Genomic DNA, 114,019 nt, shown 5'->3' with positions numbered 1-114,019 from the left:
TTGGCTGATTTGGACGGCAAACAAACTGTCGGACGTATCCATGTGGCGGAAGCCATTTCATACCGCATTGCCGGTGAAAGACTGACGGCGGCGGCATAAGCGGCCTTCCTTCGCCCTTTATCGGCTAAAACAATTGTGCCGCTGGCGGATGGCCGGCGGCACAATCGGTCATTGCGGTCAGGCGCGCGTTTGCGGCCTGACCGAAGAGGAACGGCTTAAAGCCCAAGCCCTTCGAAAAGGGCGGTCGAAAGGTAACGTTCCGCGAAGGAGGGAATGATGACGACGATATTCTTGCCGGCATTTTCCTCACGTGCGCCGACCTTGATCGCCGCTGCGAGTGCCGCGCCCGAGGAGATGCCGACGGGTACGCCTTCCAGCTTCGCCACCAGACGGGCGATTTCAAAAGCGTCGTCATTGGTCACGGTGACGATTTCGTCATAGATTCCAGTGTCGAGGATCGCGGGTGCAAAACCGGCGCCGATGCCCTGGATCTTGTGCGGACCGGGGTTGCCACCGGAAAGAACCGGGCTGTCGGCTGGCTCGACGGCAATGACCTTCACCTCCGGCTTGCGGGATTTCAGCACCTGGCCCGTACCGGTGATAGTGCCACCCGTACCGATGCCCGAAACAAAAATATCGACAGCACCCTCGGTGTCGTTCCAGATTTCTTCCGCTGTCGTCTTGCGATGAATATCCGGGTTTGCGGGGTTTTCGAACTGCTGGGGAATAATCGCGTCTGGCAGGGTTTCGGCCAGTTCCTGCGCCTTGGCGATGGCGCCCTTCATGCCCTTCGGGCCTTCGGTCAACACCAGTTCCGCGCCCAGCAAGGCCAGCATTTTCCGGCGTTCGACCGACATCGTTTCCGGCATGGTCAAGATCAGCTTGTAACCCTTGGCGGCGGCGGCAAAGGCTAGCGCAATGCCCGTGTTGCCGGAGGTCGGCTCAACCAGCGTCGTTTTGCCGGGGGTGATCTTGCCCTGGGCTTCCAGCGCTTCGATCATGGCAACGCCAATGCGGTCTTTCACGGAGGCGATGGGGTTGAAGAACTCCAGCTTGGCGAGAAGATTGGCCTTCACGCCCTTTTCCCTCGCCAGCTTGTCCAGCCGCACGATCGGCGTATCGCCGATTGTTTCGGTGATGGAGGAATAGACGCGTCCGCGTCCGGGCTTTCTGGCTTCGGGCATGATGCTCTCCTGTATGAAGGCCACACGATGTGTGGCCGCAAGATTTCAGCGGCAGAATAGGAGCAATAGTCTTGTCAGGCCAGCGAACGTTCGTCCTAATATCGTCTGATTACCGGAAAAAATTCACGATAAATCAGGCAAATGCACGAAATCGTTTCAGGTGCTGCGGATCGCGATCATGGTCGCCGTTCCCGCCAGAATTCCCGCCGCGGTGCGGTTGAGGATCGTCAACGCACTTGGCCGTTTCAGGAGGTTGCGCGCCTTGGCAGCAAGCAGGATGTAAGGCAGGAGAACGGCCATCAACACGACGAAGGTCAGCGCCAGAAGTGTCGCATATTCCGATGGGCCGATCATGCGGATGTCGATCAGCGTCGGCACCAGCGCCACATAAAACAGCATGGTTTTTGGATTACCCAGCGTGATCAGCAGGCCGGACAGAAACGACATGGGAATGCTGGTGCTTTTTTTTGCCTTCAGGTCCTGTGGCAAGAGGCCGGCGGTCCAGAGCTTCCATGCGATATAGAGAAGATAGGCTGCGCCGGCAAACTTCAGGACCATGAAGGCCTCCTGAAAAGTCTGCGCCACGAAGGCGAGGCCGAGGATCACGCCGGTCAGGTAGATCATGTCGCCCAGCACCAGCCCGAGGCCCATGAAGAAGGTTTCCCGAAACCCCGATCCAAGCGCCCGCGCCACAATCGCCGTCATGCCGGGGCCGGGAATGGCAGCGGCGATGAAGAGTGCGGTGCCATAGGCAAGAAGGGTCGTCAGCGTCATGGTCATTTTCCCCGAAAATCCGCCAGATCAATAGCGAAAATCAGGGGTGAAAACAATCGCCCATAAAGGGGGCTGGTCAAAGCCCCGTGGAGCCGAAACCACCGGCACCGCGTGCCGTCTCGGATGTTTCGGCCACTTCGCTGACTGCCACCTGCGTAACTGGTGCAATCACCATCTGTGCGATGCGCATGCCGCGCTCGATGACAAAATCGGCCTGCCCCAGATTGGCGAGAATGACCTTCACTTCGCCGCGATAGTCGCTGTCCACCGTGCCGGGGGAATTGAGGCAGGTGATGCCGTTCTTGATGGCGAGGCCGGAGCGCGGACGGATTTGCGCCTCATAGCCTTGTGGAACCTCGAAGACGAAACCGGTCGGCACCAGCGCCCGTTCGCCCGGCTGCAAAGTCAGCGGTTCATCGGCCGGCACTGCGGCGCGCAGGTCCATTCCGGCGGCGCCACGGGTTTCATAGGAAGGCAATTCGAGGTCTGCGCCATTGGCGAGACGCACAAGCCGGAGGAGGGGGCGATTATCATTTTGAACGGTCATGCGGCATTAGTTTGCCGAGATCGCGGCAAGGTCAATTGCAAATGCGGGCCTGAAACGCTAGATACCCCGCAATTCCACAGGATTTGTCAGATGGCCGAAACACTTGCCGAGGCGGTCTCCCGCCGCCGCACCTTTGCTATTATTGCGCACCCGGACGCGGGTAAGACCACGCTTACGGAAAAACTGCTGCTGTTCGGCGGAGCGATCCAGCTTGCCGGTGAGGTGAAGGCGAAGAAGGATCGCATCCAGACCCGTTCGGACTGGATGAAGATCGAGCGCGAGCGCGGCATTTCGGTCGTCACTTCGGTCATGACCTTCGAATATAACGACCGCGTCTTCAACATCCTCGATACGCCCGGCCACGAAGACTTTGCCGATGACACCTACCGCACGCTGACGGCGGTGGATGCGGCGATCATGGTCATCGATGCCGCCAAGGGTATCGAGCCGCGCACGCTGAAGCTTTTCGAAGTTTGCCGCATGCGCGATATTCCGATCATCACCTTCATCAACAAGATGGACCGCGAAAGCCGCGATCCCTTCGAGATTCTGGACGAGGTCGAGGAAAAGCTGGCGCTCGATACCGCGCCGATCACCTGGCCGGTCGGCCGGGCGAAGAGCTTCTGTGGCGCTTACAATCTTGCTGAAAACACCTTTCGTGGCAACGACACGCAGGTGGATGGCCTTTCGGTCAACGGCCCTCAGGCTGTCGCCGATCGTCTGCCGGAAAATGAGCGCAAGGTCTTTATCGAGGAAACGGAACTGGCTCTGGAAGCCTGCCGCCCCTTCGACCGTCAGGCGTTCCTGGAAGGTCACATGACGCCAGTATTCTTCGGTTCGGCGCTGCGCAATTTCGGTGTGCGCGACCTCATCAATGCGCTGGGTGATTTCGCCCCGCCGCCGCGCGATCAGGTGGCGGATACCCGCACCGTGCATGCGGCGGAAGACAAGATGACGGCCTTCGTGTTCAAGATTCAGGCCAATATGGATCCCAACCATCGCGACCGCATCGCGTTTGCCCGCATCTGCTCCGGCAAGCTGGAGCGCGGCATGAAGGCTCGGCTGTCGCGCACCGGCAAGCTCATGGGGCTGACCGCACCGCAATTCTTCTTCGCGTCACAGCGCCAGCTGGCCGATACCGCCTTTGCGGGCGATGTGGTCGGCATTCCCAACCACGGCACGCTGCGCATCGGTGATACGCTGACCGAGGGTGAAAACCTCGTATTCCAGGGCGTGCCGAACTTCTCGCCGGAAATCCTGCGCCGCGTGCGCTTGGAAGACGCGATGAAGGCGAAGAAGCTGAAGGAAGCTTTGCAGCAGATGGCGGAAGAAGGTGTCGTGCAGCTCTTTTCGCCAGAAGATGGCTCGCCCGCCATCGTCGGCGTTGTCGGCGCGCTGCAGCTCGATGTGTTGAAGGAACGGCTGATGGGCGAATATGGCCTGCCGGTCTCGTTTGAAATGTCTCGCTTTTCCGTCTGCCGCTGGATCTCGTCCGATCAGCCGGCGGAAATGGACAAGTTCCTCAACGTCAAGCGCGGCGATATCGCTCGCGATCTGGATGGCGATCCGGTGTTTCTGGCGCAGGATGCCTTCTCGCTGCGGTATGAATCCGAGCGGTTTCCGGCGATCAAGATGGTCGCGATCAAGGAATATCACGTTGCCAAGGCGGCGTGATATCAGCCGGATTGCACTTTGAATGCCAAGGGCTTAGTTTCCCGGTTAAACGGGAAACTGGTCCGGCATCATGACGCTTTCAGGCAAACATATTCTCCTCATCATCTCCGGCGGCATCGCGGCCTATAAGAGCCTCGACCTCATCCGCCGTCTGAAAGAGCGCGGCGCGAAGGTGACGCCAGTCATGACGAAGGGCGCACAGGAATTCGTCACTCCGCTTGCTGTTGGCGCACTGTCCGCCACCCACGTCTTCACCGAGCTTTTTTCGAGGCAGGACGAGCAGGATGTCGGGCATATCCGGCTCGCACGCGAATGCGACCTCGTGCTGGTCGCGCCCGCCACCGCTGATCTGATGGCGAAGATGGCGAATGGTTTGGCTGATGATCTTGCCTCCACGATCCTTCTGGCGACCGATCGGAAGGTGCTGGTCGCACCTGCCATGAACCCAAAAATGTGGTCGGCAAAGCCAACGGTGCGCAATGTCGAAACGCTGAAAAAAGACGGCGTGTTTGTCATCGGCCCTATGGCAGGCGAAATGGCGGAGAAGGGCGAGGCTGGTCTTGGTCGTATGGCGGAGCCTTTGCAGATCGTCCAAGGCGTCGAGGCTTTGCTGGATGGCGGGCCAAAGCCTTTAAAAGGCAGAACGGCGATCGTTACCTCCGGCCCCACCCATGAGCCGATCGATCCGGTGCGTTACATCGCCAACCGCTCCTCCGGCAAGCAGGGCCATGCCATCGCAGCTGCGCTTGCGGAATTGGGTGCGGAGGTAACGCTGGTCTCGGGTCCCGTCACGATTGCCGATCCGGCGGGCGTTGCAACGGTCCATGTCGAGCGTGCCGAGGAGATGCGCGATGCGGTGATTTCAAGGCTGCCGGTGGATATCGCCGTCATGGTCGCCGCTGTCGCCGACTGGCGGGTGGCGGGTTCTTCGGAGCAGAAGATCAAAAAGCAGCCGGGCGATGCCCCGCCTGCGCTGCAACTTATGGAAAACCCCGATATTCTCAAAACCGTCGGCCACCACGAAAAGCGCCCGAAGCTGGTGGTGGGTTTCGCCGCCGAGACGCAGGATGTCGAGAAAAACGGCCGAGCCAAACTGGAGCGCAAGGGCGCCGATTATATCGTTGCCAATGATGTGTCGGCGGAAACCGGCATCATGGGCGGAGACCGCAACAGCGTGAAGATCATTTCGAATGAGGGTATCGAGGCCTGGCCTGATATGGACAAGGCCGAAGTCGCCAAACGTCTGGCGGCCCTTATCGCGGAGAAACTCGCATGAGCCTTTTCGATCGCAAGACATTCGACAGGGTGCTCGGCGAATGGCCGGGCGTCCGTTTCGTCGATCAGTGGGATTCCCACGTTGCCAAGGTCGGAGACAAGGTCTTTTCCGTTTTGGGTGAACGCGACGACTGGCGGCTTGTGGTGAAATGTTCGGAGGAAAGCTTCGAAATCCTCACCTCGCTGGAAGGTATCCATCAGGCACCTTATTTCGCCAAGCGCAAATGGATATCGATCTCCGATCATTCACCGCTGGAGCAAGAGGAGCTGGAACACTATGTCCGCCGCTCCTATGAACTCGTTGCTGTAGGGCTGACGAAGAAGCTGCGGGTCGAACTGGGAATTCTCCCGGCCTGAAGGCGGCATTGTCGCCAATCCCTTCAATTTTCTTTCGTGTTTCGCCCGATGATCTGGCGAACCCCTTCCTTGGTGAAAGGCTGAAAAAGCTGTGGCAGAAAGCCCTTTGCAATTTCTCCCTTGATGCCGATGTTGGTCGAGGAAGGGCGATCGGGATTGAAATAGCTGCCGAACAACTGGTCGAAAATGACAAGGTTCTCACCATAATTGGTATTTCCCTCAGGCAGCTCTTTGGAGTGGTGCCAACGGTGCAGCCGGGGCGTGCTGAACACGTAGTCCAGCGGCCCGGTTTTCATATCCACATTGCAATGGGTCAGAATGCCGATGAAGGCGGTCACAGCCGCGAGCCACCAGAACACCTGCAACGGCGCGCCCATGAGATAAAGCGGAATCTGGCTGAGCGCGATCTTGAACAGCGAGTCGGCCACATGAAAACGGCCCGTATTGACGACCCAAAGGCGGACAACGCTGTGATGAAGCGCGTGAAAACGCCAGAAGAACACCGTTTCATGGGCGATACGGTGCGCCCAGTAGAGACCGAATTCAGCGATCATCAGGGCGAGCGTGACCTGAACAACCATCGGCAACTGAGAAGGCCACAGGTCGAATTTCATGGCCGCCAAAGGTTGCAGAAAAATGGCGGTCAGCATTGGAAAGAGCACCGCTGCCGTGGCAGCAAGCTGAACAAGCCCCTTGGTCAAGAGCGTGTGGGCGATATTGTTGACGGTTTCACCATCAGATTGAAGCCATTCCGTCTCATAGGGAATGTAACGCTCAAGAAGAAACAGGCTGGCCACCGCACCCGCGTAGACGGCGAGGAATGTGGTGATCGGATGTTCACTCGAAAAAGCGAAATAAGCCCCGGTAAGACCGAGAAAAAACACCATGGGCCAAGAGCAATAGGTAAGGATCCGTTTTACGGCTTCATTTTTTGCCATCAATCTCAATTCCCGTCCGGCAATCATTTAACTTTCAATCAAGATCAGGTCACTATCCTCGATATGTTGCAGCAGCATGGTACGCATCTATCGAACTGGAAGACCGGCGATTTTCGGTTCGAAAGTGTGCCGCACCGGCGTGAGCGCCGAGTTTGAATATCGTTTAGCTGATCCTGATCGCGATATAGAGAAGCGTCAGCGCAATCACCCAGAGCGCCGCCCGGCCCCATTTGGTGTGGCGCGCTTCCGCCTTGCCGATCGCTTCCGCGGTCTGGGCGTCGAAACGCAGGCCGTTCTCGCTCATATACACCAGGTCGGAATGCAGCTTCTCCGTCTTGGCAGCGATCTCGGGGGCCGCTTCCGCAAGCTTGAGAGCCGCCTTCACGCCGTCCTTCAGATCGGTGACAATGCGTTTCGGGCCAAGATTGTCCCTTATCCAGCCGCTGACGACCGGATCGGCCGCTTTCCACATGTTGAAACGCGGATTGAGCATGCGGGATACGCCTTCCACCACCACCATGGTCTTTTGCAGCATCACCAGTTCCGGGCGCGTTTCCATGTCGAAGAGCTCGGTAACTTCGAACAGCAGCGTCAGCAATTTGCCCATGGAGATCGTCTCGGCCGGCTGGCCGTGGATCGGTTCGCCGATGGCGCGGATCGCCTGCGCAAAGCTGGCTTTATCGTGATGGCCCGGCACATAACCGGCCTCGAAATGCACCTCCGCGACGCGCATGTAATCGCGGGTGATGAAGCCGTAGAGGATTTCGGCAAGGAACCTGCGTTCTTTTTTGCCCAGCCGCCCGGCAATGCCCATATCCACGGCTACGATCATGCCCTGCGGATCGACAAAGAGATTGCCGGGGTGCATGTCGGCATGGAAAAAGCCGTCGCGCAAGGTGTGCCGCAGGAAGGACTGGATGAGGGTATCAGCCAGCTTGTTCAGATCGTGACCGGCAGCCTTCAGTCCCTCAATATCCGACATCTTGACGCCGTCGATCCATTCCATGGTGACGACATCGCGGCCGGTGCGTTCCCAATCTACCTCCGGAACGCGGAATCCGGGGTCTTCTTTGGTATTTTCGGCAAGTTCGGAAAGGGCGGCGGCCTCAAGCCGCAGATCCATCTCGATCTTGGTTGTCTGTTCCAGCGTGCGAGTGACTTCCACCGGCCGCAGGCGGCGGGCAGAGCGGACGAAACGCTGTTGCAGGTCGGCGATCAGATACATCGCCTCCAGATCGTTCTGGAAGCGCTGGCGAACGCCGGGGCGAATGACCTTGACGGCGACCTTGCGCGGCCCTTTCGGCGTATCCACTATCGCCGGGTGAACCTGGGCGATGGAAGCGGCGGCGATCGGATCGCCAAATTCCCTGTAGAGTTCCGAAACAGACCGCCCGAGCGAACCTTCAATATTGGCCTTGGCCGCGGCTGCGGGGAAAAATGCCATGCGGTCCTGCAGGCTCGCAAGATCGTCGGCGAAGTCGGCGCCGACCACATCCGGCCTTGTGGCCAGAAACTGTCCCATCTTCACATAGGACGGGCCAAGCCGCTCGACAGCTACCGCTAGCCGGTCGCTACGCTGCGCCCGCTTGGCCTTGCTGCGGGCGAATGGCTTCAGCAATGCCTTCATCACTTGCGCGGAGGCAGGAAGGTCATCGGATGGCAAGGCCAGCACGACGCCTTCGCGCACGAGAACCCAGCCAACCCTTGCGAGGCGGAAATATGCGCCCAAAGTGCTCATGCTTATGCTTGTCTCCTGCTTTTGCCGGACATCGTCTTAAAGCTTCCAGCCGGAATGCAGGGCGGCGATACCGCCGGTGTAATTTGTGTAGGTCACGCGCGAAAAGCCGGCGGAGCGGATCATCGTCGCGAAATCCTCCTGATTGGGGAATTTGCGGATAGACTCGACCAGATATTGATAGGGCTCGGCATCCCCGGTGATCATCTTGCCAAATTGCGGAATGGCGTTGAACGACCATGCATCATAGACGCGGTCGAGTAGCGGCATTTCCACCTCGGAAAATTCCAGCACCAGCAGTCGCCCGCCACGTTTCAGTACGCGGTAGGCTTCTTTCAGCGCAACGTCGATGCGCGGTACGTTGCGAATGCCGAAGGCGACCGTATAGGCGTCGAAGGTATTCGCCTCGAAGGGCAGCTCCTCGGCATTGGCTTCAACGAAGGTCAGATTGTCGGAGAGCTTTCGTTTTGCCGCGCGCTCCTCGCCAACGGCAAGCATCGAGCCGTTGATATCGAGAACGGTGGCATGCGCCAGACGGTTGGAGGCTTCCACGATGCGGAAGGCGATATCGCCGGTGCCACCAGCTACGTCAAGCACCTTGTAAGAGGCGTCCTTGCGCGGTGAAAGCGAGGACACCATGGCGTCCTTCCACAGCCGGTGCAGGCCGGCCGACATCACGTCGTTCATAATGTCGTAGCGCTTGGCCACCTTGTGGAAGACATCGTTGACCAGCCCCTGCTTTTTGCCTTCGTCCACTTTGTGGAAGCCATAGGACGTTTCCATGCCGCCTTGGGCAGTGGTACGGGCGTCGGTCATCGTCTGTCTCCATATTAATTGCGTGGCGGACCATAGCGGAAACGCCATGGCGACGCTATCTGTTGCCGCATCGCCTGGGCGCGACATTTCGCGTGCATTGTATAGACCACATGGTCCTAACGATAAACTGCCGGATAAGCCAGATGCCAGAATTGCCAGAAGTCGAAACCGTTAGACGCGGCCTCGCGCCCACCATGGAAGGGGCAAGAATCCGCAAGCTCCATCTTGGCCGTCCCGATCTGCGCTTTCCGTTCCCGGAGGACTTCGCGGGCCTGATCGAGGGCAGGACGATCATATCGCTCGGGCGCAGGGCGAAGTATCTCTTGATAGAGCTGGAAGACGGGCTGACGATCGTTGCCCATCTTGGAATGTCCGGCTCGTTCCGTATCGAGGCGGCGGCGGATGAGGCGGGAAATAGGAACGCGCCCGGCGCGTTTCATTATGCCCGCTCGAAGGACGGCAAGCACGATCATGTCGTCTTTCATCTGGATAAGGGCGAAGAGCGCATCTGCGTCATCTATAATGACCCGCGCCGCTTCGGCTTCATGCATCTGGTGGAGCGCAACAAGCTCGACCTCTACCCCGCTTTTGCGGGGCTGGGACCGGAACCGACCGGCAACGCGCTGAGCGCGGATTATCTCGCGAGCCGGTTCCAGGGTAAAAGCCAGCCGTTAAAAAGCACGCTGCTGGACCAGAAGGTCATTGCGGGCCTTGGCAATATCTATGTCTGTGAGGCGCTGTGGCGTGCCCATCTCTCGCCTTTGCGGGCGGCGGGAACGCTGGTGACCAAAACCGGAGAACCGAAGCCGGAGCTCATCAACCTCACGGAGAAGATCCGAGACGTGATCGCGGACGCAATCGCCGCCGGCGGCTCTTCCCTGCGCGACCATATACAGACGGACGGAACGCTCGGTTATTTCCAGCATTCCTTTTCAGTCTACGATCAGGAAGGCCAGCCTTGCCGTACACCCGGCTGCGGGGGTACGGTTGAAAGGATAGTGCAGGCCGGTCGTTCGACCTTTTATTGCGCGGCCTGCCAGAAGTAGCTGAGGCGGAATAATGGCGAGGGAGACTGCCGTGGATTATGAAACGATACTGGTCGAGAAGCGCGACGAGGTGGGCGTCATCACGCTCAACCGGCCCAAGGCGCTCAACGCCCTCAATTCGGTGCTTCTGAAGGAACTGCGGCACATTCTCTCCTCGTTCTCTGCCGACGACTCCATCGGTGCGATCATTATAACGGGGTCGGAAAAGGCATTTGCCGCCGGCGCGGACATCAAGGAAATGCAGGGGCTGGATTTTGTCGATGCCTATGTCGGCGACTTTCTCGGCGGCTGGGACGAGGTCGCATCGACCCGCAAGCCGGTCATTGCCGCAGTCTCCGGCTTTGCGCTGGGCGGCGGGTGTGAGCTGGCAATGATGTGCGATTTCATCATCGCTTCGGACACGGCGAAATTCGGCCAGCCGGAAATCACGCTTGGCGTCATTCCCGGCATGGGCGGCTCGCAGCGGCTGACGCGGGCGGTGGGCAAGGCGAAGGCGATGGATCTGGTTCTGACCGGCCGCATGATGGATGCGGCCGAGGCAGAGCGCGCCGGCCTCGTTTCGCGGATCGTCCCCGCGGCAAATCTCATGGATGAGGCGGTGGATGCCGCCACGCGCATCGCCTCGCTGTCTCGCGCTTCCGTTCTCATGGCCAAGGAAAGCGTCAATCGCTCCTTCGAGGTTCCTCTTTCGGAAGGGCTGAGATATGAAAGGCGATCCTTTCAGTCGCTCTTTGCAACAGCGGATCAGAAGGAGGGCATGGCGGCCTTCGTTGAAAAGCGCAAACCCGCTTTCCGGAATCGCTAAGGATTCGGAATATCGGCGTTTTCCGCCATTTGCGTGTTGACGGGCGTACGCTTTAGCGGTATATGCCCGCCCACGGTTAAGGAAAGCCATCCGGCTTGTCCGAAATTACTCCCGCATTCTTGGGTTAAGTGAGGTCTTCGAACGACCCGATCCTCTGGTTGCGGAATTTGGTTTGAATTCGAAGAGAGGCATACATGGCCAATACAACTTCGGCGAAAAAGGCGACCCGCAAGATCGCTCGCCGTACCGCAGTCAACAAGGCTCGCCGTTCGCGCGTTCGCGGCTTCATCCGCAAGGTCGAGGAAGCTATCGCTTCGGGCGATCTGGCAGTAGCCACCGAAGCTCTGAAGGCAGCTCAGCCTGAGATCCAGCGCGCAGCGACGCGTGGCGTTCTGCATGGCAACACGGCATCCCGTAAGGTGTCGCGTCTTGCCCAGCGCGTTAAGGCTCTTTCCGCCTAATCCGGCTAATCACAATTAACTATTCAAAAAGCCTGGTCTTTTGACCGGGCTTTTTGTGATTCTAACCCTACGTTAATCATTCCTGCCGTAACGTGACAAACGCGTGTCAGATGAGCGACAAGAAAAACTGAATAAAAACAATGGATTGCCGGAGGTCTCCCGAAAAATGGGAAGCTTTCTCTACGGAAGTCGCAGCCAGTTTTGAGTCAAGAAGATTTTTATTTTTTTGCCAAAACGGGCTATCGAAAAATGCCAAAATTGAATCTCATTGATTCATAAGCGATTCTGCTTCGGACCTTGCCGGTGATGCAAAACGACCATTGCGAGTCAATGGTCGATCTGAGTTTTTGCAGAAAAAACGCCATTGATCTCTCCCCACGATCCTGCCTAAATGCATTTCAACAAGGGGTGCGGATCTCAGTCCACAGATTATCTCGATGATCGTATCGACGATATTCACCTTCTTGCTGGCGGGCCTTTCGAGGTCCGTTTTCTCAGGTCATTGAGCTTTTTGTGCCGTTTCGGTCTCGGAACGGGCTGGAGCTTTTTGTCCTTAAGAATGCGCCTTACAGTTGTAGCGAAAGGAGCGTTTTTAGCGTGTCGCAGGCCTCTCCATGAAGGGGAGGGAAATGGGATAACCGGCTCGCAAACAAGTAGTAGTCTTTGACGCTCTTTCGAGGGGAGTGCTGGAGGCGGGAAATAATACGAGGGGGATCTCTGGCGATCGTTTTTTTGATCGTCAGGCTATGATTGGCAATTTGAAAGGCGGCAATATGCAATTGAATTTGGCGATGGGTGCGGTGGCCGATGGGGACCGCGCACCACAGGCTCGTGATGCAGCTTGCTCAGAAGCGGCAGGGGATAAATCGGCAATGAAGCACGATGCGCTGTTTGAACGTTTTAGCGCGCGGCTGAAGGCACAGGTTGGTCCCGAGGTCTATGCAAGCTGGTTTGCACGGCTCAAACTCCACACCGTTTCGAAAAGCGTCGTCCGTTTTACCGTTCCGACGACCTTTCTGAAGTCCTGGATCAACAACCGTTATATGGATCTGATCACCAGTCTCGTCCAAAGCGAGGATCCGGACGTGCTGAAGGTGGAAATTCTTGTCCGCTCCGCCAGCCGCCCGGCCCGCCCCGCGCAGGTCGAGGAACGGGTGCAGCCCGTTCAGGACATGGGCGCTGTTGCGCGCAACAAGTCCTTCATTCCGTCGCAGCCCGCGACAGCACCTTCTGCACAGCCTGCGGCGGCGCAGGCGACGCTGCGGCAGGGTAGCTCCGGGCCGCTGTTCGGTTCGCCGCTCGATACACGTTTCACCTTTGACACTTTTGTCGAGGGCTCGTCCAACCGCGTCGCGCTTGCGGCGGCAAAGACGATCGCTGAAGCGGGTGCCGGTGCTGTGCGCTTCAATCCGCTGTTCATTCATGCGGGTGTCGGGCTTGGCAAGACACACCTTCTGCAGGCAATTGCCAATGCCGCCATCGACAGTCCGCGCAACCCGCGTGTGGTCTATCTGACGGCCGAATATTTTATGTGGCGTTTTGCGACCGCGATCCGCGACAATGATGCGCTGACGCTGAAGGACACCCTGCGAAATATCGACCTTCTTGTCATCGACGACATGCAGTTCCTGCAGGGCAAGATGATCCAGCACGAATTCTGCCACCTGTTGAACATGCTGCTCGACAGCGCCAAGCAGGTAGTCGTGGCCGCTGACCGCGCGCCGTGGGAGCTGGAATCGCTTGATCCGCGTGTCCGTTCGCGCCTTCAGGGTGGCATGGCTATCGAGATCGAAGGTCCCGATTACGACATGCGCTACGAAATGCTCAACCGTCGCATGGGTTCTGCGCGTCAGGACGATCCGTCTTTCGAGATTTCGGACGAAATCCTGACCCACGTGGCCAAAAGCGTGACGGCGAGCGGACGCGAGCTTGAAGGCGCCTTCAACCAGCTGATGTTCAGACGCTCTTTCGAGCCGAACCTCTCGGTTGACCGTGTCGATGAGCTGCTGTCGCACCTCGTCGGCAGTGGGGAGGCCAAGCGCGTCCGTATCGAGGATATTCAGCGCATCGTCGCCAGGCATTATAATGTGTCGCGGCAGGAGCTGGTTTCCAACCGTCGCACCCGCGTCATCGTCAAGCCGCGCCAGATCGCCATGTATCTGGCAAAGATGCTGACACCGCGCTCATTTCCCGAGATCGGTCGCCGTTTCGGCGGTCGCGACCACACCACGGTTCTTCACGCGGTGCGCAAGATCGAGGATCTGATTTCCGGCGACACCAAGCTCGGCCACGAGGTTGAGCTGCTGAAGCGCCTGATCAACGAAAACAACGCATGAAAAAAGCGGCCTTCGGGCCGCTTTTTTATTGGTTTCTCGGTTGTTGATTGGCTCAGGACCAGGCAGGCTACCGGTCAGCAGGCGAGATCGGCGACCACGGCATCCAGAATAAGCATGCCGGAAGGGGTGCAGCGTAGGCGGGAATTGCCGATCCGTTCCACGAAGCCGTGTTGCAGGAGGAATTCCTCTTTCTCCGGGTCGAGTTCGCGGCCGGAGAGATCGCTCCAGCGAGCAAGATCAATGCCTTCGCGCAGGCGAAGACCCATCAGCAGCAATTCGTCTGCCTGTTCGTCGACGCCGAGAAGCTCCTGATCGACCATGCCGTGGCCTTCACGCTCGACGGTCTCGAGCCAGGTTTCGGGATGGCGCTCGGTGACGGTGGCGAGCTTGGAGGCGCCATTGGTCAGGCGTCCATGCGCACCGGGTCCAATACCGGCATAATCGCCATAACGCCAATAGGTCAGGTTATGGCGGCTTTCCGCACCGGGGCGGGCGTGATTGGAAACCTCGTACGCCGGCATGCCGTAACGCTCGGTGATTTCTTGCGTCGCTTCATAAAGCACCGCCGAATGCTCGCCATCCGGTACGATCAGCTTGCCAGCCTTGTGCAGCCCGTAAAACGGCGTGCCTTCCTCGATAGTGAGCTGATAGAGCGACAGATGGTCGACGGCGTAGGAGACGGCTTCCTTCAGCTCAGCGTCCCATTCGGCCACCGTCTGGTTCGGGCGGGCGTAAATCAGATCGAAGGACATGCGCGGAAAAATCTCCCGCGCCAGACGGATGGCTTTAAGCGCATCGGCAACATCATGCAGACGGCCAAGGAACTTCAGGTCCCGGTCGTTCAGCGCCTGGACGCCGAGCGAGACGCGATTGACGCCGGCTGCCCGGTAACCGCGAAACCGCTCCGCCTCGACGCTTGAAGGATTGGCCTCCATGGTGATCTCGATACCATCAGGCACATGCCAGAAGCGCGAAACGCCATCAAGAAGCGCGCCTACGGTCTGCGGGTCCATCAGCGAAGGTGTGCCGCCGCCCATGAAAATGCTGGTAACGACACGCGGACCGCTGAGCGCCCGCATCTTTGCCATTTCGCTGAGGAACGCCGCAGTGAACCGTTCCTGATCCACCGGGCGGTGGCGGACATGGCTGTTGAAATCGCAATAGGGGCATTTGGCCGCACAGAAGGGCCAGTGCAGATAGATCCCGAAACCGGGATCGCCCGTATCCGGCAGAAGCGACGCGCCGGGGGCAGAAAGTTGGTGCTCCCCGGTCATCGGGTTCATGCCTCCAGACAGGTTTCGACGAATTTTTTGAACGCGCGGGCACGGTGGGAGAGCGCAAACGCATCGCCGTGCTTCCAGCCGTGTTTTTCGTCTGCGGTCATTTCACCGAATGTGGTGTCGTAACCTTCCGGTTTGAAGATCGGGTCATAGCCGAAACCGCTCGTTCCGCGCGGGGGCCACGCCACCGTGCCTTCCACCTCGCCGCGAAAATATTCGACATGCCCGTCCGGCCAGGCAAGGCACAGCACGCTGACGAAGCGGCCCGTGCGGTCTTCCGGCTTCGTTGCACCGCGTTCGGCAAGCGCATCCTCGACCTTCTGCATGGCCATGGCGAAGTCGCGCGTACCGTCAGCGGTTTCCGCCCAATTGGCGGTGTAAACGCCCGGCGCGCCATCCAGCGCATCGATCACCAGACCGGAATCGTCAGACAGAGCCGGCAGGCCGGACGCCTTCGCAGACGCAAGCGCCTTGATGGCAGCATTTTCCTCAAAGGTGGTGCCTGTCTCGTCCGGCTCCACGAAGTTCAGCTCCGCAGCCGATTTGGCTGAAAAGCCGAAAGGCCCGATCAGGTCGGCGATTTCGGCGATCTTGCCCTTGTTGTGGCTGGCGACAACGATCGTTCTGGTATCGAGCTTGCGCATGACGTTTTCCTGTCGGCTCAGGCGATTGCCTGCTTCTGAAGGGCCACCAGTTCGCTGCATCCGGCCTTTGCAAGACCGAGCAGCGTCAGGAATTCCTCTTCGGAGAAGGGGGCACCTTCCGCGGTTCCCTGCACTTCGACGATGCCGCCGGAGCCGGTGATGACGAAATTCGCATCGGTCTCGGCGGAGGAATCCTCGAGATAATCGAGATCGATGACCGGCTGTTTTGCAAAGATGCCGCAGGAGATCGCGGCGATATGGTCTTTCAGGACCTTCTCGACCTTGATCATGTTGCGGGTTTCCATCCACTTCAGGCAATCATGCAGGGCGATCCATGCGCCGGTGATGGAAGCCGTGCGCGTGCCGCCATCGGCCTGAATGACGTCGCAGTCAATGCTGATCTGGCGCTCGCCAAGCGCCTGGAGGTCGACCACTGCGCGCAGCGAGCGGCCGATAAGGCGCTGGATTTCCTGCGTGCGTCCGCCCTGCTTGCCGGCTGAGGCCTCGCGTTTCATCCGCTCATGGGTGGAACGCGGCAGCATGCCGTATTCGGCGGTGACCCAGCCCTTGCCGCTGTTGCGCAGCCACGGCGGCGTCTTTTCCTCAAGGCTTGCGGTGACGAGCACATGCGTATCACCGAATTTGACCAGACAGGAACCTTCGGCATGTTTCGAGAAATTGCGCTCGAAGGAAACCTTGCGCATCTGATCGGTTTTTCTGCCTGAAGGCCGCATATGATCCACTCTCCATGTTGGTTCCTGCCTTCTAAGGCGCGCCCCGGGGTTTTGCAAAGCCAATTTCCATTTTGCCGCAGCGGTGCAACGCATTATATTGGTACGGACAGAGTTTTGACGATAAAGAACGGATGATATGGGCTTTTCCGCACCGCTTTCAAAAGATCAGGCATCGTTGCTGGATGAACGGTCGCGGGAGATTTTCCGGCGCATCGTCGAAGGCTATCTCGACACCGGCGAACCCTTGGGGTCGCGCAGCCTGTCGCGGCTGTTGCCGATGTCGCTTTCACCGGCCTCCGTTCGCAACGTCATGAGCGACCTCGAGGAACTGGGTCTCATCTATTCGCCGCATATCAGCGCCGGTCGCCTGCCCACCCAGACGGGGCTGCGCTTCTTCGTGGACGCATTCATGCAGGTGGGCGATCTGCCCGCCGATGAGAGAGCCAGTATCGACCGCCAGATCGGTCCGGTCGCCGGCCACGAGCAATCGCTGGAAGGGTTGCTGACGGAGGCAAGCCGCATGCTTTCAGGCATGTCGCGCGGTGCCGGCCTGGTGCTGACGGCCAAGAGCGACGTCATTCTCAAGCATGTTGAATTCATCCGGCTGGAGCCCACCAAGGCGCTTGCCGTGCTGGTAGGGGACCACAATCAGGTCGAAAACCGTATCATCGAATTGCCGGTCGGCATTTCGTCATCGCAATTGACAGAGGCGGCAAATTTCATCAATGCCCATCTTTCCGGGCAGACGCTGCAAGAACTGCGGGGCCAGTTTCAGACGCAGCGTGCCGAATTGCAGTCGGAACTCGGCACGCTCGCGCAGGACCTCATTGAACGTGGTCTCGCCATATGGGCGGGCGACAATGAAGAGGGCAAGCTCGGCCGCCTCATCGTCCGCGGACGCTCCAACCTGCTGGAAGGTCTGGCCGGTGAGGAAGATATCGATCGTGTGCGCCTGCTGTTCGACGATCTGGAACGTAAGGAAAATCTCATCGAGATACTCAACCTTGCGGAAAGTGGCTCAGGCGTCAGGATTTTCATCGGCTCGGAAAACAAGCTCTTCTCGCTGTCAGGCTCGTCACTGATCGTGGCACCTTATCGGGATGAGGAAAATCGCGTTGTGGGTGCCGTCGGCGTCATCGGTCCCACGAGGCTAAATTACGCCCGTATCGTGCCTATGGTGGACTACACCGCACAAATTATGGCCCGCCTTTCCCGAAAGCAGAGATAGGACAAGCCCGCAAGGTTAGAGAATGCGGCAAGCTTTTCGCCGCAAGCCTTGATTTTTGCCCTTCAAACCTCGATATCGGGCGCAACCAACAATATTCAAATCTGGAGAACGTCATGACCGACGATACGAAAAAGCCCGGACCTGACGCGGACGTCGCCGAAGAGTTTGTCGAACCCGCATTTACAGGGGAAGAGACGGCGGAAGCTGCCGAGCCCGATCCGATCGAACTGCTCAGGGCCGAAAATGCCGATCTGCGCGACAAGTTCCTGCGTCTTGCAGCAGAAATGGACAATCTTCGTCGCCGCACCGAGCGCGAAGTCAAGGATGCGAAGGCCTATTCTCTCGCCGCTTTCGCGCGCGACATGCTTGCCGTTTCCGACAATCTTCGCCGCGCTCTTGAAGCCATTCCTGACGAACTCAAGACCAATGGCGAAGCCGGTCTCAACGGCCTGATCGAAGGTGTCGAGATGACGGAGCGCTCGATGCTCTCGACGCTGGAGCGACATGGCGTCAAAAAGATCGATGCGGAAGGCCAGAAATTCGATCCGAATTTCCACCAGGCGATGTTCGAAATTCCGAACACAGCAGTTCCGAACAACACGGTACTGCAGGTGGTTCAGGCCGGTTTCACCATCGGTGACCGGGTGCTGCGCCCCGCCATGGTTGGCGTCTCAAAGGGTGGCCCGAAGGTGGAGACCGCCGCAGCGCCCGAGCCGGGCACCGCCTCCGTCAACGAGAAGGATGCGTGAGGCATTCCCTCATCTAAAGCGCGTCCGGATATAAAAACCGGGACGCGCTTTTGTTTGAAATGCTCCAATAAAAAACGCGCCTCAAGGGCGCGTTTTTTGTCCATGGAAAGGACCGTCGGCAGCCTTTGATCAGGCAGCGGTCGCCTGCTCCTGATTGAGGAAGGCGTAAATTGCCGTGTCGGAATCGGTGGCACGCAGCTTGGCCACCAGCTCGGGGTCGCGCAAAGCTCGGGCAATTCTCGACAGCGCCTTCAGATGATCCGCGCCGGCGCCTTCGGGTGCAAGCAGCAGGAAAACCAGATCGACCGGCTGGTCATCCAGCGCCTCGAAATCAACAGGTGTTTCAAGACGTGCGAAGACGCCGGTGATCTGATGGATGCTGCTCAGCTTGCCATGCGGAATGGCAATGCCGTGCCCCACACCGGTGGAGCCGAGTTTCTCACGCTGGAGGATGACGTCGAAAACTTCCCGTTCCGAGACTCCGGTAATTCTGGCTGCCTTTGCGGCCAGCTCCTGAAGCAATTGCTTTTTGGAATTCACCTTGAGGGCGGGAATAATCGCATCTTGTTGCAGCAAATCTGCCAACGCCATTCTCTTTTTCCTTCATGCCATCGAGACGATGCAGGAGGCAGATACGCTTTCGCGCTCTGCCTCCCATGTCTTGTCAGACTGTTCAGCTCTTGATCGTTTCCGCGTCGATCCAGCCAATATTGCCGTCATGTCGTCGGTAGACGATGTTGAGATATTCCTTGCCGGGGCTGCGGAACAGCAGAACCGGTTCGTCCGTCATGTCGAGCGCCATCACGGCGCTGGCGACGGACATCGTCTTTATCTGTTTCGAACTTTCCGCAACGATCGTGGGTGCGTAGTCTTCCGGAACCTCGTGGTCCTCATCGGGGACAGCATCCATTACCGTATAGGCGATTTCCGACATCGCGCCGTTCGCCGCGGAACCATTGTGGTGATGGTCCTTCAGCTTCCGTTTGTAGCGACGCAGGCGCTTCTCGATACGCTCGGCGGCGGCATCGAAACTCGCTTGCGGATCATTTGCCTGACCCGCCGCATGCAATACAACGCCCGTATCGAGATGCAGTTTGCAATCGGCTGCAAAACGCGATCCGGACTTCTCTACGGTCACTTGGCCTGAATACCCCCCATCGAAGTATTTGGTAACTGCCAGACCTATATTGTCCTCAATCCGCTGCCGGAAAGATTCGCCGATCTCCATATGTTTACCAGATACACGCACACTCATGGAAAATTTCCTTTTTGTAGTGATTTGCGAGTACCAGCTTACGTCAAGCCGCGCGCGCATCCAAGCGTTTCGAAGGCCTTTAAAAGCCCCCATTCGAATTTTACGCCCATGGACGGTGGAGATGAATCCGTTACAAATGACCTTGCTTACGTGTGCGGCGGGCTTCTAGCCCTTGCCGTAGCAAGAGTCAATGGTGCGGCTGGAAAGCCCTGAAAACGTGACCAGCGCCACCGCTCAGAACGCCGACAGTCTGGCCAGGGCCTTCTTCTCGCGCCGTCTCTGAACGGAGGATGGGATGTTCATCGCCTCGCGATATTTGGCCACGGTCCGGCGGGCAAGATCGATACCACTCTTTTTCAGATTATCGACGATATCGTCATCGGAAAGCACTGCGTCGGCGGCCTCCTGCGCGATCATCGCCTTGATGCGATGACGCACGGCTTCTGCCGAATGGCTGTCACCGCCTTCCACCGAGCTGATGGAAACACTGAAGAAATATTTCAGCTCAAACAGGCCGCGCGGCGTCAGCATGTATTTTTTCGACGTCACCCGGCTGACGGTGGATTCGTGCATCTTGATGGCGTCGGCCACCGTCTTGAGGTTCAGCGGGCGCAGGTGGTCCACGCCATTGACGAGAAAGGCGTCCTGCTGGCGCACGATTTCGGTCGCCACCTTCATGATCGTTCTGGCGCGCTGGTCGAGGCTGCGGGTCAGCCAATGGGCCGTCTGCATGCATTCGGAAAGGAAATCCTGATCCTCTCCCTCACGCGACTTGTGCCTTGAAACCTCTGCGAAATAGGTCTGGTTGATGAGCACGCGCGGCAGGGTCTCGGGGTTGATTTCCACAAGCCAGCCGCCGGCAGAGGAGGGGCGAATGATGATATCAGGAACGATTGTCTCGGAAACGGTCGAATCGTAACCAGCGCCCGGACGCGGATTGAGCGTGCGGATTTCCGCCAGCATGTCGAGAAGGTCTTCCTCATCCACGCCGCAGAGTTTTTTTAGAGAAGCGAAATCCCGTTTCGCCAGAAGCTCCAGATTGTCGATAAAAGCCCGCATTGCCGGATCAAGCCTGTCCTTCTGGGCAAGCTGGATCGCCAGACATTCGCTCAGCGAGCGGGAAAACACGCCGGGAGGATCAAAGCCCTGAAGCGTCTCCAGAATGCGCTCCACTGCCGAAGGCGCCGCCCCCAGCCGTTCAGCGACGTCTTCGACGGCATCTACGGCGATATATCCGGTCTCGTCGAGCTGGCCGATCAGCGCATCGGCGATCATCCTGTCTTCCACAGAGGATATGGCGAGAGGCAATTGCTGATTGAGATGGTCGCTGAGGGTCTGTTTCGCGGCAACGAAGTCGTCGAGATCGTAACTCTCGCCTGACTCCTGCCCGGGCATGGATTTCCACTGCCCCGCCAGTTCGGGTGCGTCGGGCTTTCTGGGTTCGGTATCGTCGGGAAAGACATTTTCGAAGCTGGTGTCGAGCTGTTCGCCGAGATTTGCCGCGCGATCGCCGTACCAGTCGTCGCTGTCGGCCGTTACCGGCGCGGACTTGTCGGACCCTTCGCTGTCGGCATCGCCGAAATTCTCCGCATCAGCAGGGGTATCGTTGCTCAAATCGCCGTCGTTTGCCGCAATTTCAAGCAAAGGATTGCGCTCCACCTCCTGCGCGATGAACTGAGTCAGTTCGAAATGCGTCATCTGAAGCAGCTGGATGGACTGCATCAGTTGCGGTGTCATCACGAGAGACTGGTTTTGACGCAGCAAAAGGCTGGCAGATAATGCCATGGCGGACGCGAAACTCCCCTTACAGCTTCTTCGTCGCCACAAATTTCATAAATTTTGCGCAGGCAACGAAACTTGGCCCAAAAATTGCTTTTTTATTATGTTTGGTCAAGCGTCACTGCGGGGCGCGATGAAGAATCTTTCGCGCCCGGGAGCTTAAAGGCTAAAATTATTGCCGAGATAGAGCCGGCGCACATCCGGATTGTTGACGATATCGTCTGCACGGCCATGGGTCAGAACCTCACCGGCATGGATGATATAGGCGCGGTCGATGAGGCCGAGCGTTTCGCGGACATTGTGGTCGGTGATGAGAACGCCGATCCCGCGCGCGGTCAAATGTCTGACAAGGTTCTGAATGTCGCTGACGGAGATCGGATCGACGCCGGCAAAAGGTTCGTCTAGAAGCATGAAGGTCGGGTCGGTCGCCAGAGCACGGGCGATTTCCAGACGGCGACGTTCGCCGCCCGACAGGGCGACAGCGGGCGATTTGCGCAGCTGCGCAATGTGGAACTCTTCCAGCAACTCATCGAGCTTGCGGCTGCGCTTGGCGCTGTCAGGTTCGTGCACTTCCAGCACGGCGCGGATGTTTTCCTCGACTGTCAGTCCACGGAAAATGGAGGCTTCCTGCGGCAGGTAGCCGACACCGAGGCGGGCACGCCTGTACATCGGCATGGTGGTGACGTCGTTGCCGTTGATGGCGATCTTGCCGCTATCGACGGGTACGAGGCCCGTGATCATGTAGAAACAGGTGGTTTTGCCCGCGCCGTTCGGGCCAAGCAGCCCCACGGCTTCACCACGGCGCACGACCAGCGAGACGCCGTTGACGACGCGCCGTGTATTATAGGTCTTCGTCAGACCATGCGCGATCAGGGTGCCGTCATAGCGAGCCTTGTCGGCCTGCGACGCAGCGTCCACAGGTCGGTCGCGCCCACCGCCAAATATTTTTGAGATCGAGGCTATCTTCACGAGGTGAGACTACTGTTTCTTCTGCTGCGATTTCGGATCGAGCATGATCCGGACAGGGCCGCCGCAGCTTTCAAGCTTTGCCTGCCCCGAATTCATCAGAACAGTGAGCTTGCAGCCGGTGAAAACATTCGCGCCCTCGGACAGCACAACCTGCTTGCCGGTCAGAATGAAGGTCTGCGCCGCCATGTCGAATTCGCCGTGATCGGCCGTTGCCTTCTGCGTCTCGGACGTCAGGTAGACGTTATTGTCGACGAAGATTTTTTCGATGTTGGCGTCACCACTGGTGAGCGAGGAACCTTCACCCTTGTAATTGACCGTCATCTTGCCGGCCTGAAGGGTGGTGGTGCCCTGCACAACTTTCACGTTACCGGTGAAATAGGCCTTGCGCTCCTGGTCCCGAATCTCGAGCTGATCGCTTTCGATAGCGATCGGCTGGTCGCCGGAGAGCTTGACGCCTGTCATGTTGCTGGTGGTGTTCTGAGCGAAAGCCACGGTTGCAAGACAGGAAAAAGCAAAAGCTGCGGCTGTAACGCCTGCGGATTTGCCAAGGGAAACGGGACGGGAAATTTGCATCATCTGGACCGGGCTCTCACTTGCCTTCATTCTTGATATTGGATGCAGCGATACGTGCGCGTACCTGCCCCGAAAATGTAATAGTCTTGCCATTATCCGCGATATCAATCGATTGCGCAACAATGGCGCCGTCGTTTGTTTTGATCGAAACCGGCTCTTTGCTGCTCATTTTTCCAGCCTTCAGATCGACATCCGCAGATTGGAACTTCGCTTGTATGCCATTGCTGAGATTGATGTCAAAAGGGGCGGTCATCTTCAGCGTGTTGGTGGCCCGGTCGAAAATGCCTTCCTTGGCGATCACCTGGGCGACGCTGTCGTTCACAGGCACAGCAGCCAGAACCCTTTCGAGCGTCATGAGGTTGGGGTTGGCGATATCCTGCAACGCACGGTCTGCGTTCATGGAGTAGTCGATCCCCTTCTCGTTGCGGCCCGCAACGGCCGGCTTTTCCATCACGATCTTGCCGTCTTCGATCCTTGCGCTTTCAAGCGAAACCTCTTCGGGCGCCCAGGTGCGAATGAGCGAAACGGCGACGAAGGCAAACGAGATGATCGCCGCACCGAGCGGCAGAATGATTTTCAGCCGCTTCACGCGCGCGGAATGCCTCAGCGCGCGCTCGTAAGCGCCGTTCTGGTCATTGGGCAGCGGAAACGCTGGCGCGGGTTGGCGGAGTCTTTCGAGCATAAGAGTGGGTCCGGAAAACTTCCTGGGCGCCACTTTGGCGCGCAACTGAAGCTTATATGTTTATCTTGATGTCTTTGGCATGAGTGCTTTGTCCTGCCAATATGGTTTTTGTCTGGAAAGGTGCAAGGGAAATGCGAATTTAATCGTAATTCTGGTTTCCTTATTGTTTCCTTGCGGCTTCGCGCTAGAAGAACCATATGGCCATGACGCTTACATTACGCTTCAAATGCCGGAAGGCAGGGGTTTTCGATGGATAATATGGCGATAGCGGATCGCAGACGATTGCGCCGCAAGCTGACTTTCTGGCGGATTGCCGCTGTTTTTCTGTTTGTCGCCGGCATTTTCGGCCTCTACCGGTTTTTATGGGCCACCCCGCAGCAAAGCGAGAGACCCCATATTGCCCGTGTCCAGATCTCCGGGCTGATCCAGGACAATACCGAACTTCTGGAGCGGCTGGACAAGATTGCCAAGAGCGACAATGTCAAAGGGCTGATCGTGTCGATTTCATCGCCCGGTGGCACCACCTATGGCGGCGAGCGCATCTTCAAGGCCATTCGCGGCGTTGCGGAAAAGAAGCCGGTGGTGTCCGATGTCCGCACGCTTGCCGCCTCCGCTGGATATATGATCGCATCTGCAGGTGACGTCATCGTCGCTGGCGAAACCTCGATCACCGGCTCGATCGGCGTGATCTTTCAATATCCCCAGATCGGCCAGCTGATGGATAAGCTCGGCGTCTCGCTGCAGGAAATAAAGTCCTCTCCGATGAAGGCGGAGCCTTCGCCGTTCCATGAGGCGCCCGAAGAGGCGAAGACGATGATCCGTTCCATGGTGATGGACAGCTACGGCTGGTTCGTCGATCTTGTGGCCGATCGCCGCGAATTGCCGCGCGAGGATGTGTTGAAACTGGCGGACGGATCGATTTTCACGGGCAGACAGGCGCTCGCCAACAAGCTGGTCGACACGCTTGGCGGCGAAAAGGAAATTCGCGGCTATTTCGAAACGCGCGGTGTTGCCAAGGATCTGCCGATCGTGGAATGGCGCGCACCGTCTTCCAGTTCGCCTTTTTCGCTTTTCAGTGTTGCGCAAATAGCGAAGCTTCTGGGATATGACGATTTAATACCGTTTGCGGGCTCCGGTCAGCTCGGTGCGGACAAGTTGTTTCTTGACGGTCTTGTTTCCGTTTGGCAGGTTGAGCCGCATTAAAAATCCAATTCTTTCAGGGGGCAACCGTGATCAAGTCTGAACTGGTGCAGATCGTTGCTGCGCGTAACCCGCACCTTTATCACCGTGACGTGGAAAATATCGTCAATGCGGTGCTGGATGAAATCACCGATGCCTTGGCAGCGGGAAATCGTGTCGAGCTTCGTGGTTTCGGCGCATTTTCGGTGAAGAACCGTCCTTCGCGATCCGGTCGGAACCCGCGCACGGGTGAATCGGTTTTCGTCGAGGAAAAATGGGTGCCTTTCTTCAAGACGGGCAAGGAACTGCGTGAGCGCCTGAACCCCGGTATGGGTGACGAAGAGGACGATTGATCGTTCTCATCCGCCGCGCCGGAAACGGAGCCGAGGGAATGCACGCCGCGATGGAGTAATGTCGGATGTCGAAAAAAATCATCAACCTCATCATCCTGCTTCCGCTGGCGATTATCCTCGTCATCCTGTGCGTGGCCAATCGTCAGTCCGTGACGCTCGCGCTCAATCCGTTCCGGCCGGAGGATGGTGTACTTTCCTTCACCGCGCCGTTTTTCGTGTTCCTGTTTCTGGCCGTCATTTTCGGTGTGCTTCTGGGATCTTCCGCCACCTGGTTTGCGCAGGGCAAGCATCGCAAGCGCGCCCGGATCGAGGCGAAGGAAGCCGTTCGCTGGCATGACGAGGCGAACCGGCACAAAGCGGCAACAGCCGCGCAGCTTCCGAATGCGGGCCAACTCCCGGCAAAGTGATGGTGCCGACATTCGTTGCGGCTCTAGTCGAGCGACGCTTGGAATGCTATTTGCTGGCGCGATAAGACGCGGGCAGAAGCGGAAAGATTTCCATTGAAGAAAAAAGACAGCCGGCCGGGCAATCGCGTGCGTGCCGGGAGCGAGAAAAAACAGGTTCATGCCGCAAAGCCGGCACGGCGAATGGACGCGGCACCTAAAAAGCGCGAGCCGGACGCGGTGCGCAGCGCGCCGAAACCTACGCCGAGGGAAAAGATAGCCCCAGTACCGGCCGTTGAGCAGGTGCCTGCGCGGCCCCTCAAGCATCGCACCGGCGAACGTCCCGCAGAACAGGTTCCGGTTATTCTGGAATCGAGTGGCGCGGGTGATTTTCATCTCATCGACAGCGGCAATGGCCTGAAGCTTGAACAATACGGCGAATATCGCGTCGTCCGTCCCGAGGCACAGGCTCTCTGGCAGCCGTCGGTTCCCGACCGCGTATGGCAGAATGCCGACGCCATTTTTACCGGCGACACGGATGAAGACGGCATGGGCCGTTGGCGTTTTCCAAAGGCAGCACTTGGCGAAACCTGGCCCCTGTCGCTGCTCGGCGTCGAATTTCTCGGCCGTTTCACGGCCTTCCGGCATGTCGGCGTCTTCCCGGAGCAGATTGTCCACTGGGAATGGCTGAAAAATGCCGTTGAAACGGCTGACCGGCCGCTGAAAGTCCTGAACCTGTTTGGTTACACCGGCGTCGCTTCTTTGGTCGCCGCTGCTGCAGGCGCTGAAGTGACCCATGTCGACGCCTCCAAGAAAGCGATCGGCTGGGCAAAGGAGAACCAGGCGCTTGCCGGGCTCGAACAGGCGCCGATCCGCTGGATTTGCGAAGACGCGATGAAGTTCATCCAGCGCGAGGAGCGTCGCGGCAGCACCTACGACATCATTCTCACCGACCCGCCGAAATTCGGCCGCGGCACCCATGGTGAAATCTGGCAATTGTTCGACCATCTTCCGTTGATGCTCGATATCTGCCGGGAAATCCTGTCGCCCAAAGCGCTCGGTCTGGTGCTGACGGCCTATTCTATCAGGGCCAGCTTCTATTCGATGCATGAATTGATGCGCGAAATCATGCGCGGCGCCGGTGGCGTCGTTGCATCCGGCGAGCTCGTCATTCGCGAGGCCGGGCTTGATGGCAAGACGCCGGGCCGGGTGCTTTCCACATCGCTGTTCAGCCGCTGGGAGCCGAAATGACGAACGACATGCGCGAAAACACGACGCGCCGGGTTGGCCAGGTCAAGGAAGTCACCAGCCTTGCCAATCCCATCATCAAGGATATCAAGGCGCTTACCCAGAAAAAGGGCAGGGAAGAGACCGGCACCTTCATGGCGGAAGGCCTGAAGCTGGTTATCGACGCGCTCGAACTGGGCTGGACCATCCGTACCCTGGTTTACGCCAAGGCGGCCAAGGGCAAGCCGCTGGTGGAGCAGGCGGCCGTAAAGACGGTCGCTTCCGGCGGGCTGGTGCTCGAAGTCAGCGAAAAAGTCATCGCCTCGATCACCCGCCGCGACAATCCGCAAATGGTCGTTGGCATCTTTGACCAGAGATGGAAGCCATTGAAAGATATCCGTCCGGAAAAAGGCGAGACCTATATCGCGCTCGATCGGGTGCGTGATCCCGGCAATCTCGGCACCATCATCCGCACGGCGGATGCGGCGGGTGCCTCAGGTGTCATTCTGGTCGGCGATTGCACCGATCCGTTTTCGCTGGAAACGGTGCGTGCGACCATGGGTTCGGTCTTCGCTACGCCCGTTGCCCGCGCCTCGGTTGAGGAATTCCTCTCATGGAAAAAATCGGCCAATGTCAGTGTCGTTGCCACCCATCTTGCCGGGTCGGTGGACTATCGAAAAATCGATTACGCCGGAAAGCCCGTCGTGCTTTTGATGGGCAACGAACAATCCGGCCTGCCGCCTGAACTGGCCGGCAAGGCAGACCAACTGGCGCGCATTCCCCAACAGGGCCGTGCCGATAGTCTCAATCTCGCCATCGCAACCGCTGTCATGCTTTTCGAGGCGCGGCGACATCTCCTCGAACTGGCACCGGTGAAGTAATGGCCAAAGCGGCGTTGTTTTCGAAATTCGGCCCGGCTTTCGCGCTTATCGTTGCTGCCCTTGTGCTGGACCAGGTCGTCAAGCAACTGGTCGAGACCTATCTGCCGTTGCAGGAGATGGTGCCGGTCATTCCGTTCCTGGCGCTTTACCGCACCTATAATCTCGGTGTGGCGTTTTCGATGCTGGCGGACATGCACGGCTGGTTCATCGTCAGCATGCGGCTCGTCATCGTGGTCTTCGTTCTGTGGCTCTGGCGCAAGACGGCGGCGGATCGGACTTTTGCCCATCTTGGCTTCGCCTTCATCATTGCTGGAGCGGCCGGCAATCTTCTCGACCGCTTTTTCTACGGTCACGTCATCGACTACATCCTGTTTCACACCGATACATGGTCGTTCGCGGTCTTCAATCTGGCAGACACTTTCATAACAATCGGTGCCGGTTGCGTCATTCTCGATGAGTTTCTGCACGCCCGGGCGGCTAAAAAGTAAAATTTTAGCGTTTGAGCCAAACATATCAAAACCGCTGCCGTGGTAGCGGTTGTGCATGAGCGAACTGGCACGACTGCGGGAAAAAGTTTCAGATGGCCTCGCCGCCACCCCGGCGCAGCCGGCGGATCGCGTCGACACGACATCTCACCATGGCGGTGCGGGGCGCGGGATAGATGCCAGATCGATCACGCTATACGTTGCCGCGTCATTGTCGGTGGGTGCCTTCTCCGCGGCCTTGATCGCGCTTGCGGTGCCTTATGCGGTCACCGTCGCCTTGGCCTCCTTCTTCGGTGCGGTGCTGGTCGGTCTCCTGTCCTACGCCATGTTCGGCAAATCCTTCCAATATCCCGGCAAACTATCTGCAGATGATTTGGATGTACGGCTACGCCAAACTCAAAACCGATCGCTGATTGCCGAGATTCAGGAGGCCATGGGCGATATCATCGTCATCCGCAATATGGATCGGCGCATCGTCGAGGCGAATGCGGTTTTTCGTGAAGTAACGGGCTGCTCGGCACCCGAAGGGCTGAGCTGTGAGGAAATCGGCATCGCTTTCCGGCCAGGCGACAAGGCCCACGCTTATGATGTGGAAATCGCGACCCCGTTCGGTCAGCGCATTTTCTCCTGGCACGATGTCGTCACCCGCGATCTGGTAAGCAGTCGTCTTCTCATCAGCAGCATCGCGAGAGATGTCACCGAGGAGCGGCTGGCGCTCGGCGAGCGGGAAAACGCCCGGTTACGCGCGGAAAAGGCCGATGCCGAAAAGGCAAGGCTGCTGGCAACTGTTAGCCACGAGATCCGTCTGCCGCTTTCCGGCATGCTCGGCATGAACCATCTTCTGTCGCAGACGAAGCTCAATGAAGAGCAACGTAATTATCTCGACGGCATGAAGCAGTCCGGTCAGTCGCTAGTACAGTTGGTCGAGGACCTGCTGGATTATTCGACCATGGAGGCGGGCCGTTTCAAACTCAATCCGCGTGCGGAAAACCTGCGCCGGCTGATCGAGAGCATTGTCGAGATGCTGGCGCATCGCGCCCACGAAAAGGGCATCGAAATCACCTCCTTCGTCACGCCGGATGTGCCTGATTATCTGGATTTCGATCCGGCAAGGCTGCGTCAGGTTCTGTTCAACCTCCTCGGCAATGCCGTCAAATTCACGCAGGTGGGCGGGGTCGTCATCCGAGCGCGCATGGTTGAAGGCGAATTGCATATCACCGTCGAGGACACCGGCCCCGGCATGAGCCAAGCGGAACAAGCCCGTATCTTTGGCGAATTCGAACAGGCAGGCCCGATGTCGCAGCAAAGTGGGGGAACAGGGCTTGGGCTCGCGATTTCCGCCCGCATCGTCCGGGAATTCGGCGGCAGCCTCACGGTCTTCAGCCGCAAGGGTGAGGGCAGCACCTTCAAACTGGCATTCCGTCCGGGCAGTTCGTCCACCGGCACGCCGGACCCGGACCGGCACCATTGCCTGGAGCATACCAATGTCCTGCTGGTCGCGCCGAGGGGCGTGGCAGCGACGGTGACGATGGAGGCGATCGAGGCTTTCGGCGGTAAATGCGCTCTTATCCACGAACCGGAGGATTTTGAAAGGCTGCACGGTACAGTTGCCGATCTCACCGATATCATTGTCGACAGGCGTATTTCGCCTCTGTTCAGAGACGCGCTAAGGGATTGGCCGCAACAGAATGTACGCCGCACGTTGCTGGTCAGTCCCGAAGAGCGGGCGTCGACCATGCATGCGTCCTTCGACGCCTGGTTGATCCGGCCGCTGCGCGAAAAGTCCCTGATTGACGTCCTCTGCGGTCGTCTGCGCGGCATAGAACGGCGCGATGCCATCAACGACAACCATCCGGATGTGGGGTTTTCGTCACGGGTGACGGAGGGGGTAAGCGGCATCGATATCCTCGTGGCCGAGGACGACGCCGTCAATGCGCGCATCATCCGGGCCGTTCTGGAAAAAAGCGGTTACATCGTGCGCGGTGTCGACGATTTTCAGGCCCTGCAGCAAGCCGTGGCGCCCGGCGCAACCCGCCTGCCGCACCTCATCATATCCGATCTCAATATGCCGGGCGGCGAGGGGCTTGAGGTGCTGCCGGAGCTTCTCGGCACGCTGAAGGGCGGAAGAAATATTCCGCTCATCGTGCTCAGCGGCGATGCGAGCGTTGAAACCGCCGAAATCCTGCTGAATGCCGGTGCGGCCAAGGTTTTGACCAAGCCTGCCGACCCGAGACGACTGGTCGAGGAAATCCGCCGCTTGCTGGAGGCGAAACGCCTGTTGCCATCATGACTTGAGAGACTCGCAATGGCTGCATTTTGTCACTATTCTGTCGTCAATTAGTGATTTATGACAGGAAAAATCTTTTGGTGGCGGAGCGATTCCCCATGGTTGCCGAAATCTACAGTCACGACATTTGTGAAAACAAAGTTGTTATTCATCCTCGTCCAGACACCGCTCAGGACAATGAGGGGCTTTTCGGCCGTATCGGCTCGCTGGAAACACGGCTCGCAAGAAACGAGCGGGAGATCGACGCGGCGCAGTCCGTGCGTTACCGGGTTTTCGTTGATGAAATGAAGGCGCGCCTTCCCGCAGACGCCATGCGCCGCAAGCGCGACATCGACGCCTGGGACAGTGTCTGCGACCATCTGCTCGTGCTCGACAAGGCGATTGAAGGCGACAGCGAGGACCAGATCGTCGGTACCTACCGTCTGTTACGTCAGGAAACTGCACTCGCGAATAACGGTTTTTATTCCGCAAGCGAATTCGACATCGCCGGGCTGGTAGCGCGCCATCCGGGCAAGCGCTTCATGGAGCTTGGCCGCTCCTGCGTGCTGCCGGAATATCGCACCAAGCGCACGGTTGAGCTTTTGTGGCAGGGCAACTGGGCCTATGCCGTGAAACACCGCATGGATGCCATGATCGGTTGCGCTTCGTTCCCCGGCGTGCAGCCGGAAGCCCACGCGCTTGCTCTGTCCTTCCTGCATCACAATTGCGTTGCAAAGGGCGAGTGGGCGGCTTCCGCTCTTCCCGAGCTTTATCACGAGATGGACCTGGTACCGGCTGAGGCGCTGAACGCCCGCAAGGCGCTGAACGCCATGCCGCCGCTGATCAAGGGCTATATGCGTCTCGGCGCCATGTTCGGCTCCGGGGCCGTGGTGGACCATGCCTTCAACACGACAGATGTTCTCGTGGTCCTGCCGGTTTCCTCTATCGCCGGCCGCTACATCAGCTATTACGGCGGCGAGACCGAGCGCATCAACGGCTGACCGGTTTTAACTCGGATCTAGCGGGATGTTCCTGTGGGCAGCGGTGCCGTGTGTGTTGTCTTGGTGCGGCCATTGCCGCTAGTGTCGGCGCTCCCTTTCCGCAACACGATATGACATCGGCAAGCCATTGACGGACGTTTTGACCACCGCTTCCCTGATCTCGGAAGAGAGCCGCGCTACGGCCACTCCGATGATGGAGCAATATATCGAGATCAAGGCGAACAATCCCGGTTCGCTGCTGTTTTACCGCATGGGCGATTTTTACGAATTGTTCTTTGACGATGCGGTGGAAGCCTCGCGGTCGCTCGGCATCACTCTGACGAAACGCGGCCAGCATATGGGGCAGGATATTCCCATGTGCGGCGTTCCCGTTCACGCCGCCGATGATTATCTCCAGAAGCTCATCCTGCGCGGTTATCGCGTCGCCGTCTGCGAGCAGGTGGAGGACCCGGCCGAGGCGAAGAAGCGCGGATCGAAATCCGTGGTAAAACGCGATGTGGTGCGGCTTGTCACGCCTGGCACGCTAACCGAAGAAAAGCTGCTGTCGCCGACGGAATCCAACTATCTTATGGCGCTCGCTCGTATTCGCGGCAGTGCGGAGGCACAGTTTGCGCTTGCCTGGATTGATATTTCCACCGGCGTCTTCCGCTTGGCGGAAACCACGCTGACGCGGCTCCTCGCTGATATCTGGCGCATCGATCCGCGTGAGCTGATCGTTGCCGACAGTCTGTTCCATGACGAAGAGCTGCGACCGGTTTTCGATATGCTTGGCCGTGTCGCCGTGCCGCAGCCGGCCATTCTGTTCGACAGCGCTACGGCGGAAGGGCGGATCGCGCGTTACTTCAACGTCTCGACCCTCGATGGTTTCGGCACATTTTCGCGCGTGGAAATGGCCGCTGCCGCTGCCGCGGTTGCCTATGTTGAAAAGACCCAGATTGCCGAGCGCCCGCCGCTTGGTGCGCCGGAACGCGAAAGCGCTGCCTCCACACTGTTCATCGATCCCGCGACCCGCGCCAATCTGGAGTTGGTGAAGACGCTCTCGGGCGAAAGGGACGGATCGCTCCTGCATGCCCTCAACCGCACTGTCACGGGCGGCGGTGCGCGGCTTCTGGCCGAGCGGCTGATGTCTCCCTTGACCGATCCGGAAAGGGTTAATGCCCGCCTCGATGCGGTCGCCTATCTCATTGATGACGTCTCCCTTTGCGATGGCCTGCGCGACGCCTTGAAACAGGTTGCCGATATGCCGCGCGCGCTCTCCCGTCTTGCGCTGGAGCGCGGTGGCCCGCGCGATCTCGGGGCGATCAGGCAGGGCCTGGCGTCGGCCGAGAGAATTGCCGCCATTCTCGATCAGGGATTATTGCCGGAGGAGCTTGCTGCTGCACTTGCGGATCTGATGGCTTTGCCGGGCGGGTTGGAAGCCATGCTCGGATCGATGCTGGCCGACGATCTGCCGCTTTTGAAGCGTGATGGCGGTTTTCTGCGTGAGGGCGCCAATCCAGAACTCGACGAGGTGCGCGCATTGCGTGACCAGTCGCGCCGGGTGATCGCCGGGCTGCAGCTGCAATATGCCGAGGAAACCGGCATCAAGTCGCTCAAGATCAAGCACAACAACGTGCTTGGTTATTTCATTGAGGTGACGGCGGGCAACGCCGATGTCATGATGGCGACGGATGAGGCGAAGGCGCGCTTCATTCACCGCCAGACCATGGCCGGCGCCATGCGCTTCACCACCACCGAGCTTGCCGATCTCGAAAGCCGCATCGCCAATGCCGCGGCTGAGGCTCTGACCATGGAGCTGGAAGCCTTCGAGCGCATGGTCGAGGCCGTGGTGCAGCAGGCGGAGGCGATCAAGGCGGGTGCGCTGGCGCTTGCGGTGATCGATGTCGCCTCAAGCCTCGCTTATCTCGCTACCGAACAGGCTTATTGCCGCCCGATCGTTGATGCCTCCATGACCTTTGCGATCACAGGCGGGCGCCATCCGGTGGTTGAACAGGCCCTGCGGCGCCAGTCGGCTGGGCCATTCATCGCCAATAATTGCGATCTGTCGGCTGCTGAGGGCGGCAAAAATGGTGCGATCTGGCTGCTCACCGGCCCTAATATGGGCGGTAAATCGACTTTCTTGCGCCAGAATGCGCTCATCGCCATCCTCGCGCAGATCGGCTCCTTCGTTCCGGCAGAAGCCGCCCATATCGGCATCGTAGACCGGCTATTTTCCCGCGTCGGCGCGTCCGACGATCTGGCGCGTGGCCGCTCGACCTTCATGGTGGAAATGGTGGAAACGGCCGCCATCCTCAATCAGGCGACGGATCGATCGCTGGTCATTCTGGATGAGATCGGCCGTGGCACGGCAACCTTCGACGGCCTTTCGATCGCCTGGGCGGCGGTCGAGCATCTGCACGAGGTCAATCGTTGCCGTGGCCTCTTCGCCACGCATTTCCACGAACTGACGGTGCTGTCGGAAAAACTTGGTCGCCTTTCCAATGCCACGATGCGGGTGAAGGAATGGGAGGGTGACGTCATCTTCCTGCACGAGGTTGGACCGGGTGCTGCGGATCGTTCCTACGGTATTCAGGTGGCAAGGCTCGCCGGACTTCCGGCATCGGTGGTGGAGCGCGCCCGTGAGGTGCTGACGAAGCTCGAAGATGCCGATCGCAAGAACCCGGCCAGTCAGCTGATCGACGATCTTCCGCTGTTCCAGATCGCGGTTCGCCGTGAGGAAACCCGCAAGGCTGGACCATCGAAGGTGGAAGAAACTTTGAAGGGGTTCAACCCGGACGAAATGACGCCGCGTGAGGCATTGGACGCGCTCTATGCGTTAAAGAAAGAACTTGGCAAGGCTTAAGAGGATAGACTGCCTGTCCATCGCCTTTGAAACTCGCTATAGGACAATCCCATCGCAAGCGGTGGCTTTCCCACAGGACATGGATAACGGCATAAATGGCCATCAAGGACCTGGATTTTTCCGAAATTCTCGATGTTTCGGCGCTGAAGCGCGAATGCGACATCATCTTCAAGAACGACGGCAAGCGCATCGCCGATGTCAGGTCAGACCTGCTGCCGATCTTTCGCAAGGCCAGCACGGAAGGCCGGGAAAAGGCTCGCGAACTGCTGAAATCCGACGGCAGCGGCATCGATTGCGCCCGACGTATCTCCTGGCTCCAGGACCGGCTGATCGAAATCCTCTATGATCTCGCCTGCCAATATGTCTATCCGAAAGACGCGCCGCAGATCGCCGTAGCAGCGGTGGGCGGTTACGGTCGCGGCACGCTGGCGCCGGGATCGGATATCGACCTTCTGTTCCTGCTGCCGGCCAAGAACACGCCGGATATGCACAAGGCCGTGGAGTTCGTGCTTTATCTGCTCTGGGACCTCGGCTTCAAGGTCGGCCACGCCACGCGCACGGTGGATGAGTGCGTCCGCCTGTCGAAATCCGATATGACTATCCGCACCGCCATTCTGGAAGTGCGGGCAATCTGCGGTAAAAAATCCCTGACCGATGATCTCGAAAAACGTTTCGAGTCGGAAGTTGTCACCGGCACCGGGCCGGAATTCATCGCCGCCAAGCTGGCCGAGCGTGACCAGCGTCACCGCAAGGCGGGCGATACGCGCTATCTGGTGGAGCCGAACGTCAAGGAAGGCAAGGGCGGCCTGCGCGACCTGCACACGCTGTTCTGGATCGCCAAATATTATTACCATGTCCGCGATACAGCCGATCTCGTCAAGCTTGGCGTCCTGTCTAAGCGCGAACTCAGGCTGTTCGAAAAGGCCGATGATTTTCTCTGGGCCGTCCGTTGCCAGATGCATTTCATCACCAACAAGGCGGAAGAGCGCCTGTCCTTCGACATTCAGCGCGAGATCGCCGATGCGCTGGGCTATCAGCCGCGTCCGGGGCTTTCTGCCGTCGAACGTTTCATGAAGCATTATTTCCTGGTGGCGAAGGATGTGGGTGACCTGACCCGCATCGTCTGCGCCGCACTGGAGGACAGGCAGGCAAAGGACGTGCCGGGCCTGTCGGGTGTTCTCAGCCGCTTTGCCCACCGCGTCCGCAAAATTCCCGGTTCTGTTGAATTCGTTGAGGATCGCGGCCGCATCGCGCTGGCCAAGCCGGACGTGTTCAAAAACGATCCGGTCAATCTGATCCGGCTCTTTCACATCGCCGATATCAACAATCTCGAACTTCACCCGGATGCGCTGCGTGTCGTTACCCGGTCGCTGTCGCTGATCAATGACGGGCTTCGCGAGAACGAGGAGGCGAACCGGCTGTTTCTGGCGATCCTCACCTCGAGGCGTGATCCGGCGCTCACCTTGCGGCGCATGAACGAGGCTGGCGTCCTCGGCAAGTTCATTCCCGAATTCGGCAAGATCGTCGCGATGATGCAGTTCAACATGTATCATCACTATACGGTGGACGAGCATCTGATCCGCTCGGTCGGCGTACTGTCGGAGGTGGACAAGGGAACGGCTGTGGATGCCCATCCGCTTGCCAACCAGCTGATGCCGGGTGTCGAGGAGCGTGAGGCACTTTATGTGGCCGTTCTGCTGCACGATGTGGCCAAGGGCCGGCAGGAGGATCACTCGATTGCCGGCGCGCGGGTGGCCCGCAAGCTTTGCCAGCGTTTCCGGCTGACCGGCAAGCAGACCGAAATGGTGGTCTGGCTGATCGAGCAGCATCTTCTGATGTCCATGGTCGCCCAGACGCGCGACCTGCACGACCGCAAGACCATCACCGATTTCGCCGACAAGGTACAATCCATGGAGCGGCTGAAGATGCTGCTTATCCTGACGGTCTGCGATATCCGCGCGGTCGGTCCGGGTGTCTGGAACGGCTGGAAGGGTCAGTTGCTCCGCTCGCTTTATTACGAGACCGAGCTGCTTCTCTCCGGTGGCTTTTCGGAAGTCTCCCGCAAGGAAAGGGCGCATATTGCCCGTCAGGCGCTTTACGACGCGCTGGAAGACTGGGGCCAGAAGGCACGGCGCAAATACACCAAGCTGCACTATGAGCCCTATCTGCTGACGGTGGCGCTGGAAGATCAGGTGCGTCACACCCGCTTCATCCGCGAGGCCGACAAGCAGGAAAAAGCGCTGTCGACCATGGTGCGCACACATTCCTTCCACGCCATCACCGAAATCACCGTGCTGGCGCCCGACCATCCGCGCCTGCTGTCGATCATTACCGGCGCCTGTGCTGCGGCCGGCGCCAACATTGCCGACGCGCAAATCTTCACCACATCCGATGGGCGGGCGCTCGATACGATCCTGATCAACCGCGAATTTCCGATCGACGAAGACGAGACGCGGCGCGGCAACAATGTCGGCAAGCTGATCGAAGAGGTTCTGTCCGGTCGTCAGCGCCTGCCGGAAATGATTGCCACCCGCACCAAGAGCCGGAGGAAGAAAAGCGCCTTCACCATTCCGCCCTCCGTTATCATTTCCAACGGGCTTTCGAACAAGTTCACCGTTATCGAGGTCGAGTGCCTGGACCGGCCGGGGCTTCTGGCGGATATGACGGCTGTCATCGCCGATCTGTCGCTGGATATTCATTCCGCACGCATCACCACCTTCGGCGAGAAGGTCATCGACACATTCTACGTGACTGATCTCTTCGGCCAGAAGGTCACCAATGACAACCGGCAGGCCAGCATTGCCACGCGCCTGAAGGCCGTGATGAGCGAGCAGGAAGACGAATTGCGCGATCGCATGCCAAACGGCATCATCGCCCATCCCGATGTGGCGGCGCTGCCGGCCACGCGCACGGCAAAGGCTTGAAATTCCCATGAGCTTGATCGGAAAGTTCGCCACGGTCGGCACGGCCACGCTCGGAAGCCGTATCTTCGGGTTCCTCCGCGAGACGCTGATGGCCGCAGCCGTCGGTACCGGCCCGGTCGCCGATGCCTTCAATGCTGCCTTCCGGTTCCCGAACACCTTCCGGCGCCTTTTTGCCGAAGGCGCGTTCAACTCGGCCTTCGTGCCGCTTTTTGCCAAGGAAATCGAGGCGAACGGCATGGAGGGCGCAAGGCGCTTTTCCGAAGAAGTTTTCGGCGTTCTGTTCACCGTGCTTCTGGCTTTGACGATCCTGATGGAACTGTCGATGCCGTTCATCGTGCGCACCGTTATTGCGCCGGGCTTTCTGGAAGACCCGGTGAAATTCGACAACACCGTCCGTCTCGCAACCATCATGTTCCCCTATCTCGCCTGCATGTCGCTGGCGGCGATGATGGGCGGCATGCTGAATTCGCTGCACCGCTATTTCGCTGCCGCGATTGCGCCGGTCTTCCTGAACATCATTCTGATTGGTGTTCTGATGCTGGCCTGGTGGAAGCATTACGACCCGCTTCAGGTGGGTTATGCCCTGTCCTGGGGTGTCATGGCGGCGGGTGTGGTGCAGCTTGGCATCGTCTGGATCGCCGTGCGCAATGCCGGCATGCGGATCGGTTTCCGCAGACCCCGGCTGACGAAGAATGTCCAGCGCCTGCTGGTCCTTGCTTTGCCGGCCGCGATCACCGGCGGCATCACCCAGATCAATCTCCTGATCAACACCAATATCGCGTCTGCCGGTGAGGGTGTGATCTCCTCGCTCGCCTATGCCGACCGGATTTACCAGCTGCCGCTCGGTGTCGTCGGCATCGCCGTTGCCACCGTGCTTTTGCCGGAGCTGGCGCGGGCTTTGCGTGGCGGACATATGGTCGAGGCGGGAAGCCTGCAAAACCGCTCGGTCGAATTCGTGCTGTTTTTGACATTGCCCGCCGCCGCTGCCCTTCTCGTCATGGCGGAACCCATCGTGCGCTTTCTGTACGAGCGCGGCAATTTCGCGCCTTCGGCCACCGTCACCGTCGCGCAGATCCTCGGTATTTATGGTCTCGGCCTGCCGGCTTTCGTGCTGATAAAGGCGTTCATTCCCGGCTTCTTTGCCCGCGAGGACACCCGCACCCCGATGATCTTCGCGGCGATTTCAGTGGTTGTGAACGTCTCTCTGGCGCTGACGTTGTTTCCGCGTCTCGGAGGTTCGGGCATCGCCATTGCCGAGATCACCGCCGGCTGGGTCAATGCCGCCCTGCTGTTCGGCATGCTGTTGTGGCGGGGTCACTGGCATGTGGACATTCCGCTCCTTACCCGCATTCCGCGCTTGCTGCTGGCCGCCGCCCTTATGGCGGGCTTCGTGCACTATGCGCTGACCTATCTCAGCTTCGAGCTGTCCTCCGCCTCCTCCATTTTCGTCCGGGCCGGAACCATCATGGGCCTCGTGCTCTCCGCCATGCTCGTTTATTTCGTGCTGGCTTTCGTTTCGGGTGGTGCCGATCTCGGCATGGTCAAGAGAGCCATCAAAAAGCGCCGCAACAAGAATGCCCAGACGGAGACAAGCTAATGTCCTTTGCAGAAAACCGTCGCATCGCCCTCATCACACTCTTGGTGGACGATTATGACCGGGCAAAGACGTTTTATTGCGAGGTTCTGGGGTTTGACTGCCTTTCCGACCAACCTCTTGATGACGGCAAACGCTGGCTGGTGGTGAAGCCTCAAGGGACCGATGGCTGTGCCCTCTTGCTTGCCGAGGCGGATGGCGAAGCGCAGCGTCTTGCCATCGGCAACCAGACCGGCGGCCGTGTCGGGTTTTTCCTGCATACCGACGATTTCGGTCGTGACTACGAGACGATGCTTGCGCGCGGCGTGCGCTTTCTGGAGGAGCCGCGCCATGAGGTTTATGGCTCTGTCGCGGTCTTTGCGGATCCTTATGGAAATCACTGGGATCTTCTTCAGCCACGCGGCTGACGCGCCCTGAAACCGCTTGATTGCGAGGGGCTGTAGGTGCATAAGCGCGCGTGCAATTCCAACCACGGGGCGGGGCCCTCCACAAGCCTTTTCGAGGACGACAATGAACGCATTCAAGCCGCTGGTTTTCTCGGGCGTCCAGCCGACCGGCAATCTGCATCTCGGCAATTATCTCGGGGCCATCCGCAAATTCGTGGCGTTGCAGGAAGATAACGACTGCATCTATTGCGTCGTCGACATGCACGCCATCACCGCCCAGCTCGTTCATTCGGACCTGAAGGCGCAGACCCGCTCGATCGCTGCCGCCTTCATTGCCGCAGGCATTGATCCGGTGAAGCATATCGTCTTCAACCAGTCGGCTGTGCCGCAGCACGCCGAACTCGCCTGGATCTTCAATTGCGTGGCGCGTATCGGCTGGATGGAGCGCATGACGCAGTTCAAGGACAAGTCCGGCAAGAATGCCGAGCAGGTGTCGCTTGGGCTGCTTGCTTATCCGAGCCTGATGGCTGCGGACATTCTCGTCTACCGCGCGACCCACGTTCCTGTCGGCGACGACCAGAAGCAGCATCTGGAACTGGCCCGCGACATCGCCCAGAAATTCAACATCGATTTCGGTGACCATATCCGCAACGCCGGTCTCGGGCTCGACATCACCGTGGGCAATGAGCCGGTGCATGCCTATTTCCCGATGGTGGAGCCGCTGATCGGCGGTCCGGCACCGCGGGTGATGTCGTTGAAGGACGGCACCAAGAAGATGTCGAAGTCCGATCCGTCGGATCTGTCGCGCATCAACCTCATGGACGATGTCGACGCCATTTCGAGAAAGATCAAGAAGGCGAAGACGGACCCGGATGCACTGCCGAGCGAAGTGGAAGGCCTGAAGGGCCGCCCGGAGGCCGAAAACCTCGTTGGTATCTATGCGGCACTGTCTGACAAGACGAAAGCGGAGGTTCTTTTAGAGTTCGGCGGACAGCAGTTCTCGGCCTTCAAGCCGGCTCTCGTCGAGCTTGCCGTCAATGTGCTGGCTCCGGTCAACAACGAGATGCGCCGCCTTCTCGACGATCCCACCCACATCGATGCCATCCTCAAACAGGGTGGTGAGCGCGCGCGCGCGATCGCCGAAAACACGATGAACGAGGTGCGCGACATCATCGGGTTCCTGCGCTGACCACGTATCGCCTTGCGGATCACGGCGGGCGGTTTGCGCCTGCCGTGATTTGATATAATCTCCGCCCGAACCGTCGGGCGGTTTTTCGGATCGCGGCGGACACAGGGAGTGCGGAATGGTTTCAAAACGGCTGTCGCGTCTGGAAGGGCATCGTCGCAAATTTCTCGCTGTTATCGATGACACACCGGAATGCGAAAGGGCCGTGCATTATGCCGGTCGTCGCGCCAAGAACTCCAATGGCGGACTGGTTCTGCTTTACATGATACCGGAAGGCGATTTCCAGCAGTGGCTGGGCGTCGAGCAGATCATGCGGGCCGAGGCGCGCGAGGAGGCGGAAGCAACGCTTGCCAAGATCGCCCAGAAGGTCCGTGAGACCATCGGCATCGAGCCAGAAGCGGTCATCCGTGAAGGCGGCGCAACCGAACAGATCCACGGGCTCATCGAGGAAGATCGCGATATTGCCATTCTGGTTTTGGCGGCAGGATCGACGAAGGAAGGGCCAGGACCGCTCGTCTCCTCCATCTCAGGACGCGGTGCGGCCTTCCCCATCCCCGTCACCGTGCTGCCGGATACGCTGACGGATGAGGAAATCGACGCCCTTTGCTGACCTTTGTTCGACCCCGAAAGGCAGGAACGGATTCGGGCAAGAATTTGGGGCTGACGATTTCTTGAATGTAATTATCATGTCAGGGCTTGAAGTAAGGCTTCGCCAGGCGTATTTTTTGGAAGAATTCTAAATTGCGGGGCGTGAACGGCGACCTCGAAGGAGACAGATAATGTTCATTCAGACGGAAGCCACGCCGAACCCCGCAACCCTCAAGTTCCTGCCGGGCAAGGTGGTGCTGGAAAGCGGCACGGCTGAGTTTCTCAACCCCGCGCAGGCGCAGGCCTCGCCGCTAGCAGAGCGCCTCTTCACCATTCCGGGTGTCACCGGCGTTTATTTCGGCTTCGATTTCATCACCGTCACCAAGGATGACGCCGAATGGCAGCATCTGAAGCCCGCCATTCTCGGTTCGATCATGGAGCATTTCATGTCTGGCCGCCCCATCATGGGCACTGCCATTGCGGCTGAAGTGTCGGATGAGGAAGGCGAGTTCTTTGAAGCGGGTGACGAAACCATCGTCGCCACCATCAAGGAACTGCTGGATACCCGCGTCCGCCCCGCCGTGGCGCAGGATGGTGGCGATATCACCTTCCGTGGTTTCCGCGACGGCACCGTGTTCCTGAACATGAAGGGCGCCTGCTCTGGTTGCCCGTCCTCCACCGCCACGCTGAAGCACGGCGTCCAGAACCTGCTTCGCCATTTCGTGCCGGAAGTGCGCGAAGTCGAAGCTGTATGACGTTGTAAGCCAGGCCGCGCCATGATTGTTCTCGCACTCGATACCTCAGGTGTGGACTGTTCTGCCTGCGTCTATGACAGCGCCTCCGACACGGTGCTTGGCGAGGTGTGCGAAACCATCGGAAAAGGTCATGCCGAGCGGCTGATGGCTGTGATTGATGGTGCCCTGCAGCAGGCACACCTGCCGCTTCAGAAAGTCGGGCGCATCGCGGTAACGATCGGACCGGGTTCCTTTACCGGCATTCGCGTCGGCGTTGCCGCCGCGCGTGGTTTTGCCCTGTCGCTCGGCATAGAGGCAGTCGGCGTAACCACGCTTGAGACGATCGCCTTGCATCATCTGCTGGAAAATCCCGGCCGGCCAGTGGCTGTCGGGCTCGACGCCAAACGGGGCGAGGCCTACCTCCAGACGTTTGCAGAGGATGGATCGCCGCTCCTCGAGGCCGCGCTTTTGTCTCTGGAGGATGCCAAAACGGCTCTCTCCGGTTTCGATGGCGCCATTATCGGTTCCGCCGCACCCCTTTTTCAGGGTTTCGACGCGGGGTCAGGGCCCGATCATTTTCCGATTTCCACTGTCGCGCGGGCGGGTGGACGCAAGCCGAAAGGCATGCCGAAACCCGCACCGCTTTACCTTCGCGGCCCGGATGCCCGGCCGCAGACGGGTTTTGCGCTGGCACGCCAGAGCGTTGCCTGATAGGTGGCACCCGTAAATGCGTGCGGATGATTCCTTGTTATGTTTGACGAATATCTAAGCTGGAAGCCCTATTTCGAGATCGTGCCGATGCAGCATGAGGATTGCGCCGGAGTGGCGGAATTGCATGCGCTGCGCTTTCCGCGCCCCTGGAATGACGGGGAGTTTTCCGGGCTGTTGACGCAAGGCTCGGTTTTCGGTGCCGTCGCGCGGCAGACGAACGCATTTTTCAGCAAACCGCTCGGTGGTTTCGTGCTTGCGCGCGAAGTGGCCGGCGAGGCGGAAATCCTGACCGTTGCGGTGGCCGACAAGTTCGCGCGCACCGGCCTCGGCTGGCGCCTGATGCAATCGGCCGTCCGTGAGGCGATGATGCGCGGTGCCGAAACGATGTTCCTGGAAGTGGACAGCAACAATGCCTCCGCCCTGGGACTTTATAAAAAGCTCGGCTTCAAAACGGTCGCTGAGCGCAAGGCCTATTACACCGCCAAGGATGGCGCGAAGTCGACGGCGCTTGTCATGCGCCGCGATCTTCGCTAGTTCCCTGCGACAGGCATTTTTCGGCGACAGCCCCGAAATTCAACCGGAATACTCAAAAGGCCAGAAGACGTGATAGACCTTTCGAAAACGCTGGAGGAACTTTGTGCCGAACGCGGCATGCGGATGACGGACCAGCGCCGTGTCATCGCCCGCGTGCTGCAGGAATCGGCAGACCATCCGGATGTCGAGGAGCTTTACCGCCGTTCCTCCGCCGTGGATCCGCGCATCTCGATTTCCACCGTTTACAGAACGGTGAAGCTGTTCGAGGACGCCGGCATCATCGAGCGTCATGATTTTCGCGATGGCCGCTCGCGTTACGAGACCGTGCCTGAGGAACATCACGATCATCTGATCGATCTGAAGAACAGTGTGGTCATCGAGTTTCATTCACCCGAGATCGAGGCGCTTCAGGAAAAGATCGCCAGGGAGCATGGCTTCAAGCTCGTTGATCACCGGCTCGAACTCTACGGTGTACCGTTGAAGCCCGGCGAACATTGAGACGCTGGTGAGCAAGCGCACGGTTCAATCATGATGTGGCTCCGGACAGCCTATATTGCGGTCGTTCTCCTGATCGTCACGCTTATATTGCTGCCGCTGCAACTGTTGGGCCTTGCCTTCGACTGGCGGCTGCGTCGCCGCATTCCCCGCATCTGGCACCGCATCGCCTGCCATGTCCTCGGCATCCGCGTGCATGTCCATGGAGATGTGGAGCGGGCAAAACCGCTGATGCTGGCGGTCAACCACGCCTCGTGGAAGGACATTCTCGTTCTCGGCAGTATTGCCGACGTGGTGTTCATCGCCAAGACGGAAGTGCGTGACTGGCCCGTCTTCGGCTGGCTCGCCCGTCTGCAGAAAAGCATCTTCGTCCAGCGCGAGCAGAAGCGCAGCACCGGTGCGCAGGTCGGCGAGATCGCCGCCCGCATGGCCGATGGCGAGATCGTCGTGTTGTTCCCGGAAGGCACCACCTCTGACGGCAACCGCATGCTTGCCGTCAAATCCTCGCTGTTTGGCGCAGCCTCCACGGCTGCCGAGCAGGTTCCGGGCAAGCTCGTCTATGTGCAGCCGGTCGCAATCGCCTATACGCGGGTGCAGGGCATGGCCATGGGACGTTACCACCGGGTCATTGCGGCCTGGCCGGGCAGCATAACTCTGGTGCCGCATCTGCTCGGTATCATCAGGGCAGGTGCCATCGACGTCGACGTTACATTCGGCGACAGCGTTCCGTTTCACAGCACGGATAACCGCAAGCGTCTGGCGACCGATATCGCCGCTTCTATCCGTTCCATGTTGGCTTTCAGCCTGCGTGGTGGCTGGCGGAAATAGAGCATTCCAGCTTTTCCGGTATTTTTCTGTTTAATCCGGGCGTGAAAAACACTAGATAACCGCCATGACCCAGGAAACGCTTGGCCTCGATGCCCCCGAAATGATTGCCCGCGAGGGCTCTAACAGCAGGAAGGTCTTCATCAAGACCTATGGCTGTCAGATGAACGTCTACGATTCCGTCCGCATGAGCGATGCGCTGGCGAAGGACGGTTACGTTCAGACGGAGGATATGGGCGAGGCGGATCTGGTGCTTCTGAACACCTGTCACATCCGCGAAAAGGCCGCTGAAAAGGTCTATTCGGCGCTCGGCCGCTTGCGCGACATGAAAAAATCGCGCGAAGAACAGGGCCGCGAATTCGTGATCGGCGTTGCCGGATGTGTGGCACAGGCGGAAGGCGAGGAAATCCTTCGCCGTGCGCCAGCCGTCGACGTCGTCATCGGCCCACAGACCTATCATCGCCTGCCGGACGCCCTGAAGCGGGTGCGCGGCGGCGAGCGCGTCATCGAGACCGAATATGCCGTTGAGGACAAGTTCGAACATCTGCCGGTGGCCGAAAAGGCAACACTGCGTACGCGCGGCGTCACGGCATTTTTGACGGTGCAGGAAGGCTGCGACAAGTTCTGCACCTTTTGTGTTGTGCCCTATACGCGTGGTTCGGAAGTTTCGCGTCCCGTGCGCCAGATCGTCGATGAGGCGATGAAACTGGTGGATGCCGGTGTGCGCGAAATCACGCTGCTCGGCCAGAACGTCAATGCCTGGCAGGGCGAAGGCCCGAAGGGCGAAAAATGGGGACTTGCCGAGCTTCTTTACCGGCTGGCGGAAATTCCCGGTCTTGCACGCCTTCGCTATACCACCAGCCATCCGCGCGACATGGATGACCGCTTGATTGGCGCACATCGCGACCTGCGCATTCTGATGCCCTATCTGCATTTGCCTGTTCAGTCCGGGTCGGATCGCATTCTGAAGGCGATGAATCGTCGCCACACAGGTGAGGAATATATCCAGCTCATTGAAAAAATCCGGGCCGCCCGCCCTGATATCGCCATGTCCGGGGATTTTATTGTTGGCTTCCCCGGCGAGACGGATCGTGATTTCGAAGACACGATGGCGATCATCGAACAGGTGAAATATGCGCAGGCCTTTTCATTCAAATATTCCACACGCCCAGGAACGCCGGGTGCCGATCTGACGGATCAGGTTGCGGAAGAGGTGAAGGCCGAGCGGCTGGAACGATTGCAGGCGCTGCTCTTGCGGCAGCAGAAGGAATTTGCGGAATCGCTGGTCGGAAAGACGATGGATGTGTTGCTGGAAAAGCCCGGCCGCATGCCTGAACAGTTGATAGGTCGCTCTCCCTGGCTGCAATCTGTGAATCTTGATGCAAAGACTTTGAAAATCGGTGACATTGTTAATGTACGAATCACCGCAACGGGTCCAAACAGCTTGTTTGCCGAGGTGGCAGAGAGTTAGAGTGAGGAGCCGACACTGATTGGGACAGGAGCCTGACCGCTTGAACGCACATGAATTGGTATCACCTTCATCGCGCCAGCCACGCCAAGCCGCGACCGACGCCAATCACTTCGTCCTCACGTTCGAGAATAACAGGATAGCGGGAGAGCTATTCGGTCAGTTCGATCAGAACCTCAAATTGCTGGAACAACGCCTCAACATCGATGCGCGCCCGCGCGGCAATTCCGTTGCCATCACCGGCGATGTCGTTGCCACCAATCAGGCTCGCCGGGCGCTGGATTTCCTTTACGAGCGTCTGCTCAAGGGCGGAACCGCCGAGGTTTCCGACGTGGAAGGCGCGATCCGCATGGCCATGGCGGCAGATGACCAGCTGACCTTGCCGACGATGGAGCGCAAGGCGAAGATCTCCATGGCGCAGATTTCCACGCGCAAGAAGACCGTCGCTGCCCGAACGCCCACCCAGGATGTCTACATGCGGGCGCTGGAGCAATCCGAACTGGTTTTCGGCGTCGGCCCCGCCGGCACCGGCAAGACCTATCTTGCCGTGGCGCATGCAGCGCAACTTCTGGAGCGTGGTGCGGTCGACCGCATCATCCTCTCGCGTCCCGCAGTAGAAGCGGGCGAACGCCTTGGCTTCCTGCCGGGCGACATGAAGGAGAAGGTCGATCCTTATCTGCGCCCGCTTTACGACGCGCTTTACGACATGATGCCGGGTGACAAGGTGGAGCGCGCCATTCAGGCGGGCGTCATCGAAATTGCGCCACTGGCCTTCATGCGCGGACGCACGCTTGCCAACGCCGCCGTCATTCTGGACGAAGCCCAGAACACCACGACCATGCAGATGAAAATGTTCCTCACCCGTCTCGGTGAGAAAGGCCGCATGATCGTGACCGGCGACCCAAGCCAGGTGGACCTTCCGCGCGGCGTGAAGTCGGGCCTTGTCGAGGCCCTGCAAATCCTCACCGATGTGGAAGGTGTATCCGTCGTGCGCTTCAAGGATGTGGACGTCGTGCGCCATCCGATGGTGGCGCGCATCGTGCGGGCGTACGAATCCCACACGGCGGTGCCGGATGAAAGCCTCGTGAAGGGCAACTGACGCAAGACAATGACAGCTCTGGATATTCAAATCAGCGTCGAGGCCGAAGGCTGGTCCTCGGAAGAGGACCTTCTTGCATTCGCCACCAAGGTGCTGGATGCAGCGGTTGATTTTTTGAAGCGGGAAGAGAACCAACCCTTCCCGAAAATGCCGGTGGAACTGTCGCTGGTCTTTACCGACGATGAAAATATCCGGGAAATCAATGCTGAATGGCGCGACAAGGACAAGGCAACCAATGTCTTGTCTTTCCCCGCTTTTCCGCTGGAACCGGGCGGCATGCCTGGCCCGATGCTGGGCGATATCGTCATCGCGCGCGAGACGGTTGAACGCGAGGCTCTTGAACTTGAGAAGAGTTTCGAGGATCATCTGACCCATCTTCTTGTTCATGGGTTCCTGCACCTGTTCGGTTATGACCACATGGATGAGGAGGAGGCGGAAGAAATGGAGTCGCTTGAGACTCGCATTTTGGCGGTGCTTGGCCTATCTGATCCTTACGCGGGACAGGAACCGCTTTGAATATTGTCTGGAGCCATGAACGAACATTCTGCACGACCTGCCAATGAGGGCAGAGAAAACGGCGAGCAGTCCTCCTCGGAGGAGGGCAGTAGTCATTTACGGAACGACTCCAATGCAAAGCCGAGATCGACGATCTGGTCGCGCATTGGACGGTTGCTGAAGCCGTCACAGGGCGAGCGCCTGCGCGAGGATTTGACCGACGCGCTGATGGACGACACCGAAATCGGTGCCGCCTTTTCGCCCGAAGAGCGGGCGATGCTGAACAATATCCTGCGTTTCCGGGAGGTTCGGGTCGAAGATATCATGATCCCACGCGTGGATATCGACGGTCTCGACCAGAATATGACCATCGGCGAAGCTCTGATCCTCTTTGAGGAAACCGGGCGCTCCCGCATGCCGGTCTACGATGAGACGCTGGATAATCCGAAGGGCATGATCCACATTCGCGATCTGCTGGCCTATGTCGCCAAGCAGGCGCGCAACAAGCGCCGGGTGGGGTCGCGTGGTGTTGCTTATGGCGAGGCGAAGGCTCCGCGCTCGCCGCGACCGAATTTTGACCTGGCGCGGGTGGATCTGGAACAGACGGTCGCCGATGCCGGGCTGGTGCGTAAAATTCTTTTTGCACCCCCCTCCATGCTGGCCTCCGATCTTTTGAAGACCATGCAGGCACAGAGAACACAGCTTGCCCTAGTGATCGACGAATATGGTGGCACGGACGGTCTCGTCAGCCATGAGGACATCGTCGAGATGGTCGTGGGTGACATTGATGACGAGCACGACAAGGACGAGACGATGTTTTCCCGTCTATCCGCCGACGTGCTGGTGGCGGATGCCCGCGCAGAGCTTACAGAACTTGCCGAGGCAATCGGACCGGAATTCGATGTCCGCGAACATCTTGAAGAAATCGATACGCTCGGCGGCCTGATATTCTTCGCACTCGGCCGCATTCCGGCCAAGGGTGAAGTGGTCAGGGCCGTACCTGGTTTCGAGTTCCAGATCCTCGATGCGGATACAAGGCGTATCAAGGGTGTTCGTATCGTCCGCGATCATGGCTCGGAAGGGCAGGATGACCGCGCGCCGGGCGATGCCGATGCCGATGAGGTTATTCCGCTGCCCGCGCCGGATGTTCGCCTCATCACCCACCAGCAAAACGCTGACTGAGGTGGGCGACGGGATGCTCCCCGTCGCCGCCGCTCCTTGAACGCGTCATCAAGAGTCCAAAAGGACGCACGGTGCTCCGGCGACCATCCCTTCTGTGGACTGCGAATCTTTTTTCCTTTACGTCGAGTCTAAAGGGAAATTCCTTTGCGCGGCCATGCCGGGGTTGGGCTTTTCCGGGTGGGCATTAAACGGAGATGGCATGGAGCGTCTTGCAGGCAGGGTAATGCTGGCCGGCGGCAAAAGCCGCGCAGTGATGGCGATTGCCGCAGGCGCGGTTGGAGCGCTGGCCTTGCCTCCGGTTGGCTTTTTCGCGGCGCTTTTTTTGTCTTTCACCCTGCTTGTCTGGTTGGTCGATGGCTGCACCGGCAAGCCGGGCGGTGGCATCTTCAGCCGCATCATGCCCGCTTTCGGCATCGGTTGGTCTTTCGGCCTTGGTTATTTCGTGGCGGGCCTGTGGTGGCTGGGCAATGCGCTCCTGCTGGAAGCTGACGAGTTCGCCTGGGCGCTACCGCTCGCCATCCTCGGCCTTCCGGCTGTTCTCGCCGTGTTTTACGGTTTTGCGGTCGCAGCCGCCAATATCGTCTGGTCGGACGGTCTCGGCCGTATCGCCGCACTTGCGGCCGCATTCGGCCTTTTGGAATGGCTCCGCAGCTTCATAGCAACTGGCTTTCCCTGGAACGCTATCGGTTATGGCATCATGCCTGTGCCGATCATGATGCAGTCGGCGCATCTGCTTGGTCTTTTTGGTGTCACCACGCTTGCCGTTTTCATCTTCGCCTCGCCTGCCTTGATCGGCACGAAAAAAGGCATGTGGCCGGGTCTCATTGCGGCGGGCCTGCTGCTGGCTGGCCATTTTGGTTATGGCTTTTACCGCCTTCAGACACCGTTGGAGACACCTGCGGACGCGCTGACCGTGAGGATCGTGCAGCCGTCGATCGACCAGTCCCGCAAGATGCTGAATGCAGACAGGGCCGAGATTTTCAGCGAGCATCTGCGTTTGACGGGCCTGCCGCCCGGCGAAGGAAAAAAACGCCCAGATATCATCGTTTGGCCGGAGACCTCCGTGCCTTTCATCCTGACGCAAAATCCGGACGCTTTGGCGGAAATCGCCAAGACGCTTGAGGACGGGCAGGTCCTGTTTACCGGTGCGGTCAGAATGGAAGATGCCGGTGCCGGCCGGCCTCCGCGTTACTACAATTCGGTCTATGCGATTGACAGTCAGGGCGAGATCATCGGCGCGACCGACAAGGTCCATCTTACACCCTTTGGAGAATATGTCCCTTTCGAAGATATTCTACGGGGATTCGGCATCAATAATGTCATCAGCCTGCCGGGCGGCTTTTCAGCCGCGTCTTCGCGCACGCCTTTGACGCTTCCTTCCGGTAAAACCCTTTATCCCCTGATCTGCTACGAGATCATTTTTCCCGAAGAGATGACCCCTGGTCTGGCGGGCGCCGCAGCGATCCTGAACGTCACGAATGATGGCTGGTTCGGCGATACACCCGGCCCTTATCAGCATTTTCTGCAGGCAAGAGTACGGGCCGTTGAAACGGGAGTGCCGGTGATTCGCGGCGCTAATACCGGAATTTCAGCCGTTATAGATCCCTATGGTCGTATTATTGCCGGGTTGGATTACGGCCGGGTCGGAATTGTTGACGCCACCTTGAGTGGTGGGTCAAATGACGCTGTTACTTACGACATACATCGGACGTATTTCTGGTTGATTTTTTCTATCATGCTGACCGTTTCGGTATTTTCTGCCTGGCGTTTTGCCCGGCGCCAGAATTGACCGGGAACCCCTACAATTGCATAGTGAATACGTCAGTCGTAAAACAAGTTTAGACGCTGTCGAAATACCAGCTCATTTCTTCGAATAAGCAATGAAACGAGATATCAACCCTTTCCGAGTGTCAGGACCGCATGATGACCGAAAATAAGAAAAAGCCTAACCCCATCGACATTCATGTCGGAAGCCGAATTCGTCTTCGCAGAACCATGCTGGGCATGAGCCAGGAAAAGCTGGGTGAAAGCCTCGGAATTACCTTTCAGCAAATTCAGAAGTATGAAAAGGGCACGAACCGCGTGGGCGCCAGCCGCCTGCAGAATATCTCCGCGATCCTGAATGTGCCGGTTTCCTTCTTCTTCGAGGACGCGCCGGGTGATCAGGCCGTCGGCACGACCGGCATGGCAGAAGCATCGAGTTCCAATTACGTGGTGGATTTCCTGTCGTCTGCCGAAGGCTTGCAACTGAACCGCGCTTTCGTGAAGATCGCCGACCCGAAGGTTCGCCGCCGCCTCGTTGATCTCGTCAAGTCGCTCGCCGCCGAAGGGGATGCTGAGTAGCACTCGCAGGCGACTGCTTTATTTTCCAGCGTACGGCGCTGGACACTCAACGGTCCGCAAGGGCCGTTTTTTTGTGCCCAATTAGAAAGGAATTCTCACATAAAGATATATTTATGTGGTTGTGTCCTTGTCTTTCATGGCCGAAATGACTAACAAACTCGAAGACCGTTCTTTGAGGGGAATCCCGCATGCGTGCCAATTACCTGTTCACCAGCGAGTCCGTGGCCGAAGGTCATCCGGACAAGGTTTGTGATCGTATTTCCGATGAAATCGTGGATCTCATCTATCGTGAGGCATCCAAGACGGGTGTCGACCCCTGGACCGTGCGCATCGCATGCGAAACGCTTGCGACGACGAACCGCGTCATTATCGCCGGTGAGGTTCGGGTTCCCGATACCCTGCTGAAAAAGGACAAGGACGGCAAGGTTCTCAAGGATGCTGCCGGCCACCCGGTCATCAATCCCTCGAAGTTCAAGTCGGCTGCCCGCAAGGCGATCCGCGACATCGGCTACGAGCAGGATGGTTTCCACTGGAAGACGGCGAAGATCGACGTTCTCCTGCATCCGCAGTCGGCGGATATCGCGCAGGGCGTGGACAACGCCTCCGACAAGCAGGGCGACGAGGGTGCCGGCGACCAGGGCATCATGTTCGGTTACGCCTGCAAGGAAACGCCGGACCTGATGCCGGCTCCGATCTATTATTCCCACCGTATTCTGCAGCTGCTCGCGACCGCCCGTAAAAGCGGCGAAGGCGAAGCTGCGAAACTCGGTCCCGACGCCAAGAGCCAGGTGACGGTTCGTTACGTCGACGGCAAGGCTTCTGAAGCCGTGTCCATCGTTTTGTCCACGCAGCATCTCGATGCCAGCTGGGATTCGAAGAAGGTTCGCGAAGTTGTCGAACCTTATATCCGCGAAGCGCTGGGTGACCTGAAGATCGCCGATGATTGCCAGTGGTATATTAACCCGACGGGCAAATTCGTCATTGGTGGTCCGGATGGCGATGCGGGTCTGACCGGCCGCAAGATCATCGTGGACACCTATGGCGGTGCTGCCCCCCATGGCGGCGGTGCATTCTCCGGCAAGGACACGACCAAGGTCGACCGTTCCGCGGCCTATGCTGCCCGCTATCTGGCCAAGAACGTTGTGGCTGCCGGTCTGGCCGAGCGCTGCACCATTCAGATTTCCTACGCGATCGGCATCGCCCAGCCTCTGTCGATTTATGTCGATCTGCACGGTACCGGCAAGGTCAGCGAAGATCAGGTCGAAGGCGCCATCCGCAAGGTCATGGATCTGTCGCCGTCGGGCATTCGCCGTCATCTCGATCTCAACAAGCCGATCTACGCCAAGACGTCCTCCTACGGCCATTTCGGTCGCAAGGCGGGCCGTGACGGTTCCTTCTCCTGGGAGAAGCTCGATCTGGTGAAGCCGCTCAAGGAAGCTTTGAGCGCTTGAAGCATTTCCAGTAAAATTGCGTAGCGATTTTACGTTCGGAAAATGCGGGGACTTGTTCTAAGCCTTGTCATTAGGCGGGGATTGAGAGATACCGGTTGCACCATTTGTAACCCGCATAGTGCCATTCAAGTGGCCCTGTGCGGGTTTAGTCTATTTGTTCTTGAGAGTATGACATGACGGAAGAGCGGCGTTCGCGCGCAACGGAAGCGTTTTTTGGCAGACGCAAGGGCAAGCCCCTGCGCAATCAGCAGATCGATACGATCGAAAACCTGCTGCCTTTGCTGAAAATCGATCTGGAAAGCGCGCCTCCGAAAAATCTCGTCGCTCTCTTTCCGGCGGATGTGAAATCGGTGCGTCTGGAAATCGGTTTCGGCGGCGGCGAGCACCTTGCCCACCGCGCGACTGAAAATCCTGAGACCGGCTTTATCGGCGTCGAGCCCTTCGTCAATTCCATGGCCAAGCTGCTGGCAAGCGTGCGTGAGGGCGAGTTGATGAATATCCGCCTTTACGATGATGACGCGACGCAATTGCTGGATTGGCTGCCGGATGGGTCGATCGATCACATCGATCTTCTCTATCCCGATCCCTGGCCGAAGAAGAAGCACTGGAAGCGCCGTTTCGTTTCCGACGTCAATCTTGCCCGTTTCCATCGCGTCCTGAAACCCGGTGGCAAGTTCTGCTTTGCTTCCGATATCGATACCTACGTCAACTGGACGCTACAGCATTGCGCCCGCCACGGCGGTTTCGAGTGGACGGCGGCAAGTGCCGAGGACTGGCACACCCCCTATGCCAACTGGCCGGGCACGCGTTATGAGAACAAGGCGAAAAGAGAAGGCCGCAGCTCGGCCTATCTCACTTTCATTCGCATTTAACAGCTCGAACCGTCAGAAATTCGCGTCCACTTCGGCTGCGACCGGAATGGAAGGCTGGGCGCCGGCGCGGGTGCAGGCGAGCGAGCCTGCGACGGCGGCGCGCTTCAGCGCCTTTTCGAAATCCATACCCTGATCGAGGCTGGCGGCGAGATAACCGCAGAATGTATCGCCAGCGCCAACAGTATCGACCGGCTCGATCTTGAGACCGGACGCCTTGAAGACCTTGCCGTTGCGAATGGCGATCACGCCATCAGCACCAAGCGTCACGATCAATGTCTGGCCGGTCTGCTCATGCAGGGATTTGAGTTCATTTTCCCGTTCGGAGGCTGAAAGTCCGTTTTTGCCGATCAGCAGTTCGAACTCGGTCTCATTGGCGATGACGATATCGGCAAGGCTGGCAAGGCGCGGCCCGTCCGCGGTCAGCGGCGCGGTGTTGATGATAGTGGTGATGCGTTTAGCCTTCGCGGCCGTCAGTGCTGCTTCGATTGAGGGTGCGGGCACTTCGAACTGAAGCATCAGAATATCGCCCGCTGCCATCTCCGCCACGGCTCTTGCGGCGTCGGATGCGGAAACTTCGCCATTGGCGGCGGGAATGACCGAGATCATGTTCTCCCCGCCTTCACCGATCAGGATTACGGCGGTTCCCGTGGGGCCGGGCGCGGTCTTGACGAGCGACAGATCGGTGCCGGCATCGCGCAGCAATGTCAGCGCTGGCGCGGCAAAGGTGTCATCACCCGTAGCGCCCGCCATTTTGACCGTTGCACCTGCGCGCCGTGCGGCAAGCGCCTGATTGGCTCCCTTTCCGCCGGCCGCCGTGGAAAAGGTCTCTCCCGTCACGGTTTCACCGGGTTTTGGCAGGCGTTTGGCGGTGGCGACGAGATCCATGTTGATGGAGCCGAAAACAGTAATCATCAGGGCATGTCCGTATGAAATTCAAAGCAAGGCGGCGACTTTGCCCGAGGGGATCACTCGTCGTCAACCACCCGCAACTTGGCCGTTCCTGCCCTGTTCTCTGCAAAGCGTCGCGCCTGCTCGATTTCGCTATGGGAGGTCTCCTTTTCCGTCGGCGAAAAATCGAGGCCCTCGATCTTCTGGCCACGCGCCAGCACCTTGTCGGAGGAAATCAGCATCATGTCGACATCTTTCTGCGCCAGCCCGAAATGGGCTTGCAGCTTGCGCGTCCGGTCGTCCAGCCGCCGCACGTCATCCATGAGAAGCGCGACTTCACCCTGAATGAGGTGCGCCTGCTCGCGCATGCGCTGGTCCTTCAGCACCGACTGGATAACCTGCACCGACAGCATCAAAAGCGATGGCGAGACAATGACGACACGGGCGCGATGGGCACGCTGCACGAGATATTCGAAATGCTGGTGAATATCGGCGAAGATCGATTCCGACGGCACGAAGATGAAGGCCGTATCCTGCGTTTCGCCGCGTATCAGATATTTCTCCGCCACGTCGCGAATATGCACTTCCATATCGCGGCGGAACTGCTGGGTCGCAGCCCGTTTGCCCTCGGGCGTTTCATCCGCCTTCAGCGCATTCCACGCCTCCAGCGGAAACTTGGCATCGATGACGAGGGACGGGGCGTTGTTCGGCATCCTGATGATGCAGTCTGGTCGGTAGCCATTCGAAAGCGTGGGCTGAAGCTGAAAGGCCCCGGCGGGAAGCGCATCGGCGATCAGCGCTTCCATGCGCGCCTGCCCGAAAGCGCCGCGCGTCTGCTTGTTGGAGAGGATCGCCTGAAGCCCGACCACGTCCTTTGCCAGATCCTGAATATTACCCTGCGCGGCATCGATAACCGCAAGCCGCTCCTGCAGGCGGCTTAGATTCTCGTGTGTCGACCGGGTCTGCTCGGTCAGCGTCTCGCCCAGCCGCTGCGACATGCCGTCGAGGCGCTGGTTGATCGTCTGGCCCATCTCGCTCTGGCGCGTGCCGAGCGTCTCGGCCATCGCCGCGATCCGGCCGTGCAGTTCCGACTGGGTTTTCAACAGATCGGAAATTTCACCATCGGCTTCCGCTTTTTTCCCACGACTTTTCGTGACCATCCAGAAAGCGGAAAGGCCGAAAACGAGAGCCGCAAGAAGCCCGCCGAAGCTGATGTCGACGGAGCCGGCCCGCAAGGCGGGATCGAGGAGAAAAGAGAAATCGATGCTCATGGCTAAATCTACCAGATTTCCAGTGATTCGTAAGATCAAAACAAGAACATTCATGCGGCGGAATTGAGTCGGGCAAAACCAGCCGAAGGTCTCATTTCGACCGCGTATTTTTTATTTCCTCCGCGCAAGAGATACGTTATGGGAAGCCATGACTATCAAACCGCTTATCATTTTGCCCGATCCCGTGCTGCGCCAGCAATCAAGGCCTATCGAACAGGTGGATGCCGAAGTGTTGCGCCTTGCGGACGATATGCTTGAAACCATGTATGATGCGCCGGGTATCGGCCTTGCCGCCATTCAGGTGGGCGTGCCGCGCCGCATGCTGGTGATCGACGTTTCGCGCGAGGACGAGGAGAAAAAGCCGGTCGTCTTCATCAATCCGGAAATCCTCAAAGTGTCGGACGACGTGTCGGCCTATGAGGAAGGGTGTCTCTCCATTCCCGATTATTATGCCGAGGTAGAGCGTCCCGCATCCCTGACAGTGCGATATGTCGATCGTGACGGCAAGCAGCAGACGGTCGATGCGGACGGACTTCTGGCGACGTGTCTGCAGCATGAGATCGACCACCTGAACGGCATTCTGTTCATCGACCATATTTCGCGCCTGAAGCGAGAAATGGTCATCAAGAAATTCACCAAAGCAGCCCGCGCTAAGGTCTGATTCGTCTTAAATATGTAGACGGACCGGCATAGAGGGCAGGGGGCGATATGGCTCTTCGCATCATTTTCATGGGCACGCCGGATTTTTCCGTTCCCACGCTGCGTGCATTGGTGGACGCTGGTCACGAGGTCGTTGCCGTTTATACGCAGCCGCCGCGTCCAGGCGGTCGCCGTGGCCTCGATCTGCAGAAATCGCCGGTGCATCAGGCCGCCGAACTGCTGGGTCTGCCCGTGCTGACGCCGGTAAATTTCAAGGCCGAGGAAGACCGGCAGGAATTCAGGGAATTCGATGCGGACGTCGCTGTTGTCGTTGCCTATGGGCTGCTATTGCCCGAGGCTATCCTGAGCGGTACGCGCCTTGGCTGCTATAACGGCCACGCCTCGTTGCTGCCGCGCTGGCGCGGCGCTGCTCCCATTCAGCGGGCGATCATGGCTGGCGATGCCGAGACGGGCATGATGGTCATGAAAATGGAAAAGGGGCTGGATACCGGCCCGGTGGCGCTGACCGCCAAGGTCACGATCGATGAGAATACCACGGCAGGTGAATTGCACGACAGCCTGATGCTGACAGGCGCGCGGCTGATGCGGCAGGCGATGGACAAGCTGGAAGCAGACGATCTTCCTCTCGTTGCGCAGCCGGAAGAAGGCGTCGTTTATGCCTCGAAAATCGACAAGGGCGAGACCCGGATTAATTTTTCCCGGCCGGCACAGGACGTCCATAACCATATCCGCGGCCTTTCGCCTTTTCCCGGCGCCTGGCTGGAAATGGAAATCGGCGGTAAGGCCGAGCGCGTGAAGGTTCTGGCGTCAGAACTGGCGAGCGGTATGGGCGAAGCAGGCGCTGTGCTCGATGAAGCCCTGACAATTGCCTGCGGAAGTGGCGCGGTGCGGCTTACCCGTTTGCAGAAGGCAGGTGGCAAGCCGCTGTCGGCTGCCGATTTCGTTCGTGGCACACCCGTTCCCGCCAGAACGAGGCTCGGCTGATGCCGCGTTTCCGCATGACCGTCGAATATGACGGTACGCCTTACTTCGGCTGGCAGAGACAGGATAACGGCCCTTCAGTTCAGGGCGCGCTTGAAGCTGCCGTCCGGTCGCTGACCGGCGAAACCGTTTCTATTCGAGGCGCTGGCCGCACCGATTCCGGCGTGCATGCCGTGGGACAGGTAGCCCATGTCGATCTTTCCCGCGATTGGGCGCCATATAAGCTTCGCAATGCTCTCAACGCCCATCTGGCCATGGCGAAAGAGGTCGTCTCGGTTGTCGACGTAACGGCGGTGACCGAGGATTTCGACGCGCGCTTCTCCGCGCTTCGCCGCCATTATCTGTACCGCATCATTTGCCGGAAAGCGCGGCTGGCGCTCGAGCACAAGCGCGCATGGTGGGTATCGAAAGATCTGGACCACGAACGCATGCATGAAGCTGCACAGATGCTCGTCGGCCGGCACGATTTTACCACTTTCCGCTCGGTTCATTGTCAGGCGACCAGCCCGGTCAGAACGCTCGACCGGCTGGATGTGACGCGCAATGGCGATCTTATCGAGATACGCGCCACCGCGCAGAGCTTTCTCCACAACCAGATACGCTCTTTTGCCGGAACGCTGAAAATGGCCGGTGAAGGCAGCATGACACCGGAAGACGTGCGCGCGGCACTGGAAGCACGGGATCGCAAAGCTTGCGGCCCAGTCGCGCCGCCGGATGGTCTCTATTTCATGCAAGTCGATTATCCCGACGTCATTCCGCCGCGGGTCTATTCAAAGGTCGAGACGGTCGAAGACACAGACTGAAGTCCGTCTCGTTTCTCAGGCCGGATAAACGCCGAGAAAACGCTGCAGCGCCTCGGACAGAAGCATGCCCGGCACCAGCAGGGTCATGACGATCGCCGAGACAAGCAACGACTGGTCGCGGATGAAGAAGCGCACGATCCGCGAAAAGGCGAAGACCAGCGACAGCAGCAGTGCCAGCCAGAGGATGGCGATCAGCCCCTGCAAGGGCGGCAGAAAAAACGCGATCAGGATCAGAACCGCATAGGCATAGGAAAACGGCAGCGACAGCCAGTTCATGGTGGTGACCAGTGCGGTGAATTTTTCCCGTGCGCCAAAGGCGAACAGCAGCATGCCGATCAACAACAGCGGCACGATCCAGCAGATGGCTTCGACCATCGCGAGGCGGAAAAAGAAGATGAACCCCGTTCCTGTTCCGGGCGGATAGCTTGCCAGGAACGCAGCGCGCAGCCACAGCCAGGACACCAGCATGGCGGGCAGGCACCAGAGGGCGGAGTAGAAGGACCGCCACATGCCGCGCTCGGAAAGATCCAGATAACGCGCGCCGGTATGGTCGCCGAGCAGCAGCAGCCAGAGGCCTTTCAGATAGAGCCTTACTTCACTTGCCGTCGGCATGGGAGAACCAGCGTTCGATGAAGGTCTCGTAGATGTTTGTGAGAGTCTCCAGATCGGCGACTTCCACGCGCTCATCGACCATATGCATGGTCTGCCCGACGAGGCCGAATTCCACGACGGGGCAATAATCCTTGATGAAACGCGCATCAGACGTGCCGCCGGTGGTCGAAAGCTTGGGCTCCTTGCCTGTCACGGCTTCCACGGCGCCGGAAAGCGATGAGATGAGCGCATTGTTCCGGGTCAGGAAAACATGGGCCGGACGGTCGGCCCAGACGATCTCATATTTGACCGGGCTGCGGTCGGGACGAAGTTCTCCCTCGGCAGCGGCGGCATCGAGGCGGCGGATGATTTCCGCCCGCAGGCTCTCCACCGTCCAGCTGTCATTGAAACGGATGTTGAACGACGCCGTCGCCCGCGCCGGAATGACATTTGTGGCGGCGTTGCCGGTGTCGATGGTCGTCACTTCCAGATTGGACGGCTGGAAGTCGTCTGTACCGTGATCGAAGGGCGGATGCATCAGCGCGTGGGTCAGTTGCAGCAGCCCGCGAATGGGGTTGTCGGCCAGATGCGGATATGCGGCATGACCCTGCACGCCATGCACGGTGATGCGGCCCGAAATCGACCCCCGGCGGCCGATCTTGATCATGTCGCCCAGCTGGTCGGGGTTGGTCGGTTCACCCACCACGCAGGCATCCCATGTCTCGCCTTTGGCGGCGGCCCATTCCAGCAGCTTGGAGGTGCCGTTGATCGAGGGGCCTTCCTCGTCACCGGTGATCAGGAAAGAAACGGAACCTTTCGGTTTTCCGTGTTTCTCGATGTAGCGGGCAATGGCAGCAACGAAACAGGCAATGCCGCCCTTCATGTCCACCGCACCACGGCCGAACATTTCCCCGCCGGCAATTTCAGCGGCAAAGGGTGGATGGCTCCATGCCGCCTCGTCGCCCACCGGAACGACATCGGTATGGCCCGCAAACATCAGGTGCGGACCTTCCGTGCCAAGCCGGGCGTAGAGGTTTTCAACGTCAGGCGTTCCCGCTTCCGTCGCCACCATCTTTTCCACCGCAAAGCCAAGCGGTGAAAGCAGGGTGTCTAGCAGCGATAGCGCGCCACCTTCGGCGGGCGTCACCGAAGGGCAACGGATGAGGGCGGCGAGATTTGCAACGGGATCGGTCGTGGTCATGGTATCAGCTTTTATCAGTCGCGCAGAAGCTCGTTGATGCCGGTCTTGGAGCGGGTCTTTTCATCGACGCGCTTGACGATGACGGCGCAATAAAGGCTCGGGCCCGGCTCGCCGTTCGGGAACGGCTTGCCCGGCATGGTGCCGGCAACGACGACGGAATAGGGTGGCACTTCGCCATAGGTGATCTCGCCGGTGGCGCGATCGACGATCTTGGTCGACTTGCCGATGAAGACGCCCATGCCGAGAACGGCGCCTTCGCGCACGATGCAGCCTTCTACGACTTCCGAACGGGCACCGATGAAGCAATTGTCCTCGATGATGGTCGGGCCGGCCTGAAGCGGCTCCAGAACGCCGCCGATGCCAACGCCGCCAGACAGATGCACGTTCTTGCCGATCTGCGCGCAGGAGCCGACCGTCGCCCAGGTGTCGACCATCGTGCCTTCATCGACATAGGCGCCGAGATTGACGAAGGAAGGCATCAGCACCACGTTCTTGGCCACATAGGCCGAGCGGCGCACGACGGCGTTAGGCACTGCGCGGAAGCCCGCAGCGCGGAACTGGTTTTCACCCCAGTTCTCGAACTTCGACGGCACCTTGTCCCACCAGGTGGATTCACCGGGGCCGCCGGTGACGATTTCCATGTCGTTCAGACGGAAGGAGAGGAGCACGGCCTTTTTCAGCCATTGGTTCACTTTCCAGTTCCCGTCCGCCTGCTTTTCGGCGACGCGGACCTTGCCGCTGTCGAGAAGTTGAAGAGATGTGTTCACCGCGTCGCGAACCTCGCCCTTTGTCGATACGTTCACACCGTCACGGTTGTCGAAGGCTGTTTCGATGGTGGTTTCGAGAGAGGTGAGATCCGGAAGGCTCATGGAAAATTCCTTGAATGTCGCGTGTGTTCGTGGCCACGGATGGTCCCGCGCCGCTGGAAGGCTCTGGTCATTTGATCTAAGGGAGTGTTGGAAAGGCGTCAATGTGATTTGGGTGATTTGGCGCACCAGACGAAAGGCTTGGAAATGACACGACTGAAAAACGGCAAATTGCGGCGCAAGGATGGGGTGTGGGACCCGTTGAAGCGTAGCTCTGCGGACAAGCAGCAGGCCGATGTCATTCCCAAAACACCGCAGTCGGATTCCCCATCCTACCGGCTTGCCTACGCGGATATGGATTTTCTCTGCCGCGAGGAGTTGCGCCCCGTCAGGCTTCAACTCGAACTTCTCAAGACGGAAATGGCGCTGACCGAGCGGGGCATCAAGTCCACCGTCGTCATGTTCGGCGGCGCGCGCATTCCCGAGCCCGGCGGGGAGGCTTGGGCGGCCCGCAACGAGACGCAGAAACGCAATCTGGAGCAATCCTCGGTTTATTACGAGGAGGCGCGCAAGTTCGCCCGGCTCTGCACCGACTACGGCGCGAAATCGGACCATCTGGAATATGTCGTGGTCACCGGCGGTGGTCCCGGCGTCATGGAAGCAGGCAATCGCGGCGCAGCCGATGTCGGAGGCCCGTCCATCGGCCTCAACATCGTTCTGCCGCATGAGCAGGCGCCCAACCCCTATGTCACGCCGGAGCTGAGCTTCAACTTCCACTATTTCGCCATCCGCAAGATGCATTTCCTGATGCGGGCCAAGGCCGTGGTGATCTTCCCCGGCGGTTTCGGCACGCTCGATGAACTCTTCGAGACGCTGACGCTGATCCAGACGAAGCGCATGGCGCCCATCCCGCTCATTCTCTTCGGGGAGAAATTCTGGCGCTCCGTCGTCAATTTCGAATTCCTCGCGGACTTCGGAACAATTGCACCCGAAGATATGGAGCTGCTACATTTCGCCGAAACCGCCGACGATGCATGGAACATCGTATCCGCCTATTACGAGCACTGATTTCGGCTTGATGCGACGGGGGAATTTTAGGGGTTAATTAGCAAAGATATTCTAATTTCCCCTCGTCGCGTTGCAGCGCACTGCCCCCAGCGGGCGGGCCTCCATGACGGAGATTTCTCATCCGTTGACGCCAGCCTTTTCGGCCGGCGATTTGATCGAGGCCAAAATGTTCAATTTCAAAGTGAAGTCGCTTGCGACCAAGCTGATCCTTGTAACCGGCTGTGCAATCACCACGGTCCTTGTCGCATCGAATTCCTTCCTCATTTCCCAGACCAGCGACCGTGTCCATTCGCTGACCATGGATCAGGCGAACACCGAGGCACGCGCCATCGCCAACGTCATCGCCGCCGATGTCGGTGAACTCGGCAGCGCTGCCCGCTCCATGGCCGGTATCATCGGCCGTGCGCACCAGGCGAAATCGATGGACCGCCCCGGCATCGTCAACATCCTCAAGGCCAATGTCGAGCAGAATGCTTTCGCTTTCGGAAGCTGGTTCTGTGAGCAGTTGGGCCTTTTCGACGGACAGACCACCGAGATCGCCAACAGGCTCGATCTCGGCACCAATGCAACGGGTGCATTTGCCCCCTACTGGTCGAAGACCCAGAAAGGCGACATCCAGTTTTCGACCTTCAAGAACGACTATGCGGCGGAGTGGTATTCGCTGGCCGCCAAATCCGGCAAGGGCGCCATTACCCAGCCCTATCTGGCCGAAGGCACGGAAGTGCCCACCACAATGACCTCGCTTGCCTATCCCGTCATGTCTGATGGTAAGATGATTGGTGTGGCGGGGGTCGATATCTCGCTGGCAGCTCTGTCGCAGAAGCTGCAGGCGCTGCATCCTTTCGAAACCGGCCGTGTGACACTCATTTCGCAGGGCGGCCAATGGCTGGTACCGCCGACGCCCGAGCAGAACATGAAGGCCTATGACGGAGAGGGTGCAAGCACCGTTCAGGCGGCGATCACATCCGGTAAGCAGGGCCTGATCGAAAATCTCGGCCTTGATACCGACGCGCCCTATAACCGCCTTGTCTATCCGTTTGCGGTTCCGGGCCTCAATGCCACCTGGGTGGTTCTGGTGGATATCCCGCATCAGGCGTTGAACGCGCCGGTGCAGGAACAGACTTATCTGATGATCCTCGGGGCAATCGTCATTCTTGCGGCGGTTATTGCCGCGCTCTATTTCTCCGTCCGCTATTTCGTCCGCAATCCGCTCGCCTCGCTGGTCTCCGATGTGAAAACACTGAGCGACGGTCGTTACGATGTGCCGGTTTCCGGACAGGACCGCAGGGATGAGACGGGCGCGGTGGCAACGGCTCTGGAAGGCTTCCGTGCGAAGCTTGCCGGTATCCGCGAAATGGAAGCGGATGCCGCCGTGCAGCGTGGCAATGCGGAAACGGAGCGCCAAAGGTCCGAATCCGAGCGCAATGAGAACAGCCGGATGCAGCAACATATCGTGAGCGTACTCGGCGCGGGTCTCAATGCGCTCTCGCAGGGCAATCTGACCTATCGCATCGAGGACCAGTTCCCCGGTGAATATGCAAAGCTGCGCAACGACTTCAACTCGGCGCTCGCCAGCCTCGAGGAAACCGTTTCCACCGTCAACGGAACCGTTGCCAGCATCGGCAACGGCACCGGCGAGATCACCCGCGCTGCGAGCGATCTCTCCCACCGCACGGAACAGCAGGCGGCAAGCCTGGAAGAAACCGCTGCCGCCCTCAACCAGCTGACGGCGCAGGTCAATTCCAGTGCGGAAAACGCAGCACAGGCGGCGACAGCTGTCAGCAATGCCTGCGACGACGCCGGCAAGTCGGGCGAGGTCGTGCAGCAGGCCGTCAGTTCCATGGAAGGCATCGCTCAATCCTCGGCGGAAATCTCCCGCATCATCGGGGTAATCGACGAAATCGCTTTCCAGACCAACCTTCTGGCGCTGAATGCCGGTGTGGAAGCTGCCCGTGCGGGCGAGGCTGGCAAGGGTTTTGCCGTCGTCGCGCAGGAAGTACGTGAACTGGCGCAACGTTCCGCGACAGCCGCGAAGGAGATCAAAGGTCTGATCAACACCTCCGCAAGGCAGGTGGGCGAGGGCGTCCAGCTGGTCGGCAAGGCCGGCGAGACGATGAGAAAGATTGCCGATCAGGTTCTGCAGATCAACCAGCTGATACGGCAGATTTCGGCCTCCGCCAGCGAGCAGGCGGTAGGTCTCAAGGAGATCAACTCCGCCGTCACTCAGATGGACCAGGTCACCCAGCAGAATGCTGCCATGGTGGAAGAAACAACGGCGGCAAGCGTGACGCTGAACAGCGAGGCGGAAACGCTGAAATCGCTCGTTGCCGGTTTCTCCGTATCCGGCGGTCATTCCAGCCAGTCCGGCCAGCAATTGCGCGCCACCGCGGCGGCAATGCGTGCGCCTGTTGCCTCGTCACAGGCATCGGGCCGCTCGGCTGCGACCCAACGTTCCCGCCCAAGAACCAGCGGCGCAAACGCGCTGGCACAGGACGACTGGACGGAGTTCTGAGAATATCCCGTGGTTCCAAATGAAAGGGCCGCTGGTCACGCCAGCGGCCCTTTTCATGTCTGCGTTCCCATCAGAGGCGGGCGAAACGTTCCGTCAGCAACTCGAAGAAACCGTCCGCATCCACATTTCGCATCACGCGGGCGTTGACCGGGCGCTCGGTCACCCGCCACCAGTCCACCACCGTCATGCCCATGGTCAGTTCGGAATTGACCTCGATTTCGACATTGCAATCGCGGCCCTGAAACAGCTCGGGCTTGAGGAGATAGGCGATGACGCTTGGATCGTGCAGGGGGCCGCCGTCCGAACCGTATTTCTCGATGTCGAAACGCTCGAAGAATTCCAGCATTTCCGCCATGGCGATTGCCGGGCGTGTGCCTATATCGCGAATGCGGCTGACACGCGCCTTGGTGGTCAGCAACTGGTGGGTTACGTCAAGCGGCATTACGACGATGGGCACGCCGGAACGGAAGACGATATCGGCAGCCTGCGGATCGACATAGATGTTGAATTCCGCAGCCGGTGTGATGTTGCCGCCTTCAAAGAAGCCGCCACCCATCATCACCAGTTCCTTGACGCGGCCTGCAATCTCGGGGGCCTTCTGCAAAGCCAGCGCCACATTGGTCAGCGCGCCGAGCGTGCAGAGCGTCACGGTGCCCGCAGGCTCCCGCAGCAGCGTTTCGATGATGAAATCGACGGCGTGCTGCTTTTGTGCCTCCATCGTCGGCTCGTCGAGAACCGGGCCATCAAGGCCGGTGCTGCCGTGAACATGCTCGGCAGTGATGGGCTTTCGCACCAGTGGCCGCTCGGCACCCTCATAGACGGGAATATCGGTGCGGTCGCACAATTCGCAGATGATGCGGATGTTGCGGCTGGTCAGTTTCAGCGGAACATTGCCGGCGACGGCGCACAGACCGAGAATTTCAATTTCTTCCGGGCTTGCGAAAGCCAGCATGATCGCTGCCGCGTCGTCCTGACCTGGATCCGTGTCTATGATGATTTTTCTGCGTTCTGCCATGTCTTGCCCGCCGTTGAGATAAGGCGCTTTTTTCGAGCGGCGGACGCTCACTTGTCAAGCCTCATTCCTCGGAGTGCCTGCCTTTGCCTTGTGGCCCCGCCTTGCGCATCGTGGTTTTGCTTCCCATATTGCCTACAGCCGGTAAGATTGACCGGCAGGGTTGCCGGAAGCGGGACCGCGAAACGTCGCTTGGTTGCAAGGACAGAGACGATATGAGCCGCATGACGCCATTCACCCACCCGCTTTTGCTGGGTTTTGATGCCATGGAAAAAACGCTGGAGCGTATGGCGAAGGCCAATGATGGCTATCCTCCATACAACATCGAGCGCCTGCCCGGCGCTGAAGACGTACCGGAACGCCTGCGTATCACGATTGCAGTCGCCGGTTTTTCGCAGGACGATCTGGATGTGACGACGGCCGACAACCAGCTCGTCATTCGCGGTCGCCAGCAGGAGCAGGAAAAGCGGGATTTTCTCTACCGGGGTATCGCTGCCCGGCAATTCCAGCGGGTCTTCGTGCTTGCAGACGGCATGCAGGTGAGGGACGCGCGCCTGCGCAACGGCCTTCTTGCCATCGATCTGGTGAAGCCCGAAATTTCAAACGTGGTAAAGAAAATTAATATTTCCGTCTCAGAGTAGAACGTGAACGCCGGAATCCGACACGAATCGCTCGGCGTGAAGAAGGAGGCTGAAATATGCTTTTAAAAGAAGCGCATGCGCGTCTCACCCGGTCCCAGCTCGCTCATATCGGCGAGGGAGAAGTGGGCTATATCCGTAAAATCCGCGCGGAAGACGTAAGCCGCTGTTTCCCGGAAGCGCCTGATCTCGATCCGCAACTCGATCTCTGGGCCCTGTTTGGCGCGGATGGCACGCCGATCCTCCTGACAGACAATCGTTCCAGCACGTTTTTCAAGGCTGCCGAAGACGATCTGAAAACCGTCAGCCTGCATTGAAAGGAAAAAAGCCCGCCGATTGAGCGGGCTTTTTCTTATGTGATTAAAGGAACGGGCGGTCTGGCATATCATCGATAGAGATGACGCCGTCCTTGTTCCTGTCCAGCCGTTCGAACATTTTTTCGCCGGCTGCGGTGAATTCGGCCTTGCTGACCTGGCCGTTTTCATCGGTGTCGGCCATGCGCATCATCGCGAACGCCCCACCCTTGCCGCCATGCTTGCCCCAGCCCTGACGACCGCCATGTTCGCGTTCGGCGCGCTTGCCTTCAGGTCCCTTGCCTTCGCCCGCTTTGGCGTCAGCAGCCTCTGGGCGCGGATGAGCCGCACGGAACGCCTCCATTTTGGCCTGGCGGTATTCACGCATTTCCTTTGGCGTGATCGAACCGTCCTTGTCCTTGTCGATCTCGGCAAAAAGTGCGTCCTGACGTGCGGCGAACTCTTCCTTGGTAATCTTGCCGTCCTTGTTGGTGTCGGCCACCTTCAGCAGCTGAACGAACGCCAGTTCCGGGCGGAACGGCATGCGCTCGCCGTGGCCTTTGCCGTGCGCTGGCGGGGCCGCAAAGCTGGCTGTAGCGGCCGAGCCGAGCAAGAGGGCTGCGCCAAGAGCAGAGAGTGCGATCTTTCGTGTAGACATCGTCATTACCTTCCGTTGGTGTCCCTGAGGAGGAAGATAGTGGCGCAGGTGGCAGTTCACTACTTAAACATCCGTAAGGTGCATGAAGCTTCGGTAATGTCGTCTGCGCTCGATTTCGATGTTACATGTCAGCGGGCGATCGTTTTGATCAGGAAACCGGTCAGATCGTCAGTGATGTAGTCGATATGCTCATCCGTCGCGGCGGGGATCTCCCAGCGCTCCATGATGACGCCTTCGAGGTTCGAAGGAACGAGCAGCACTGTCTTCATGCCGAGTGCCTTGGGTGCCGCGAGATTGCGCGGCAGGTCCTCGAACATGGCGGCTTTTCTGGTGTCGAGCTTCGCAAGTGCGGCAAACTTCTCATAGGTCGCACTGGCCGGCTTTGGCAGATAGTCCGCGGCGACGATATCGAAAATATCCTCGAAATGGTCGAGAATGCCGAGCGCGCCCGCCGCTGCCTGTGCATGCTTGACGCTGCCATTGGTGAGGATGAACTTGCGGCCTGGCAACGCCTTGATTGCCTCGCCGAGCTCCGGATGCGGGCTCAGCGCGGAATAGTCTATGGCATGCGCGCGCTCCAGAAACTCGTCCGGGCTGATGCCGTAGTGGATCATCAGGCCCTGAAGCGTGGTGCCATGTTCGTGGTAATAGCGCTTCTGAAGCGCGCGAGCCTCGTCGGGCTCGAGCTTTAAAAGCTCCGCAACATACGCCGTCATGTTACGATCGATCTGGGAAAACAGATTGACGTGATGCGGATAGAGCGTGTTGTCGAGGTCGAAGACCCATTCGCTGACGTGGGCGAAATCGGCGGCATCGGGCAGGTTTTTCGGCTTTGTGTCCATGGGCAGCTTTATGCCCGTTTCGAATGCCGAAGAAAATCGAAAAGACGACGACAGACGGGAAAATCGGGCTTGGCTGCGGCCTCCAGCGCATGATACCGCCAAGACCATGGAACTCTGGATAGGCATAACCTTCGCAAGCGCGTTCTTGCAGAACCTGCGCTCGACCCTGCAAAAGCACCTGAAGGGCATGATGGGCACCACGGGCGCAACCTTCGTGCGCTTCGTTTTTGGAATGCCCTTCGCTCTTGCCTATCTCGGTTTTCTGCATGGTGTACTTGGCCGGCCGCTGCCGGTGCCGAACATGTCATTCGCCGTCTGGGCGATGGTCGGGGCCATGGCGCAGATCGCCGCCACTTTCCTGTTGGTGCACCTGTTTTCCTTCCGCAACTTCGCGGTTGGCACGGCCTATTCCCGAACTGAGCCGGCGCAGGCGGCATTGTTTGCGCTGATTTTCGTTGGCGAAAGCGTCAATGGCGGCACTCTTGCGGCCATCGCTATTTCGGTGGCCGGCGTCATGTTGATTTCGGTTGCGCGCACGGAAGTGACCCCTGCCTCCATTCTCACCTCCATCTTCAGCCGGACGGCGGGCATCGGCCTCGCATCGGGTGCGTTCTTCGGCCTCTCATCGGTGGCCTATCGCTCTGCCTCGCTGGCTTTGGCACCCAGCCTGCCGGCACAGGATGCGGTGATGCAGGCCGGTTTTACCCTCGTCGTTGTCATCGTGACGCAGACCTTGGCGATGTTCTTGTGGATCGTATGGCGGGAGAGGGACGAATTGCGGCGGATCGCGAAGGCGTGGAAACCGTCGCTTGCGGTCGGTTTCGTGGGGGCCACGGCGTCATTCGGCTGGTTCACGGCGATGACGTTACAACAGGCGGCCGTGGTCAAGGCGCTGGCGCAGGTGGAGATGCTCTTCGCCTTCGCCTCGACCGTGCTCTTCTTCAAGGAAAAGATCAACCGGCTGGAACTTTCGGGCTGCCTGCTGATCGTTCTGGGCGTGCTGTCGCTTCTGATATTCGGCTGAAAGTGTTGTCGTGGCGGACAGGCATTCCCGTCCGCCACATGAACCGTATCAGGGCACGATGAGCGTGCCCGCGCCTTCCGTGAAGATTTCCAGAAGAACGGAATGGGCGGTCTTGCCGTTGAGGATCACCACGCCCTGAACACCGGCCTTGATGGCCTCGATGCAGGTCTCGACCTTCGGGATCATCCCACCGGAAATCGTGCCGTCCTTGATCAGCGCACGCGCCTGGGAGACCGTCAGTTCCTTGATGAGTTCCTTGTTCTTGTCGAGAACACCAGGCACGTCCGTGAGGAACAGGAGGCGGGTGGCGTTGAGCGCACCGGCAATTGCGCCGGCAAAGGTGTCGGCATTGATGTTGTAGGTGGCGCCATCGCGACCGGGAGCGACGGGAGCGATGACAGGGATCATCTCCGACTTGGCAAGCAGGTCGAGCAGGGTGCGGTCGACCTCGACGACTTCACCGACAAAACCAAGATCGAGAACGCGCTCGATATTGCTGTCGGGATCGACGACGGTCTTTTTCGCCTTTTCGGCGAAGACCATGTTGCCGTCCTTGCCGCACAGGCCAATGGCCCATTCGCCCGTCTGGTTGATGAGCGCGACGATCTCCTTGTTGATCGAGCCGGCCAGAACCATTTCGACAATCTCGACTGTCTTGGCATCGGTGACGCGCAAGCCGCTTTCGAACTTCGATTCAATGCCCATCTTCGTCAGCATCGCGCCGATCTGCGGGCCGCCGCCGTGCACGACGATGGGGTTGATACCGGACTGCTTCAACAGGGCGATATCTTCCGCAAAAGCCTTTCCAAGTGTGGAGTCGCCCATGGCATGACCGCCATATTTCACCACGATGGTCTTGTTCTCATATTTCTGCATAAAGGGCAGAGCCTGTGCGAGCAGCCGCGCCTGAGTCTCGCTTTCGGAAGCAGTCATGGAAAAACCTCGGTCTGTGGTTGCGGCCCTTGAGAGCCTTTCATCGCTCTACAGCATCGGCGCAAAAATCGGAATCGATTTTTGCGGTGCAGGATGCGCAGATTCGGCATGTCGATGCGTTAGCAAGGACAGGTGAATGCGCGGGGTGAATGAATGAAGTAACCTCCGGGCCATATTGTGTCGGCGCATAGTAAAATTCCGCTTTTGGGCGGCCTGCGGCGCGTAATAAGATTGACATAAAGCACCAATCGGACCAGCCTTGTGGCGAGCAGGGGAGGGGTTATTCAGCAGGGCGACGGAGGATCGTTGCGCATCGCAAAAAACGATGCTGGCCTGAACGACCGAGGAGTTTGAAAACATATGACCGTACCGGATCGAGACAAGCAAAGCGGTTTGCGGGACGAAGTACTCGCTGGCGAATATGTGCTGGGTGCCTTGCCACCGGAAAGCATGGCGGAGCTTGCAAAACGCGTCAAACGCGACCGCCAGTTTGCGGCCATGGTCAGGCGCTGGCGGGACAATCTGGCGGAAACCGAATATCGCGAAAGAGCGGGCGTTGCAGCCCTGCTTGACAGGGATCCGCTTCGCTCCGGTCTGCCATTCAAGGGCCAGCCGCTTCGCAATGGCAGCATATTCGCCGCGATGCTTCTGGAGGTGTGGAATTCCGTGCGTTTCTGGCGGCTTCTGGCATTGACGGCGATGCTGTGGACCGCCGTCCTGCTTTTCACCATCGCCTGAAGGCGATGGTCTTTTAGAGCGAGACCGTTCGTACGATCTCGGCGCGTAGGCTATCCAGCCCGAAGGATTTTTCCGAAGAGGTAGCGAGAACTTCCGGATAGGCGGCGGGACGCTTGCGGATTTTCTCCAGCGTTTCACTGATCAGCCGGGGAACGCCAACGTCCTTGATCTTGTCCGTCTTCGTCAGCACGACCTGATAGGACACGGCCGCCTTGTCGAGCAGGCCAAGAACCTCCTCGTCGTTCTTTTTTATTCCGTGGCGGGAATCGATCAGCACGTAGACGCGCTTCAGCGTCGCACGTCCACGCAGGTAATCGAAGACGAGCTTCGTCCAGGCATCGACATGGTCCTTCGGCGCCTGCGCATAGCCGTAACCCGGCATATCGACCAGCGCCATCGGCGGCAGGTCGCCCGGCTCACCGGAATAACCCTCAGGAACGAAGTAGTTCAGTTCCTGCGTGCGTCCGGGTGTGTTGGAGGTGCGGGCAAGGCCTTTGTGGCCCACCAGCGCATTGATGAGCGAAGACTTGCCGACATTCGAACGTCCGGCGAAGGCAATCTCCGGCGGGCCTTCGGGCGGCAGGAATTTCATCGCGGGAACGCCGCGAATGAATATCCAGGGTCGCCCAAAGAGGGGCTTTTCGGTTGCCGGGCCGGTTTCACTCATTTCGATTGCACCGGCTTTCGCTTGAATAGCCCTTTGAGATTATCGAACAGTTCGATCTTGGCACCGTGACGCTTCATGATGAGGGCCTGCTGCGAGATCGACAGCGTGTTGTTCCATGCCCAGTAGATAACCAGACCGGCGGGGAACGAAGCCAGCATGAAGGTGAAGATCAGCGGCATCCAGGTGAAGATCATCGCCTGTGTCGGATCGGGTGGGGTCGGGTTCATGCGCATCTGCAGGAACATCGTGATGCCCATGACGAGCGGCCAGACGCCGATCATCAGGAAGTGCGGCACGTCGTAGGGCAGAAGGCCGAACAGATTGAACAGCGAGGTCGGATCTGGCGCGGAAAGGTCGTGAATCCAGCCGAAGAACGGTGCATGCCGCATTTCGATGGTGACGTAGATGACCTTGTAGAGCGCGAAGAAGACCGGAATCTGCAGCAGCATCGGCCAGCAGCCGGCAACCGGATTGATCTTCTCTTCCTTGTAGAGCTGCATCATCGCCTGCTGCATGGCCATGCGGTCATCGCCATGCTTGGCCTTCAGCTCTTCCATCTTCGGCTGCATGCGCTTCATGTTCGCCATGGATGCATATTGCTTGCTGGCGAGCGGGAAGAAGAGAGCCTTGACGACGATGGTGGTCAGCAGGATGGCCACACCGAAGTTGCCAAAATAACGGAAGAAGAAATCCATCATTTTGAACATCGGCTTGGTGATGAAGTAGAACCAGCCCCAGTCGATCAACAGGTCGAACTTCGGAATGGAATATTCGGTTTCATAGCGGTCAACCAGCGGCACTTCCTTGGCACCGGCGAAGACAAGGCTCTTCAGTTCGATGGACTGGCCGGGTTCGACCGTCATCGTGTCGCTCTTGAAATCGGCCTGGTAGCTCGGCTGATTGCCCTTGATGTGCGAGTAACGCGTTTCGAACGGCGTCATCTGCGGCGGCACAATGGCAGCGGCCCAATATTTGTCGGTGATGCCGAGCCAGCCGCCGGTCGCCTTGGCAATCGTTACCGGGGTTTCTTCGACATCCTTGTATTTTTCTTCCGTCAGGCTGCCGTCTTTGCCCGAGACGCCGAGGAAGCCTTCATGGATGACGAAAACGGGCGGTATTGCCGGCTTGTTGTTGCGCGTCACGCGGCCGTAGGTGGCAAAGGAGACGGGCGCCTGCCCGGGGTTCTCGACCTTGTCGTTGACCGTGATCATGTAATGCTGGTCGATCGAAACAGTACGGGAGAAAACGACGCCATTCTGGTTGGTATACTTCAGCGTAACCGGTGTGGTCTCCGTCAGCTTGTCGCCGCTTGCGAGTGTCCACACGGTCGCAGGACCGGGAACGCTGCCGGCATCGGCACCGCCAACGTAACCGAGTTCGGTGAAATAGCCGTCCTTGGTGTCGGAAGGCGAAAACAGCGTGATGATCGGGCTCGAGTCATCGACGGTCTCATGGTAGCCCTTGAGCCGGATGTCATCGAAGCGGGCGCCGGTCAGATTGATCGAGCCGGCGATGGCGTTGGTGTCGATGGCGACACGCCGGCTTTTTGCAATCGCCTCTTCACGCGTCGCCGTGGCGGCGGCCTGCGTGGAGGAGGCAGGCGGTGCGCCGTCGACGGTCACGCCGGGTGCGGCACCCGGTGCCGGCTGTTGCTGCGTTGTCTGCTGCTGCGCCTGGCGGGCCTCTTCGGCGCGGCGCTGCTGCTCGATGCGCGGATTCATGTAAAGGAATTGCCAGGCGAGGACGATGACAACCGAAAGGGCTATCGCGATGAAGTAATTGCGGTTCTTTTCCATCATTCTTTCCTGGAGCGGGTGTCCTGGGACCGTTTCGGTTTCGCCGTTCCTTCAATTCGCTCGGTAAGGAGAGACTGAAGTTTCGGGAAGGCCGTCTCGAGCACGTCCCTGCGGGCGACAATCACATAGTCATGGCCGGGCTTCATTGCGAATCCGGCAGAAAGCCTGACGGCTTCCTTGAGACGGCGGCGCATGCGATTTCGCTCGACCGCGTTGCCTTGTCTTTTCGTTACGGTGAAACCGACCCGAGGTTCGGTTTCCGGGGTTTTCCTGTCGAGGACCTCCAGAAGAAAGGTGCCTCCCCGACGCTTTTCCCCCGTCTGCACGGCAAGAAAATCCGACCGGTTTTTAAGCCGGCCGGGCAGTTTTTTTGTCTTGCTCATGTGCCCGCGACTTTCATCGGGCCACAGAGACGGCAATTAAGCCGACAGACTTGCGCGGCCGCGCGCACGGCGGGCTGCGAGAACTTTGCGACCGCCGGCAGTAGCCATACGGGCACGGAAACCATGACGACGCTTGCGAACAAGCTTGGATGGCTGGAATGTACGCTTCGACATTTATTTAATACCGCGGTGTGCGGCCCTTCTTGAATTTGCACTATTTGCAAGAGCGTTTCGTTTTTTGCACGGCTAACCCCGCCTGGGCGAGCTTTTAATGGCCGAGCGTGCGCGGCTTATAAGGGCATAGGCCGAGCAAAGTCAATTGCCGAAGGGGTTTTCGCGCTTCACCTTTTGCGGAAGCGCCATGAAATCGGCTTCGCTCACGGGCGCTGCGGGCGCATTCCGATCGCACGATCGGTAAATTCTGAAATTCTTTCTTAAGGCGGCATTGATAAATGTTGTGATGGGAAAAGTTATGCCAGCTTCCCATTTTCCATCGTGCGGCTGGCTTTTGGGGGAACGAAATTGAGAATTCGCGGTCGTATCAATCTTCTTGTCGGGCTTATGAGCCTTGTGGCCTGCACCATCGGCGGCCTGTCCATATATGCGGTCAGCGAGTTTCAGGTGCGCACGGTCGGATACGAAAAGGCAGCGGAGCGCGCCTATAAGGGCGAAGCGCTGAACCGGCTTGTGACTGCGGTCGTCATGGAGGCGCGCGGGGTCTACGCTGCGCCCGATATCGAAAAGGCGGCACCTTTTGCTGATGGCATCGTCAAGAACCTCGACGCCATGGAGAAGCTGATCGCAACCTGGACCCCTCTCGTTCCGGCAGAACAGAAGGCGGCCTTCGACAATCTCTCCAGTCGCTTCAAGGAATTCAAGGCCTTCCGTCTGGAAACGGCGCGGCTTGCCCGCGAGGCCGGCCCGCAGGCCGCCAACCACCAGGGTAACAACGACGCGAACCGGGCCAACCGCAAAGCCTATCAGGCGGAAATCGATGCTGTCGTGAAGAATGACATCGCCGGGCTTGAAGCCGTCAAGGCGGGCATCGACGGGTTTGTAACGACGACCTTCTGGCTGGTCATCATCGTCACCGGCAGCGGCATATTGGCCGGCGCGGCGTTCGGCCTCTACATCGGAGCGCGGCAGCTGAGCGCGCCCATCCGCAAGGTTTCGGAAGTGATGAATGCCGTTGCGGACGGAAATCTGGATGCGGACGTGCCCTATCTCGGCCGGACCGACGAAATCGGCGAAATGGCAGCGGCAGTCGAAGTCTTCAAGAAGAACGGTCGTGAAGTGCGCCGCATGAATGCGCAGGAAACCGCCATGCGTGCCAAGAGCGATGATCTGCAGGCCGGCATGGCCGTTGTCGTCGACGCTGCGGCCCAGGGCGATTTCAGCCGCCGCATCAACAAGGATTACGGCGACGAAAACCTCAATCGTTTCGCTGCGACGATCAATGCCCTGCTCACCGGCGTGGACAATGGTGTTTCCGAGACCAGCCGCGTCATCGAAGGTCTGGCGCGGGGCGATCTGACGGAAAAGATGGATGGCGAGTTCCGCGGCGTCTTCGCCGAGCTCCAAACCAACGTAAACGAGACGCTGGCCAAGCTGCGGGAGACGATGCGGGAAGTGCGCAGCAGCACGGAAGGCATCAGCGGCAATGCGAACGAATTGCGTTCGGCGGCCGACGATCTTTCGAAGCGGACGGAACAGCAGGCTGCGGCACTGGAGGAAACCTCCGCCGCCCTCGACGAAATCACCGCCGTCGTTCGCAATTCCACGGATCGGGCTCAGGAAGCCAGCACAATGGTGGCCGAGACCAAGCAGAAGACGGCAGAATCCGCCAATGTCGTGCGCGATGCCGTCTCCGCCATGGATCGGATCGAGCATGCCTCGCGGGAAATCAGCCAGATCATCAATGTCATTGACGAGATCGCCTTTCAGACCAACCTCCTGGCGCTGAACGCCGGCGTTGAGGCCGCGCGTGCGGGTGAGGCGGGCAAGGGCTTCGCTGTCGTCGCACAGGAAGTGCGTGAACTGGCGCAACGCTCCGCGACGGCTGCGAAGGACATCAAGGCGCTGATCACCAAGTCCGGCGAAGAGGTCGGTCGCGGTGTGTCGCTGGTGCAGAGAACCGGTAGCGCGCTGGGCGAGATCGAGACCCGCGTTCTGGCTATCAACGAACATATCCATTCGATCGCCACGGCGGCGCGGGAACAGTCGACCGGCCTGCATGAGGTGAATACCGCCATCAACCAGATGGATCAGGTGACGCAGCGCAATGCCGCAATGGTCGAGGAAACCTCGGCCGCAACCCACAAGCTGAGCGGTGAAGCGGGCCATCTCGTCACGCTGGTGTCGCGCTTCAAGGTCGGCGTAGAGGATGGTCAGATCCGCTCTCGCGCAGAACAGCCGATGCGGCCCGTGGCGGTGTCCGGAAGGGCAGCGGCCGTGGCCTCTCCGGCACGTAAATTGATGAGCAGCGTCAGCCGCGCTCTCAACGCCCAACCAGCCGCTGCTGTAGCGAACGGGGACTGGCAGGAGTTCTAAGCCATTCCGCCTGCGGTTTCGCTTGAGACCGGTTCTAAGTCAAACGCCGCCCTCCCGGGCGGCGTTTTGTTTTTCAGGCGATGGAAACGTTTGTTTTGCAACGCATTTGAAAAATATCTGTTAGGTCCTATTATCGTGCTTGCATATAAACCGAGCCGTTCCACCGAAGCGGCGGCGCGCATACAGGATCAGGGCCCGGTGTTTTCTAAAGGCGTAGACAGCTTGGACGGCACGGAAGACAATCCGGTGCACTGCATGCCGGGATTGACCGGGGGGCTTTCCGGGCGCCTGCTGTTGCTCACCGTTATTTTCGTGATGATTGCCGAAGTGCTGATCTTCGTGCCTTCGGTCGCCAATATGCGCCTTTCATGGCTGCGGGACCGTCTGAACACGGCGGCAGCAGCCGGCGCGGTGATCGATGGCTTGCAGGCCGAATTGCCGCGGAGCGTGCAGAACGACACGCTGATGGCCACCGGGGCGAAGCTGATTGCGCTGCGCAAGGATGGCACATCGCGCCTGCTTGCCGTGGCGGAAACGCCACCCGGGGTCGATGAGCAATATGATCTATCCGATGTCTCGCAACTGGCAGCGGTGCGGGATGCCTTCTCCACATTGCTGTTTGGCGGCAATCGCGTCATCCGTGTTTTCGATGTGGTCGGAGACAGCGACACCATCATTGAACTCGTGCTGGGTGAAAACAAACTACGGGCGGCGATGCTGGCTTATGCCCGCAATGTTTTCCTGATCTCCATCGTCCTGTCGCTTGTCACCGCCGGTCTCATCTTCGTTTCCATCAACCGCATCATGATCCGGCCCATACGTCGCCTGACGCTCGGCATGCAGCGTTTTTCCGAGGAACCAGGTAATCCCGAGCGGATTTTCGTGCCGGAGGAGGGAAGCGACGAGCTGTCCGTCGCGGGCCGTCACCTGGCCGACATGCAGACGGAGTTGCAGAAAACCCTGCGGCAACAGAAAAACCTCGTGGATCTCGGTCTGGCGGTTTCGAAGATCAACCACGACATGCGCAATATCCTGTCATCCGCACAGCTTATGTCGGACCGGCTGGTGGACGCCAAGGATCCGATGGTCAGGAGCTTTGCGCCGAAACTGCTGCGCACGATCGACCGCGCCGTGGCCTATACAACCGAGGTTCTGGCCTACGGGCAGGCGACGGAGGGCGCGCCGAAACGCAAGACGGTGCAGTTAAGTCTTCTGGTGCGGGATGTGCGTGACATTCTGGCGCTCGATCCGGAAAGCGGCATCGAGTTTCACGATAGCGTGCCGCCCGATCTCACCGTCGATGCGGATGCCGAGCAGCTTTTCCGGGTGATCCACAATCTCTGTCGCAACGCCGTTCAGGCACTGCAATCCGACACGGCGAACGCGTCGCCTCGGCATCTGTCGATTGCAGCCCAGAGGGCCGGCAACGTCGTCAGCATCGTGATAGACGACAACGGGCCGGGAATGCCGCGCAAGGCGAAAGAGAACCTGTTTTCCGCCTTCAGGGGATCGGCCCGCTCCGGCGGCACCGGTCTCGGCCTCGTCATTGCGCGGGAGCTTGTGCTTGCCCATGGCGGCACGATAGCGCTTGTCGAAAAACCCGGTCCCGGCACGCAGTTTCGCATCGAGATCGCCGACCGCGCCGCCTCCGTACACGCCGCTCGAACCGCCTGATGACTTCGCCTGAACAAGGTCCTGCACAATCGCCGCACCTCCCGGAATATGCGCCCCATATGGCCACTCAAAAATGCCCTTGATGGAATTTCTAGTATAATCAATAAGATACATGAATTGCTGCGGAAAAATGACAATTTCGAAACGAAATCGCTTGCAATCGGAATGAGGACGTTTTAGAGGATCGCCACGCCACCGGAAATGACCGGAACGGCACGCACCCGTAGCTCAGCTGGATAGAGCACCAGACTACGAATCTGGGGGTCAGGAGTTCGAATCTCTTCGGGTGCGCCATTTCTCTTCCCACAAAAATACTATGACACGGCCTTTACTCAAGGCTTTAGTCATGCCGATAGAATATCGGCACCGTTGGCATATCCGTAAAACCCACGTGGCCGAACAGATTCCGAATTTCCCTTATATGTGCTAAAGTTCCGGGGTCATCAGCTGACCGCAGGGTGAAAGCCATGTTGGAAACGGACAAGGTTTTTGCCGGCTCTATCCCGGAAAACTACGACCGCTATATGGTGCCGTTGATTTTCGAGCCATTCGCCCGCGATCTGGCACGGCGGGCGGCGGCGTTGACGCCGATCAATGTTCTGGAAATCGCCGCAGGTACCGGGGTTGTCACGCGTGAACTGGCACCAGGATTACCGCCCGCCGCAAACTATGTCGTGACAGACCTCAACCAGCCGATGCTCGACTTTGCGGCGTCGCGCCAGGTGCCCGACAATCGCATCCAGTGGCGCCAAGCCGACGCTCAGGCGCTGCCGTTCGAAAATGCTGCTTTCGATCTCGTTATCTGCCAGTTCGGTGCGATGTTTTTTCCCGACCGCCCGTCTGCCTATCGCGAAGCGAAGAGGGTGCTGAAGCCCGGCGGCCATTATTTATTCAACGTATGGGACCGCATCGAGGAGAATCATCTCGCGAATGAGGTGACGAACGCCCTTGCAAGCCTGTTTCCCGACGATCCGCCGCGCTTCATGGTCCGCACCCCGCACGGCTACCACGATACGACATTGATTCGTGGTGAGCTGGAAAGTGCCGGCTTCTCTCGGGTGGTGATCGAGACGATAGCGGCGCAAAGCCGTGCATCGTCACCGCGCATTCCTGCCATCGCCTATTGTCAGGGAACCGTTCTCCGGACCGAAATCGAAGCCAGAGCGCCGGGAAAACTTGAAGCCGCGACGGACTGCGCCGCATCCGCCATTGAAGCGCGCTATGGCAGCGACGAAGTCGTCACCAAAATTCAGGCTCATGTGATTCTTGCAGCCGTTTAGAAACCGGGCCCGCGAGGCTCGCGGAGCCGGTGAACAAGCGTCGAGCTCGGATAGTCGAACTGCCCACTGATATTAGCGGCTTTTTGTGAAGGTCGGCATCGCAAGGCATGGCGATGAGCCGGGATTGCCGGGCTTTTCAGTGTCACGGAACTTTCTGCAAACCTTCGTCATATTGTCATACAATATAAGCATATGCGCTCCAGAAAAGGAGCGCAGAATGACGCCACAATCACTTGAACTTTCGGGTATCGGAAAAGGCTTTGGAGCTGACGATGTTCTGAAAGAAATCGATCTCTCGATCCGTCCCGGAGAATTTTTGTCCCTCGTCGGCATGTCCGGCTGCGGCAAGTCAACGCTGCTGCGCATCATCGCGGGGCTGGAAACGCCGGATCGCGGTTCGGTGACGATCGGCGGTCAGGATGTGACGGAGATCGATCCAAGTGACCGCAATCTGGCGATGGTGTTTCAATCCTACGCGCTTTATCCGCATATGAGCGTGCGCCAGAACATCGCGACGCCGCTTCGGATGCGACGTCTGCCGCTAGCTGCACGCTTGCCGCTGATCGGAAGATTTGCGGCGCCTGCCGAAACTTTGCGCCAGATCGATGCTGCCGTCGAACAGGCGGCCGAGACCCTGCAGATCGCGCATCTGCTGGACCGCAAGCCAGCCCAGCTTTCAGGCGGTCAGCGCCAGCGGGTGGCTCTGGCCCGGGCACTGGTGCGCTCGCCTGCCGCATTCCTCATGGACGAACCACTCTCCAACCTAGATGCAAAGCTTCGCGCCCACATGCGCGAGGAGCTTGCCGGGCTGCACCGGCGGTTGGGTGCGACGTTTATCTACGTCACCCATGACCAGATCGAAGCGATGACAATGTCGGACCGCATCGCGCTGATGTCGGAAGGTCGTATCGAGCAACTGGGCACGCCGGACGAGCTTTACCGGAAACCGGCGACACTGACGGTTGCGCGCTTCATTGGCACGCCGTCGATCAACCTGCTGCCGGTGGAAATCGATGCTGGAGGTAAGGTCACGGCTTTCGGTCGCGATCTTGGCGTCGAGGCTTCTGGTCGTGATGCCGGCCCGGCGACGCTTGGTCTTCGCGCCGAGGATTTGCGCCCGGGTGCCGAAGGCTTCGCAGTGCGGGTGACCCGCAGCGAAACCCACGGCGCGGACCGTTTCGTGAACTGCCGTCTTCTGAGCGACGAGACCGTCGCCATTACCCTGCGTCAGGCCGCGGGCGAGGTGTTGGGCGCCGATGAGAACGGCGTGATGAACCTCGGCTTTGCGCCGGAGCGCGTGCATCTTTTTGCCGTGGACGGCCTGCGTCGCAAGACGACGGTGCGTGAAATGGTGCCGGCATGACGGCGGTTGATTTTTCCTCGGCCACGCGCGCAAAGTCTCGCCCGCGCCTCTCGAAGGCGGACCGGCGGATGATCTGGCGTGGCCTTATGTTCGCGGCACCGGCAAGTCTGCTGCTTTTGGCGATCTATAACGTTCCCATATTCGTTCTGGCCGGTTTTTCCGTCACAGATTACAAGCTCGGCGCACTCTCCACCCGCTTTGTGGGTCTCGACAATTTCGTGAAGGCTTTCCACGACCCGGTCTTCCTGCGCGCGCTGGCGAATACCGCCATTTATGCGGTCATCGTCATTCCCTTCGGCGTGTTCCTGGCGCTCGGCGTGGCTTTGCTCGTTTATAATCGCAAGCGCAGCCGTGCCTTCTGGGAAGTCGCTTATTTCCTGCCCGTCACCGCAACGCTCGTCGCCATGGCGACCGTGTGGCAATTTCTGCTGCATCCTTCGCTTGGCCCGGTGAATGCGGCGATCAAGTGGTTCGGCTTCGAGCCCGTCGCGTTCCTCTCCAACCCGGTCCTGCTCATTCCCACCATGGCGCTGATGGGTGTCTGGCAGGTTCTGGGCTTCAACATGGTGCTGTTCCTCGCCGGCCTCACCGCCATTTCGAAGGATCTGCACGAGGCATCGAGGCTGGACGGCGCGAAAAACCCGATCGACCGGTTCCTGACGGTGACTTGGCCGATGCTGGGGCCGACGACGATGTTCGTGGTGGTCACCACCTCGATCTCGGCCTTCAAGGTGTTCGAGACGGTTGCCGTGCTGACCAAGGGCCGCTTCGGTTCCGAAACCCTGCTTTTCGACCTCTATCTTGAAGGGTTCGAATATTCCAACACCGGTTATGCCGCCGCGCTGACGGTGATCTTCCTCGCGATCGTGTTGATCCTCTCGATCGGCCAGACGCTGCATATGGACCGGAAGGTGCACTACTGATGGCCGCGCTCCGCAAATACTTCCCGCATCTCGTGCTGGCACTCGGCGCTTTCGTGATGCTCCTGCCGTTCTACTGGATGATGTTGACGTCGATCCGCTCGCCTGCGGAAATATTCGACGTCTCGCTCTGGCCGATCCCGGCAAAATTCGATGCCGTCGAAAACTATACCCGCGCAGCGAGCCAGGTGCCGATGGCACGTTTCATGCTGAACGGCGTCATCGTCTGCGTCGGTATCCTCGTCGTACAGGTCCTGACATCGGTGCCGGCGGCCTATGCGCTGGCGAAGCTCAGGTTTCCGGGTCGCAAGCTGCTGCTGGGTCTCATCATCGCGGCACTCTGCGTGCCAATTCAGGCACTTGCCCTGCCGCTTTTCGTCGGTCTGGCGAAGACGGAACTGCTGAACACCTATTTCGCGATGATGATGCCGTTCTTCCTGTCGGTCTTCGCCATCTTCCTGTTCAACCAGTCCTTCCGCAGCTACCCGGATGAAATCATCGAAGCGGCCCGCATGGATGGTTTTTCGGAAATGGAGATTTGCTGGGGACTGGTGCTGCGCGGCTCGCTGCCTTCGCTCGCGGCTTTCTCGATCTTCTCGCTCGTCGCCCACTGGAACGACCTTTATTGGCCGATGATCGTGGTCTCCGACACCAATCTCGCCCCGCCGCCGCTCGGCATGATGCTTTTTGCGGATGTCGAATCCGGCGCCAATTACGGTGCCCTGATGGCGGGCGCAACACTGATTACCGCGCCAATGGTGCTGTGCTTCCTCCTCGCACGGCGGCATTTCATCGCCGGTATTACCATGACCGGCGTCAAGTGACGTCGTTCGAACTCCTCCTCCCAACCCATTTTGGAGAATGACATGAAAATCAACCGACGCGCTCTGATGGGCGGTCTGGCACTCGGCGTGGCCTTTGCAGGCCTCGCAACGCCGGTTCTTGCCAACGAAATCACGCTGAACGTTCTCTACAACCTGCCGGGTTTCACGAAATTCCATCAGCCGCTGGCCGATGAATTCATGAAGAAGAACCCGGATGTGAAGATCAACTTCCTCGCTCCGGCCGCAGGCTACAATGAAGGCCAGCAGCAGGTCTTGCGCTCGGCCGTCACCGGCAATCTGCCCGATGTTTATTTCTCGGGTTACAATCTGACGGCGGAACTGGTGCACACGCTCGCACCGCGTAACCAGATCACCGATCTTAGCCCCTTCATCCAGGCTGAAGGCGGTCAGGCCTTCCTCGACAAGAACTACAGCCCGAAGATGGCAGCTCTCGGCCAGATCGACGGCAAGCAATACGGCCTGCCGGTCAACGCTTCCTCGCCGATCATCTACATCAACTCCGACCTCGTCACCAAGGCTGGCGGCGACCCGGACAAGATGCCGACGACCTTCCCGGAGCTGATCGCTCTCGCCAAGAAGATCAAGGCACTCGACCCGAAGTTTGCGGGCATGAGCTACGACATCAATGGCTGGCCGGATGACTGGTTGTGGCAGGCGCTTGTTTTTGAACAGGGCGGCAAGCTCGTTGACGAGAAGACCAAGACCGTTGCGTTCGACAACGAGATCGGCCTCAACGCCCTGAAGATGACCCGCCAGTTCGTCACCGAAGGTGGCCAGAACCTGCTCGACTGGGACCAGTCGCGCCAGCAGTTCGGTGCAGGCCTTACCGGCTTCATCTTCTCGACGCCCGCTCACGTTCAGACAATCCAGGGTCTGGTTGGCGATCGCTTCAAACTGAAGACGGCAACCTTCCCGCTCGACAACAAGGAAAAGGGCGGCGTGCCGACCGGCGGCAACTCTGCCGTTATCCTGACGCAGGAAAAAGCCAAGCAGGATGCTGCCTGGAAGTACCTGAAGTGGATCACCGGCCCCGAGGCGCAGAACACCATCGTGCGCATCACCGGCTACCTGCCGACCAACAAGCTGGCAACCGGCGCTGACTTCCTGGCTCCCTATTACGCCGAGAACCCGAATGTGAAGACAGCTTCGCTGCAGGCTGATCGTTCTCTGCCGTGGGCCGGTTATCCCGGTGGCGATTCCGTCCGCATCTGGCGTACCCAGCGCGATATCATCGGCACCGTCATGCGCGGTGAAGTGTCGCCCGAAGCCGGTCTCAAGCAGATCGTCGAGCAGACCAACGCCCTGCTGAAGTAAGCGACACCATGGAAAAGGCTGCGGGAACCACATTCCCGCAGCCATTTTATGCAGAGAGACCGACAATGAAGATCATCCAGATTACAGACACCCATCTTTTGCCGCCAGGCATTGCGATAAACGGCGTGGATCCCGAGAAGCAGTTGCGCGCGGCGATATCAGATATTGTCGAAAAACACGCAGACGCCGACCTTCTGGTGATGACGGGCGATCTTTGCAATTACGGCGAGCCGGAGGCCTATGAACTCCTTCGCGACATTTTGGCGTCCGTGTCCTTGCCCGTGCGGCTGATGCTCGGCAATCACGACCGCCGTCCGGAATTCGTGGCGGCCTTTCCCGAACAGCCACGGGATGAAAACGGCTATATCCAGTCCTTTATCGATACCGAATTCGGCCGGCTGCTGTTTCTCGACAGCCACGAGGCCGATGTCATCGGCGGCATGTACGGTGCGGATCGCCTGACATGGCTGGACAAGGCGCTTGAAGGTGCTGGCGACCTGCCCGTGACGGTTTTCGTTCACCACCCGCCAATGGATTGCGGTATCCGGCATTTCGAAAACATCGGCATGCATGACGACGGCGCGGTTATGCAGCGTCTAGGCAGACATCCGGCCGGCGTGCGCCATATTGTTTTTGGCCATATCCACGTTCCGATGGCGGGCACCAGCGCTGAAGGCATCGCCTATAGTTCCGGCCAGGCCTGCGCGCATCGCTTCATCACCGATATCGAGGTTGTCGATCCCCTGTGGACCGGCGGCAACCCCTGTTACCGGGTGATCAGCCTCGGTACATTCGGCATGCGTGCCTATGATGTCGAAGTAGGGCAGGTCGTGCTGGGTCAGGCCTCCGCATGCGAAGGCCCCTGATTGCGGGCAATAGCTGAGGCAACCCTCCGGTATGCGACGAGGCGATCCATACGCCTCATCAGCTGTTGCGGTCGGCTGCGATGCTGCGATGGCCCCGCAGCCTGTCGCGCCGATGCGCCACTTGCGGTCTGTCGATCAGATTTGATGGATCAAAGCCATGGTCCCGTTCACACCCTTGATCTATGTCAGTTTCATCGTTGAAACTCCGCGCCATAGTCACTGGTGAGGTGGCCCGCCACGTGATGCGCCATCTGGAATGCAGATCATGGAGAAGTGCATGCTTGAAAAGCGTATCCGCAACGCGTCCCTCTTGAACAGGATCGTCAGCGCCGAAGAGGCTGCCCGCCTCATTCAGGATGGCATGACGGTGGGCATGAGCGGCTTTACGCGGGCCGGCGAAGCAAAGGCGGTACCGCTGGCGCTGGCCGAGCGTGCTAAGACGCACCCGATGAAGATTACCCTGATGACCGGTGCATCGCTTGGCAATGATCTCGACAAGACCATGGTGGAGGCGGGCATGCTGGCGCGCCGTATGCCGTTTCAGTCCGACCCCGCTTTGCGCAAGGCGATCAATGACGGCAAGGTGATGTTCATCGACCAGCACCTTTCTGAAACGGTCGAGCAATTGCGCGGCGGCCAGATCCACGGTGTGGATGTGGCCATCATCGAGGCGGTGGCGATTACGGCGGACGGCGGTATCGTGCCCACCACATCCGTCGGTAATTCGGCGAGCTTTGCCATTCTGGCCGAAAAGGTCATCGTTGAGATCAACCTGTCGCAACCCGACGTTCTCGAGGGGTTGCATGATATTTTCATCCCCGCAAAACGCCCCACCCGCATGCCCATTCCGGTGGTGGCAACGGACAGCCGCGTCGGTCTGCCGTTCATTCCGGTGCCGCCGGAAAAAATCGCCGCAATCGTCCTGAGCGACAAGAGCGACAGTTTTTCGACGGTGCTGCCGCCTGATGACGAGACCAAGGCGATTGCCGGACATCTCACCGAATTCCTGCTGAATGAGGTCCGTCATGGCCGCATGACCCACGAACTCCAGCCGTTGCAGGCCGGTATCGGCACCATCGCCAATGCCGTCATGCACGGTTTCATCGATACGCCGTTTCACGATCTCAAAATGTATTCGGAAGTTCTGCAGGATTCGACCTTCGAGCTTTTCGACGCGGGCAAGCTGACTTTCGCCTCCGGCTCATCGATCACGCTCTCCTCTACCATGAACGAACGGGTCATGCCGCGACTGGCCGATTACAAGAGCAGGCTGATCCTGCGTCCGCAGGAGGTCAGCAATCACCCGGAGGTCATCCGCCGCCTCGGCATCATCGGCATCAACACCGCGCTGGAGTTCGATATTTACGGGAACGTCAATTCTACCCATGTCGGTGGCACTCACATGATGAACGGCATTGGCGGCTCGGGGGATTTTGCCCGCAACGCCTATATGTCCATCTTCGTCACCAAGTCGATTGCCAAGGGCGGCGCCATCTCCAGCGTCGTGCCGATGGTCAGCCATGTCGACCATACCGAACATGATGTGGATATTCTGGTCACGGAAATCGGGTTGGCCGATCTGCGCGGCCTTGCTCCGCGTGAGCGCGCTGCGGTCATTATCGCAAATTGCGTGCACCCCCACTATCGCGATGCCCTGACGGACTATTTCCAGCGGGCAGTGGCACGCGGCGGACATACGCCGCACCTCATTGAAGAGGCGCTGTCCTGGCACAATGCCCTTCGCGAAAGGGGCACAATGCTGCCGCAGCGATAGAACTCGCCTGCACGTCACAATCACGTCTCCCGGCTCCGCAAGGCGGGAAAATTGGGTCTGTTTGGACACACCGGCGCGGAAATCTCCGCGCTTGCACGATGGTTGCTGGCGCGGCAGTTCCGCCTCCGGTAGAAATTCCTGTCCTCTGGCCGCTATCCGGCTGCCTTTGGGTTGCAGGAGAGTGATGTGATGCCAATCCGCTTCGTAGCCATAATCGCGATTGTTGCCCTGCTCGCTGGCTGCGGGGGGCGTCCCATCGGGGTCATGACGCCAACAGGGCAGACCGTGGCTGGAACCACGCCCGTCAATCTCCTAGTCGCCACCACGCGAGCGCCCTCGGACAATGCCGCCGTGCTTTTCGGCGGCGAACGCGGAACCGGCTTGAAGGTCGATGCCGTCACCATCTCCATTCCGCCCAAGGCCAACCGCAAGGTCGGGCAGGTGCAGTGGCCGAAGAAGCTGCCGCCTAACCCTCTGAAGGATTTTACCACGGTGGCGGTTGAGCCTGTTCGTTCCGAAGCGGAGACGAAAAGCTGGATCAGCAAACATATCCATAAGGACCGCCGCGTTCTGGTCTTCGTGCACGGTTTCAACAATCGTTACGAGGAATCGGTCTATCGCTTTGCGCAGATCGTCTATGATTCCGGCTCGGATGTCGTGCCTGTGGTTTTCACATGGCCGTCACGGGCGAGTATTTTCGACTATAATTACGACAAGGAAAGCACCAATTACTCGCGCGATGCGCTTGAGGAAATGCTGACCCGTCTGGCAAAGGACAAGTCGATCGGCGAGGTAACGGTCATGGCGCATTCCATGGGCACATGGCTTGCCGTGGAGGCGCTGCGCCAGATGGCCATCCGCAACGGCCGCGTCGATCCGAAGATCAGCAATGTCATTCTGGCAGCACCAGATCTCGATGTGGACGTGTTCAGCCGGCAGTTCGCCAGCTTCGGCAAGGCGCCGCCGAAATTCACCCTGTTCGTCTCGCAGGATGACCGTGCGCTCAGCCTGTCGCGCCGCATTTCCGGCAATGTCGACCGTCTGGGCCAGATCGACCCTTCCGTCGAACCCTATCGCAGCCAGCTGGAAAAAGCTGGCATCACTGTTCTTGATCTGACCAAGCTGCAATCCGGTGACCGGTTGAACCACGGCAAATTTGCAGAAAGCCCTGAAGTCGTGCGCTTGATCGGCGACCGCCTCATTGCCGGCCAGACTGTGACGGATTCCGATGTCGGTCTGGGGGAGGCGCTGGGCGCGGTCAGCATCGGTGCCGCGCAAACTGTCGGAACGGCGGCAAGCGTCGTGGTCAGCGCGCCCATTGCGGTTTTCGATCCGCGCACGCGTGAAAATTACGGCAGGCAGGTGGAGAGGCTCGGCCGCTCTGTTGAAAACACCGTCGGATCGGTTGGTGATACGGCCGGCTCCGTGGTGGACGATCAGGCGGTTCAGTCTTCGAGAGTGAATTGCGACGCCGCCGCCAATCGTAACCGGGCGGAGTGCCGCAATCGCTAGATCACGATGAGAAGTGTATGGCGAAAACCATAAGCGATTTTCGGCATACAGCTCGCGCAGATTTGTATACAGCTTGTATTTTTACCTATATGGTCCGGTCAACAGCTCAACTTCCGGAGTAAGATCCCATGCGTTGGAAACGCACCCTGCAGCTTCTCGATGTTCATTGCGAAGGCGAAATCGGCCGTGTCGTCACCGGCGGCGCGCCGAAAATTCCCGGCAACACCGTGGCCGAGCAGCTTAACTGGATGAATACCGATCCAAAAGGGGAAGCCCTGCGCCGCTTTCTGACTCTGGAGCCGCGTGGCACGCCCATGGGGTCAGTCAATCTTCTGCTGCCGCCGAAGCACCCGGATGCCCATACAGCCTTCGTCATTCTCCAGCCGGATCAGGCGCATGCCAGTTCCGGCTCCAATTCCATCTGCGCGACGACAGCACTTCTGGAAAGCGGCATGGTGGAGATGCAGGAACCGGAAACGGTCGTCATTCTGGAAACGGCCGCCGGTCTGGTCAAGGCCACCGCCACCTGCCGCGACGGGCGCTGCGAAAAGGTCAAGCTGACCATGGTGCCGTCCTTCGTGCATGAGCTGGATGTGACCATCGACACGCCCGAATGGGGCAAGGTGACGATGGATATTTCCTATGGCGGCATCTTTTACGCGCTGGTCGATGTGCGCCAGATCGGTCTGACCATCGAAAAGGCCAATGCAGCGAAACTGGTTGCTGCGGGCATGATCCTCAAGGACCTCGTCAACAGTGAAATGACGGTCGTGCATCCCAAAATCCCCGCCATATCAGGCGTGGCCTATGTGATGTTCCGCGATGTGGATGCCGATGGTTCCATCCGCACCTGCACCACCATGTGGCCGGGCCGGGCGGATCGCTCGCCCTGCGGTACCGGCAATTCCGCCAATCTCGCCACGCTTTATGCACGCGGCAAGGTGAAGGTGGGAGACGAATACAAATCCCGTTCGATCATCGGTTCGGAATTCGATGTCGGCCTTTCCGCCGTCACCGAAGTGGCAGGTCGTCCGGCGGTCATTCCCACCATTGCCGGCCGCGGTTTCACCTTCGGGCTGCACCAGGTCGGCCTTGACCCCTTCGATCCCTTTGCGGACGGCTTTGCCATGACGGATGTGTGGGGTCCCGAAGCGGGCGGCATCTGAGGCTCGCTTCAAAAAAATGACATTTACAGCCGCCCGATGCCTCTCGGCGGCTGTTTTCCTGTGACGAAAGATGCTAAGCGGGCGCCAATTCCGTCATGCTCCGAGGTATCCCGATGAAGTCGCTCACCCTTCGCCGCCCTGATGACTGGCATCTGCATCTGCGCGATGGCGCCATGCTGGAAGGCGTGATCGGGGATACGAGTCGCCATTTCGCCCGCGCAATCATCATGCCGAACCTGGTGCCACCGGTAGTCACCTGCGCCGATGCCCGCGCCTATCGCGAACGCATCGTCAAGGCAATTCCGGCGGGCGACCGTTTCGAGCCGCTGATGACGCTTTATCTCACCGAGGACACGCAGGCCGACGACGTGGAAGAGGGCAAGAAAAGTGGCCTTATCACCGCCGTAAAGCTCTATCCGGCCGGCGCGACCACCAATTCCCACGGCGGCGTGCGCGATTTCAACAAGGCGATGCCGGTTCTGGAACGCATGGCGAAGATCGGCCTGCCGCTTTGCGTGCATGGCGAGGTGACGACGCCGGAGGTCGATATTTTCGACCGCGAGAAAGCCTTCATCGACACGGTTCTGGAGCCGCTGCGCCAGCGCCTGCCTGAGCTCAAGGTGACGATGGAGCACATTACCACCCGCGATGGCGTGGACTACATAAAGTCGTCCAAGGCCAATCTCGCCGGATCCATCACCACTCACCATCTCATCATCAACCGCAACGCCATTCTGGTCGGCGGTATCAAACCGCATTATTACTGCCTGCCCGTCGCAAAGCGCGAGGAGCATCGCTTGGCACTGCGTGCGGCCGCGATTTCGGGTGATGCCCGCTTCTTCCTCGGCACCGATTCCGCCCCGCATGTCGATCCGCTGAAGGAATGCGCCTGCGGCTGCGCCGGCATCTATACCTCGATCAACACCATGAGCTGTCTTGCGCATGTCTTCGAGCAGGAAAACGCTCTCGACAAGCTGGAAGCCTTCGCTTCCCTCAACGGCCCAGCCTGGTACGGGTTGGCGCCAAATGAGGAGACGATCACACTGGTGAAGCGCGAGGAGCCGGTGTCGTTTCCCGCCAAGATCGAGACGGGCGCCGGGCCGGTGACCGTATTCGATCCGATGTTCCCGCTTCATTGGGACGTGAGCTGATTTTTTTTAATGACCGCCGGCACTGCCGGCGGTTTTGTTATGAAGGCCGAAAAAGGAGAACGCCTATGAACCATTTCACATTCACTGACCGCACTGTCGTTGCAGAACTGGTTGCGAAGATGTTGTGGGAAATCAAGGCGGTCCACTTCAATTCGGAAAGCCCGTACACCTTCGCTTCGGGCATGAAGAGTCCCGTTTATATCGACATGCGCAAGCTCATCTCCTTCCCGCGCATTCGCTCGGCGGCGATGGATTTTGCGGCGGCGGCGGTGATGCGCGAGGCCGGTTTCGAGAAGTTCGACTGTGTCGCAGGCGGTGAAACGGCGGGCATTCCCTTCGCGGCTTTCCTTGCCGAGCGTCTTGGCCTGCCGATGATCTATTGCCGCAAGAAGCCAAAGGGCCATGGCCGCAACGCCCAGATCGAAGGCCATATGCCGGAAGGCGCCCGCGTTCTCGTCATCGAGGACCTGACGACGGCCGGCGGCTCGATGTTCACCTTCATCGACGCCATCCGCGCGGCAGGCGGCATTGTCGATCACGGTATTGCGCTCTTCTATTACGGCATTTTCGAACAGGCCGAAGCGCGCTTCGCCAATGGCAATGTCAAGCTGCATTATCTCACGACCTGGCGCGATGTTCTGGCTGTTGCCCGGGCTGAAAAGCTGTTCGACGAAAAGACCCTGTCGGAGGTCGAGGCCTTCCTCGATAACCCGTTGCCATGGTCTGCAAAGCGCGGCGGCGTCAGCGAATTGCCGCAATCTTAATTTCGGATGCGGCCAGCCAGCTTGTGGCTGGCCTTCCGATCGATCTTCGTCTAAATCGATTTAAGTCCATTTGATTTGCTGTTTGAGGAGGACCGTAATGATCCTGTGTTGTGGTGAAGCCCTGATCGACATGCTGCCCCGGCAGACGACGCTGGGTGAGGCGGGTTTTGCCCCCTATGCAGGCGGAGCGGTCTTCAACACGGCCATTGCGCTCGGGCGTCTCGGCGTCCCGTCCGCGTTCTTCACGGGTCTTTCCGATGACATGATGGGCGATATCCTGCGGACAACCCTGCGGGCGAGCAACGTGGATTTCAGCTATTGCGCAACACTTTCGCGGCCGACCACCATCGCCTTTGTCAAGCTCGTCGATGGCCATGCCACCTACGCCTTTTATGACGAAAACACCGCCGGCCGGATGATCACCGAGGCCGAGCTTCCGGCCTTGGGCGCCGATTGCGAGGCGCTGCATTTCGGCGCGATCAGCCTCATTCCGGAACCATGCGGCAGCACCTATGAGGCGCTTATGGTGCGCGAGCATCAAAGCCGAGTCATCTCCCTCGATCCGAATATCCGCCCCGGTTTCATCAAGGACAAGCAGTCGCATATGGCCCGCATCCGCCGTATGGCTGCCATGTCGGATATCGTTAAATTCTCTGACGAAGACCTCGAATGGTTCGGTCTGGAAGGTGATGAGGACACGCTCGCTCGCCATTGGCTGCACCATGGCGCGAAATTGGTCGTCGTCACCCGTGGCGCCAAGGGTGCGGTCGGTTACACCGCCAATTTCAAGGTAGAAGTGGCTTCCGAGCGGGTGGAGGTCGTCGATACCGTCGGCGCGGGCGACACCTTCGACGCCGGCATTCTCGCCTCGCTGAAAATGCAGGGGCTTCTGACGAAGGCGCAGGTCGCTTCGCTGACGGAAGAGCAGATCAGAAAGGCTTTGGCGCTCGGCGCAAAGGCTGCTGCGGTGACCGTCTCGCGAGCTGGCGCAAATCCGCCCTTCGCGCATGAAATCGGATTGTAAAGGATATGGTTGAACCGTTTTGAAAAGGCGGTTCATCACTCCTGCCTGGGCCAGGGTCGTAAAAAACCGATATTTGGATATCAAGAAGCTTGTGTCGGCCGGTCTTTCACGAAACAAGCATCGCATGAGCGTTCCAACAACCCATCCTTTCGATTTCGACCCGACCTATGGCATGCGGCGCGAGCAGTTGCTGGCCATTATCCCGCCTGAGGCGCCGCCGGGCTTTGATGATTTCTGGAAGAAGCGTTATCGCCGCGCGCTGGCCACGGATCCGCGACCGGTGCTGCGCAAGAGCAAACTCAGCCATCCCCGCTGGCATGTTCTCGATATCTCATACACATCCACCGGCGGCTTCCGCATCGGTGGATGGATGCTTCTGCCGCGCAAAGGACAGGTGCGGCGCGGACTTGTTGTCGGCCATGGTTATGGCGGGCGGGGAGAGCCCGATTTCGATGTGCCGGTGGAAGAAACGGCCGTGCTGTTTCCCTGTTTTCGCGGGCTTTCGCTAAGCGCCTGTCCGCCGATTTCGTCCGACCCGGCCCTTCATGTCCTCTACAACATCGACAGAAAAGACGACTACATCATCGGTGGCTGTGTCGACGATCTGTGGATCGCCGTCTCCACGCTCGTCACGCTCTATCCATGGCTGGAAGGGCAGGTGGGCTACAGCGGCATCAGCTTCGGGGGCGGGATTGGGGCTTTGGCAATACCATATGATGCGCGCATCGACCGGGGCCATCTGGTCGTACCGACATTCGGACACCGGCCGTTCTGGCTGACGCTGCCGACGGTCGGTAGCGCGGATGCGGTCCAGACCTATCAGAAGACCCATGCCAATGTGCTGGAAATGCTGCGTCTGTTCGATGCCGCTTCTGCGGCTTCCCGCATAAAAGTGCCGATGCTGGTCGCGCCCGCCCTGTTCGATCCGGCGGTGGCGCCGCCGTGCCAGTTTGCGGTTGCCAATGCCCTGCCGCTCTCAAAATTTAATGAAATCTTCATCCTAGACGCGGGACATTTCGAATACGCTGACAGTGCATCCCAAGATGCGGTCCACAGGGACAAGGTCAGACAGTTTTTCAAGGTGCCATGAAACGCGAATATCTCCGCTGGTATAGTCAAAGGCTTCATCGTGATATGGAGCTGTTGATATTCGGTCATTCTGGCGCCAAGGTGCTGATGTTTCCCACACGCGACGGGCGCTTCTTCGAATATGAGGAACTTGGCCTTGTCGACAGTCTGGCCGATAAAGTGGAGGCCGGTCATCTTCAGCTCTATTGTATCGAGGGGCTGGCCAAAGAGACCTTTTATGCGGCCCATAATCACCCGTCCGAGCGCATTCGCCGCCATGCCGCCTTCGAAGATTATATTCTCAATGAAGTGCTGCCGCTGATGGCTAAGAAAAACCCGCATGGCGATACCATCGTGCAGGGCTGCAGTCTGGGCGCGTTTCAGGCCGCCAGCCTCGTCTTTCGTCACCCACATCTTTTCCGCAAGCTCGTCGCCTTTTCCGGCCGCTACGATCTGACGATGAAGGTGGAATCCTTCGGCGATCTGTTCGACGGTTACTACGATGACGATGTCTATTTCCACATGCCGAGCCACTTTCTGCCGGACCTCGCCTGCGGCTGGCGGCTTGAAAACCTCCGCCGCATCGACATGGTTTTCACCATCGGCGATGCCGATCCGTTTTTGGACAACAATCATCACCTGAGCCGGGTTCTTAACGACAAGCAGATAGGGCATCAGTTGCATGTCTGGGAGGGACGTGCTCATCGGGCAGGCGCCTGGCGCAAGATGGCGGCGCTGTATATCTGAGGCGACCTGCGCCGCCTCAGGCGAGGAGAAATTCCATCAGGGCATTCTGCGCGTGCAGAAGAAATGCCTTTGCGGGCCGGCTTTGACAGGCCGGATGCGACATTGCATCTGCCGTCACTTCCTGACCACGGGCGACCGGCGGGCAGGGTAAAAATATCACCTCGGGCTGCATCCTGTCGAGAAGGGATGCGGATATGCGGTAGTTGATCAGGATATGATCCGAACCGGCGGGCCAGGAATCGGTAATGACCACATCCGCGTCTAGCAACTCCGCCATATCAGAGCTGGCCCGGAAATTCGGGTTGATGAGCGCAGCATCGGTGACGTGCCATTGTTCGGGGTAAACTTGTGTGACCTGAATTGGCAGGGACATCGAGGCCTCGACCCACGAGCGCAAAATATTGGCATCCGGCGCGACGCCGACGATCTTGAGACCGTCGACCCGGCCTCTCAAGCTTTTGATGTGGGCAAGATCGCCAAGCGTCTCGCAGGGATGATTGGACTTGGTCCGCGCGTTGATGACGGGTGCGCGCATTTCGCCCGCAAGCGCCCGGAGGGTCGAGAGTTCTTTCGTGCGGATAATGACTAGATCGAACCAGTTGTCGAGATAGCCCGCCAGGTCGGCGATTTCTTCGCGGCCATTAAAGCTGATCGGGACGGTGACACAAATACCGCCCATGGCCTGAATGCCGAGATCGAAGGCAGCGGTGTTGCGCCAACCGGTATCGTCGACGATCAGCCCGATGCGTTTTCCCTTGAGCAGCTGTGGCATCGTGCCCTTTGACCAGTCCTGCGCCAGACTGCCTGCACGGTCTATGATGGACAGCACCGCATCTTCAGGCAGGTCATGAAACGCCAGAAAATCCTTGCCTTGCCGCAGTGCCATATGTGCCTCCAATCGGCGTTCCATCGATGCTGAATTGAAAAAGCCGGAAGTTTCCTTCCGGCTTTCGTAATTATCAAGGGAGCAAGGATTTTACCCCGCCAGTCCCGACAGCGCCTTCACCAGACCCTGTGTCGAGCTGTCATGGCCGGCTGCACTTTCCTTGCCTTCAACGACGGGAAGCAGGCCGGTTGCCAGTTCCTTGCCAAGCTCCACACCCCACTGGTCGAAGGAGTTGATGCGGAACAGCACGCCTTCCACGAAGACGCGGTGTTCGTAGAGCGCGATCAGACGGCCAAGCGCAAATGGCGTCAGCTTGTCGTAGATGAAGGTAATGGACGGGCGGTTGCCGGTGAAAACGCGGTGCGGCGCGATGAAATCGGCTTGGCTGTCTTCCATGCCCTTGGAGGTAAGCTGGGCTTTCGCTTCGGCCAGCGTGCGGCCCTTCATCAGGGCTTCCGACTGCGCCAGGCAATTGGCGATGAGAAGCTGGTGCTGATGGCGCAGTTCCGGTTCGAAACCGTTGGCGGCGATCATGAATTCCGCCGGAATGACGCTCGTGCCCTGGTGGATGAGCTGGTAGAAGGCGTGCTGGCCATTGGTGCCGGGTTCGCCCCAGACGACCGGGCCGGACTGGCCTTCGACAGGTGTCCCGTCGATCGTCACGCCCTTGCCGTTCGATTCCATGTCGAGTTGCTGCAGATAGGCAGGGAAACGCGACAAGCGCTGGTCATAGGGCAGGATCGCCCGCGTGGAATAGTTCAGCACGTTGCGGTGATAAAATCCGATGAGACCGAGCAGCATCGGCAGGTTTTCACGGATCGGCGCCTCGCGGAAATGCTTGTCCATGGCATGCGCGCCATCCAGAAACTTTCCAAAATTCTCCGGCCCGATGGCGATCATCAGCGGCAGGCCGATAGCCGACCAGATCGAATAACGTCCGCCAACCCAGTCCCAGAAACCGAAGATGCGATCGCTCTCGATGCCGAAGGCGGCAACCTTTTCCAATGCTGTCGAAACGGCGGCGAAATGGTGTTTCACAGCCTCTTCACCCAGCTTTTCGGCAATGAAACGGCGCGCGGTCGCGGCATTCGTCATCGTTTCGATTGTGGTGAAGGTTTTGGAGGCGACGATGAAGAGCGAGGTCTCGGGATCAACGAGCTTCAGCGTGTCGGCAATATGCGCGCCATCGATATTGGAGACGAAATGCGCACGCGGACCATCATGGAAAGGCGCAAGCGCCAGCGTCGCCATGACGGGGCCGAGATCGGAGCCGCCGATACCGATATTGATGATGTCGGTGATCTTCTTGCCGGTCGCACCTTTCAGGGAACCGGAGCGAATGGCGTCGGCAAACTTGCCCATGGCGGAAAGAACGGCGTTCACATCCGGCATCACATCCTTGCCGTCAACGAGAACCGGCGTGTTGGAGCGATTGCGCAGTGCGGTGTGCAACACGGCACGATCTTCGGTGAAATTGATCGCCTTGCCGGAGAACATCTCCTCGCGCTTTGCCTCGACGCCACCGTCGCGCGCCAGCTGTTCGAGAAGCGTGACGATTTCGTCATTAACAGCGCATTTGGAATAGTCCATCAGCAGGTCATCGAATTTGGCGCTGAAACGGCTGAATCGTTTGTCGTCGGCCGCAAAAGCAGCGCGCAGATCGGTTGCGGCTGTGCTGCTTGCCGTTGCTTTCAGTTTTTCGATGGTGGCCTGCATCTCGTGCTCCTCGGCTTCCTGGAAGGATGAGGAAACTATTCTTTTTCAGGCGACCAAATCAAGGCGACTTCGGTAAAAGAAATGGACTGGGAGAAAAGAAAAGAGCCGGTTACCCGGCTCTCGTCCTTCAGTTCAGATTGCGCAACTCACGCCGCAAGATCTTGCCGACGTTCGATTTCGGCAGCTCCGTTCGGAACTCGATGATTTTCGGCCGTTTGTAGTTTGTCAGGCTTTTGGCGCAGAAGGCCTTGAGTTCCGCTTCCGTCAGCGACTGATCCTTCTTGACGACGAAAAGCTTGACGGTCTCGCCGGAATGTTCGTCGGGAACCCCGATTGCCGCGCATTCCAAAACGCCGGGATGGCTGGCGGCCACTTCCTCGATCTCGTTCGGATAGACGTTGAAACCGGAAACGAGGATCATGTCCTTCTTGCGGTCGACGATCTTGGTATAGCCGCGCTCGTCCATGAAGCCCATGTCGCCTGAACGGAAGAAGCCGTCTTCGGTCATTGCTTTCGCGGTTTCATCCGGCCTCTGCCAGTAACCGGCCATGACCTGCGGCCCGCGAATGCAGATCTCGCCGACCTCGCCGGTCGGCAGGCTTTTGCCTTCCTCGTCGCGAATGTCGATTTCCGTAGAGGAAATAGGCAGGCCGATGGTGCCGCTGAATTCCGTGGCATCGAGTCTGTTAACGGTGGCAACGGGCGATGTTTCCGATAGCCCGTAACCTTCGGCGATCGGGCAGCCGACCATGGAAAGCCAACGCTCGGCCACCGGCCGCTGCACCGCCATGCCGCCGCCGAGAACGAGAATGAGCGAGGACAGATCGAGCTTGCGGAAATCCTCATTGTTCATCAGCGCGTTGAACAGCGTATTGATACCCGGAAAAATATGCGGTCGATAATGCGACAACTCTTTCACGAAGCCGGGAATATCGCGTGGATTGGCGATCAGCAGGTTATGGCCGCCAAGCGCGATGCCCATCAGCGAATTTACCGTCAGCGCAAAGATGTGGCACAGGGGCAGCGCGCAGATGAAATTGAGGACTTCTGGACGGTCCTTGCGTTGGGTGAAAGCGGCATCCAGCCAGAGGCTGATCTGCGCCTTGTTGGCCAGAAGATTGGCGTGGGTGAGGATCGCACCTTTGGAAATGCCCGTCGTTCCGCCGGTATATTGCAGGAATGCGATATCCTGCGGCAGGAGGCGGACCGCCTTCAGGGAAAAACCCTGACCTTCCTTCAACACGGCCTTGAAGCTGATGGAGCCGGGAATAGCGTAGGCCGGCACCAGTTTCTTCACCTTGCGAACCACAAGATTGACGATATGTCCCTTGAGGCCGAGGAGATCACCCATGGCCGCAACGACCACATGTCTGACGGCGGTTTTCGGCACCGCCTGCTGCGCCACATGGGCGAAATTCTCCAGTACGAAAAGTGCTTTTGAGCCGGAATCCTTCAGCTGGTGTTCCAGCTCGCGCGGCGTATAGAGCGGATTGACGTTGACCACGATCATGCCTGCCCGCAAAATTCCGTATACGGCGACGGGGTTCTGCAGGATATTCGGCATCATCACCGCAACCCGGTCGCCTTTTTCCAGCCCTCTGGATTGCAGCCACGCGGCCACCGCGCGGGTTTCAATATCCAGATCCCGGTAGGTCAGGGACTTTCCCATGCTGGAAAAGGCCTTCCTGTCGGCAAATTTCGCGCAGCTCTTTTCGAGAAGTTCGACAAGGGAGGTATTGGCGGATGCGGGGATTTCGGAAGGTACGCCCGGCGGGTAGGATGCCAGCCAGCGCTTCTCTGCGCTGACATTTTCCGGATGTCCCAGGGACAATTCACTCATGCTTCTCCTCCCAGAGTCTCTGTCGCGCCGTGCGTTCGATGAAACGCATGAAAGGCGCTATAAGCTGCCTGATCATCATGAGACCCCCAATCAACCGGCGTAATGGCCGGATTGAGGGAACCGCATGTGGCGTCACCGGATCGACTGCTCCTCCGCTCCCCGATGACGAATGATAGACGTCTAATCACCTGACGTCCATCGTATCGGCAAAGCCTATTTAACTCTAACGTAAACGTCAATATTCCTGCCGAACATCTCGCAACCTCGTGAATGGAAACCTATTTTCCCCGCCTTTTGACTTTAATCCTGATTTGAGCGATCAACATAATTCGCAAAGCAGGGCAGGATTGGAAATGGCAGGCAACGCAGCGCTTGAACTGAAATCGGTCGGAAAAAGATTCGGCGATACGGATGTATTGTCCGATATCGATCTGACCGTCGAACGCGGCGAAATCATTTGTCTGGTGGGACGGTCCGGCTGTGGAAAATCGACCCTGCTGCGCATTATAGCGGGTGTGGAAACGCCGGATAATGGCAGCGTTTGTGTGAATGGCGCAGTCGTTGCTGGTCCGGCTGGTTTCGTGGAACCGGAAAAGCGCAATATCGGTTTCGTCTTTCAGGATTATGCGCTCTTCCCGCATCTCACCGTCGAACAGAATGTGATGTTTGGTCTCAGGTCATTGCCAAAGGCCGAGGCCCGCCGCCGGGCTGCGGAGATGATCGAGCACGTTCATCTGCAGGAGTTGGCCAAGCGCTATCCCCACACGCTTTCGGGCGGTGAGCAGCAGCGCGTAGCCCTCGCCCGCGCCCTTGCCCCGCAACCCGGCCTGCTGTTGATGGATGAGCCCTTTTCCAATCTGGACCGGGGATTGCGCGACACTGTGCGCGAGGAAACGCTGGGCGTCCTGCGGCAACTGGGCACGACGGCGATCATGGTCACCCATGATCCGGAAGAAGCGCTTTCCGCCGGCGATCGTGTGGTGCTGATGCAGCGAGGGCGTATCGTCCAGAGCGGCACGGGCTACGAAATCCACGATCATCCCAAAAGCCGCTACGCCGCCGATTTTTTCTGCGCCTTCAACAAGATCGAGGGCAGGGTGAGGGAGGGGCGGGTGGAAACGCCGCTCGGGCCTCTGGGCGATGCGTCCGGTCTGGCGGAAGGTCTTGCCGCCACCGCCTATGTTCGCCCCAATGCGATTTCGATCATCGAGGACAGCGCTGCGAAAGACGGGATTGCCGGCGAAATATCAAGTCGTGTGTTCCTCGGCGAGATCGAACAACTCGGCATAGCCGTTCCCGGCCTTCCAGCCGACCTGCGCGTCAGGACGATGCAGCGCACACCCGCCAAGACCAAGGCCGTGCGCTTCGGCATCGATCCAAAGGGTGTCCTGATATTTACCTGAAGTTGAATGAGCGGATTTGCATGTTTGTTTTCGCTCTATTTTCAACTGTTGGTGATCGAAACCCGTCTGAAAACGGCCAAATAAAACTTGATTTGATACGTCATGTATGATGTTTGCTCCCCCTATATTGCGCCATCGAAGAGGGAGACACACCATGACGAAATTTGCCAAACTTGCCCTGCTTGCCAGCACGGTCACTTTTGCAGCGGGATCAGTCAGCGCTGCTGAACTGAATATCTACACCACGAGAGAGCCGGCCCTGATCCAGCCCCTGCTGGAATCCTTCACGGCCTCCAGCGGTGTCAAGGTCAACACCGTATTCCTCAAGGATGGCCTTGCAGAGCGCGTTCTGAGCGAGGGTGCAAGCTCACCTGCCGACGTGCTGATGACGGTGGATGCCGGCAATCTCGTCGATCTCGCGGAAAAGGGTGTTACCCAGCCGGTTGAATCCGAAACCCTGAACAAGGCTATTCCGGCGGAACTTCGCGACGCCAAGGGCCACTGGTTCGCACTTTCCATGCGTGCCCGCGTTCTCTATGCGGCGAAGGATCTCGACCTTGCCTCCTTCAACTATGAAGACCTGGCAGATGCGAAGTGGAAGGGCAAAATCTGCATTCGTGCCGGCCAGCATCCCTATAATACGGCTCTCTTTGCCGACTACATCGCTCACTATGGCGCAGCGGACACCGAAAAGTGGCTTGCCGGCGTCAAGGAAAACCTGGCCCGCAAGGCAGGCGGCGGTGACCGTGACGTTGCCAAGGATATCCTCGGCGGCATTTGCGATATCGGCATCGCCAACTCCTATTATGTCGGCCTGATGCGCTCGGGCAAGGGCGGCGAGGAGCAGGTGAAGTGGGGCGACGCGATCAAGGTCGTTCTGCCGACGTTCAAGAATGGTGGCACGCAGGTCAACATCAGCGGTGCGGCTGTTGCCAAGAACGCTCCGAACAAGGCCGAAGCCGTCAAGCTTCTGGAATACCTTGTTTCGGACGAAGCCCAGAAGATCTATGCCGAAGCCAACTTCGAATATCCGGTCAGGCAGGGCGCAGCACTCAACGACATCGTTGCCTCCTTCGGCACCCTGAAGGTTGACAACAAGTCGCTGACGGAGATCGTCTCTCATCGCAAACAGGCGAGCGAGCTGGTCGACAAGGTCGGTTTCGACCAGTAAAGGCCAATTGGCGACAACAAGTTGGAAGGCGTTCGCATCCGCGGGCGCCTTCCCTGTATTTTCAAGAAGCTCATGAATCCAGACGCCGTCCAGCCATTGATGCCCCGCGCAAGACCAAGGTTTTCATCCTCCTTCTGGTGGCTGAGCCTGTCTCTGGCAGCGGTCTGTGGCGCCATGCTGCCGGTTCTGGCACTTGTCTCGCAGGCGGTGCAGGGGTCTGATGGCCTGTGGTCCCATCTCGGTTCCAGCGTGATTTTGACGGCTTTGCCGGATACCGCCGTTCTGATGCTCGGCGTCGGGTTGCTGGCCGGTGTTATCGGCACATTTGCCGCTTGGCTGGTTACGGCCTATGATTTTCCCGGCCGCAAAATACTGGAATGGGCGCTGCTGCTGCCGCTCGCCATGCCCACCTATATCGTCGCTTACGCCTATCTCGATATCCTGCATCCGATCGGGCCGGTGCAGGGGGCGATCCGCTGGCTGCTGGGCTATTCCAGCCCGCGTGAATTCCGCCTGCCGGACATAAGGTCCATGACGGGCTGCATCATCCTGCTCGGTTTCGTGCTGTTTCCCTATGTCTATATTCCCGTGCGCGCCATGTTCCTCACGCAGGCGGGCAACCTGCTTGAAGCGGCACGCACGCTTGGCGTTTCCAGACGCGCGGCTTTCTTCAAGGTTGCGGTGCCTTTGGCGCGCCCGGCCGTCGCGGTCGGCATCAGCCTTGCCCTGATGGAAGCGCTGAACGATATCGGCGCATCGGAATTCCTTGGTGTCCGAACTCTCACCGTTTCGGTCTATACCACATGGGTCACGAAATCCGACCTGCCCGGTGCGGCGCAGATCGCGCTTTCCATGTTATTCATCGTGGTTGCCCTCGTGGCATTTGAACGATGGGCGCGGCGCAAGCAGCGTTATACCGTGTCGGCGCAGAAAAGCAGGGAACTGGAGCCTGTGCGTCTCACCGGTCTTAAAGCTTGCGGTGCCTTTGCGCTCGGCAGCCTGCCGGTTCTGATCGGCTTCGTGGCGCCGGCAAGCTATCTCGTCACCGAGGCATGGAAGCGTTTCCGGTTCAGCGGACTGTCGTCCCGTTTTGCCGATGAGGCTCTGAATACCATCCTCTTTGCCGGACTGGCGACGGCGATCACCCTCGTCCTCGGCCTTGCGGTCGCTTACGCGATGCGCCTTGCTCCGGGACGCCTCTCGCTCTGGTCCTACCGGCTTTCCACGGTAGGTTACGCGGCCCCCGGCACGGTCATCGCCATAGGTGTGCTGATTGCGCTTGGCGGCTTCGACCGGTTTGTCGACCAGACCATGCGCGACTGGTTCGGCATATCCACCGGCCTCATTTTCATCGGCAGCGGTGCGGCCCTGATTTACGCCTATTCGGCGCGGTTCCTCACCATTGCGGCTGGCGGCGTTGATGCCGGCCTGAGCCGTATCCCGCAATCCTTCGATCACGCCTCGCGAACGCTGGGACGATCCGCAACACAGACATTCAGACAGATCCATCTGCCGCTTTCAAAGGCATCGCTGGCCGCCGCCGCATTGTTGATCTTCGTCGATTGCGTCAAGGAACTTCCCGCCACCCTTCTGTTACGGCCGCTGAATTTCGAGACTTTCGCGACCCATCTTTACGGTGAGGCAGCGCGTGGCACCTACGAGGAAGCGTCGATTGCGGCACTGGCGATTGTCGTCATCGGCATCCTGCCGGTCATGCAGCTTGCAAGGATCGGGCGGCGCAAGAGCTGACGCCTGCACCATAAATGACAGGCGCAAAACTGTGCGAGAAGCCAATAAGCTTCAAATCTGCCCAGAAAACGACAAGCATCCGGCCTTAATCCTGATGTAAATACTCAGCTTAATTGAGGTGCTGCGGCCTGCCGTATATAAACGTCGGCCGTGATCTGTTTCGGGGCATATCTTGAAAAATTTGCATGAGATGTTTTTGGGCCGCCTGGCTTTGGGAACGGCTGCCATTGTTTTGATGGCGCCATTGGTAGGTCACGCACAGCAGACGACCGTCCTGCGTGAGATTACCGTCGAGGGGCAGGGCGCGGAAAACGCCACTGGTCCGGTCCGGGGGTACGTCGCGAAGAAAAGCGCGACGGGTTCGAAAACTGAGACGGAAACGAAGGACATTCCTCAGTCCGTATCGGTCGTCGGCCGCAAGGAAATGGATGACCGCGGTGTCGTGACCAAGATCGACGAGGTACTGCGCTACACGCCCGGCGTAACGGCGGAACCTTTCGGCACCGACCCGGATACGGACTGGTTTTACATTCGCGGTTTCCAGGCAACCCAGACCGGCGTGTTTCTGGATGGGCTGAACCTGTTCAGCTACGGTTTCGGCGGTTTCCAGATGGATGCCTATGGTTTGGAGCGGGTGGAGGTGCTGAAGGGACCGGCTTCGGTGCTCTACGGCGGCGCCAATCCCGGCGGCATCGTGCAGATGGTTCGCAAGCGCCCGCAGGATGAGCCAGTCCGCGAAACGGAAATCGGCATCAACAATTTCGGCAATGCTTTCTTCGGTTTCGATCTCGGCGACAAGGTTGATGGTGAGGGCGTTTGGAAATACCGCGTCACCGGCAAGGTCTCGGGCGGCGATAATTACACCGACTACTCCGAGGATCTGCGCGGCTTCATCATGCCGCAGATCACCTTCGAGCCGGATGCTCAGACCAGTGCCACGCTTTACGGCTATTTCTCGGCGCTGGATCAGGTCCATGTCGGCAATGGCTTCCTGCCCTATGTCGGCACTGTGGTTGACGCACCCTTCGGCAAGCTGGACCGCAAGGCCTTTTATGGCGAGCCTGATATCGACAATGGTCGCGTCTACCAGTCCATGGTGGGTTACGAAGTCAGCCACGAATTCGACAATGGCTGGAAGATCAGCCAGAACGCACGCTACGGCCACCTCTACAAGCACGAAACCGGACCCTATGCGGGCGGCTGGGCCAATACCGACGCCAATGGCCAGCCAATCCTCGATGCCACCACCAATGACTATATGCTGACCCGCTTTGGTTATGACGGCCTGTCGAAGGTCGACAGTTTCGGCGTCGACAACCGCGTCGAAGGCCAGCTCGATACCGGTGCTGTCAGCCATTCGTTGCTCTTCGGTCTCGATTATAAATACTACAAGCTGGATCAGGTGCAGGCGTGCTGCGGATCGAATGCGATCGGTGCGCTCAACCCGGTCTATGGTTCGACGCAGGGGATGAATTTCGTCTACGCCAACAACGTCGTGACGCAGCAGCAGATCGGCATCTATGCACAGGATCAGCTGCGTTTCGGCGATGGCTGGCTGGTAACGCTGAACGGGCGCTACGATTACGTCGATACCGAACTGAACAACAGGCTGCCAGCGGGTGTGTCTCGCCGCTCAAATGACGATGCGCTGAGCGGTCGCGCCGGTCTTGCCTATGAATTCGACAATGGCCTGACGCCCTATGTCTCGGCGGCCACCTTCTTCAATCCGCTCATCGATACACTTGCGGATGGCAGCTCCGCCGTACCCGAGGAAGGACATCAGTTCGAGGCCGGTATCAAATACGAGCCGACCTTCTTCGATGGCAGCATCACCGCCTCTGTCTTCAAGCTTGTGAAGGACAACGCCATCGTTTCCTATACCGCCGGCGGCGTAACCACGAGCGGCCAGTTCGGACAGGTGGAGTCCACCGGCTTTGAGCTGGAGGCGAAGGCCAATCTCACCGACAACTGGAAAACCATCGCCTCCTATTCCTATACCGATCTCGATATCACCAAGGACGCCAATCCTAACCTGATCGGCAAATCGCCGTGGATCGTGCCTGCTCACACCGCGTCGCTTTGGGTGGATTACGCCTTCACCGATGATACGTTTGAAGGCCTCAGCATTGGCGGCGGCGTGCGTTATCAGGGCAAGTCCTGGGCAGATGCGGCAAACACGCTGCGTGTTCCGGATGCTGCGGTCTTCGATGCCGCGATCCGCTACGAGAAGAACGACTGGACGGCATCCGTCAACGTCGCGAATGTCTTCGACAAGGAATACGTCAAGAGTTGCGCCGGCGTCTCGGTTTGCGGCTGGGGTGACAGCCGCACCATCACCTTCAAGCTTTCCAAGAAGTGGTAACGGGTAGCTGGCAGTTGCGGGGAAAATAGTTTGCCCCTATAAACATGAATAATCTTATCATGTTTATAGGGGCGCCTTTGCGCCTTGCGGGATCGAGAGGCCATGGCTTTCCGCGTTCGGATGGAAAATGAGATCGAGGGCTTTGCCGTCATCGGCGGCCCACGCTCGCGGGTGTGGAACGGCATCGTCGCCGATCTTTGGGACGTGCGTTGCGCATCGAAGGCGGGTGGCCGCTATGTCGGCAAGGACCCGCGTTTCGTTTTCCTGCTCGATATGGATGGGACGGATGATGGCCGATTCATGATGAACCGTAGCCGCTGCGACAATTACGCGTCATCCGAAGCGAACCGCATTTCCTTCGTACCGGCCGACCTGGATGTACATGCGGAACTCAGCAATGTTTCCTTCGTGCGCCATCTCGATCTGCACTTCGATGCGGGATTGCTGGGGGCGCGGCTGGTGCAGGGGTTCGATCCGCACGGATTGCTCGATCCGCACCTGATGTTCGAGGATGAGCGCCTGCTGGTGCTTGCGCGGCTGATCGCCGCCGAATGTGATAATCCAGACCCTTTGCACGATCTATACGGCGAAAGCCTCGTGCTGGCGCTGTTGACGGATTTCCTCAAGGTGAAGCGGGAGCCGGTCAAAAAACGCAGCAAGCTGGCCTCCTGGCAGTTGAGGGCGGCGACCGATTACATTCGCGAACATTGCCTGCGGTCGATAAGGCTGGAGGAACTGGCAGAACTCACCAACCTGTCGCAATCCCATTTCAGCCACGCCTTCAAAGCGTCGACAGGCGTACCGCCGCATCAATGGCAGATGCAGGCGCGTATCGATCGGGTCAAGGACCTGATGATGCGAGCCGACATGGCGCTGACCGACATCGCCATCGCAGCCGGGTTTTCGGATCAGGCGCATTTTTCCCGCGTCTTCCGTAAAATGGTCGGCGTTTCTCCTTCCGTCTGGCAAAAAATCCGCCAATAGGGCTTTTTCCGCGCCTCCTGATCCGCGTCTTCAGCCCGCAGCGCGCGAAAAGCTTCGGAACGAATTTCCGGTGGAGGGGTTTACCAGGTGTAATACTCACGAGGAAAAACCAAGGAGGAAAGACGTTATGTTGCATCAAGAACCCCGTGCCGGGCAGGACCCTTACGTCAAGGATACACCGAGCCTGATCGCCAGCGACAAGGTTGAAGGCACGCGCGTCTATGGCGCCGATGGCAAGCATATCGGCTCGATCCAGCGTATCATTCTGGAAAAACGCGGCGGCCGTGTCGCCTACGCGGTTTTGAGCTTCGGTGGCTTTTTCGGAATCGGCGACGACTATTATCCGCTGCCGTGGGAAAAGCTCCATTACGACGAAGAGCTTGATGGCTATCGCATCGATCTTACCAAAGAGCAGATCGAAAATGCGCCTCACTTCGCTAATCTGGACGACGACGACCTGCTGCATGCGCGAGACCGCAAGGTTTACGACCACTACGGCGTCGCACCTTACTGGATGTAGATCGAACGAAATATGGCAAGCATGAAAATGGCCCCTTTCGAGGGGCCATTTGTCGTCTGAATATGGTCAGTGCGGATTTTTCTGCATCTCGGAAACCGCATCGGTAAAGCACTTTCGCGCTTCCTCCGGCGATTTGCGTCCATCAAGCGCAGCGCGGCAGGCGCTTCTGGCTCTCACGAAACTCAATCCGCGAATTTTGGGCCAGCCTTCCGTCAATAACATCAGTGCCTCGAACGGGCCGGCGATAACGCTTTTGCCCTTCGCCTCGAGATTGACCTCGACAGGCTCTGTCCATCTCTCGTTCTTCATCGTGCACCTCCCAGAGCAACGCGATCCCGAAATACACCCGACAGCAAAGCAACCCATGAACGCAGCCGTGTGTTACCGCTGATTAGAATAAGCGCAAGCGATCGAATTGACAACGGTGATCAACGAAAGCCGAAAAACGACAGAATCGCCAGAACGATGACGACGAGGCCCACGATGTAGATGATCTGGTTCATGATTTTCTCCTTAGCTGGTGTCATCACCATAACGTGAGGGAGAAGATGAGGTTCCAGTCGGCATTACGAATTTAATCACGTACTAAAATATTGTGCGCATCTGATGGTTGTCCCGTCATATGCCGCGCAAATCTCATTTGCGCAGGATCACCCAGATCGCGTGAATGATGCCGGGAATGTAACCGCAAAGCGTGAGCAGGATATTCAACCAGAAATGGAGACCAAGTCCGACCTGGAGAAACACGCCAACCGGCGGAAGAATGATGGCGATGAGAATACGAAGGACATCCACGATGGCAAGCTTTCCATTTGATTGCGACTTGCTGCTCAACGTGCGGAGGCCTGTTTGGTTTCAAAGGTTTTATGATTGCAGCAGCAGCGCCAAATGACGATTTCCGCCAGTGGACAACGCCGCACCAAAGGCAACTAAGTGTCGGAAATGAATTTTTTAGGAAGAAATGGTGCCGCTTACGTGACTCGAACACGTGACCCCGTCATTACGAATGACGTGCTCTACCAACTGAGCTAAAGCGGCCCGATTGTGACCCGTTTGTTACGGATCAGCTTCATGGCGGGCTGATACAGGCAATGCTGACGGATTTCAAGCCTTGAATTCGCGGGTTTCGAAAAATCCGAAAAAAAGCTTTGCCTGCCCGTTGTTTATAGGTGGCCTCAGCCTCTCGCGCAGATGCGCTGTCTGGCTGCCTCATACTCGCGTACCAGCCGATCGACGAGGTCAGCCACCGGCTCCACCACCTTGACCGCTCCGATGCCTTGTCCGGCGCCCCAGATATCCTTCCAGGCCTTTGCGCCGCCGGTGGCGGTTTCGAAGTCCATCTTGGAAGGGTCCGCTTCCGGCAGGTTGTCGGGGTCCATGCCTGAGGCGACGATCGAGCTTTTCAGGTAGTTGCCGTGTACGCCCGTGAAATAGTTCGAATAAACGATGTCCTTGGCCTGTGCCTCCACGATCGCCTGCTTGTAAGCGTCGGAGGCCCGGGCTTCCTGCGTCGCGATGAAGGGGGAGCCTATATAGGCCATATCCGCGCCCATGGCCTGCGCCGCAAGGATGGAGCCGCCATTGGCGATGGCGCCAGCCAGCAGCAGGGGACCATCGAACCATTCGCGGATTTCCTGAACCAGGGCGAAGGGTGAAAGCGTGCCCGCATGTCCGCCTGCACCCGTTGCCACCGCAATCAGCCCGTCCGCGCCCTTGCGGATGGCGGAGCGGGCGTGGCGATCGTTGATGACATCATGCAGCACGATACCGCCATAGGAATGCACGGCCGCATTGACTTCCGGTACTGCACCAAGCGAGGAAATCACGACCGGCACCTTGTATTTGACGCAGAGGCCGAGATCGTGTTCCAGCCGCCGGTTGGACATATGTACGATCTGGTTGACGGCGAAAGGAGCGGCCGGGCGCTCGGGGTTGGCCCTGTTGTGGGCGGCTAGATCCTCGGTGATCATTGCCAGCCATTCGTCCAGCTGGCTTTCGGGCCGCGCATTCAGCGCCGGGAAAGCGCCGATGACACCCGCCTTGCATTGCGCCAGCGTCAATTGCGGATGCGAAATAATGAATAGCGGTGACGCTATGACCGGAAGACGCAGATTGTCTTTCAGCACGGACGGCAGCATGTCTCCTCCCACGGATTACGTTTACGCGCACGTAAGTCAATATCGTGTTCGGCAGCGGATTGAAAGCGAAAACAGCGTCGTACTGGCCCGGCAGACCTGCGCTCGCAGCGCCACAATGGATCGATTTTCCCCAAGGCAATCCGGTCTTTATCGCAAACGATGCTTGCGGAGGCGCGGCATAGCCGTTACCGAATCGTAAACCAATGGCGCACTGCCACATATTTTTTGCGAAGAGCAGTAGAATAAGGATCGGTCGTGAGCGGACTGGAAACGGCAATCAGAAATGCTCTGGAAAAATCGGACAGATCGAACGCCGAAGTTCGTGCACGAATTTACCAATCGTCCCGTCAGGCACTGGAAGCGGGCCTGCGCAAGCAGGGCATAGACGACCCGCAGATTGTGGGCCAGCAGCGCCAGCGGCTCGAAAGCCTGATCCATGTTATAGAGAATGAAGAGCGGAACCGTCTTATGGACAGGGTGGAGCAGCAGTTGCGGCCGCCTGTGCCGGAAAGTGCGGCGCATGACGGCCCCTCGGTCGATCCCGTCTCACAATCGCAGCATCACGGCGATATGGCCGTCGAGCCGGAATTGCGTGGCGAAACGCGCGATGTGCGGCCGGGCGCCGCTGCTGCTCCGGAACCTCTGAGTGCTGGACATCGCAATGGAAAACCGCCAAGAAGAGGCTCCAGCGCAGGTGACGCCTCGCTCGCGTTTCGTCCGGAAGGTGCCGTTGGCCGCCGCAAGCGTCGCGGACTTTTCGCCCGGCTTTTCATGCTCGTATCGCTTCTGGCCTTTGTCGGTTTCGGCGCCTGGTGGGTCTATTCCTCAGGCCTGCTGCTCACGCCGGAGCAGCGCGATACCAGCGTGCCCAATCCGCCGGCACAAGTCCAGGCGGAGGACTTCAACGGTACTGAGCCCGCGCCGAGCCTTTCCGCCGGCCGCGGTTTTTCCGACGACTGGGTGGAAGTATTTAATGCGGAGCGCGGCAGTTCCGGAGTTTCGGCAGGCCCCCGCGCCAATGTCGAGAACATCGCCACACCCGCCGGCAAGGCGATACGGGTGACGTCGAGAAGCGTCTCTCAGGACGGCGCAATCAGCGTCGAGGTTCCGGTGGAAGTGATGCGCGACATGGCGGGTAAATCCTCGACCATCTCGATCACGCTGCAATCCTCCAGCGATCGGCAAACGCAGGTTTCCGTAGCATGCGATTTCGCCACGTTGGGCGATTGCTCCCGTCACCGTTTCACGGCCACGGCCGAGCGTGCGGATATGCTGCTGAACACGACGTTCGAGCGTTCGCTTGCCCCGAATGCGCCCGGCAAGATCTTCATCAACAGCGATATCGATGGCAATGCCCGCCCGGTGAACCTGTACTCCGTGCGCATTTTGCCGGGTCAGTAAGAATCCAGCAAGAAGAGGGAACAAGCGCCGCAGCCGGGGCGCTTGTTGACGTCTCCCAGTCTTATTTCAGAGAACCCGGTCCTGATCCAAGAATCTTGTCGTCGATTTCGCCAATCGCCTTTTTGTCCTTGCCGTCGTAATCAAGCGTAGTGAGGATGTGGCGAATGAGGTTCACCCTCGCACGGCGTTTGTCGTTGGCGCGCACCACCGTCCAAGGGGCGACATCGGTGTGGGTCTTTTCCAGCATCTCGTCGCGCTTTTGTGTGTAGTCGTCCCACTTCGTCAGCGCGGCGATATCCATGTCGGAAAGCTTCCAGCATTTTAGCGGGCTGTGGCGACGGTCATGGAAGCGCTCGATCTGCGTTTCACGGCCGATATCAAGCCAGAACTTGAAAAGATGAACACCCTCGTGGACCAGCATCTTTTCGAGGCGTGGTGTTTCCTTGAGAAAGCGCTTGTGCTCTTCCGGGGTGCAGAAGCCCATAACAGGCTCCACCCCGGCGCGGTTATACCAGGAACGGTCGAAGAGGACGAATTCTCCAGCCGTCGGGAAATGCGAGATATAGCGCTGGAAATACCATTGGCCACGCTCGGTCTCGGTTGGTTTGGTCAGCGCCACGACACGGGCATAGCGGGGGTTGAGGTAAGCGTGGGCCGCAAAGATCGCGCCGCCCTTTCCGGCGGCATCGCGTCCTTCGAAGACTGCCATCACCCGTTTGCCGGTGGCCTGCAGCCAGAACTGCACCTTGACCAGCTCAACCTGCAGCGCCTCGAGGGTGGCGTCGTATTCCTCCCGCTTCATCTTTTTGTCGTAAGGAAAATCTCCGGCGGAAAGCTTCTTCTCCTCCACCCAGTCGGGAAGAACCGGATCGTCGATGTCGAAGCTGCGCAGCTTGCCGCCAATGGTGATCTCCACCGATCGCTTCTTCGTTTCTTCGCCCATGCTTTCCTCCTGATGTTGTTGTGTAAAGGCAACTCGCTGCCAATGAGTTCATATCCACCCGCATAATTCAAGTGAAAGAGGATTGGTTAGCCGGAGTGCTACCGCAGTGACGATTGCGGCGCAGATTTTGCGCATATACGCTGTGGAAAATACGCGATGATGAATCTCTGTCATGAAGCTGGCCTATGAGACTCCGATGCGCTGTCAGGTGAAAGTGGAAAGTGTGCTGAAATGGCAGTCATGAAAGGCGAGAGTGGATTGAAGCTTTTTGCGAAAAAGCTTGGCCGAAACTGGTTGCCTGTTCTCGTCGTCAGCATGCTTGCCGTCGCTGCCGTTTCTGAGTTGCAAACGCCCTATATGCCAGCCGTCCTGTGGCTCTGTGCCGTCATCGCTATTTTGACCGCTCGGCAAAAGCCGGAGGAGCCGGCTAAGGATGAAACCGCAGCTGCTGAGGCGGAAGAACCTGATGTGCCCGGCGAAAACGTCATTTCCGGGGTGAGGGCGGGTCTGGCCGTTCTGGATACGCCGGTCTTCATCCTCGATAAAAACGCAGGCGTGCTTTATCAGAACGGCGCGGCGGAACGCGCCTTTGGCCAGCTTCCGGCCGGCGCACATATTTCCGCCCGGCTGCGTTCGCCGGGCTTGCTGGATGTCATTCGCGAAACCATCACCACCGGCCAGCCCAACCAGGTCGAGCATTCCGAGCGTTTTCCCTCAGAGCGGGTCTTCATCGTCCGCATTGCCCGGGCGGATGCGGGAGAGGCAGCGGGTCCACCGTTCTACATCCTGTCGTTCCGCGATGTTTCGGAGCTTCGCCGCATCGACCGCATGCGCAGCGACTTCGTCGCCAATGCAAGCCATGAATTGCGCACCCCGCTCGCCTCGCTGCGCGGTTTCATCGAAACCATGCAGGGGCCGGCCCGCAACGACCCCAAAGCGCAGGAACGTTTCCTCGCCATCATGCTCGATCAGGCCACACGCATGAGCAGGCTGGTGGATGACCTCATGTCGCTTTCAAGGCTGGAATTGCGGGCGAATATTGCGCCGGACCAGAAGGTCGATCTCGTCCCAGTCATCGGCCATGTCCGGGATGCGCTGCTGCCGCTCGCCAACGAGCTGGATGTGGTTATTACGCTGCATCTGCCCGACCGGCCGGCAGAAGTGCAGGGCGACCGCGACGAACTGGTGCAAGTGTTTCAGAACCTCGTTGAAAATGCTTGTAAATATGGCCAGGAAGGCAAGGTCGTGGATGTCTGGCTGCGTGCCGATCCCGGTAAGCCGGTGGAGGTGAGCGTCATTGACAAGGGGCCGGGCATTCCTGCCGAACATGTGCCGCGTCTGACGGAACGGTTTTACCGCGTCAGTGTCGCTGACAGTCGCTCCAAAAAAGGGACCGGCCTCGGGCTTGCCATCGTCAAGCACATCCTCACCCGCCACCGCGCCCGCCTCATCATTAAATCGGAACTGGGCAATGGCACGGACTTTACCGTCAGATTCTGACATAGAGTACGTTACAGTCTTCAGCTTCGAAAAATTTTATAAATAAAATCAATAATTTAGGCTGTCACAAATCTTTCACCGAAGTGACATAAAAGGAAGTGGTTACGGTGGTTAAGAAGAGACCGCCGAGCGCATGCTAAGAGCGTCTGCCGCTATCGGCTGCGTCCACAAACAAGCCCACGACGGGAGAGACAAATGAACTTCGTTAAATTTTCCGCAGCAGCTCTGGTGGCTTCTGTCGCCTTCGCTGGCGCCGCCGCTGCTCGCGACCAGATCCAGGTTGCTGGTTCCTCCACGGTTCTGCCCTATGCCAAGATCGTTGCCGAAACTTTTGCTGAGACTTTTCCGAACTTCAAGGCTCCGGTTGTTGAGTCTGGCGGCACGGGCGGCGGTCTGAAGGCGTTCTGCTCTGGCGTCGGCGAAGGCACCATCGACATTGCAAACGCTTCGCGCCCGATCAAGAGCGACGAACTTGCCGCTTGTAAGGCCGCTGGCGTTGCCGACGTTCAGGAAGTGAAGATCGGCTACGACGGCATCGTCTTCGCAATGGACTCTTCCAACAAGGACATCAAGCTCGAGCCGAAGGATCTGTACCTCGCGCTCGCCGCTGAAATCGTCAAGGACGGCAAGCTCGTTGCCAACCCTTACAAGAAGTGGTCGGAAATCAACAAGGAACTGCCTGATGTAGCGATCGCCGCTTACATTCCGGGTTCCAAGCACGGCACACGTGAAGTCTTCGAAGAGAAGATCATGGCTGACGGCTGCAAGGAAGCCAAGGCGACCGACGCCATCAAGGCGCTGATCACCGACGCCAAGCAGGCTGCTGCCAAGTGCGTTGCAGTTCGCAAGGACGGCGCTGCAGTCGACATCGACGGCGACTACACCGAGACGCTTGCCCGCATCGACGCCAACAAGACCGGCCTCGGCGTTTTCGGCCTGGCATTTTACGAGAACAACGCTGACCGCCTGAAGGTTGCGACCGTCAGCGGCGTTGTTCCGTCCACGGAAACCGTTGCCAGCGGCAAGTACCCGGTTTCGCGCCCGCTGTTCTTCTACGTGAAGAAGGCTCACTTGGGCGTTATCCCGGGCCTCAAGGAATATGTCGAGTTCTTCGTTTCTGACGAAATGATCGGCCCCGACTCCCCGCTCGCAAACTACGGCCTCGTTGCCGCTCCGGAAAAAGAACGCGAAGAAATTCGCTCCAAGTTCGCTGCCGGCGCTTCGATGTAATAAACAAGGAGGGGTGTGGCCTGCCGCACCCCTCTCTCCGCTCCGGTACCGTTGTGCTTAAGGCGGCTGTCTCCGGTTGACAGTTCCCATCCATCGCCGTCCACATAATTGTTGATGGATTACAGATGGATAGGATGTATCAACCTTGACGCTTGCCAGACTTTGTTACAGTCAGGCGGCAAGCATCTCTGGATGGTCCAGCGGTCTCGTTTTGATGACTTTTTGATTTGCCCGATATCGCACCGTGCTCTTGAGGCACGACGAGGGAACTCTAATGAACACATCGATCCTTTTGCTGATACTGGTGTTGATCGGCATCGGCAGTTATCTGCTCGGCAGCCGCCGCGCCGTTGCTTTGTCTGGTGGGCGTCCCTCCAGCATGCATTCCCGTGCCGGTTATCACGGTTCCTACGCTGTCGTCTGGGCGGTGCTGCCCGCAGCGCTCATTCTCTGTATCTGGCTTGTTATCAGCCCGCTGATCGTTACCTCTGCGGTGCGTGGCGAATTTCCCGAAGATGTGCGCTCCCAATCCGAAGCGCAGCAGAGCCTCACCTACGGCATGGTAACGTCCATCGCCCGCGGTCTTCAGCGTCTGACGCCGGAAGAAACCGCAAAGGTTGATGCGGATACGGCTGCGGTAAGATCGCTTCTTGCATCGAAGGGCGTGGCAATTGCCGGCGAACCCCAGCGTTTCATGGTCGATGCCGCCCAGACGCTGAATGCGATGACCTCCACCAGCCGCCTGGGCATGATCGCCACCGTGCTGCTGGCCGCATTCGCCGGTGCCGCTTATGCACTGCGTTCAATCGCGCCGCGTTTTCGGGCGCGCAACAGGGTGGAGCGGGTCATTCTCGCGGCTCTGGTCGTCGCGTCGTCCATCGCCATCCTGACGACCATCGGCATCGTCCTTTCGATGCTTTCGGAAGCAATCCAGTTCTTTACCATGGTTCCGGCGCACCAGTTCTTCTTCGGAACGGTATGGGATCCGCGTTTTGCCGCTGCCGGTGCGACCGACTCTTCCGGCCAGTTCGGCCTGATCCCGCTGCTC

Annotated in this window: 107 protein-coding genes and 2 tRNA genes (2 of these 109 running past the window's edge); 73 read left to right on the top strand and 36 right to left on the bottom strand. The window is 58.8% G+C overall.

The genetic code is table 11. The features are described from left to right. A protein-coding gene (locus tag ASD46_RS05570; RefSeq protein ID WP_003514723.1) for a YifB family Mg chelatase-like AAA ATPase crosses the window boundary here: on the top strand, positions 1 to 99 show its final stretch. It extends 1,434 nt beyond the left edge of the window; the window shows 99 of its 1,533 coding nt (coding positions 1,435-1,533); its start codon lies off the left edge, out of view; the stop codon is at positions 97 to 99. A gap of 116 nt (positions 100 to 215) precedes the next feature. Here ASD46_RS05570 and cysK read toward each other — a convergent pair whose 3' ends face one another. The 3 genes from cysK to dut all read right to left on the bottom strand — a co-directional run bounded on the left by cysK (position 216) and on the right by dut (position 2,505). Further along, complete coding sequence (cysK, locus tag ASD46_RS05565; protein ID WP_003514725.1) at positions 216 to 1,184, bottom strand: cysteine synthase A; 969 nt, start codon at positions 1,182 to 1,184, stop codon at positions 216 to 218. Positions 1,185 to 1,340: 156 nt separating this feature from the next. Next, positions 1,341 to 1,958, bottom strand: coding sequence for a LysE family translocator (locus tag ASD46_RS05560; RefSeq protein ID WP_035197720.1), 618 nt, complete (start codon positions 1,956 to 1,958; stop codon positions 1,341 to 1,343). Between the two features lie 76 nt (positions 1,959 to 2,034). After that, positions 2,035 to 2,505 (bottom strand): dUTP diphosphatase, encoded by a 471-nt coding sequence (gene dut, locus ASD46_RS05555; RefSeq protein ID WP_025592237.1) that lies wholly within the window; start codon positions 2,503 to 2,505, stop codon positions 2,035 to 2,037. A gap of 90 nt (positions 2,506 to 2,595) precedes the next feature. On the opposite strand from dut, the gene ASD46_RS05550 reads away from it, so the two are divergent. The 3 genes from ASD46_RS05550 (at position 2,596) to ASD46_RS05540 (ending at position 5,811) form a co-directional block, all read left to right on the top strand. Then, positions 2,596 to 4,179, top strand: a complete 1,584-nt coding sequence (locus ASD46_RS05550) for a peptide chain release factor 3 (protein WP_003514729.1) — start codon at positions 2,596 to 2,598, stop codon at positions 4,177 to 4,179. A 70-nt stretch (positions 4,180 to 4,249) separates the two neighbouring features. Further along, on the top strand, positions 4,250 to 5,455 hold the full coding sequence (gene coaBC / locus ASD46_RS05545) for a bifunctional phosphopantothenoylcysteine decarboxylase/phosphopantothenate--cysteine ligase CoaBC (protein ID WP_025592238.1): 1,206 nt from the start codon (positions 4,250 to 4,252) through the stop codon (positions 5,453 to 5,455). Further along, positions 5,452 to 5,811, top strand: a complete 360-nt coding sequence (locus ASD46_RS05540; protein ID WP_025592240.1) for an MmcQ/YjbR family DNA-binding protein — start codon at positions 5,452 to 5,454, stop codon at positions 5,809 to 5,811. The genes coaBC and ASD46_RS05540 overlap by 4 nt, the downstream gene beginning before the upstream one ends. A gap of 23 nt (positions 5,812 to 5,834) precedes the next feature. On the opposite strand, the gene ASD46_RS05535 is transcribed toward ASD46_RS05540, so the two are convergent. The 3 genes from ASD46_RS05535 to ubiE form a co-directional block, all read right to left on the bottom strand. After that, positions 5,835 to 6,749 carry a sterol desaturase family protein gene (locus ASD46_RS05535; protein ID WP_025592249.1) on the bottom strand — a complete coding sequence of 305 codons (915 nt, stop codon included), beginning with the start codon at positions 6,747 to 6,749 and terminating at the stop codon, positions 5,835 to 5,837. Between the two features lie 163 nt (positions 6,750 to 6,912). Beyond that, positions 6,913 to 8,487, bottom strand: coding sequence for a 2-polyprenylphenol 6-hydroxylase (ubiB, locus tag ASD46_RS05530; protein ID WP_019564439.1), 1,575 nt, complete (start codon positions 8,485 to 8,487; stop codon positions 6,913 to 6,915). Between the two features lie 36 nt (positions 8,488 to 8,523). Continuing rightward, positions 8,524 to 9,300, bottom strand: a complete 777-nt coding sequence (ubiE, locus tag ASD46_RS05525; protein WP_003514739.1) for a bifunctional demethylmenaquinone methyltransferase/2-methoxy-6-polyprenyl-1,4-benzoquinol methylase UbiE — start codon at positions 9,298 to 9,300, stop codon at positions 8,524 to 8,526. A gap of 143 nt (positions 9,301 to 9,443) precedes the next feature. Here ubiE and mutM point away from each other — a divergent pair, with 143 nt between their 5' ends. The 4 genes from mutM to dnaA all read left to right on the top strand — a co-directional run bounded on the left by mutM (position 9,444) and on the right by dnaA (position 13,948). Further along, complete coding sequence (gene mutM, locus ASD46_RS05520; protein WP_025592251.1) at positions 9,444 to 10,346, top strand: bifunctional DNA-formamidopyrimidine glycosylase/DNA-(apurinic or apyrimidinic site) lyase; 903 nt, start codon at positions 9,444 to 9,446, stop codon at positions 10,344 to 10,346. A gap of 31 nt (positions 10,347 to 10,377) precedes the next feature. After that, the gene (locus tag ASD46_RS05515) at positions 10,378 to 11,151 is read left to right on the top strand and encodes an enoyl-CoA hydratase (protein ID WP_003514743.1); all 774 of its coding nucleotides are present in this window, start codon (positions 10,378 to 10,380) and stop codon (positions 11,149 to 11,151) included. A gap of 194 nt (positions 11,152 to 11,345) precedes the next feature. After that, complete coding sequence (gene rpsT, locus ASD46_RS05510) at positions 11,346 to 11,612, top strand: 30S ribosomal protein S20 (RefSeq protein WP_003493474.1); 267 nt, start codon at positions 11,346 to 11,348, stop codon at positions 11,610 to 11,612. An 872-nt stretch (positions 11,613 to 12,484) separates the two neighbouring features. Further along, positions 12,485 to 13,948 (top strand): chromosomal replication initiator protein DnaA, encoded by a 1,464-nt coding sequence (dnaA, locus tag ASD46_RS05505; protein WP_003514748.1) that lies wholly within the window; start codon positions 12,485 to 12,487, stop codon positions 13,946 to 13,948. A 74-nt stretch (positions 13,949 to 14,022) separates the two neighbouring features. On the opposite strand, the gene hemW is transcribed toward dnaA, so the two are convergent. The 3 genes from hemW to rph are packed head-to-tail and all read right to left on the bottom strand — an operon-like array spanning position 14,023 to position 16,606. Further along, complete coding sequence (gene hemW / locus ASD46_RS05500; RefSeq protein ID WP_003514749.1) at positions 14,023 to 15,222, bottom strand: radical SAM family heme chaperone HemW; 1,200 nt, start codon at positions 15,220 to 15,222, stop codon at positions 14,023 to 14,025. A 5-nt stretch (positions 15,223 to 15,227) separates the two neighbouring features. Next, the gene (rdgB, locus tag ASD46_RS05495) at positions 15,228 to 15,872 is read right to left on the bottom strand and encodes an RdgB/HAM1 family non-canonical purine NTP pyrophosphatase (protein ID WP_003514751.1); all 645 of its coding nucleotides are present in this window, start codon (positions 15,870 to 15,872) and stop codon (positions 15,228 to 15,230) included. Positions 15,873 to 15,889: 17 nt separating this feature from the next. Beyond that, positions 15,890 to 16,606, bottom strand: a complete 717-nt coding sequence (gene rph, locus ASD46_RS05490) for a ribonuclease PH (protein ID WP_003514752.1) — start codon at positions 16,604 to 16,606, stop codon at positions 15,890 to 15,892. A 136-nt stretch (positions 16,607 to 16,742) separates the two neighbouring features. Here rph and hrcA point away from each other — a divergent pair, with 136 nt between their 5' ends. Both hrcA and grpE read left to right on the top strand, forming a co-directional pair. Beyond that, on the top strand, positions 16,743 to 17,834 hold the full coding sequence (gene hrcA / locus ASD46_RS05485; protein ID WP_003514754.1) for a heat-inducible transcriptional repressor HrcA: 1,092 nt from the start codon (positions 16,743 to 16,745) through the stop codon (positions 17,832 to 17,834). 113 nt (positions 17,835 to 17,947) lie between these two features. After that, positions 17,948 to 18,583, top strand: coding sequence for a nucleotide exchange factor GrpE (grpE, locus tag ASD46_RS05480; protein WP_003514756.1), 636 nt, complete (start codon positions 17,948 to 17,950; stop codon positions 18,581 to 18,583). 129 nt (positions 18,584 to 18,712) lie between these two features. Here grpE and ptsN read toward each other — a convergent pair whose 3' ends face one another. From ptsN to lptC, 6 genes are all read right to left on the bottom strand, one after another. Further along, a complete protein-coding gene (gene ptsN / locus ASD46_RS05475) occupies positions 18,713 to 19,174 on the bottom strand; it encodes a PTS IIA-like nitrogen regulatory protein PtsN (protein ID WP_003493488.1) in 462 nt (153 codons plus the stop codon). Between the two features lie 82 nt (positions 19,175 to 19,256). Further along, positions 19,257 to 19,838, bottom strand: coding sequence for a ribosome hibernation-promoting factor, HPF/YfiA family (gene hpf / locus ASD46_RS05470; protein WP_003514759.1), 582 nt, complete (start codon positions 19,836 to 19,838; stop codon positions 19,257 to 19,259). Between the two features lie 234 nt (positions 19,839 to 20,072). Beyond that, a complete protein-coding gene (rpoN, locus tag ASD46_RS05465) occupies positions 20,073 to 21,623 on the bottom strand; it encodes an RNA polymerase factor sigma-54 (RefSeq protein ID WP_025592254.1) in 1,551 nt (516 codons plus the stop codon). 153 nt (positions 21,624 to 21,776) lie between these two features. Continuing rightward, entirely contained in the window at positions 21,777 to 22,586 is an 810-nt protein-coding gene (gene lptB / locus ASD46_RS05460; RefSeq protein ID WP_003514762.1) for an LPS export ABC transporter ATP-binding protein, read from the bottom strand. Between the two features lie 9 nt (positions 22,587 to 22,595). Further along, positions 22,596 to 23,162: an LptA/OstA family protein gene (locus ASD46_RS05455; RefSeq protein WP_003514763.1), complete on the bottom strand. Its 567-nt coding sequence runs from the start codon at positions 23,160 to 23,162 to the stop codon at positions 22,596 to 22,598. 13 nt (positions 23,163 to 23,175) lie between these two features. Beyond that, a complete protein-coding gene (gene lptC / locus ASD46_RS05450; RefSeq protein ID WP_003514764.1) occupies positions 23,176 to 23,841 on the bottom strand; it encodes an LPS export ABC transporter periplasmic protein LptC in 666 nt (221 codons plus the stop codon). 249 nt (positions 23,842 to 24,090) lie between these two features. On the opposite strand from lptC, the gene sppA reads away from it, so the two are divergent. From sppA to trmB, 27 genes are all read left to right on the top strand, one after another. After that, positions 24,091 to 25,044: a signal peptide peptidase SppA gene (gene sppA, locus ASD46_RS05445; protein ID WP_060641868.1), complete on the top strand. Its 954-nt coding sequence runs from the start codon at positions 24,091 to 24,093 to the stop codon at positions 25,042 to 25,044. 2 nt (positions 25,045 to 25,046) lie between these two features. After that, positions 25,047 to 25,373, top strand: coding sequence for an integration host factor subunit beta (locus ASD46_RS05440; protein WP_219256707.1), 327 nt, complete (start codon positions 25,047 to 25,049; stop codon positions 25,371 to 25,373). Between the two features lie 65 nt (positions 25,374 to 25,438). Next, on the top strand, positions 25,439 to 25,780 hold the full coding sequence (locus ASD46_RS05435; RefSeq protein WP_003514766.1) for a LapA family protein: 342 nt from the start codon (positions 25,439 to 25,441) through the stop codon (positions 25,778 to 25,780). Positions 25,781 to 25,873: 93 nt separating this feature from the next. Next, complete coding sequence (locus tag ASD46_RS05430; RefSeq protein WP_035197723.1) at positions 25,874 to 27,007, top strand: class I SAM-dependent methyltransferase; 1,134 nt, start codon at positions 25,874 to 25,876, stop codon at positions 27,005 to 27,007. After that, positions 27,004 to 27,864 carry a TrmH family RNA methyltransferase gene (locus ASD46_RS05425; RefSeq protein WP_003514768.1) on the top strand — a complete coding sequence of 287 codons (861 nt, stop codon included), beginning with the start codon at positions 27,004 to 27,006 and terminating at the stop codon, positions 27,862 to 27,864. The genes ASD46_RS05430 and ASD46_RS05425 overlap by 4 nt, the downstream gene beginning before the upstream one ends. Next, positions 27,864 to 28,352, top strand: coding sequence for a signal peptidase II (lspA, locus tag ASD46_RS05420; RefSeq protein WP_003514769.1), 489 nt, complete (start codon positions 27,864 to 27,866; stop codon positions 28,350 to 28,352). Before ASD46_RS05425 ends, lspA begins: the two co-directional genes overlap by 1 nt. A gap of 55 nt (positions 28,353 to 28,407) precedes the next feature. Further along, positions 28,408 to 30,639: a hybrid sensor histidine kinase/response regulator gene (locus tag ASD46_RS05415; RefSeq protein ID WP_025592260.1), complete on the top strand. Its 2,232-nt coding sequence runs from the start codon at positions 28,408 to 28,410 to the stop codon at positions 30,637 to 30,639. Between the two features lie 95 nt (positions 30,640 to 30,734). Continuing rightward, on the top strand, positions 30,735 to 31,616 hold the full coding sequence (locus tag ASD46_RS05410) for a GNAT family N-acetyltransferase (RefSeq protein WP_003514771.1): 882 nt from the start codon (positions 30,735 to 30,737) through the stop codon (positions 31,614 to 31,616). 190 nt (positions 31,617 to 31,806) lie between these two features. Further along, a complete protein-coding gene (mutS, locus tag ASD46_RS05405; RefSeq protein WP_076843907.1) occupies positions 31,807 to 34,458 on the top strand; it encodes a DNA mismatch repair protein MutS in 2,652 nt (883 codons plus the stop codon). 95 nt (positions 34,459 to 34,553) lie between these two features. Then, positions 34,554 to 37,382, top strand: a complete 2,829-nt coding sequence (locus tag ASD46_RS05400; protein WP_003514778.1) for a [protein-PII] uridylyltransferase — start codon at positions 34,554 to 34,556, stop codon at positions 37,380 to 37,382. A gap of 7 nt (positions 37,383 to 37,389) precedes the next feature. Next, positions 37,390 to 38,979: a murein biosynthesis integral membrane protein MurJ gene (gene murJ / locus ASD46_RS05395; protein ID WP_025592263.1), complete on the top strand. Its 1,590-nt coding sequence runs from the start codon at positions 37,390 to 37,392 to the stop codon at positions 38,977 to 38,979. After that, entirely contained in the window at positions 38,979 to 39,383 is a 405-nt protein-coding gene (locus ASD46_RS05390) for a VOC family protein (protein WP_003514780.1), read from the top strand. The genes murJ and ASD46_RS05390 overlap by 1 nt, the downstream gene beginning before the upstream one ends. Positions 39,384 to 39,486: 103 nt before the next feature. Continuing rightward, positions 39,487 to 40,551: a tryptophan--tRNA ligase gene (gene trpS / locus ASD46_RS05385; protein WP_003514781.1), complete on the top strand. Its 1,065-nt coding sequence runs from the start codon at positions 39,487 to 39,489 to the stop codon at positions 40,549 to 40,551. Between the two features lie 115 nt (positions 40,552 to 40,666). Next, a complete protein-coding gene (locus tag ASD46_RS05380; RefSeq protein WP_003514782.1) occupies positions 40,667 to 41,158 on the top strand; it encodes a universal stress protein in 492 nt (163 codons plus the stop codon). 169 nt (positions 41,159 to 41,327) lie between these two features. Further along, positions 41,328 to 41,891 (top strand): NifU family protein, encoded by a 564-nt coding sequence (locus tag ASD46_RS05375; RefSeq protein WP_003514783.1) that lies wholly within the window; start codon positions 41,328 to 41,330, stop codon positions 41,889 to 41,891. 21 nt (positions 41,892 to 41,912) lie between these two features. Continuing rightward, a complete protein-coding gene (gene tsaB / locus ASD46_RS05370) occupies positions 41,913 to 42,581 on the top strand; it encodes a tRNA (adenosine(37)-N6)-threonylcarbamoyltransferase complex dimerization subunit type 1 TsaB (RefSeq protein ID WP_025592265.1) in 669 nt (222 codons plus the stop codon). Between the two features lie 39 nt (positions 42,582 to 42,620). After that, a complete protein-coding gene (locus ASD46_RS05365; protein WP_003514785.1) occupies positions 42,621 to 43,115 on the top strand; it encodes a GNAT family N-acetyltransferase in 495 nt (164 codons plus the stop codon). Between the two features lie 69 nt (positions 43,116 to 43,184). Next, positions 43,185 to 43,613: a Fur family transcriptional regulator gene (locus ASD46_RS05360; RefSeq protein ID WP_003514787.1), complete on the top strand. Its 429-nt coding sequence runs from the start codon at positions 43,185 to 43,187 to the stop codon at positions 43,611 to 43,613. Positions 43,614 to 43,643: 30 nt separating this feature from the next. After that, complete coding sequence (locus ASD46_RS05355; protein WP_019564424.1) at positions 43,644 to 44,438, top strand: lysophospholipid acyltransferase family protein; 795 nt, start codon at positions 43,644 to 43,646, stop codon at positions 44,436 to 44,438. Between the two features lie 64 nt (positions 44,439 to 44,502). Further along, positions 44,503 to 45,906 carry a tRNA (N6-isopentenyl adenosine(37)-C2)-methylthiotransferase MiaB gene (gene miaB / locus ASD46_RS05350; protein ID WP_019564423.1) on the top strand — a complete coding sequence of 468 codons (1,404 nt, stop codon included), beginning with the start codon at positions 44,503 to 44,505 and terminating at the stop codon, positions 45,904 to 45,906. Between the two features lie 40 nt (positions 45,907 to 45,946). Next, complete coding sequence (locus tag ASD46_RS05345; protein WP_003514799.1) at positions 45,947 to 47,002, top strand: PhoH family protein; 1,056 nt, start codon at positions 45,947 to 45,949, stop codon at positions 47,000 to 47,002. A gap of 9 nt (positions 47,003 to 47,011) precedes the next feature. Then, positions 47,012 to 47,518 carry an rRNA maturation RNase YbeY gene (gene ybeY / locus ASD46_RS05340; protein WP_025592266.1) on the top strand — a complete coding sequence of 169 codons (507 nt, stop codon included), beginning with the start codon at positions 47,012 to 47,014 and terminating at the stop codon, positions 47,516 to 47,518. Between the two features lie 15 nt (positions 47,519 to 47,533). Continuing rightward, positions 47,534 to 48,679, top strand: a complete 1,146-nt coding sequence (locus tag ASD46_RS05335) for a hemolysin family protein (protein ID WP_003514803.1) — start codon at positions 47,534 to 47,536, stop codon at positions 48,677 to 48,679. Between the two features lie 199 nt (positions 48,680 to 48,878). Continuing rightward, entirely contained in the window at positions 48,879 to 50,468 is a 1,590-nt protein-coding gene (gene lnt, locus ASD46_RS05330) for an apolipoprotein N-acyltransferase (RefSeq protein WP_060641867.1), read from the top strand. Between the two features lie 134 nt (positions 50,469 to 50,602). Continuing rightward, the gene (locus tag ASD46_RS05325) at positions 50,603 to 51,022 is read left to right on the top strand and encodes a helix-turn-helix domain-containing protein (protein WP_003514807.1); all 420 of its coding nucleotides are present in this window, start codon (positions 50,603 to 50,605) and stop codon (positions 51,020 to 51,022) included. A 188-nt stretch (positions 51,023 to 51,210) separates the two neighbouring features. After that, a complete protein-coding gene (metK, locus tag ASD46_RS05320; protein ID WP_003514808.1) occupies positions 51,211 to 52,473 on the top strand; it encodes a methionine adenosyltransferase in 1,263 nt (420 codons plus the stop codon). Positions 52,474 to 52,646: 173 nt separating this feature from the next. Beyond that, on the top strand, positions 52,647 to 53,345 hold the full coding sequence (trmB, locus tag ASD46_RS05315; protein WP_025592270.1) for a tRNA (guanosine(46)-N7)-methyltransferase TrmB: 699 nt from the start codon (positions 52,647 to 52,649) through the stop codon (positions 53,343 to 53,345). Between the two features lie 12 nt (positions 53,346 to 53,357). Here trmB and ASD46_RS05310 read toward each other — a convergent pair whose 3' ends face one another. Then, complete coding sequence (locus ASD46_RS05310; protein ID WP_025592271.1) at positions 53,358 to 54,257, bottom strand: ribokinase; 900 nt, start codon at positions 54,255 to 54,257, stop codon at positions 53,358 to 53,360. Between the two features lie 53 nt (positions 54,258 to 54,310). Then, entirely contained in the window at positions 54,311 to 55,504 is a 1,194-nt protein-coding gene (locus ASD46_RS05305; protein WP_003514811.1) for a DNA recombination protein RmuC, read from the bottom strand. Between the two features lie 148 nt (positions 55,505 to 55,652). Here ASD46_RS05305 and def point away from each other — a divergent pair, with 148 nt between their 5' ends. From def to truA, 3 genes are read left to right on the top strand one after another with little or no spacing between them, the layout of a single operon-like run. Then, positions 55,653 to 56,165, top strand: coding sequence for a peptide deformylase (gene def, locus ASD46_RS05300; protein WP_003514812.1), 513 nt, complete (start codon positions 55,653 to 55,655; stop codon positions 56,163 to 56,165). 47 nt (positions 56,166 to 56,212) lie between these two features. Continuing rightward, positions 56,213 to 57,148 (top strand): methionyl-tRNA formyltransferase, encoded by a 936-nt coding sequence (gene fmt / locus ASD46_RS05295; protein ID WP_025592274.1) that lies wholly within the window; start codon positions 56,213 to 56,215, stop codon positions 57,146 to 57,148. Next, positions 57,148 to 57,948 (top strand): tRNA pseudouridine(38-40) synthase TruA, encoded by an 801-nt coding sequence (truA, locus tag ASD46_RS05290; protein WP_025592276.1) that lies wholly within the window; start codon positions 57,148 to 57,150, stop codon positions 57,946 to 57,948. Before fmt ends, truA begins: the two co-directional genes overlap by 1 nt. Before the next feature lie 15 nt (positions 57,949 to 57,963). On the opposite strand, the gene ASD46_RS05285 is transcribed toward truA, so the two are convergent. The 3 genes from ASD46_RS05285 to dapD are packed head-to-tail and all read right to left on the bottom strand — an operon-like array spanning position 57,964 to position 60,609. Next, positions 57,964 to 58,560, bottom strand: a complete 597-nt coding sequence (locus ASD46_RS05285) for a hypothetical protein (RefSeq protein ID WP_019564415.1) — start codon at positions 58,558 to 58,560, stop codon at positions 57,964 to 57,966. Continuing rightward, on the bottom strand, positions 58,544 to 59,740 hold the full coding sequence (dapE, locus tag ASD46_RS05280; protein WP_025592278.1) for a succinyl-diaminopimelate desuccinylase: 1,197 nt from the start codon (positions 59,738 to 59,740) through the stop codon (positions 58,544 to 58,546). The genes ASD46_RS05285 and dapE overlap by 17 nt, the downstream gene beginning before the upstream one ends. Before the next feature lie 14 nt (positions 59,741 to 59,754). Then, a complete protein-coding gene (gene dapD, locus ASD46_RS05275) occupies positions 59,755 to 60,609 on the bottom strand; it encodes a 2,3,4,5-tetrahydropyridine-2,6-dicarboxylate N-succinyltransferase (protein WP_003514821.1) in 855 nt (284 codons plus the stop codon). Positions 60,610 to 60,753: 144 nt separating this feature from the next. Here dapD and ASD46_RS05270 point away from each other — a divergent pair, with 144 nt between their 5' ends. Then, entirely contained in the window at positions 60,754 to 61,614 is an 861-nt protein-coding gene (locus tag ASD46_RS05270) for an LOG family protein (protein ID WP_034501844.1), read from the top strand. Between the two features lie 166 nt (positions 61,615 to 61,780). Beyond that, positions 61,781 to 64,126, top strand: coding sequence for a methyl-accepting chemotaxis protein (locus ASD46_RS05265; RefSeq protein WP_025592281.1), 2,346 nt, complete (start codon positions 61,781 to 61,783; stop codon positions 64,124 to 64,126). Between the two features lie 70 nt (positions 64,127 to 64,196). Here ASD46_RS05265 and ASD46_RS05260 read toward each other — a convergent pair whose 3' ends face one another. Further along, positions 64,197 to 65,141 carry a nucleoside hydrolase gene (locus ASD46_RS05260; protein ID WP_013635386.1) on the bottom strand — a complete coding sequence of 315 codons (945 nt, stop codon included), beginning with the start codon at positions 65,139 to 65,141 and terminating at the stop codon, positions 64,197 to 64,199. A 212-nt stretch (positions 65,142 to 65,353) separates the two neighbouring features. Between ASD46_RS05260 and ASD46_RS05255 the strand changes: the two genes are divergently transcribed. After that, positions 65,354 to 65,779: an Hsp20 family protein gene (locus ASD46_RS05255; protein ID WP_019564411.1), complete on the top strand. Its 426-nt coding sequence runs from the start codon at positions 65,354 to 65,356 to the stop codon at positions 65,777 to 65,779. A gap of 56 nt (positions 65,780 to 65,835) precedes the next feature. Further along, positions 65,836 to 66,093, top strand: coding sequence for a DUF1150 family protein (locus tag ASD46_RS05250; protein ID WP_003493591.1), 258 nt, complete (start codon positions 65,836 to 65,838; stop codon positions 66,091 to 66,093). Between the two features lie 43 nt (positions 66,094 to 66,136). Here ASD46_RS05250 and ASD46_RS05245 read toward each other — a convergent pair whose 3' ends face one another. Together ASD46_RS05245 and ASD46_RS05240 are read right to left on the bottom strand one after the other, a co-directional pair. Further along, positions 66,137 to 66,733 carry an EF-hand domain-containing protein gene (locus ASD46_RS05245; protein ID WP_025592284.1) on the bottom strand — a complete coding sequence of 199 codons (597 nt, stop codon included), beginning with the start codon at positions 66,731 to 66,733 and terminating at the stop codon, positions 66,137 to 66,139. Positions 66,734 to 66,855: 122 nt separating this feature from the next. After that, a complete protein-coding gene (locus ASD46_RS05240) occupies positions 66,856 to 67,569 on the bottom strand; it encodes a pyrimidine 5'-nucleotidase (RefSeq protein ID WP_013635389.1) in 714 nt (237 codons plus the stop codon). 106 nt (positions 67,570 to 67,675) lie between these two features. Between ASD46_RS05240 and ASD46_RS05235 the strand changes: the two genes are divergently transcribed. Continuing rightward, positions 67,676 to 68,593, top strand: coding sequence for a DMT family transporter (locus ASD46_RS05235; protein ID WP_025592285.1), 918 nt, complete (start codon positions 67,676 to 67,678; stop codon positions 68,591 to 68,593). A gap of 48 nt (positions 68,594 to 68,641) precedes the next feature. Here ASD46_RS05235 and argB read toward each other — a convergent pair whose 3' ends face one another. Beyond that, a complete protein-coding gene (gene argB / locus ASD46_RS05230) occupies positions 68,642 to 69,526 on the bottom strand; it encodes an acetylglutamate kinase (protein WP_003514834.1) in 885 nt (294 codons plus the stop codon). A 360-nt stretch (positions 69,527 to 69,886) separates the two neighbouring features. Here argB and ASD46_RS05225 point away from each other — a divergent pair, with 360 nt between their 5' ends. Further along, entirely contained in the window at positions 69,887 to 70,264 is a 378-nt protein-coding gene (locus ASD46_RS05225) for a hypothetical protein (protein WP_003514836.1), read from the top strand. Positions 70,265 to 70,277: 13 nt separating this feature from the next. Here the strand turns inward: ASD46_RS05225 and yihA are convergent, their stop codons facing one another. The 4 genes from yihA to rpmH are packed head-to-tail and all read right to left on the bottom strand — an operon-like array spanning position 70,278 to position 73,284. Then, entirely contained in the window at positions 70,278 to 70,931 is a 654-nt protein-coding gene (yihA, locus tag ASD46_RS05220) for a ribosome biogenesis GTP-binding protein YihA/YsxC (protein ID WP_003514838.1), read from the bottom strand. Next, on the bottom strand, positions 70,928 to 72,727 hold the full coding sequence (gene yidC / locus ASD46_RS05215) for a membrane protein insertase YidC (RefSeq protein ID WP_060641866.1): 1,800 nt from the start codon (positions 72,725 to 72,727) through the stop codon (positions 70,928 to 70,930). The genes yihA and yidC overlap by 4 nt, the downstream gene beginning before the upstream one ends. Continuing rightward, positions 72,727 to 73,110: a ribonuclease P protein component gene (rnpA, locus tag ASD46_RS05210; RefSeq protein WP_003514841.1), complete on the bottom strand. Its 384-nt coding sequence runs from the start codon at positions 73,108 to 73,110 to the stop codon at positions 72,727 to 72,729. The genes yidC and rnpA overlap by 1 nt, the downstream gene beginning before the upstream one ends. A 36-nt stretch (positions 73,111 to 73,146) precedes the next feature. Then, a complete protein-coding gene (gene rpmH, locus ASD46_RS05205; protein WP_013635393.1) occupies positions 73,147 to 73,284 on the bottom strand; it encodes a 50S ribosomal protein L34 in 138 nt (45 codons plus the stop codon). A gap of 348 nt (positions 73,285 to 73,632) precedes the next feature. On the opposite strand from rpmH, the gene ASD46_RS05195 reads away from it, so the two are divergent. The 17 genes from ASD46_RS05195 to ASD46_RS05110 all read left to right on the top strand — a co-directional run bounded on the left by ASD46_RS05195 (position 73,633) and on the right by ASD46_RS05110 (position 93,128). After that, the gene (locus ASD46_RS05195; protein WP_025592288.1) at positions 73,633 to 75,660 is read left to right on the top strand and encodes a methyl-accepting chemotaxis protein; all 2,028 of its coding nucleotides are present in this window, start codon (positions 73,633 to 73,635) and stop codon (positions 75,658 to 75,660) included. 255 nt (positions 75,661 to 75,915) lie between these two features. Beyond that, positions 75,916 to 77,334 (top strand): sensor histidine kinase, encoded by a 1,419-nt coding sequence (locus ASD46_RS05190; protein WP_034501842.1) that lies wholly within the window; start codon positions 75,916 to 75,918, stop codon positions 77,332 to 77,334. Between the two features lie 217 nt (positions 77,335 to 77,551). Further along, positions 77,552 to 77,628, top strand: a tRNA-Arg gene (locus ASD46_RS05180). Positions 77,629 to 77,801: 173 nt separating this feature from the next. Then, positions 77,802 to 78,614 carry a class I SAM-dependent methyltransferase gene (locus ASD46_RS05175; protein WP_003514854.1) on the top strand — a complete coding sequence of 271 codons (813 nt, stop codon included), beginning with the start codon at positions 77,802 to 77,804 and terminating at the stop codon, positions 78,612 to 78,614. 217 nt (positions 78,615 to 78,831) lie between these two features. Next, positions 78,832 to 79,977 (top strand): ABC transporter ATP-binding protein, encoded by a 1,146-nt coding sequence (locus tag ASD46_RS05170; RefSeq protein WP_060641865.1) that lies wholly within the window; start codon positions 78,832 to 78,834, stop codon positions 79,975 to 79,977. Continuing rightward, a complete protein-coding gene (locus ASD46_RS05165) occupies positions 79,974 to 80,900 on the top strand; it encodes a carbohydrate ABC transporter permease (RefSeq protein ID WP_060641864.1) in 927 nt (308 codons plus the stop codon). Before ASD46_RS05170 ends, ASD46_RS05165 begins: the two co-directional genes overlap by 4 nt. Further along, positions 80,900 to 81,721 carry a carbohydrate ABC transporter permease gene (locus ASD46_RS05160; RefSeq protein ID WP_003514860.1) on the top strand — a complete coding sequence of 274 codons (822 nt, stop codon included), beginning with the start codon at positions 80,900 to 80,902 and terminating at the stop codon, positions 81,719 to 81,721. Before ASD46_RS05165 ends, ASD46_RS05160 begins: the two co-directional genes overlap by 1 nt. Positions 81,722 to 81,763: 42 nt before the next feature. Next, positions 81,764 to 83,056, top strand: a complete 1,293-nt coding sequence (locus ASD46_RS05155) for an ABC transporter substrate-binding protein (protein ID WP_025592292.1) — start codon at positions 81,764 to 81,766, stop codon at positions 83,054 to 83,056. A gap of 65 nt (positions 83,057 to 83,121) precedes the next feature. Then, positions 83,122 to 83,922 (top strand): phosphodiesterase, encoded by an 801-nt coding sequence (locus ASD46_RS05150; protein WP_025592294.1) that lies wholly within the window; start codon positions 83,122 to 83,124, stop codon positions 83,920 to 83,922. Positions 83,923 to 84,199: 277 nt separating this feature from the next. Beyond that, positions 84,200 to 85,696 carry an acetyl-CoA hydrolase/transferase family protein gene (locus ASD46_RS05145; RefSeq protein WP_035197739.1) on the top strand — a complete coding sequence of 499 codons (1,497 nt, stop codon included), beginning with the start codon at positions 84,200 to 84,202 and terminating at the stop codon, positions 85,694 to 85,696. A 189-nt stretch (positions 85,697 to 85,885) separates the two neighbouring features. Continuing rightward, positions 85,886 to 87,208, top strand: coding sequence for an alpha/beta hydrolase (locus tag ASD46_RS05140; RefSeq protein ID WP_013635402.1), 1,323 nt, complete (start codon positions 85,886 to 85,888; stop codon positions 87,206 to 87,208). Positions 87,209 to 87,336: 128 nt separating this feature from the next. Continuing rightward, complete coding sequence (locus tag ASD46_RS05135) at positions 87,337 to 88,374, top strand: 4-hydroxyproline epimerase (RefSeq protein WP_025592298.1); 1,038 nt, start codon at positions 87,337 to 87,339, stop codon at positions 88,372 to 88,374. Positions 88,375 to 88,487: 113 nt separating this feature from the next. Continuing rightward, a complete protein-coding gene (gene pyrC, locus ASD46_RS05130) occupies positions 88,488 to 89,525 on the top strand; it encodes a dihydroorotase (RefSeq protein ID WP_003514871.1) in 1,038 nt (345 codons plus the stop codon). 65 nt (positions 89,526 to 89,590) lie between these two features. Beyond that, entirely contained in the window at positions 89,591 to 90,289 is a 699-nt protein-coding gene (locus tag ASD46_RS05125) for an orotate phosphoribosyltransferase (protein WP_003514873.1), read from the top strand. Between the two features lie 97 nt (positions 90,290 to 90,386). Then, positions 90,387 to 91,313 carry a carbohydrate kinase family protein gene (locus ASD46_RS05120; protein WP_003514875.1) on the top strand — a complete coding sequence of 309 codons (927 nt, stop codon included), beginning with the start codon at positions 90,387 to 90,389 and terminating at the stop codon, positions 91,311 to 91,313. 124 nt (positions 91,314 to 91,437) lie between these two features. Next, positions 91,438 to 92,403: an acetylxylan esterase gene (locus ASD46_RS05115; protein WP_025592300.1), complete on the top strand. Its 966-nt coding sequence runs from the start codon at positions 91,438 to 91,440 to the stop codon at positions 92,401 to 92,403. Beyond that, positions 92,400 to 93,128 carry an esterase family protein gene (locus tag ASD46_RS05110; RefSeq protein ID WP_025592302.1) on the top strand — a complete coding sequence of 243 codons (729 nt, stop codon included), beginning with the start codon at positions 92,400 to 92,402 and terminating at the stop codon, positions 93,126 to 93,128. The genes ASD46_RS05115 and ASD46_RS05110 overlap by 4 nt, the downstream gene beginning before the upstream one ends. Before the next feature lie 16 nt (positions 93,129 to 93,144). On the opposite strand, the gene ASD46_RS05105 is transcribed toward ASD46_RS05110, so the two are convergent. From ASD46_RS05105 to ASD46_RS05095, 3 genes are all read right to left on the bottom strand, one after another. Beyond that, positions 93,145 to 94,014 carry an ornithine carbamoyltransferase gene (locus ASD46_RS05105; RefSeq protein WP_025592304.1) on the bottom strand — a complete coding sequence of 290 codons (870 nt, stop codon included), beginning with the start codon at positions 94,012 to 94,014 and terminating at the stop codon, positions 93,145 to 93,147. A 90-nt stretch (positions 94,015 to 94,104) separates the two neighbouring features. Next, positions 94,105 to 95,730, bottom strand: coding sequence for a glucose-6-phosphate isomerase (pgi, locus tag ASD46_RS05100; RefSeq protein ID WP_035197746.1), 1,626 nt, complete (start codon positions 95,728 to 95,730; stop codon positions 94,105 to 94,107). A 127-nt stretch (positions 95,731 to 95,857) separates the two neighbouring features. Further along, positions 95,858 to 97,570 (bottom strand): long-chain fatty acid--CoA ligase, encoded by a 1,713-nt coding sequence (locus tag ASD46_RS05095; protein ID WP_003514883.1) that lies wholly within the window; start codon positions 97,568 to 97,570, stop codon positions 95,858 to 95,860. 353 nt (positions 97,571 to 97,923) lie between these two features. Here ASD46_RS05095 and ASD46_RS05090 point away from each other — a divergent pair, with 353 nt between their 5' ends. The 6 genes from ASD46_RS05090 to ASD46_RS05065 all read left to right on the top strand — a co-directional run bounded on the left by ASD46_RS05090 (position 97,924) and on the right by ASD46_RS05065 (position 105,759). Further along, positions 97,924 to 98,973 (top strand): ABC transporter ATP-binding protein, encoded by a 1,050-nt coding sequence (locus tag ASD46_RS05090; protein ID WP_025592307.1) that lies wholly within the window; start codon positions 97,924 to 97,926, stop codon positions 98,971 to 98,973. 154 nt (positions 98,974 to 99,127) lie between these two features. Continuing rightward, positions 99,128 to 100,144: a Fe(3+) ABC transporter substrate-binding protein gene (locus ASD46_RS05085; protein ID WP_025592309.1), complete on the top strand. Its 1,017-nt coding sequence runs from the start codon at positions 99,128 to 99,130 to the stop codon at positions 100,142 to 100,144. Positions 100,145 to 100,216: 72 nt separating this feature from the next. After that, positions 100,217 to 101,893 (top strand): ABC transporter permease, encoded by a 1,677-nt coding sequence (locus tag ASD46_RS05080; protein WP_026330643.1) that lies wholly within the window; start codon positions 100,217 to 100,219, stop codon positions 101,891 to 101,893. A gap of 172 nt (positions 101,894 to 102,065) precedes the next feature. Next, positions 102,066 to 104,255, top strand: coding sequence for a TonB-dependent siderophore receptor (locus tag ASD46_RS05075; protein ID WP_076843914.1), 2,190 nt, complete (start codon positions 102,066 to 102,068; stop codon positions 104,253 to 104,255). Positions 104,256 to 104,357: 102 nt separating this feature from the next. Then, positions 104,358 to 105,239, top strand: coding sequence for a helix-turn-helix transcriptional regulator (locus tag ASD46_RS05070; RefSeq protein WP_025592315.1), 882 nt, complete (start codon positions 104,358 to 104,360; stop codon positions 105,237 to 105,239). Between the two features lie 127 nt (positions 105,240 to 105,366). Beyond that, the gene (locus ASD46_RS05065) at positions 105,367 to 105,759 is read left to right on the top strand and encodes a PRC-barrel domain-containing protein (RefSeq protein ID WP_060641863.1); all 393 of its coding nucleotides are present in this window, start codon (positions 105,367 to 105,369) and stop codon (positions 105,757 to 105,759) included. A 66-nt stretch (positions 105,760 to 105,825) separates the two neighbouring features. Here ASD46_RS05065 and ASD46_RS05060 read toward each other — a convergent pair whose 3' ends face one another. The 4 genes from ASD46_RS05060 to ASD46_RS05045 all read right to left on the bottom strand — a co-directional run bounded on the left by ASD46_RS05060 (position 105,826) and on the right by ASD46_RS05045 (position 107,897). Continuing rightward, positions 105,826 to 106,068 (bottom strand): DUF982 domain-containing protein, encoded by a 243-nt coding sequence (locus ASD46_RS05060; RefSeq protein WP_003514896.1) that lies wholly within the window; start codon positions 106,066 to 106,068, stop codon positions 105,826 to 105,828. A gap of 327 nt (positions 106,069 to 106,395) precedes the next feature. Continuing rightward, positions 106,396 to 106,554, bottom strand: a complete 159-nt coding sequence (locus tag ASD46_RS05055) for a YqaE/Pmp3 family membrane protein (RefSeq protein ID WP_003514897.1) — start codon at positions 106,552 to 106,554, stop codon at positions 106,396 to 106,398. A 167-nt stretch (positions 106,555 to 106,721) separates the two neighbouring features. Beyond that, positions 106,722 to 106,797 (bottom strand) — tRNA-Thr (locus ASD46_RS05050). A gap of 137 nt (positions 106,798 to 106,934) precedes the next feature. Then, entirely contained in the window at positions 106,935 to 107,897 is a 963-nt protein-coding gene (locus ASD46_RS05045; protein ID WP_025592384.1) for an NAD(P)H-dependent flavin oxidoreductase, read from the bottom strand. Positions 107,898 to 108,152: 255 nt separating this feature from the next. Between ASD46_RS05045 and ASD46_RS05040 the strand changes: the two genes are divergently transcribed. After that, positions 108,153 to 109,298: a hypothetical protein gene (locus ASD46_RS05040; RefSeq protein WP_025592386.1), complete on the top strand. Its 1,146-nt coding sequence runs from the start codon at positions 108,153 to 108,155 to the stop codon at positions 109,296 to 109,298. A 61-nt stretch (positions 109,299 to 109,359) separates the two neighbouring features. Here ASD46_RS05040 and ppk2 read toward each other — a convergent pair whose 3' ends face one another. Next, entirely contained in the window at positions 109,360 to 110,241 is an 882-nt protein-coding gene (gene ppk2, locus ASD46_RS05035; RefSeq protein ID WP_060641862.1) for a polyphosphate kinase 2, read from the bottom strand. 240 nt (positions 110,242 to 110,481) lie between these two features. On the opposite strand from ppk2, the gene phoR reads away from it, so the two are divergent. From phoR to pstC, 3 genes are all read left to right on the top strand, one after another. Next, positions 110,482 to 111,741, top strand: a complete 1,260-nt coding sequence (gene phoR / locus ASD46_RS05030; RefSeq protein WP_051365513.1) for a phosphate regulon sensor histidine kinase PhoR — start codon at positions 110,482 to 110,484, stop codon at positions 111,739 to 111,741. A gap of 195 nt (positions 111,742 to 111,936) precedes the next feature. Next, positions 111,937 to 112,971 carry a substrate-binding domain-containing protein gene (locus ASD46_RS05025; RefSeq protein WP_003514907.1) on the top strand — a complete coding sequence of 345 codons (1,035 nt, stop codon included), beginning with the start codon at positions 111,937 to 111,939 and terminating at the stop codon, positions 112,969 to 112,971. Between the two features lie 274 nt (positions 112,972 to 113,245). Continuing rightward, positions 113,246 to 114,019 carry the 5' portion of a phosphate ABC transporter permease subunit PstC gene (gene pstC, locus ASD46_RS05020; protein ID WP_003514909.1) on the top strand. It continues 711 nt past the right edge of the window, so only the first 774 of its 1,485 coding nucleotides appear in the window; the start codon lies at positions 113,246 to 113,248; its stop codon lies beyond the right edge, outside the window.

Source organism: Rhizobium sp. Root491 (assembly GCF_001427205.1).
Classification (GTDB): domain Bacteria; phylum Pseudomonadota; class Alphaproteobacteria; order Rhizobiales; family Rhizobiaceae; genus Agrobacterium; species Agrobacterium tumefaciens.
The sequence above is the reverse complement of the archived record's forward strand: the minus strand, read 5'-3'. Positions and strand labels throughout refer to the sequence as shown.

Excerpts from the sequence above, each read along its gene's own strand:
- ASD46_RS05170 (WP_060641865.1), top strand. The coding sequence starts at position 78,832 with ATGACGCCACAATCACTTGAACTTTCGGGTATCGGAAAAGGCTTTGGA.
- coaBC (WP_025592238.1), top strand. The coding sequence starts at position 4,250 with ATGACGCTTTCAGGCAAACATATTCTCCTCATCATCTCCGGCGGCATC.
- sppA (WP_060641868.1), top strand. The coding sequence starts at position 24,091 with ATGGATAATATGGCGATAGCGGATCGCAGACGATTGCGCCGCAAGCTG.
- cysK (WP_003514725.1), bottom strand. The coding sequence starts at position 1,184 with ATGCCCGAAGCCAGAAAGCCCGGACGCGGACGCGTCTATTCCTCCATC.
- ASD46_RS05080 (WP_026330643.1), top strand. The coding sequence starts at position 100,217 with ATGAATCCAGACGCCGTCCAGCCATTGATGCCCCGCGCAAGACCAAGG.
- lspA (WP_003514769.1), top strand. The coding sequence starts at position 27,864 with ATGGCCAAAGCGGCGTTGTTTTCGAAATTCGGCCCGGCTTTCGCGCTT.
- ASD46_RS05070 (WP_025592315.1), top strand. The coding sequence starts at position 104,358 with ATGGCTTTCCGCGTTCGGATGGAAAATGAGATCGAGGGCTTTGCCGTC.
- ASD46_RS05085 (WP_025592309.1), top strand. The coding sequence starts at position 99,128 with ATGACGAAATTTGCCAAACTTGCCCTGCTTGCCAGCACGGTCACTTTT.
- ASD46_RS05110 (WP_025592302.1), top strand. The coding sequence starts at position 92,400 with ATGAAACGCGAATATCTCCGCTGGTATAGTCAAAGGCTTCATCGTGAT.
- ASD46_RS05105 (WP_025592304.1), bottom strand. The coding sequence starts at position 94,014 with ATGGCACTGCGGCAAGGCAAGGATTTTCTGGCGTTTCATGACCTGCCT.
- ASD46_RS05240 (WP_013635389.1), bottom strand. The coding sequence starts at position 67,569 with ATGGACACAAAGCCGAAAAACCTGCCCGATGCCGCCGATTTCGCCCAC.
- ASD46_RS05190 (WP_034501842.1), top strand. The coding sequence starts at position 75,916 with ATGCCGGGATTGACCGGGGGGCTTTCCGGGCGCCTGCTGTTGCTCACC.
- ASD46_RS05235 (WP_025592285.1), top strand. The coding sequence starts at position 67,676 with ATGGAACTCTGGATAGGCATAACCTTCGCAAGCGCGTTCTTGCAGAAC.
- dapD (WP_003514821.1), bottom strand. The coding sequence starts at position 60,609 with ATGAGCCTTCCGGATCTCACCTCTCTCGAAACCACCATCGAAACAGCC.
- ASD46_RS05335 (WP_003514803.1), top strand. The coding sequence starts at position 47,534 with ATGAACGAACATTCTGCACGACCTGCCAATGAGGGCAGAGAAAACGGC.
- ASD46_RS05310 (WP_025592271.1), bottom strand. The coding sequence starts at position 54,257 with ATGATTACTGTTTTCGGCTCCATCAACATGGATCTCGTCGCCACCGCC.
- yihA (WP_003514838.1), bottom strand. The coding sequence starts at position 70,931 with ATGAGTGAAACCGGCCCGGCAACCGAAAAGCCCCTCTTTGGGCGACCC.
- ASD46_RS05285 (WP_019564415.1), bottom strand. The coding sequence starts at position 58,560 with ATGCCGACGGCAAGTGAAGTAAGGCTCTATCTGAAAGGCCTCTGGCTG.
- ASD46_RS05245 (WP_025592284.1), bottom strand. The coding sequence starts at position 66,733 with ATGACGATGTCTACACGAAAGATCGCACTCTCTGCTCTTGGCGCAGCC.
- pgi (WP_035197746.1), bottom strand. The coding sequence starts at position 95,730 with ATGCAGGCCACCATCGAAAAACTGAAAGCAACGGCAAGCAGCACAGCC.
- ASD46_RS05150 (WP_025592294.1), top strand. The coding sequence starts at position 83,122 with ATGAAGATCATCCAGATTACAGACACCCATCTTTTGCCGCCAGGCATT.
- fmt (WP_025592274.1), top strand. The coding sequence starts at position 56,213 with ATGGCTCTTCGCATCATTTTCATGGGCACGCCGGATTTTTCCGTTCCC.
- ASD46_RS05390 (WP_003514780.1), top strand. The coding sequence starts at position 38,979 with ATGTCCTTTGCAGAAAACCGTCGCATCGCCCTCATCACACTCTTGGTG.
- grpE (WP_003514756.1), top strand. The coding sequence starts at position 17,948 with ATGACCGACGATACGAAAAAGCCCGGACCTGACGCGGACGTCGCCGAA.
- lptC (WP_003514764.1), bottom strand. The coding sequence starts at position 23,841 with ATGCTCGAAAGACTCCGCCAACCCGCGCCAGCGTTTCCGCTGCCCAAT.
- ubiB (WP_019564439.1), bottom strand. The coding sequence starts at position 8,487 with ATGAGCACTTTGGGCGCATATTTCCGCCTCGCAAGGGTTGGCTGGGTT.
- ubiE (WP_003514739.1), bottom strand. The coding sequence starts at position 9,300 with ATGACCGACGCCCGTACCACTGCCCAAGGCGGCATGGAAACGTCCTAT.
- ASD46_RS05365 (WP_003514785.1), top strand. The coding sequence starts at position 42,621 with ATGTTTGACGAATATCTAAGCTGGAAGCCCTATTTCGAGATCGTGCCG.
- ASD46_RS05250 (WP_003493591.1), top strand. The coding sequence starts at position 65,836 with ATGCTTTTAAAAGAAGCGCATGCGCGTCTCACCCGGTCCCAGCTCGCT.
- ASD46_RS05410 (WP_003514771.1), top strand. The coding sequence starts at position 30,735 with ATGGTTGCCGAAATCTACAGTCACGACATTTGTGAAAACAAAGTTGTT.
- ASD46_RS05550 (WP_003514729.1), top strand. The coding sequence starts at position 2,596 with ATGGCCGAAACACTTGCCGAGGCGGTCTCCCGCCGCCGCACCTTTGCT.
- ASD46_RS05540 (WP_025592240.1), top strand. The coding sequence starts at position 5,452 with ATGAGCCTTTTCGATCGCAAGACATTCGACAGGGTGCTCGGCGAATGG.
- ASD46_RS05155 (WP_025592292.1), top strand. The coding sequence starts at position 81,764 with ATGAAAATCAACCGACGCGCTCTGATGGGCGGTCTGGCACTCGGCGTG.
- hpf (WP_003514759.1), bottom strand. The coding sequence starts at position 19,838 with ATGAGTGTGCGTGTATCTGGTAAACATATGGAGATCGGCGAATCTTTC.
- ASD46_RS05165 (WP_060641864.1), top strand. The coding sequence starts at position 79,974 with ATGACGGCGGTTGATTTTTCCTCGGCCACGCGCGCAAAGTCTCGCCCG.
- ASD46_RS05160 (WP_003514860.1), top strand. The coding sequence starts at position 80,900 with ATGGCCGCGCTCCGCAAATACTTCCCGCATCTCGTGCTGGCACTCGGC.
- rpoN (WP_025592254.1), bottom strand. The coding sequence starts at position 21,623 with ATGGCATTATCTGCCAGCCTTTTGCTGCGTCAAAACCAGTCTCTCGTG.
- ppk2 (WP_060641862.1), bottom strand. The coding sequence starts at position 110,241 with ATGGGCGAAGAAACGAAGAAGCGATCGGTGGAGATCACCATTGGCGGC.
- ASD46_RS05415 (WP_025592260.1), top strand. The coding sequence starts at position 28,408 with ATGAGCGAACTGGCACGACTGCGGGAAAAAGTTTCAGATGGCCTCGCC.
- ASD46_RS05025 (WP_003514907.1), top strand. The coding sequence starts at position 111,937 with ATGAACTTCGTTAAATTTTCCGCAGCAGCTCTGGTGGCTTCTGTCGCC.
- ASD46_RS05270 (WP_034501844.1), top strand. The coding sequence starts at position 60,754 with ATGACACGACTGAAAAACGGCAAATTGCGGCGCAAGGATGGGGTGTGG.
- ASD46_RS05065 (WP_060641863.1), top strand. The coding sequence starts at position 105,367 with ATGTTGCATCAAGAACCCCGTGCCGGGCAGGACCCTTACGTCAAGGAT.
- mutM (WP_025592251.1), top strand. The coding sequence starts at position 9,444 with ATGCCAGAATTGCCAGAAGTCGAAACCGTTAGACGCGGCCTCGCGCCC.
- ASD46_RS05255 (WP_019564411.1), top strand. The coding sequence starts at position 65,354 with ATGAGCCGCATGACGCCATTCACCCACCCGCTTTTGCTGGGTTTTGAT.
- ASD46_RS05560 (WP_035197720.1), bottom strand. The coding sequence starts at position 1,958 with ATGACGCTGACGACCCTTCTTGCCTATGGCACCGCACTCTTCATCGCC.
- dapE (WP_025592278.1), bottom strand. The coding sequence starts at position 59,740 with ATGACCACGACCGATCCCGTTGCAAATCTCGCCGCCCTCATCCGTTGC.
- ASD46_RS05355 (WP_019564424.1), top strand. The coding sequence starts at position 43,644 with ATGATGTGGCTCCGGACAGCCTATATTGCGGTCGTTCTCCTGATCGTC.
- ASD46_RS05175 (WP_003514854.1), top strand. The coding sequence starts at position 77,802 with ATGTTGGAAACGGACAAGGTTTTTGCCGGCTCTATCCCGGAAAACTAC.
- rpsT (WP_003493474.1), top strand. The coding sequence starts at position 11,346 with ATGGCCAATACAACTTCGGCGAAAAAGGCGACCCGCAAGATCGCTCGC.
- ASD46_RS05120 (WP_003514875.1), top strand. The coding sequence starts at position 90,387 with ATGATCCTGTGTTGTGGTGAAGCCCTGATCGACATGCTGCCCCGGCAG.
- ybeY (WP_025592266.1), top strand. The coding sequence starts at position 47,012 with ATGACAGCTCTGGATATTCAAATCAGCGTCGAGGCCGAAGGCTGGTCC.
- rpmH (WP_013635393.1), bottom strand. The coding sequence starts at position 73,284 with ATGTCGAAGCGTACATTCCAGCCATCCAAGCTTGTTCGCAAGCGTCGT.
- ASD46_RS05535 (WP_025592249.1), bottom strand. The coding sequence starts at position 6,749 with ATGGCAAAAAATGAAGCCGTAAAACGGATCCTTACCTATTGCTCTTGG.
- ASD46_RS05305 (WP_003514811.1), bottom strand. The coding sequence starts at position 55,504 with ATGAGCATCGATTTCTCTTTTCTCCTCGATCCCGCCTTGCGGGCCGGC.
- pyrC (WP_003514871.1), top strand. The coding sequence starts at position 88,488 with ATGAAGTCGCTCACCCTTCGCCGCCCTGATGACTGGCATCTGCATCTG.
- rph (WP_003514752.1), bottom strand. The coding sequence starts at position 16,606 with ATGCGGCCTTCAGGCAGAAAAACCGATCAGATGCGCAAGGTTTCCTTC.
- ASD46_RS05095 (WP_003514883.1), bottom strand. The coding sequence starts at position 97,570 with ATGAGTGAATTGTCCCTGGGACATCCGGAAAATGTCAGCGCAGAGAAG.
- ASD46_RS05435 (WP_003514766.1), top strand. The coding sequence starts at position 25,439 with ATGTCGAAAAAAATCATCAACCTCATCATCCTGCTTCCGCTGGCGATT.
- trpS (WP_003514781.1), top strand. The coding sequence starts at position 39,487 with ATGAACGCATTCAAGCCGCTGGTTTTCTCGGGCGTCCAGCCGACCGGC.
- ptsN (WP_003493488.1), bottom strand. The coding sequence starts at position 19,174 with ATGGCGTTGGCAGATTTGCTGCAACAAGATGCGATTATTCCCGCCCTC.
- ASD46_RS05400 (WP_003514778.1), top strand. The coding sequence starts at position 34,554 with ATGGCCATCAAGGACCTGGATTTTTCCGAAATTCTCGATGTTTCGGCG.
- lnt (WP_060641867.1), top strand. The coding sequence starts at position 48,879 with ATGGAGCGTCTTGCAGGCAGGGTAATGCTGGCCGGCGGCAAAAGCCGC.
- ASD46_RS05115 (WP_025592300.1), top strand. The coding sequence starts at position 91,438 with ATGAGCGTTCCAACAACCCATCCTTTCGATTTCGACCCGACCTATGGC.
- tsaB (WP_025592265.1), top strand. The coding sequence starts at position 41,913 with ATGATTGTTCTCGCACTCGATACCTCAGGTGTGGACTGTTCTGCCTGC.
- mutS (WP_076843907.1), top strand. The coding sequence starts at position 31,807 with ATGATGGAGCAATATATCGAGATCAAGGCGAACAATCCCGGTTCGCTG.
- metK (WP_003514808.1), top strand. The coding sequence starts at position 51,211 with ATGCGTGCCAATTACCTGTTCACCAGCGAGTCCGTGGCCGAAGGTCAT.
- def (WP_003514812.1), top strand. The coding sequence starts at position 55,653 with ATGACTATCAAACCGCTTATCATTTTGCCCGATCCCGTGCTGCGCCAG.
- rnpA (WP_003514841.1), bottom strand. The coding sequence starts at position 73,110 with ATGAGCAAGACAAAAAAACTGCCCGGCCGGCTTAAAAACCGGTCGGAT.
- dnaA (WP_003514748.1), top strand. The coding sequence starts at position 12,485 with ATGAAGCACGATGCGCTGTTTGAACGTTTTAGCGCGCGGCTGAAGGCA.
- ASD46_RS05260 (WP_013635386.1), bottom strand. The coding sequence starts at position 65,141 with ATGGCAGAACGCAGAAAAATCATCATAGACACGGATCCAGGTCAGGAC.
- ASD46_RS05455 (WP_003514763.1), bottom strand. The coding sequence starts at position 23,162 with ATGATGCAAATTTCCCGTCCCGTTTCCCTTGGCAAATCCGCAGGCGTT.
- miaB (WP_019564423.1), top strand. The coding sequence starts at position 44,503 with ATGACCCAGGAAACGCTTGGCCTCGATGCCCCCGAAATGATTGCCCGC.
- ASD46_RS05225 (WP_003514836.1), top strand. The coding sequence starts at position 69,887 with ATGACCGTACCGGATCGAGACAAGCAAAGCGGTTTGCGGGACGAAGTA.
- ASD46_RS05140 (WP_013635402.1), top strand. The coding sequence starts at position 85,886 with ATGCCAATCCGCTTCGTAGCCATAATCGCGATTGTTGCCCTGCTCGCT.
- rdgB (WP_003514751.1), bottom strand. The coding sequence starts at position 15,872 with ATGCGCAAGCTCGATACCAGAACGATCGTTGTCGCCAGCCACAACAAG.
- dut (WP_025592237.1), bottom strand. The coding sequence starts at position 2,505 with ATGACCGTTCAAAATGATAATCGCCCCCTCCTCCGGCTTGTGCGTCTC.
- truA (WP_025592276.1), top strand. The coding sequence starts at position 57,148 with ATGCCGCGTTTCCGCATGACCGTCGAATATGACGGTACGCCTTACTTC.
- trmB (WP_025592270.1), top strand. The coding sequence starts at position 52,647 with ATGACGGAAGAGCGGCGTTCGCGCGCAACGGAAGCGTTTTTTGGCAGA.
- ASD46_RS05145 (WP_035197739.1), top strand. The coding sequence starts at position 84,200 with ATGCTTGAAAAGCGTATCCGCAACGCGTCCCTCTTGAACAGGATCGTC.
- hemW (WP_003514749.1), bottom strand. The coding sequence starts at position 15,222 with ATGACCGGGGAGCACCAACTTTCTGCCCCCGGCGCGTCGCTTCTGCCG.
- ASD46_RS05325 (WP_003514807.1), top strand. The coding sequence starts at position 50,603 with ATGACCGAAAATAAGAAAAAGCCTAACCCCATCGACATTCATGTCGGA.
- ASD46_RS05265 (WP_025592281.1), top strand. The coding sequence starts at position 61,781 with ATGTTCAATTTCAAAGTGAAGTCGCTTGCGACCAAGCTGATCCTTGTA.
- phoR (WP_051365513.1), top strand. The coding sequence starts at position 110,482 with ATGAAAGGCGAGAGTGGATTGAAGCTTTTTGCGAAAAAGCTTGGCCGA.
- ASD46_RS05045 (WP_025592384.1), bottom strand. The coding sequence starts at position 107,897 with ATGCTGCCGTCCGTGCTGAAAGACAATCTGCGTCTTCCGGTCATAGCG.
- ASD46_RS05060 (WP_003514896.1), bottom strand. The coding sequence starts at position 106,068 with ATGAAGAACGAGAGATGGACAGAGCCTGTCGAGGTCAATCTCGAGGCG.
- murJ (WP_025592263.1), top strand. The coding sequence starts at position 37,390 with ATGAGCTTGATCGGAAAGTTCGCCACGGTCGGCACGGCCACGCTCGGA.
- hrcA (WP_003514754.1), top strand. The coding sequence starts at position 16,743 with ATGGGCTTTTCCGCACCGCTTTCAAAAGATCAGGCATCGTTGCTGGAT.
- ASD46_RS05375 (WP_003514783.1), top strand. The coding sequence starts at position 41,328 with ATGTTCATTCAGACGGAAGCCACGCCGAACCCCGCAACCCTCAAGTTC.
- ASD46_RS05125 (WP_003514873.1), top strand. The coding sequence starts at position 89,591 with ATGAACCATTTCACATTCACTGACCGCACTGTCGTTGCAGAACTGGTT.
- ASD46_RS05090 (WP_025592307.1), top strand. The coding sequence starts at position 97,924 with ATGGCAGGCAACGCAGCGCTTGAACTGAAATCGGTCGGAAAAAGATTC.
- argB (WP_003514834.1), bottom strand. The coding sequence starts at position 69,526 with ATGACTGCTTCCGAAAGCGAGACTCAGGCGCGGCTGCTCGCACAGGCT.
- ASD46_RS05380 (WP_003514782.1), top strand. The coding sequence starts at position 40,667 with ATGGTTTCAAAACGGCTGTCGCGTCTGGAAGGGCATCGTCGCAAATTT.
- yidC (WP_060641866.1), bottom strand. The coding sequence starts at position 72,727 with ATGGAAAAGAACCGCAATTACTTCATCGCGATAGCCCTTTCGGTTGTC.
- ASD46_RS05425 (WP_003514768.1), top strand. The coding sequence starts at position 27,004 with ATGACGAACGACATGCGCGAAAACACGACGCGCCGGGTTGGCCAGGTC.
- ASD46_RS05135 (WP_025592298.1), top strand. The coding sequence starts at position 87,337 with ATGCGTTGGAAACGCACCCTGCAGCTTCTCGATGTTCATTGCGAAGGC.